Origin of the sequence: Streptomyces sp. NPDC059009, assembly GCF_042740175.1 — a bacterium.
Classification (GTDB): Bacteria; Actinomycetota; Actinomycetes; order Streptomycetales; family Streptomycetaceae; genus Streptomyces.
The window spans coordinates 1-111,717 of sequence record NZ_JBHYJB010000014.1 but is presented as its reverse complement, the minus strand read 5'-3'; the positions used below and the strand labels follow the sequence as shown (position 1 = coordinate 111,717).

General features: G+C 72.1%; 96 protein-coding genes and 1 pseudogene (1 of these 97 only partly in view). 44 read left to right on the top strand and 53 right to left on the bottom strand.

Going from position 1 to position 111,717, the window contains the following annotated elements; genetic code table 11:
* The 5 genes in view from ACFWYM_RS16565 to ACFWYM_RS16545 are tightly spaced (at most 33 nt apart) and all read right to left on the bottom strand, a layout consistent with a single transcriptional unit that may run on beyond the window.
* Positions 1 to 1,263 carry the 5' portion of an MFS transporter gene (locus ACFWYM_RS16565; RefSeq protein WP_384836518.1) on the bottom strand. It extends 69 nt beyond the left edge of the window, so 1,263 of the gene's 1,332 nt are visible here — the first part of the coding sequence; it begins with the start codon at positions 1,261 to 1,263; the stop codon falls past the left edge of the window.
* Positions 1,264 to 1,296: 33 nt separating this feature from the next.
* Positions 1,297 to 1,761, bottom strand: a complete 465-nt coding sequence (locus ACFWYM_RS16560; RefSeq protein ID WP_384836515.1) for a MaoC family dehydratase — start codon at positions 1,759 to 1,761, stop codon at positions 1,297 to 1,299.
* A gap of 11 nt (positions 1,762 to 1,772) precedes the next feature.
* Complete coding sequence (locus tag ACFWYM_RS16555) at positions 1,773 to 3,287, bottom strand: long-chain fatty acid--CoA ligase (protein ID WP_384836512.1); 1,515 nt, start codon at positions 3,285 to 3,287, stop codon at positions 1,773 to 1,775.
* 14 nt (positions 3,288 to 3,301) lie between these two features.
* Positions 3,302 to 4,174, bottom strand: coding sequence for an amidohydrolase family protein (locus ACFWYM_RS16550; protein WP_384836731.1), 873 nt, complete (start codon positions 4,172 to 4,174; stop codon positions 3,302 to 3,304).
* A gap of 11 nt (positions 4,175 to 4,185) precedes the next feature.
* Positions 4,186 to 5,136: an SDR family NAD(P)-dependent oxidoreductase gene (locus ACFWYM_RS16545; protein ID WP_384836509.1), complete on the bottom strand. Its 951-nt coding sequence runs from the start codon at positions 5,134 to 5,136 to the stop codon at positions 4,186 to 4,188.
* A 126-nt stretch (positions 5,137 to 5,262) separates the two neighbouring features.
* On the opposite strand from ACFWYM_RS16545, the gene ACFWYM_RS16540 reads away from it, so the two are divergent.
* The gene (locus tag ACFWYM_RS16540) at positions 5,263 to 5,730 is read left to right on the top strand and encodes a MarR family winged helix-turn-helix transcriptional regulator (RefSeq protein ID WP_384836506.1); all 468 of its coding nucleotides are present in this window, start codon (positions 5,263 to 5,265) and stop codon (positions 5,728 to 5,730) included.
* 6 nt (positions 5,731 to 5,736) lie between these two features.
* On the opposite strand, the gene ACFWYM_RS16535 is transcribed toward ACFWYM_RS16540, so the two are convergent.
* Complete coding sequence (locus tag ACFWYM_RS16535; RefSeq protein WP_384836503.1) at positions 5,737 to 8,064, bottom strand: MMPL family transporter; 2,328 nt, start codon at positions 8,062 to 8,064, stop codon at positions 5,737 to 5,739.
* 396 nt (positions 8,065 to 8,460) lie between these two features.
* On the opposite strand from ACFWYM_RS16535, the gene ACFWYM_RS16530 reads away from it, so the two are divergent.
* From ACFWYM_RS16530 to ACFWYM_RS16510, 5 genes are all read left to right on the top strand, one after another.
* Entirely contained in the window at positions 8,461 to 9,669 is a 1,209-nt protein-coding gene (locus tag ACFWYM_RS16530) for a S8 family serine peptidase (protein WP_384836500.1), read from the top strand.
* A 91-nt stretch (positions 9,670 to 9,760) separates the two neighbouring features.
* A complete protein-coding gene (locus tag ACFWYM_RS16525; protein WP_384836497.1) occupies positions 9,761 to 10,321 on the top strand; it encodes a DUF1697 domain-containing protein in 561 nt (186 codons plus the stop codon).
* Positions 10,314 to 10,703, top strand: a complete 390-nt coding sequence (locus ACFWYM_RS16520) for a DUF4440 domain-containing protein (protein WP_384836494.1) — start codon at positions 10,314 to 10,316, stop codon at positions 10,701 to 10,703. Before ACFWYM_RS16525 ends, ACFWYM_RS16520 begins: the two co-directional genes overlap by 8 nt.
* 35 nt (positions 10,704 to 10,738) lie before the next feature.
* Positions 10,739 to 11,767 carry a ketopantoate reductase family protein gene (locus ACFWYM_RS16515; RefSeq protein ID WP_384836491.1) on the top strand — a complete coding sequence of 343 codons (1,029 nt, stop codon included), beginning with the start codon at positions 10,739 to 10,741 and terminating at the stop codon, positions 11,765 to 11,767.
* Positions 11,768 to 11,835: 68 nt separating this feature from the next.
* Positions 11,836 to 12,480: a DsbA family protein gene (locus ACFWYM_RS16510; RefSeq protein ID WP_384836488.1), complete on the top strand. Its 645-nt coding sequence runs from the start codon at positions 11,836 to 11,838 to the stop codon at positions 12,478 to 12,480.
* A gap of 1 nt (position 12,481) precedes the next feature.
* Here ACFWYM_RS16510 and ACFWYM_RS16505 read toward each other — a convergent pair whose 3' ends face one another.
* The gene (locus ACFWYM_RS16505; RefSeq protein ID WP_384836485.1) at positions 12,482 to 13,012 is read right to left on the bottom strand and encodes a GNAT family N-acetyltransferase; all 531 of its coding nucleotides are present in this window, start codon (positions 13,010 to 13,012) and stop codon (positions 12,482 to 12,484) included.
* 175 nt (positions 13,013 to 13,187) lie between these two features.
* Positions 13,188 to 14,489 carry an MFS transporter gene (locus ACFWYM_RS16500; protein ID WP_384836482.1) on the bottom strand — a complete coding sequence of 434 codons (1,302 nt, stop codon included), beginning with the start codon at positions 14,487 to 14,489 and terminating at the stop codon, positions 13,188 to 13,190.
* Between the two features lie 129 nt (positions 14,490 to 14,618).
* On the opposite strand from ACFWYM_RS16500, the gene ACFWYM_RS16495 reads away from it, so the two are divergent.
* Complete coding sequence (locus ACFWYM_RS16495) at positions 14,619 to 15,602, top strand: helix-turn-helix domain-containing protein (protein WP_384836478.1); 984 nt, start codon at positions 14,619 to 14,621, stop codon at positions 15,600 to 15,602.
* A gap of 7 nt (positions 15,603 to 15,609) precedes the next feature.
* On the opposite strand, the gene ACFWYM_RS16490 is transcribed toward ACFWYM_RS16495, so the two are convergent.
* Entirely contained in the window at positions 15,610 to 16,521 is a 912-nt protein-coding gene (locus ACFWYM_RS16490) for a hypothetical protein (RefSeq protein WP_384836476.1), read from the bottom strand.
* 191 nt (positions 16,522 to 16,712) lie between these two features.
* Here ACFWYM_RS16490 and ACFWYM_RS16485 point away from each other — a divergent pair, with 191 nt between their 5' ends.
* Positions 16,713 to 17,255 (top strand): RICIN domain-containing protein, encoded by a 543-nt coding sequence (locus tag ACFWYM_RS16485; protein ID WP_384836473.1) that lies wholly within the window; start codon positions 16,713 to 16,715, stop codon positions 17,253 to 17,255.
* Positions 17,256 to 17,340: 85 nt separating this feature from the next.
* Here ACFWYM_RS16485 and ACFWYM_RS16480 read toward each other — a convergent pair whose 3' ends face one another.
* The 12 genes from ACFWYM_RS16480 to ACFWYM_RS16425 all read right to left on the bottom strand — a co-directional run bounded on the left by ACFWYM_RS16480 (position 17,341) and on the right by ACFWYM_RS16425 (position 27,658).
* On the bottom strand, positions 17,341 to 18,120 hold the full coding sequence (locus ACFWYM_RS16480) for a sirohydrochlorin chelatase (protein ID WP_384836470.1): 780 nt from the start codon (positions 18,118 to 18,120) through the stop codon (positions 17,341 to 17,343).
* Between the two features lie 5 nt (positions 18,121 to 18,125).
* Entirely contained in the window at positions 18,126 to 19,040 is a 915-nt protein-coding gene (locus ACFWYM_RS16475; RefSeq protein ID WP_384836467.1) for an ABC transporter permease, read from the bottom strand.
* On the bottom strand, positions 19,027 to 19,839 hold the full coding sequence (locus tag ACFWYM_RS16470; protein ID WP_384836464.1) for an ABC transporter ATP-binding protein: 813 nt from the start codon (positions 19,837 to 19,839) through the stop codon (positions 19,027 to 19,029). The genes ACFWYM_RS16475 and ACFWYM_RS16470 overlap by 14 nt, the downstream gene beginning before the upstream one ends.
* A gap of 43 nt (positions 19,840 to 19,882) precedes the next feature.
* Complete coding sequence (locus ACFWYM_RS16465) at positions 19,883 to 20,974, bottom strand: ABC transporter substrate-binding protein (RefSeq protein ID WP_384836461.1); 1,092 nt, start codon at positions 20,972 to 20,974, stop codon at positions 19,883 to 19,885.
* A 271-nt stretch (positions 20,975 to 21,245) separates the two neighbouring features.
* A complete protein-coding gene (locus tag ACFWYM_RS16460) occupies positions 21,246 to 22,619 on the bottom strand; it encodes a sulfate adenylyltransferase subunit 1 (RefSeq protein WP_384836458.1) in 1,374 nt (457 codons plus the stop codon).
* Between the two features lie 2 nt (positions 22,620 to 22,621).
* Complete coding sequence (gene cysD / locus ACFWYM_RS16455) at positions 22,622 to 23,560, bottom strand: sulfate adenylyltransferase subunit CysD (RefSeq protein WP_384836455.1); 939 nt, start codon at positions 23,558 to 23,560, stop codon at positions 22,622 to 22,624.
* Complete coding sequence (gene cysC, locus ACFWYM_RS16450; protein ID WP_384836452.1) at positions 23,557 to 24,156, bottom strand: adenylyl-sulfate kinase; 600 nt, start codon at positions 24,154 to 24,156, stop codon at positions 23,557 to 23,559. Before cysC ends, cysD begins: the two co-directional genes overlap by 4 nt.
* Positions 24,153 to 24,869 carry a phosphoadenylyl-sulfate reductase gene (locus ACFWYM_RS16445; RefSeq protein ID WP_384836449.1) on the bottom strand — a complete coding sequence of 239 codons (717 nt, stop codon included), beginning with the start codon at positions 24,867 to 24,869 and terminating at the stop codon, positions 24,153 to 24,155. Before ACFWYM_RS16445 ends, cysC begins: the two co-directional genes overlap by 4 nt.
* Positions 24,866 to 25,045 (bottom strand): hypothetical protein, encoded by a 180-nt coding sequence (locus ACFWYM_RS16440; RefSeq protein ID WP_384836445.1) that lies wholly within the window; start codon positions 25,043 to 25,045, stop codon positions 24,866 to 24,868. Before ACFWYM_RS16440 ends, ACFWYM_RS16445 begins: the two co-directional genes overlap by 4 nt.
* The gene (locus tag ACFWYM_RS16435; RefSeq protein ID WP_384836442.1) at positions 25,042 to 26,739 is read right to left on the bottom strand and encodes a nitrite/sulfite reductase; all 1,698 of its coding nucleotides are present in this window, start codon (positions 26,737 to 26,739) and stop codon (positions 25,042 to 25,044) included. The genes ACFWYM_RS16440 and ACFWYM_RS16435 overlap by 4 nt, the downstream gene beginning before the upstream one ends.
* Positions 26,740 to 26,874: 135 nt before the next feature.
* On the bottom strand, positions 26,875 to 26,958 hold the full coding sequence (locus ACFWYM_RS16430; protein ID WP_384836728.1) for a putative leader peptide: 84 nt from the start codon (positions 26,956 to 26,958) through the stop codon (positions 26,875 to 26,877).
* 139 nt (positions 26,959 to 27,097) lie between these two features.
* On the bottom strand, positions 27,098 to 27,658 hold the full coding sequence (locus tag ACFWYM_RS16425; protein ID WP_384836439.1) for a GNAT family N-acetyltransferase: 561 nt from the start codon (positions 27,656 to 27,658) through the stop codon (positions 27,098 to 27,100).
* Positions 27,659 to 27,827: 169 nt separating this feature from the next.
* Between ACFWYM_RS16425 and ACFWYM_RS16420 the strand changes: the two genes are divergently transcribed.
* Together ACFWYM_RS16420 and ACFWYM_RS16415 are read left to right on the top strand one after the other, a co-directional pair.
* Positions 27,828 to 28,346 carry a PH domain-containing protein gene (locus ACFWYM_RS16420; protein WP_384836436.1) on the top strand — a complete coding sequence of 173 codons (519 nt, stop codon included), beginning with the start codon at positions 27,828 to 27,830 and terminating at the stop codon, positions 28,344 to 28,346.
* A complete protein-coding gene (locus ACFWYM_RS16415; RefSeq protein ID WP_384836433.1) occupies positions 28,343 to 29,953 on the top strand; it encodes a PH domain-containing protein in 1,611 nt (536 codons plus the stop codon). The genes ACFWYM_RS16420 and ACFWYM_RS16415 overlap by 4 nt, the downstream gene beginning before the upstream one ends.
* Before the next feature lie 80 nt (positions 29,954 to 30,033).
* Here the strand turns inward: ACFWYM_RS16415 and ACFWYM_RS16410 are convergent, their stop codons facing one another.
* Complete coding sequence (locus ACFWYM_RS16410) at positions 30,034 to 31,320, bottom strand: sensor histidine kinase (protein ID WP_384836430.1); 1,287 nt, start codon at positions 31,318 to 31,320, stop codon at positions 30,034 to 30,036.
* A 205-nt stretch (positions 31,321 to 31,525) separates the two neighbouring features.
* Between ACFWYM_RS16410 and ACFWYM_RS16405 the strand changes: the two genes are divergently transcribed.
* A complete protein-coding gene (locus ACFWYM_RS16405) occupies positions 31,526 to 31,969 on the top strand; it encodes a hypothetical protein (RefSeq protein WP_384836427.1) in 444 nt (147 codons plus the stop codon).
* A 45-nt stretch (positions 31,970 to 32,014) separates the two neighbouring features.
* Here ACFWYM_RS16405 and ACFWYM_RS16400 read toward each other — a convergent pair whose 3' ends face one another.
* Complete coding sequence (locus ACFWYM_RS16400) at positions 32,015 to 33,340, bottom strand: GAF domain-containing protein (protein WP_384836424.1); 1,326 nt, start codon at positions 33,338 to 33,340, stop codon at positions 32,015 to 32,017.
* A 258-nt stretch (positions 33,341 to 33,598) separates the two neighbouring features.
* Complete coding sequence (locus tag ACFWYM_RS16395) at positions 33,599 to 35,233, bottom strand: acyl-CoA dehydrogenase family protein (RefSeq protein WP_384836420.1); 1,635 nt, start codon at positions 35,231 to 35,233, stop codon at positions 33,599 to 33,601.
* Between the two features lie 17 nt (positions 35,234 to 35,250).
* Here ACFWYM_RS16395 and ACFWYM_RS16390 point away from each other — a divergent pair, with 17 nt between their 5' ends.
* Complete coding sequence (locus tag ACFWYM_RS16390) at positions 35,251 to 36,402, top strand: YihY/virulence factor BrkB family protein (RefSeq protein ID WP_384836417.1); 1,152 nt, start codon at positions 35,251 to 35,253, stop codon at positions 36,400 to 36,402.
* 250 nt (positions 36,403 to 36,652) lie between these two features.
* Here ACFWYM_RS16390 and ACFWYM_RS16385 read toward each other — a convergent pair whose 3' ends face one another.
* Complete coding sequence (locus ACFWYM_RS16385; protein WP_384836414.1) at positions 36,653 to 37,498, bottom strand: NAD(P)H-binding protein; 846 nt, start codon at positions 37,496 to 37,498, stop codon at positions 36,653 to 36,655.
* Between the two features lie 80 nt (positions 37,499 to 37,578).
* Here ACFWYM_RS16385 and ACFWYM_RS16380 point away from each other — a divergent pair, with 80 nt between their 5' ends.
* Positions 37,579 to 38,523: an AraC family transcriptional regulator gene (locus ACFWYM_RS16380; RefSeq protein ID WP_384836411.1), complete on the top strand. Its 945-nt coding sequence runs from the start codon at positions 37,579 to 37,581 to the stop codon at positions 38,521 to 38,523.
* A 10-nt stretch (positions 38,524 to 38,533) separates the two neighbouring features.
* On the top strand, positions 38,534 to 39,268 hold the full coding sequence (locus tag ACFWYM_RS16375) for a DUF6597 domain-containing transcriptional factor (protein ID WP_384836409.1): 735 nt from the start codon (positions 38,534 to 38,536) through the stop codon (positions 39,266 to 39,268).
* Here ACFWYM_RS16375 and ACFWYM_RS16370 read toward each other — a convergent pair.
* Positions 39,245 to 39,635: pseudogene (locus ACFWYM_RS16370) on the bottom strand (VOC family protein). The gene ACFWYM_RS16375 and the pseudogene ACFWYM_RS16370 overlap by 24 nt on opposite strands.
* Positions 39,636 to 39,881: 246 nt before the next feature.
* On the opposite strand from ACFWYM_RS16370, the gene ACFWYM_RS16365 reads away from it, so the two are divergent.
* Complete coding sequence (locus ACFWYM_RS16365; RefSeq protein WP_384836406.1) at positions 39,882 to 40,541, top strand: DUF4389 domain-containing protein; 660 nt, start codon at positions 39,882 to 39,884, stop codon at positions 40,539 to 40,541.
* Here ACFWYM_RS16365 and ACFWYM_RS16360 read toward each other — a convergent pair.
* Together ACFWYM_RS16360 and ACFWYM_RS16355 are read right to left on the bottom strand one after the other, a co-directional pair.
* The gene (locus ACFWYM_RS16360) at positions 40,483 to 41,280 is read right to left on the bottom strand and encodes a hypothetical protein (RefSeq protein ID WP_384836404.1); all 798 of its coding nucleotides are present in this window, start codon (positions 41,278 to 41,280) and stop codon (positions 40,483 to 40,485) included. The genes ACFWYM_RS16365 and ACFWYM_RS16360 overlap by 59 nt on opposite strands.
* Positions 41,281 to 41,428: 148 nt before the next feature.
* Positions 41,429 to 44,341, bottom strand: coding sequence for a glycoside hydrolase family 2 TIM barrel-domain containing protein (locus ACFWYM_RS16355; RefSeq protein WP_384836401.1), 2,913 nt, complete (start codon positions 44,339 to 44,341; stop codon positions 41,429 to 41,431).
* A 383-nt stretch (positions 44,342 to 44,724) separates the two neighbouring features.
* Here ACFWYM_RS16355 and ACFWYM_RS16350 point away from each other — a divergent pair, with 383 nt between their 5' ends.
* Together ACFWYM_RS16350 and ACFWYM_RS16345 are read left to right on the top strand one after the other, a co-directional pair.
* Positions 44,725 to 45,420: a pyridoxamine 5'-phosphate oxidase family protein gene (locus ACFWYM_RS16350; RefSeq protein ID WP_384836398.1), complete on the top strand. Its 696-nt coding sequence runs from the start codon at positions 44,725 to 44,727 to the stop codon at positions 45,418 to 45,420.
* A 25-nt stretch (positions 45,421 to 45,445) separates the two neighbouring features.
* Positions 45,446 to 45,940 carry a protein-tyrosine phosphatase family protein gene (locus ACFWYM_RS16345; RefSeq protein ID WP_384836395.1) on the top strand — a complete coding sequence of 165 codons (495 nt, stop codon included), beginning with the start codon at positions 45,446 to 45,448 and terminating at the stop codon, positions 45,938 to 45,940.
* A 52-nt stretch (positions 45,941 to 45,992) separates the two neighbouring features.
* Here ACFWYM_RS16345 and ACFWYM_RS16340 read toward each other — a convergent pair whose 3' ends face one another.
* The 4 genes from ACFWYM_RS16340 to ACFWYM_RS16325 form a co-directional block, all read right to left on the bottom strand.
* Positions 45,993 to 46,877 (bottom strand): GAF and ANTAR domain-containing protein, encoded by an 885-nt coding sequence (locus tag ACFWYM_RS16340; protein WP_384836393.1) that lies wholly within the window; start codon positions 46,875 to 46,877, stop codon positions 45,993 to 45,995.
* Between the two features lie 25 nt (positions 46,878 to 46,902).
* On the bottom strand, positions 46,903 to 48,843 hold the full coding sequence (locus tag ACFWYM_RS16335) for a CheR family methyltransferase (protein ID WP_384836390.1): 1,941 nt from the start codon (positions 48,841 to 48,843) through the stop codon (positions 46,903 to 46,905).
* Positions 48,843 to 49,421, bottom strand: a complete 579-nt coding sequence (locus ACFWYM_RS16330; RefSeq protein WP_384836725.1) for a chemotaxis protein CheB — start codon at positions 49,419 to 49,421, stop codon at positions 48,843 to 48,845. Before ACFWYM_RS16330 ends, ACFWYM_RS16335 begins: the two co-directional genes overlap by 1 nt.
* Before the next feature lie 159 nt (positions 49,422 to 49,580).
* On the bottom strand, positions 49,581 to 53,282 hold the full coding sequence (locus ACFWYM_RS16325; RefSeq protein ID WP_384836387.1) for a Z1 domain-containing protein: 3,702 nt from the start codon (positions 53,280 to 53,282) through the stop codon (positions 49,581 to 49,583).
* A gap of 814 nt (positions 53,283 to 54,096) precedes the next feature.
* Here ACFWYM_RS16325 and rsgA point away from each other — a divergent pair.
* Positions 54,097 to 55,224, top strand: a complete 1,128-nt coding sequence (gene rsgA / locus ACFWYM_RS16320) for a ribosome small subunit-dependent GTPase A (protein ID WP_384836384.1) — start codon at positions 54,097 to 54,099, stop codon at positions 55,222 to 55,224.
* A gap of 236 nt (positions 55,225 to 55,460) precedes the next feature.
* Positions 55,461 to 56,858, top strand: a complete 1,398-nt coding sequence (locus tag ACFWYM_RS16315) for an AlkA N-terminal domain-containing protein (RefSeq protein WP_384836381.1) — start codon at positions 55,461 to 55,463, stop codon at positions 56,856 to 56,858.
* Between the two features lie 144 nt (positions 56,859 to 57,002).
* On the opposite strand, the gene ACFWYM_RS16310 is transcribed toward ACFWYM_RS16315, so the two are convergent.
* The 3 genes from ACFWYM_RS16310 to ACFWYM_RS16300 form a co-directional block, all read right to left on the bottom strand.
* On the bottom strand, positions 57,003 to 57,377 hold the full coding sequence (locus ACFWYM_RS16310) for a PPOX class F420-dependent oxidoreductase (protein WP_384836378.1): 375 nt from the start codon (positions 57,375 to 57,377) through the stop codon (positions 57,003 to 57,005).
* Between the two features lie 120 nt (positions 57,378 to 57,497).
* The gene (locus tag ACFWYM_RS16305; protein ID WP_384836375.1) at positions 57,498 to 57,980 is read right to left on the bottom strand and encodes a DUF456 domain-containing protein; all 483 of its coding nucleotides are present in this window, start codon (positions 57,978 to 57,980) and stop codon (positions 57,498 to 57,500) included.
* An 81-nt stretch (positions 57,981 to 58,061) separates the two neighbouring features.
* The gene (locus tag ACFWYM_RS16300) at positions 58,062 to 59,045 is read right to left on the bottom strand and encodes a winged helix-turn-helix transcriptional regulator (protein ID WP_384836372.1); all 984 of its coding nucleotides are present in this window, start codon (positions 59,043 to 59,045) and stop codon (positions 58,062 to 58,064) included.
* 215 nt (positions 59,046 to 59,260) lie between these two features.
* On the opposite strand from ACFWYM_RS16300, the gene ACFWYM_RS16295 reads away from it, so the two are divergent.
* The 4 genes from ACFWYM_RS16295 (at position 59,261) to ACFWYM_RS16280 (ending at position 67,323) form a co-directional block, all read left to right on the top strand.
* Entirely contained in the window at positions 59,261 to 63,034 is a 3,774-nt protein-coding gene (locus ACFWYM_RS16295) for a S8 family serine peptidase (protein WP_384836370.1), read from the top strand.
* Between the two features lie 121 nt (positions 63,035 to 63,155).
* The gene (locus tag ACFWYM_RS16290) at positions 63,156 to 64,478 is read left to right on the top strand and encodes a protein phosphatase 2C domain-containing protein (RefSeq protein ID WP_384836367.1); all 1,323 of its coding nucleotides are present in this window, start codon (positions 63,156 to 63,158) and stop codon (positions 64,476 to 64,478) included.
* A gap of 130 nt (positions 64,479 to 64,608) precedes the next feature.
* Complete coding sequence (locus ACFWYM_RS16285; protein WP_384836364.1) at positions 64,609 to 66,351, top strand: pyruvate dehydrogenase; 1,743 nt, start codon at positions 64,609 to 64,611, stop codon at positions 66,349 to 66,351.
* A gap of 204 nt (positions 66,352 to 66,555) precedes the next feature.
* The gene (locus ACFWYM_RS16280; protein ID WP_384836361.1) at positions 66,556 to 67,323 is read left to right on the top strand and encodes a hypothetical protein; all 768 of its coding nucleotides are present in this window, start codon (positions 66,556 to 66,558) and stop codon (positions 67,321 to 67,323) included.
* Between the two features lie 84 nt (positions 67,324 to 67,407).
* On the opposite strand, the gene ACFWYM_RS16275 is transcribed toward ACFWYM_RS16280, so the two are convergent.
* The gene (locus tag ACFWYM_RS16275; protein ID WP_384836722.1) at positions 67,408 to 70,473 is read right to left on the bottom strand and encodes an alpha-mannosidase; all 3,066 of its coding nucleotides are present in this window, start codon (positions 70,471 to 70,473) and stop codon (positions 67,408 to 67,410) included.
* Positions 70,474 to 70,762: 289 nt separating this feature from the next.
* On the opposite strand from ACFWYM_RS16275, the gene ACFWYM_RS16270 reads away from it, so the two are divergent.
* Positions 70,763 to 71,164, top strand: a complete 402-nt coding sequence (locus ACFWYM_RS16270; RefSeq protein ID WP_384836358.1) for an ATP-binding protein — start codon at positions 70,763 to 70,765, stop codon at positions 71,162 to 71,164.
* A 123-nt stretch (positions 71,165 to 71,287) separates the two neighbouring features.
* Here the strand turns inward: ACFWYM_RS16270 and ACFWYM_RS16265 are convergent, their stop codons facing one another.
* Positions 71,288 to 72,340 (bottom strand): DUF2637 domain-containing protein, encoded by a 1,053-nt coding sequence (locus ACFWYM_RS16265; RefSeq protein ID WP_384836355.1) that lies wholly within the window; start codon positions 72,338 to 72,340, stop codon positions 71,288 to 71,290.
* A gap of 220 nt (positions 72,341 to 72,560) precedes the next feature.
* A complete protein-coding gene (locus tag ACFWYM_RS16260; protein ID WP_384836352.1) occupies positions 72,561 to 73,415 on the bottom strand; it encodes a (2Fe-2S)-binding protein in 855 nt (284 codons plus the stop codon).
* 164 nt (positions 73,416 to 73,579) lie between these two features.
* On the opposite strand from ACFWYM_RS16260, the gene ACFWYM_RS16255 reads away from it, so the two are divergent.
* Positions 73,580 to 74,338: a GntR family transcriptional regulator gene (locus tag ACFWYM_RS16255; RefSeq protein ID WP_384836349.1), complete on the top strand. Its 759-nt coding sequence runs from the start codon at positions 73,580 to 73,582 to the stop codon at positions 74,336 to 74,338.
* Positions 74,339 to 74,523: 185 nt separating this feature from the next.
* Positions 74,524 to 75,180: a DUF4360 domain-containing protein gene (locus ACFWYM_RS16250; RefSeq protein ID WP_384836347.1), complete on the top strand. Its 657-nt coding sequence runs from the start codon at positions 74,524 to 74,526 to the stop codon at positions 75,178 to 75,180.
* An 11-nt stretch (positions 75,181 to 75,191) separates the two neighbouring features.
* Here ACFWYM_RS16250 and ACFWYM_RS16245 read toward each other — a convergent pair whose 3' ends face one another.
* Positions 75,192 to 75,944, bottom strand: coding sequence for a hypothetical protein (locus ACFWYM_RS16245; protein WP_384836344.1), 753 nt, complete (start codon positions 75,942 to 75,944; stop codon positions 75,192 to 75,194).
* Between the two features lie 221 nt (positions 75,945 to 76,165).
* On the bottom strand, positions 76,166 to 77,935 hold the full coding sequence (locus ACFWYM_RS16240) for a PucR family transcriptional regulator (RefSeq protein ID WP_384836341.1): 1,770 nt from the start codon (positions 77,933 to 77,935) through the stop codon (positions 76,166 to 76,168).
* Between the two features lie 639 nt (positions 77,936 to 78,574).
* Here ACFWYM_RS16240 and ACFWYM_RS16235 point away from each other — a divergent pair.
* A complete protein-coding gene (locus ACFWYM_RS16235) occupies positions 78,575 to 80,053 on the top strand; it encodes an NCS2 family permease (protein WP_384836338.1) in 1,479 nt (492 codons plus the stop codon).
* A 187-nt stretch (positions 80,054 to 80,240) separates the two neighbouring features.
* Here ACFWYM_RS16235 and ACFWYM_RS16230 read toward each other — a convergent pair whose 3' ends face one another.
* On the bottom strand, positions 80,241 to 80,714 hold the full coding sequence (locus ACFWYM_RS16230) for an SRPBCC family protein (RefSeq protein WP_384836335.1): 474 nt from the start codon (positions 80,712 to 80,714) through the stop codon (positions 80,241 to 80,243).
* Positions 80,715 to 80,949: 235 nt separating this feature from the next.
* On the opposite strand from ACFWYM_RS16230, the gene ACFWYM_RS16225 reads away from it, so the two are divergent.
* Positions 80,950 to 82,284 carry a cytochrome P450 gene (locus tag ACFWYM_RS16225; protein WP_384836332.1) on the top strand — a complete coding sequence of 445 codons (1,335 nt, stop codon included), beginning with the start codon at positions 80,950 to 80,952 and terminating at the stop codon, positions 82,282 to 82,284.
* Positions 82,285 to 82,365: 81 nt separating this feature from the next.
* Here ACFWYM_RS16225 and ACFWYM_RS16220 read toward each other — a convergent pair whose 3' ends face one another.
* Positions 82,366 to 83,163: a polysaccharide deacetylase family protein gene (locus ACFWYM_RS16220; RefSeq protein ID WP_384836329.1), complete on the bottom strand. Its 798-nt coding sequence runs from the start codon at positions 83,161 to 83,163 to the stop codon at positions 82,366 to 82,368.
* 143 nt (positions 83,164 to 83,306) lie between these two features.
* Positions 83,307 to 84,755 carry a carotenoid oxygenase family protein gene (locus tag ACFWYM_RS16215; protein WP_384836326.1) on the bottom strand — a complete coding sequence of 483 codons (1,449 nt, stop codon included), beginning with the start codon at positions 84,753 to 84,755 and terminating at the stop codon, positions 83,307 to 83,309.
* A gap of 230 nt (positions 84,756 to 84,985) precedes the next feature.
* On the opposite strand from ACFWYM_RS16215, the gene ACFWYM_RS16210 reads away from it, so the two are divergent.
* A complete protein-coding gene (locus ACFWYM_RS16210) occupies positions 84,986 to 85,786 on the top strand; it encodes an SAM-dependent methyltransferase (RefSeq protein ID WP_384836323.1) in 801 nt (266 codons plus the stop codon).
* Positions 85,787 to 85,884: 98 nt separating this feature from the next.
* Here ACFWYM_RS16210 and ACFWYM_RS16205 read toward each other — a convergent pair whose 3' ends face one another.
* On the bottom strand, positions 85,885 to 86,937 hold the full coding sequence (locus tag ACFWYM_RS16205; RefSeq protein ID WP_384836320.1) for an XdhC family protein: 1,053 nt from the start codon (positions 86,935 to 86,937) through the stop codon (positions 85,885 to 85,887).
* Between the two features lie 324 nt (positions 86,938 to 87,261).
* Between ACFWYM_RS16205 and ACFWYM_RS16200 the strand changes: the two genes are divergently transcribed.
* Together ACFWYM_RS16200 and ACFWYM_RS16195 are read left to right on the top strand one after the other, a co-directional pair.
* Positions 87,262 to 88,344, top strand: coding sequence for a DMT family transporter (locus tag ACFWYM_RS16200; protein WP_384836317.1), 1,083 nt, complete (start codon positions 87,262 to 87,264; stop codon positions 88,342 to 88,344).
* Between the two features lie 81 nt (positions 88,345 to 88,425).
* Positions 88,426 to 89,946 carry a carotenoid oxygenase family protein gene (locus ACFWYM_RS16195; RefSeq protein ID WP_384836314.1) on the top strand — a complete coding sequence of 507 codons (1,521 nt, stop codon included), beginning with the start codon at positions 88,426 to 88,428 and terminating at the stop codon, positions 89,944 to 89,946.
* Between the two features lie 30 nt (positions 89,947 to 89,976).
* Here ACFWYM_RS16195 and ACFWYM_RS16190 read toward each other — a convergent pair whose 3' ends face one another.
* The 5 genes from ACFWYM_RS16190 to rpmB form a co-directional block, all read right to left on the bottom strand.
* Complete coding sequence (locus ACFWYM_RS16190; RefSeq protein WP_384836311.1) at positions 89,977 to 91,209, bottom strand: MalY/PatB family protein; 1,233 nt, start codon at positions 91,207 to 91,209, stop codon at positions 89,977 to 89,979.
* Positions 91,113 to 91,643: an AAA family ATPase gene (locus ACFWYM_RS16185; RefSeq protein WP_384836719.1), complete on the bottom strand. Its 531-nt coding sequence runs from the start codon at positions 91,641 to 91,643 to the stop codon at positions 91,113 to 91,115. Before ACFWYM_RS16185 ends, ACFWYM_RS16190 begins: the two co-directional genes overlap by 97 nt.
* Before the next feature lie 183 nt (positions 91,644 to 91,826).
* Positions 91,827 to 91,997, bottom strand: a complete 171-nt coding sequence (gene rpmF, locus ACFWYM_RS16180; RefSeq protein ID WP_384836308.1) for a 50S ribosomal protein L32 — start codon at positions 91,995 to 91,997, stop codon at positions 91,827 to 91,829.
* A 68-nt stretch (positions 91,998 to 92,065) separates the two neighbouring features.
* Positions 92,066 to 92,371 (bottom strand): 30S ribosomal protein S14, encoded by a 306-nt coding sequence (rpsN, locus tag ACFWYM_RS16175; RefSeq protein WP_384836305.1) that lies wholly within the window; start codon positions 92,369 to 92,371, stop codon positions 92,066 to 92,068.
* A complete protein-coding gene (gene rpmB / locus ACFWYM_RS16170) occupies positions 92,371 to 92,607 on the bottom strand; it encodes a 50S ribosomal protein L28 (protein ID WP_384836302.1) in 237 nt (78 codons plus the stop codon). Before rpmB ends, rpsN begins: the two co-directional genes overlap by 1 nt.
* Positions 92,608 to 92,711: 104 nt before the next feature.
* Between rpmB and rpmG the strand changes: the two genes are divergently transcribed.
* From rpmG to rpsR, 4 genes are all read left to right on the top strand, one after another.
* Positions 92,712 to 92,876, top strand: coding sequence for a 50S ribosomal protein L33 (rpmG, locus tag ACFWYM_RS16165; protein ID WP_123456582.1), 165 nt, complete (start codon positions 92,712 to 92,714; stop codon positions 92,874 to 92,876).
* 74 nt (positions 92,877 to 92,950) lie between these two features.
* Positions 92,951 to 93,196 carry a type B 50S ribosomal protein L31 gene (locus ACFWYM_RS16160; RefSeq protein WP_384836298.1) on the top strand — a complete coding sequence of 82 codons (246 nt, stop codon included), beginning with the start codon at positions 92,951 to 92,953 and terminating at the stop codon, positions 93,194 to 93,196.
* On the top strand, positions 93,196 to 94,347 hold the full coding sequence (locus tag ACFWYM_RS16155) for a CobW family GTP-binding protein (protein ID WP_384836295.1): 1,152 nt from the start codon (positions 93,196 to 93,198) through the stop codon (positions 94,345 to 94,347). Before ACFWYM_RS16160 ends, ACFWYM_RS16155 begins: the two co-directional genes overlap by 1 nt.
* Before the next feature lie 114 nt (positions 94,348 to 94,461).
* Positions 94,462 to 94,698: a 30S ribosomal protein S18 gene (rpsR, locus tag ACFWYM_RS16150; protein ID WP_384836292.1), complete on the top strand. Its 237-nt coding sequence runs from the start codon at positions 94,462 to 94,464 to the stop codon at positions 94,696 to 94,698.
* 37 nt (positions 94,699 to 94,735) lie between these two features.
* On the opposite strand, the gene ACFWYM_RS16145 is transcribed toward rpsR, so the two are convergent.
* Positions 94,736 to 96,121 carry an MFS transporter gene (locus ACFWYM_RS16145; RefSeq protein WP_384836290.1) on the bottom strand — a complete coding sequence of 462 codons (1,386 nt, stop codon included), beginning with the start codon at positions 96,119 to 96,121 and terminating at the stop codon, positions 94,736 to 94,738.
* A gap of 161 nt (positions 96,122 to 96,282) precedes the next feature.
* Here ACFWYM_RS16145 and ACFWYM_RS16140 point away from each other — a divergent pair, with 161 nt between their 5' ends.
* The 4 genes from ACFWYM_RS16140 (at position 96,283) to xdhC (ending at position 102,138) form a co-directional block, all read left to right on the top strand.
* On the top strand, positions 96,283 to 96,687 hold the full coding sequence (locus ACFWYM_RS16140) for an ArsR/SmtB family transcription factor (RefSeq protein ID WP_384836287.1): 405 nt from the start codon (positions 96,283 to 96,285) through the stop codon (positions 96,685 to 96,687).
* A 666-nt stretch (positions 96,688 to 97,353) separates the two neighbouring features.
* Positions 97,354 to 98,850 (top strand): xanthine dehydrogenase small subunit, encoded by a 1,497-nt coding sequence (locus ACFWYM_RS16135; protein WP_384836285.1) that lies wholly within the window; start codon positions 97,354 to 97,356, stop codon positions 98,848 to 98,850.
* Positions 98,847 to 101,237, top strand: coding sequence for a xanthine dehydrogenase molybdopterin binding subunit (xdhB, locus tag ACFWYM_RS16130; RefSeq protein ID WP_384836282.1), 2,391 nt, complete (start codon positions 98,847 to 98,849; stop codon positions 101,235 to 101,237). The genes ACFWYM_RS16135 and xdhB overlap by 4 nt, the downstream gene beginning before the upstream one ends.
* A 1-nt stretch (position 101,238) precedes the next feature.
* Positions 101,239 to 102,138 carry a xanthine dehydrogenase accessory protein XdhC gene (gene xdhC / locus ACFWYM_RS16125; protein ID WP_384836716.1) on the top strand — a complete coding sequence of 300 codons (900 nt, stop codon included), beginning with the start codon at positions 101,239 to 101,241 and terminating at the stop codon, positions 102,136 to 102,138.
* Between the two features lie 49 nt (positions 102,139 to 102,187).
* Here the strand turns inward: xdhC and ACFWYM_RS16120 are convergent, their stop codons facing one another.
* Positions 102,188 to 102,628 (bottom strand): ricin-type beta-trefoil lectin domain protein, encoded by a 441-nt coding sequence (locus ACFWYM_RS16120; RefSeq protein WP_384836279.1) that lies wholly within the window; start codon positions 102,626 to 102,628, stop codon positions 102,188 to 102,190.
* A gap of 242 nt (positions 102,629 to 102,870) precedes the next feature.
* Here ACFWYM_RS16120 and ACFWYM_RS16115 point away from each other — a divergent pair, with 242 nt between their 5' ends.
* From ACFWYM_RS16115 to ACFWYM_RS16105, 3 genes are read left to right on the top strand one after another with little or no spacing between them, the layout of a single operon-like run.
* Positions 102,871 to 103,248 (top strand): hypothetical protein, encoded by a 378-nt coding sequence (locus ACFWYM_RS16115; RefSeq protein WP_384836276.1) that lies wholly within the window; start codon positions 102,871 to 102,873, stop codon positions 103,246 to 103,248.
* Positions 103,245 to 105,398: a bifunctional polysaccharide deacetylase/glycosyltransferase family 2 protein gene (locus tag ACFWYM_RS16110; RefSeq protein WP_384836273.1), complete on the top strand. Its 2,154-nt coding sequence runs from the start codon at positions 103,245 to 103,247 to the stop codon at positions 105,396 to 105,398. Before ACFWYM_RS16115 ends, ACFWYM_RS16110 begins: the two co-directional genes overlap by 4 nt.
* A gap of 2 nt (positions 105,399 to 105,400) precedes the next feature.
* A complete protein-coding gene (locus tag ACFWYM_RS16105; RefSeq protein WP_384836271.1) occupies positions 105,401 to 106,507 on the top strand; it encodes an LCP family protein in 1,107 nt (368 codons plus the stop codon).
* Positions 106,508 to 106,569: 62 nt separating this feature from the next.
* On the opposite strand, the gene ACFWYM_RS16100 is transcribed toward ACFWYM_RS16105, so the two are convergent.
* On the bottom strand, positions 106,570 to 107,904 hold the full coding sequence (locus ACFWYM_RS16100) for a phosphatase PAP2 family protein (protein ID WP_384836713.1): 1,335 nt from the start codon (positions 107,902 to 107,904) through the stop codon (positions 106,570 to 106,572).
* 143 nt (positions 107,905 to 108,047) lie between these two features.
* On the opposite strand from ACFWYM_RS16100, the gene ACFWYM_RS16095 reads away from it, so the two are divergent.
* A complete protein-coding gene (locus ACFWYM_RS16095) occupies positions 108,048 to 109,697 on the top strand; it encodes a class I adenylate-forming enzyme family protein (RefSeq protein WP_384836268.1) in 1,650 nt (549 codons plus the stop codon).
* 294 nt (positions 109,698 to 109,991) lie between these two features.
* Here ACFWYM_RS16095 and ACFWYM_RS16090 read toward each other — a convergent pair whose 3' ends face one another.
* Positions 109,992 to 110,597 carry a TetR/AcrR family transcriptional regulator gene (locus ACFWYM_RS16090; protein ID WP_384836265.1) on the bottom strand — a complete coding sequence of 202 codons (606 nt, stop codon included), beginning with the start codon at positions 110,595 to 110,597 and terminating at the stop codon, positions 109,992 to 109,994.
* Positions 110,598 to 110,667: 70 nt separating this feature from the next.
* On the opposite strand from ACFWYM_RS16090, the gene ACFWYM_RS16085 reads away from it, so the two are divergent.
* The gene (locus tag ACFWYM_RS16085; protein ID WP_384836262.1) at positions 110,668 to 111,561 is read left to right on the top strand and encodes an NADP-dependent oxidoreductase; all 894 of its coding nucleotides are present in this window, start codon (positions 110,668 to 110,670) and stop codon (positions 111,559 to 111,561) included.
* The last annotated feature ends 156 nt before the right edge of the window (positions 111,562 to 111,717 follow it).

Here is a 111,717-nt window from a genome sequence, read left to right as displayed (position 1 = left end):
CCGCAGCCGCCAGACGGTGAGCGCCGTGACGGCGGCCCCGGCGGTGAGCAGGAGGGCGACGGGGGTGCTGGAGTCGTACGAGGCGAGCAGGGAGCCGGCGATGAGCGGGGAGAACCCGGCGCCGAGCAGCGTCGCCGTCTGGTAGCCGAGCGAGGCGCCGGTGTAGCGGACCCGGGTGCCGAACATCTCGGTGAGCAGGGCGCCCAGCGGCCCGTACATCGTGGACTGGGCGATGCCGTGCCCGAGCACACAGGCCAGGACGAGGAGGCCCGGGCGGCCGGAGTCGGCGAGGGCGAAGACCGGGAAGGCCGTCACCGCCGAGAGCAGCGCGCCCGTGAGGACCACGGGGCGGCGCCCGACCCGGTCGGAGAGCGCGCTGGCGAGCGGCATCACGAGCAGCGCCGTGCAGGAGGCCACGGTCACGCCGGTCAGGACCTGCGGCCGCGCGTATCCGGAGTCGACGGCGTACGAGATCATGAAGGTGGTCATCAGGGACTGGGCCGTGAACGGGCCGATGCCGACGCAGGCGGCGAGCAGCACGGTGCGGGGCGTGCGCAGCACGTCGAGCAGGGGGAGCCGCGGGGCGTCCCGTCGGCGGTTCTTCTCGGCCGTGAACAGGGGGCTCTCGGCCACCTTCAGGCGGATGTAGAGCCCGGCGGCCAGCAGTACCAGGCTGAGGAGGAAGGGAACGCGCCATCCCCACGCCCGGAACTGGTCGTCGGGCAGCGTCGACACGAGGGTGACGACGGCCGTCGACAGGACCGTCCCGAGCGGCGCGCCCAGCTGCGTGAAGCTGGTCCACAGGCCGCGCGGCCGGTCGCCCGCGTGCTCGGCGACCATCAGGGTCGCGCCGCCCCACTCGCCGCCGATCGCGACGCCCTGCACCACGCGCAGCAGGACGAGCAGGACGGGCGCCCAGACGCCGATGGCGTCGTACGTCGGGAGCAGGCCGATGAGGAAGCTGCCCGTGCCCATCAGGACCATCGTCAGGAGCATCATCGACTTGCGTCCGAGCCGGTCGCCGAAGTGTCCGAAGAGGATGCCGCCGAGGGGCCGGGCGGCATAGCCGGCGGCGAAGGTGCCGAAGGCCGCGACGGTGCCGACGGCGGGGTCGGCCTCGGGGAAGAACAGGTCGCCGAAGACGAGGGCGGCGACCGTTCCGTACACCAGGAAGTCGTAGAACTCCACCGCGGTGCCGAGCAGGCCGGAGAGGGCGACTCTGCGCAACTGCCGGGTGCCGTGCGCGGGTTGGGCGACGGGCATGGCGGGCTCCTGAGGGCGGCTGGTGGGTGGGGGCTACTGGTAGAAGCGGGAGAGGCTGCGCAGCACGCAGGCGGGCTTGGCGGCGCCCTCGATCTCGACGGTGCCGTCCACGGCGATCTGCACGCCGCCCGGCACCTCGTCGACGGTGGCGAGGCGGCCGACCAGCCGGATGCGCGAGCCGGCCGGCACCGGGGCGGGGAAACGCACCTTGTCCAGGCCGTAGTTGACCTTCGTGGTGACGCCCCGGACGTCGAGGAGCTCGGTGAACAGGGGGATGAAGAGGGAGAGCGTGAGATAGCCGTGGGCGATGGGGGCGCCGAAGGGGCCGGACGCCGCGCGCTCGGGGTCCGTGTGGATCCACTGGTGGTCGCCGGTGGCGTCGGCGAAGGTGTCGATCCGTTCCTGGGTGACCTCGGTCCAGGCGCTCGCGCCGAGGTCGGCGCCGGCCAGCTTCTTGAGCTCGTCGAGGCCGTCGACGGTGGTCGTGGTGGTGCTCATCTCGCGTACTCCTAGGGGTGGTTGGGGTGGCCGTAGCGGCGGCGCAGCGCGGGCTTGAGGAGCTTTCCGGAGGCGGTGCGCGGCAGTTCGGCGGCGATCGCCACGGATTTCGGGATCTTGTACTTGGCGAGGCGGCCCGCGAGCGAGGCGAGCAGTTCCTCCGGGTCGGGGGCCGTGCCCGCGCGCGTGACGACCACGGCGCGCGGCACCTCGCCCCACTTCTCGTCGGGCACGCCGATGACGGCGCACTCCACGACGTCGGGGTGGGTGAGCAGGGCGCTCTCGACCTCGGCCGGGTAGATGTTCTCGCCGCCGGAGATGATCATGTCCTTGAGGCGGTCGGCGATGGTGACGTACCCGTCGGCGTCCCGGTGCGCGGCGTCGCCCGTGCGCAGCCAGCCGTTGGCGAACACGGCCGCGCTCTCCTGCGGCAACCCCCAGTAGCCGGGCATGACATGGGGCCCGCGCACCAGGATCTCGCCCACCTCGCCGGTGTCCGTCCCGGTGAGGTCGGGCCGCACCACCCGCACGTCGGTGAAGAAGTGCGGGACCCCGGCCGAGCCCGCCTTGCCGACGGCGTGCGCGGCGTCGAGGTAGAGCACGCCGGGCGCGGCCTCGGTCATGCCGTAGCCCTGCTGGAAGGCGAGGCCGCGCTCCGCGTAGGTGGCGATGAGGGGCTGGGGGACGGGGGCGCCACCGCACATGAGGACGGTCAGGGTGCTCAAGTCGGCGCTGGACCAGCGGGGTTGACGGGCCATCTGCTCGTACATCGTCGGGACGCCGAACATCGCGGTGACGCGGTGGCGTTCGACGAGGGCGAGGGCCGCGGCCGGGTCGAAGGACTCGACGAGGACGCAGGTGCCGCCCTTGAGGAGGACCGGCAGGGTCAGCATGTTCAGGCCCGCCGTGTGGAAGAGGGGGGCCGTCACGAGGGCGGTGGCGGTGGCGGTGAGGTCGGCGTCGACGAGGACGTTGAGGGCGTTCCAGGTGAGGTTGGCGTGGGTGAGCATCGCGCCCTTGGGGCGGCCCGTGGTGCCCGAGGTGTACATGATGAGGCAGATGTCGTCGCCGGTGACGGCTTCGTCGAGCGCCTCGCTGCTTCCGGAGGCGATCAACTCCTCGTAGTCCGGACCGACTTCGACGACATTACGGAGGGTGGGCGCGGCCCCGCGCAGGGTCTCGGCCGTCTCCGCGTGCGCGGGGGCGTGGACGAGGGTGCCCGCGCCGGAGTCGGTGAGCTGGTGGGCGAGTTCGGGGACGGCCAGGCGGGTGTTGAGCGGCACGAAGACCGCGCCGAGGGTGCCCGCCGCGAAGAACGTCTCCAGGAAGGCCGGGTGGTTGGGGCCGAGATAGGCGATCCGGTCGCCGCGCCGCACGCCCGACTCCCGCAGGGCGCGGGCCAGTTGGGCGGTGCGGGTGTGGAGTTCGGCGTACGAGGTGGTGGCGCCCTCGTGGTGGAGGGCGGGGTGGTGGGGGGTTCTGCGGGCCCGGCGGGCGGGCCAGGAGCCGATTCCCTCGTTGCGCATGGGAGTTCCCCCTTTCAGGCGAGCCCGAGGAGCCGGGCGGCGTTCTCCTTGAGGATCTTGGGGCGGACCTCGTCCTTGATCTGCAGCTTCTCGAAGTCGGCCAGCCAGCGGTCGGGCGTGAGGACCGGGTAGTCGGAGCCGAAGAGGACCTTGTCCTTGAGCAGCGTGTTTGCGTACTGGACGAGCTGCGGCGGGAAGTACTTGGGCGACCAGCCGGAGAGGTCGATGTGCACGCCCGGCTTGTGCGTGGCGACGGCGAGGGCCTCGTCCTGCCAGGGGAAGGACGGGTGCGCGAGGATGATCCTCAGGTGCGGGAAGTCGGCGGCGACGTCGTCGACGTGCAGGGGGTTGGAGTACTTCAGGCGGATCCCGCCGCCCCCGGGCACGCCCGCGCCGATGCCGGTCTGGCCGGTGTGGAAGAGGGCGATGGCGCCGGTCTCCTCGATCACCTCGTACAACTGGTAGGCCACGGCACGGTCGTTGGGGAAGAAGCCCTGGATGCTCGGGTGGAACTTGAAGCCCCGCACCCCGTACTCCTCGACCAGCCGGCGCGCCTGCTTCACCCCCGCCCGGCCCCGGAACGGGTCGATGGAGGCGAACGGGATGAGCACGTCCGGGTGGGCGGCGGCGGCCTCGGCGACCTCCTCGTTAGGGACGGGCTCGGTGCCGGTGGCCGACTCGGCGTCGACGGTGAAGACGACGGCGGCCATGCGCCGCTCCCGGTAGTACGTGGCGATCTCGGGCAGCGTGGGCCTCCGGTCGCGGCCCTCGACCTTGAAGTACGAGCTGGAGGCGGCGTCGAGCTCGGCGGAGAGGGAGGCGGCGCCCTGGGACGAGACCTCGGCGTGGGTGTGGACGTCGATCGCGGTCAGACGGCTCACGTCCATGGCGGCGGCGCTCACGCGGCCGGGACCCTCGGCGCGGGGATGCCGACCGACTGGGGCGCGCTGCCCACGCTGGAGTGCCATGCCTCGGCGATCGTCTCGGGGTGCCAACCCCCGTCCGCGTAGGCCGTGTTGACCTCCTGCGGGTGCGACCAGAGCGTGAGCCGGTCGCCGCCGATGCCGACGCACTGGCCGGTGATGTCGCGGGCGGCGGCCGAGGCGAGGAAGGGCACGAGGGCCGCGCAGTCCTCGGGGGTGCCGAAGCCCTCGCCCTTGCGCAGGAAGGACGGGAGCGGCTCGCCGCTGCGCAGGGCCTCGACGTAGGGGGCGAACGCCGGGATCGTCTCGGTCATCGCGGTGGCGGCGACCGGCACGATCGCGTTGACGGTGACACGGGCCCGCGCCAGCTCCATCGACCAGGTGCGGGCCATGGCGGCGATGCCCGCCTTGGCCGCCGCGTAGTTGGTCTGCCCGAAGTTGCCGCGCTGGCCCGCGGGCGAGCCCACCAGGATCAGGCTGCCGCCCTCGCCCTGCTCGCGCATGCGGACGGCGGCGGCGCGGGCGCAGGTGAAGGTGCCCTTGAGGTGGGTGGTGACGACGGCGTCGAAGTCGTCGTCGGTCATCTTCCACAGGACCTTGTCGCGCAGGATGCCCGCGTTGGTGACCAGCGTGTCGAGCCGCCCGAAGGCGTCCACCGCGCGCGCCACCAGGCGGTCGGCGGCCTCGGCCGTGCCGACCGGGACCACCTCGGCGACGGCCGTGCCGCCCGCCTCGGTGATGGACGCGGCGGCGGCTTCGGCGGCGTCCTCGTCGACGTCGTTGACGACGACCGAGGCGCCGTGCGCGGCGAGCGCATGGGCGTAGGCGAGGCCGAGGCCCCGGCCGGAGCCGGTGACGACGGCGGCTTTTCCGGTGAGGTCGAGCACGGGTTTCCCTTCGACAGGCGGCGCAACAGGCCGCGGCATACCCGGAGTTCACGGCGGCGGCGTGGTCACGCCCCGTGCCGGGTCGATCTGCGAAAGGAAGCTAAGACAGATTATTGTTCACGTCAATGATTGTCGTCGTAATGGATTTTGAGGCATCCTTGGACCATGACGTCACGCCACACCCCTGAACCGGTCGACGCCGACGAGCCGTGGATGCGCGCGCTGCACGCCGACACCGGCTACCTCCTCTACCGGCTCGGCCTGCGCTCCGGGCAGCTCTTCAACGCCGCCCTCCAGGAGTCCGGCCTGCGCCTGCGCCACTACGCGCTGCTGCGCTACCTCGCCACCGTCGAGGGCGCCCCGCAGCGGGAGTTGAGCACCGCGCTCGGCTACGACCCGAGCGCGATCGTCGGGCTCGTGGACGACCTGGAGAAGCTCGCCTTCGTGGAGCGCCGCCCGGCCCCCACCGACCGGCGCGCCCGCGTCGTCGTCCTCACCGACAAGGGGCGGGCGTATCTGCGCGACAGCGACGAGGCCAGCCATCGGGTGACCGATGAGCTGACCTCGCCGCTCACCGCTCGGGAACGGGAGACGCTGCATGCCCTCCTGCTTCGGGTGGCACGCCCCCAATAGCCGCCCCTAGACGCTCCGCGGGGACGGGAGTTCGTCCTCCGCGGGCCGGTGGGGGCTGGTCGCGCGGTTCCCCGCGCCCCTTTGGGGAGCGATCTCTGCCGGCCCGGTCTCGTCGTGCGTCAGGTCCGGCAACTTCCGCAGCCAGCGCGGCAGATACCAGTTCCGCTCGCCGAGGAGCGCCATCACGGCGGGCAGCAGCACCCCGCGGATCACCGTCGCGTCGATGAGGACCGCCGCCGCGAGGCCCACGCCCATCTGCTTCATGGACTGCATGGACAGGGTCCCGAAGATGGCGAAGACCGCGACCATGATGACGGCGGCGCTCGTCACCACGCCCGCCGTGGTGACGACGCCGTGCGTGATCGCGTCCTTCGTCGTACGGCCCTGCAGACGCGCCTCCCGGATCCGGGACACCACGAACACGTGGTAGTCCATGGAGAGCCCGAAGAGGATCACGAAGAGGAACAGCGGCAGCCACGCGATGATCGCGCCCACGCCCTCCGCGCCGACCAGCGAGGCGCCCCAGCCGTGCTGGAAGACGATGACCAGGATCCCGTAAGCGGCGCCCACCGAGAGCAGGTTGAGCACGATCGAGGTGAGCGCGATGGTCAGCGAGCGGAACGAGAGCAGCATCAGCAGGAAGGCGAACGCGACGACGAAGGCGAAGACCGGTGGCACCGCCGAGCTCAGTTGGTCGTTGAAGTCCTTCGACCCGGCGACCTGCCCGGTCACGGGCGCCTCGGCCCCGTCGACCTTGCCGAGGGTCGCCGGGCGCACCTCGTCCCGCAGGAGATCGAGGCTCTTCTCCGCCTTGCCCTGGTCGGAGCCGCCGACCAGGGGCACCGAGAGGGTCGCGACGTTCTCCGCCGTGTGCACGGTCACGTCGACGGGACCGCGGGTCGCGCCCGAACTCACCGCCTGGGTACGGAAGTCGGCGATGGCCCGCTTCATCTCGGGGGAGTCGATGTCCTTCGCCCTGACGACGACCTCGGCCGGTTCCGTGCCGCCCGGGAACGCCTCGTTGACCCGGTCGTACGTCGCCACGATCGGCAGCGAATCGCCGAACTCCTGGTCCAGGGTGAGCTGTTGGGTCTTCATGCCGAGCGCGGGCAGCGCGATCGCCGCGAGGACGCCCGCCGCCACGGCCACGGAGACGGCGGGGCGCTTGAGGACGCCGCCGACGACCGCCCGCCACAGCCTGCTCTCGCTCGGGGCGCCCTGCGCGCGCCGCCGCAGGAACGGGAGCCGCCCCTTCTCGACCCGCTCGCCGAGCAGCGAGAGCAGCGCGGGCAGCACGGTCACCGAGCCGACCATGGCCACCGCGACCACCATCAGCGAGGCCAGTCCCATCGCCACGAAGTCGGTGATGCCGGTGAAGAGCATGCCCGCCATGGCCACGCACACCGTGACGCCGGAGACGACCACGGCGCGTCCGCTGGTGGCCGCCGCGATGCGCAGCGCGGCCTGCGGGTCGCGGCCCTTGGCGCGCTCCTCGCGCTCGCGGCGCAAATAGAAGAGGCAGTAGTCGACGCCGACGGCCAGACCCACCAGCAGCATCACGGAGTTGGCGGTCTCGCTCATCGGCTGGAGGTGGCTGACCACGCCCATCAGGCCCATCGTCGCCATGATCGCGGTGACCGCGAGGGCCACCGGGAGCAGCGCCGCGACGAGCGCACCGAACGCGATCAGCAGGATGCCGAACGCGACGGGTACGGCCGAGTACTCGGCCCGCTGGAAGTCGCTGCCGAAGGCGTCGTCGAACGTCTTCTGCATGGAGGCGCCGCCGATCTCCTCGATCCGCAGCCCCTGCTCCGTGTGCTTCTTCTCCACGCCGTCCACGGCCTTGAGGACCGGCTCGACCCGGTCGCCCGCCGTGTCGGCGTCGCCGCGCACGTCGAAGCGGACGAGGGCGCTGCGGCCGTCCTTGGAGACGCTGCCGCTCTGGTACGGCGAGGTCACGGAGGCGACCTTGCCGGTGGCGTCCACCGCTTCCATCACGTCGGCGACGGCCGCCCGGAACTCCGGTGCCGTGGCGGTGAGTTGGCCCTTGGCCTGAATCAATACGGTCTCGCCCGCGGGCTCCTTGAGCCCCGCGTCGTCGACGATCCGCGATGCCTGGCTCGTCTCTCCCTTGAGCCCGCCGTCGTCGTCCGCGTCGACCCGGCCCGCGGCCGAGCCGAGCCCCATCGCCAGGACGACGAACAGCACCCAGATTCCCACGGCCGCCCAGCGGTGCCGGGCGCTCCAGCCCCCGGCCCGCGCGGCGAACCCCCGTACCCGCGTATCCCGGGTGTCCCGCGTATCGCGGTGTGCCTTGCCCATGACATTCCCCATGGCCCCGAAGCTAGGGCGGGGGCGGGGTGCTCCTCGTCGTGCTGTCCGGTGAACCGGGGTGGCGCGATCTCATCCCTGGAGGGGGCCGTGACCCTGAGGCGAGCGGTCCAAGCCCCTTACACCTAAAGCGAGTTGGGGCGATCCTCCAAAGGGCTCCGGAGGAGGGGTGGCGAGGAATGTCCCATGTGGCAAACGGGGCCCGATTTGTTATTGCGAAACCTTGTTGAACAAGTCACAGGTGTGTGTAGGTATTGATCTGCGCGTGTCAATCGGACAGGGTTTCGTCTCAACGCCCGTAGATCTTCCGGAGCTTCGGGCCTGACGCGGTGAAGCTTGCTGCGTCCGCACAACACCCCCCACATCCCCCCACAACACACCACGAGGAGACCCCTCTTCATGGCATCTCACAAGCGCGCACGTTCGATGAAGCTCGCCGCCGGCATAGCCACCGCTGCCACCGCCGTGGGCGTCACCGTCTTCGCGGGTCCGTTCGCGGGCGCCTCGGCCCCGGCCGAGGGCAAGGTCTACGGCCTGGACGCCAAGGGCGCCGTCGCGGGCAACTACATCGTCATGCTCGACGAGAAGACCGACAAGGGCGCCAAGGAAGACCTCGCCAAGGAGTACGGCGGCTCGCTCAGCCGCAACTACTCCTCCGCGGTCAACGGCTTCTCCGCCAAGGGCCTGAGCGAGACCGAGGCCAAGCAGCTCGCCGCCGACCCGGCCGTCGGCAAGGTCGTCCAGTCGAAGAAGTTCAGCATCGACGCCACCCAGGACAACCCGCCGTCGTGGGGCCTGGACCGCATCGACCAGGCGGACACCAAGGGCGACAAGAAGTACACGTACCCGGACGGCGCGGGTGAGGGCGCGACCGCGTACGTCATCGACACCGGTGTCCGCATCAGCCACAAGGACTTCGGCGGCCGCGCGTCCTACGGCTTCAACGCCATCGACAACAGCGACAAGGCCGAGGACGACAACGGCCACGGCACGCACGTCGCCGGCACCATCGCCGGTGACGCGCACGGCGTCGCCAAGAAGGCCAAGGTCGTGGCGGTCAAGGTGCTCGACGGCCAGGGCTCCGGCACCACCGAGCAGGTCGTCGCGGGCATCGACTGGGTCACCAAGAACCACAAGGGCCCCTCGGTCGCCAACATGAGCCTCGGCGGCGGCGCCGACGAGGCCCTGGACGCGGCCGTCAAGAAGTCCATCGAGTCCGGCGTGACCTTCGCGGTCGCCGCGGGCAACGAGTCGGCCGACGCGTCCCAGGGCTCCCCGGCCCGCGTGAAGGAGGCCATCACGGTCGCCTCCTCCACCAAGGACGACGAGCAGTCGGACTTCTCCAACTACGGCTCCGTGGTGGACATCTACGCCCCCGGCTCGGACATCACCTCCGACTGGAACACCGGCGACGACGCCACCAACACCATCTCCGGCACGTCGATGGCCACCCCGCACGTCGTCGGCGCCGCCGCCGTCTACCTGGGCGCCAACCCCGACGCCAAGCCGGACGCGGTCGCCAAGGCGCTCACCGACGGTGCCACCCCGGACAAGATCTCCAACCCGTCCGAGGGCACCCCGAACAAGCTCCTGAAGGTCGGCGAGTAACACGAGCAGGGGCCGCGTGCGCGCGGCCCCCTCACGCCGCGGCCGTCGTGCCCACCCCCACGGGGCACGGCGGCCGCTCTATCGTGTGCGCATGGCGACGAAGGCGATCAAGAGATACGCGGCGCTGCTGCGCGGCATCAACGTGAGCGGCCACCGGAAGGTCCCGATGGCCCGACTGCGCACGCTGCTCACCGACCTGGGGTGCGCCGACGCACGAACGTATCTGCAGAGCGGCAACGCCACCTTCGCGAGCGCGGAGGCGAGCGAGGACGTCCTCGCGGCCCGGGTCAGCGAGGCCATCGAGAAGGAGTTCGGCTTCGCCGTGGACGTCCTGGTACGCGACGCCGCGTATCTGAAGGCCGTCGCCGACGCCTGCCCCTTCCCGGCCGCCGAACTGGAGGGCAAGCAGCTGCACGTCACCTACTTCTCGGCGCCGGTCGAGGAGGCCCGCTTCGCCGCCGTCGACCAACCCGCCTTCCTGCCCGAGGAGTTCCGCCTCGGCGACCGCGCGCTCTACCTCTACGCGCCCGACGGGCTCGGCCGCTCCAAGCTCGGCGAGGCCCTCGCCCGGCCGGCCCTGACCAAGGGCCTCATCGCCACCTCGCGCAACTGGAACACCGTCGTCAAGCTCGTGGAGCTCACCCATGACTGACTCGCCCAGGATCGACCGCACCCAGGCCGTCGAGGCCGCCATCGAACGCGAACTGCACCTCCTCGACCCCGAGGTGCGCGCCTCCCCCGAGCTGCTCGGGGCCTGTCTGCACCCGGAGTTCAGCGAGTTCGGGGTCTCCGGGACGCGCTGGGACCGGGAATCGGTGATCAAGGCCCTGACCTCGCGCGCGGACACCCGGGTCAGCCCCACCACGACCTCCCGCATGCAGGGCGCACAGCTCGCCGACGACCTCGTCCACCTGACCTTCGACACCAACCACAACGGCCGCCTCGCACACCGCAGTTCGCTGTGGCGCCGCGCCGAGGACGGCCGCTGGCTGCTCTGGTTCCACCAGGGGACCCCGTACACCGAGGGCGCCTGACGCGGGTGCTCAGCGCGTGTGCGAGGCTGCACCTCATGCGCTACATCATCATCGGAGCAGGGGCGATCGGCGGCACCGTGGGCGGCCGTCTCGCCGAGTTCGGCCACGAGGTGGTGCTCGTCGCCCGGGGCGCCCACCACGACGCGCTGCGGGACGAGGGGCTGCGGCTCACCACCACCGAGGGCACCAGGACGCACCGGCTGCCCGTCGTCACGGGCCCGGCCGAGCTGGGTGAACTGCGCGCCGACGACGTGCTGTTCCTGGCCGTGAAGACCCAGGACAGCACGGCCGCCCTGGACGCGTGGAGCGGCCGCCCGGTCGCCGGGGGCGGCACGGCCGGGCAGCGCCTGCCGCTGGTCTGCGCGCAGAACGGCGTGGAGAGCGAGCGGATGGCGCTGCGCCGCTTCCGCCGGGTGTACGCGATGTGCGTCTACCTCCCCGCGAGTCACGTGGAGCCCGGCGCGGTCGCGGCCCCCAATGGCCCCTACACCGGGATGCTGCACCTCGGGCGCTACCCGCACGGCACCGACGGGACGGCCGCGCAGATCGCCGCCGACCTGGAGAGCGCCAAGTTCCTCGCGCCTGTCGTGCCGGACGTGCTGCGCTGGAAGTACGGGAAGCTCCTCTCCAACCTCGCCAACGCCATCGAGGCGGCCACCGGCACCATCAAGGACGACGCGGGCCGCGCGCTCTTCGCCCGTGCCCGCGCGGAGGGCGAGGCGGTCCTCGCGGCGGCCGGGATCGAGGTGGCGGGCGACGCGGAGCAGCAGGAGGCCCGCGCCGAGGTCCGCTTCGACCCCTTCGACGGCTCCGAGCGCGGCGGCGGCTCCTCCTGGCAGAGCCTCACCCGCGGCACCGGCACCATCGAGTCCGACTACCTCAACGGAGAGATCGCGCTCCTCGGGCGGCTGCACGGGGTGGCGACGCCGGTCAACGACGCCCTCCAGGAGGTCGCCAACGCTTTCGCGCGGGAGCGCAGGCCGGCCGGGTCCATGACGGTGGCGGAGCTCACGGAGCTGGTGGAGCGCGCGGAGCCGGTGGCGGACACGGATCCCGGGGCCTGAAATGGCCCAGCGGCACGCTGGCGCAGTGGCCCACGCCGCTGCGCCACTTGCTGGATAGGGTCGATGACATGACGACGGACACCACGACCGGCCCCAACGGCGCCACCCGCATCGACTTCTACTTCGACCCCGCCTGCCCCTTCGCCTGGATCACGTCCCGCTGGATCCTGGAGGTCGAGAAGGCCCGCGACCTGGACCTGAACTTCCACGTCATGAGCTTGTACCTGCACAACGAGGGCAATGAACTGCCCGACTGGTACCGGGACCTGGTGGACCGGTCGCTCGGCGTCGTGCGGGTCGTGGCGGCCGCCGCCGAGAAGCACGGGCCCGAGGTGCAGCGCGGCCTCTACACCGCGCTCGGCAACCGCATCCACGGGCAGAAGGAGACCTACGAGCACGACTTCGGGAGGGCCGTCACCGAGGCGCTCGCCGAGACGGGGCTCCCCGCCGAGCTGGCCGCCGCCGCGGACGACTCCGCGTACGACGAGGCGCTGCGCCGCAGCCACGACGCGGGCAAGGACCCGGATGCGGACGGCTATGTGGGCACGCCCACCATCCACGTGGACGGGACCGTGTGGTTCGGCCCCGTCCTGCGGGCGATCCCGCGCGGCGAGAAGGCCGCGGAACTCTTCGACAGCTTCCGGGTCCTGGCGAACCACCCGGACTTCTTCGAGCTGAAGCGGACCCGGACCGGGGGCCTCGACTTCAGCTGACTCAGCCGGCCGCCTCGTCGTCGTGCGGCCGCCGCGAGGTGAGCAGGAGCGTGACCCGGCCGTTCTCCTCCGGCACCTCGCGGCCCTGGGTGTAGCCGAGCCGCTTCAGGAGCGTGATCGAGGTGGCGTTCTCGGAGTCCACGGTCGCGTGCACCTCGTCCAGGCCGAGCGTGTCATGCCCGTACGAGGTGAGCAGGCGCGCCAGTTCGGTGCCGAGGCCACGGCCCCAGCTGGAGCGGTGCAGCCCGTAGACGATCTCGTGGCCGTCGAGCCAGCGCTCCGGCGACGGCTTCACCTCGGCGTGCCCGATGTACCGGCCCTCGTGCCGCACCGCCCACACGGGGAAGCGCTCCTCGGCGTATATGAGCGTGAATATCCGGCCGAACAGGGCGCGGTCCTCGGCCGCGCTCTGCATGCCGTCCCCGAACCAGCGCCCCACGGCCTCGTCCTGGAAGAGCGCGACGAAGTCCTCCTGGTCGGCGGCGACATAGGGGGACAGATGGAGGCGCTCGGAGCGCAGTTCCGGAGTCATTCGCGGCACGTTAGGCCCGCGCCGCGCACGGCGGCAACCGGTTTGGGGCGGCCATTGCCCTCGCAGGTTCCGGGGGCAGTTGCCTGCGGAGATCGCAGGTCGCGGGGGCGGGCGGCGGCCCCGCTCCGCCGAGCCTCGTCGCCAGGCGGCGGTCCCGCTCCGCCGGGCCTCGTCGTCAGGCGGCCGTCTCGCCCCGCCAGGCCCCGTCCCGCTGCGCCCACCGCACCGTCGGGCGCACCGCGAGTCCCGCCGCGGTGAAGAGCACCGCGAGCACGGCCCAGCCGACCGCGCCGTGCCGCACCGCCGTGAGCGTCACCAGGGCGGGGCCCGCCATCATGCCGACCGCCTGGCCGGAGTTGAACACGCCCTGGTAGACGCCGTGGGCGCGGGCGTCCGCGAGTTCATAGCCGAGGGTCCAGCCGCCCGCCGCCATCAGGACCTCCGAGACCACCTGGATCACGGCGCCCACCACCAGGACGGCCACCGCCCCCACCGGATCCAGCCCCTGGGTGAGGGCGAAGGCCGCGCAGGACACCGCGAGCAGCAGCCCGGACCTGCGCATCGCCCGCACCGCCGCCGGCACGGTGGCCGCCGCGCGGCTGGCCCGCACCTGGAGCAGCGCCACCAGGACACAGTTGACGATGAGGAGCAGGGCGGCGGTCCAGCGGGGCGCGTCGGTGCGCTCCAGGATCCACAGGGGCAGGCCCACTTCGAGGAGCGTGTACTGCATGACGAGCACCGCGTACAGGCAGGTCACCCCGAGGTACGGCAGGTCCCGTACGGCCCGCCACCGGTTGGCCGCCTCCGCGGTGGTGCCGGTGACGGCGTCCGCTCCCGCGTCGGCCGCCAGGTCGCGGCGGTGCGCGGCCACCGGCAGGGTGCGGATCATCAGGGCGGGTGCGGCGAAGGACAGCACGTTGATGAGGATGACCGTCACATAGGCGCCCCTCGTGTCGAGTTGGAGCGCGATGGCACCGCAGGCGCCGCCCAGGCCCATGGCCACGTTGGTGATCATGCGCAGAAAGCCGCGCGCCTCGGTGCGGTTGGCGCTCGGCAGCACGTCCGCGTAGATCGCGCCGAGGACGCCCCGGCCTGCCTGCAGCAGGCCGGTCACGCAGATCACGGAGACCAGGAACGTCGTGTACGAGGCCACGAAGATGTACGCCGTCGTGGCCACTCCGCAGCCGGCCCACAGCAGCGAACCCACCCGCCTGCTGCCCCAGCGGTCCGCCGCCCGCCCGGCCGGTACGCCCGCAGCTACCCCGACGACTCCGGCCACGGTCATGCCGAGCCCGACGGACGTGGCGTCGAGCCCGACGATGCGGGTGAAGTACAGGACGCCCAGCGGGAAGAAGAGGCCGTTGCCGAAGGCGTTGAGGAAGGTCATGAGGGCGAGTCGGCGCACCACCGGCACGGAGCCGGGCGACCTGGGCTGAACTGGGCTCTCTTGGGCGGTGTCTCCCGCTGTCGTGGTCATGAACACAGCCAACCCGGGTGAGTGCGCGGGAGGCATTGATTTAGTGTCTGACTAAACCGGGGCTGAGCCGGGAGCCGGGAGCCGGGAGCCGGGAGCCGGGAGCCGGGTGGGGGAGGGGTCGGGGGGGGGATGATCGAGTTCCGCTTCGGCGTGGACGACCTCGCCAGTACGTCCTTCGCGTACTCGCCGCTCCAGGAGGCCGTGTTCTCGCTGCGCGCCTGGCGGGACCCGGCCCGCTACCCGCACCACCGGCCGTGGCTGCGCAGGCTGCGCCCCGCCTATGAGCGCCAGGACACGGAGCTGCTCTCCGCGCTCGTCTCACCGCGGCTGTGGGTACCGGACTTCCTGACACCGCGCCCCGACCGCGCCCGCCTCACCTTCACGGCCGACCTGGCCCGCCTCAGAGACACATCGCTGGACCTCGTGGAACCCGAATTCGCCGCCGCCTACGGTTCACCGGCCGCGGTTCCGGCCGTCGTACGGCGGGACCTCGCGCACCCCGACCGGCTCCTGGAGCGGATCTCCGAGGCCCTCACCACGTACTGGGACAGCTGCCTCGCCCCCGACTGGTGGCCCCGGGCGCAGTCTCTCCTGGAGGCCGATCTCGCCCACCGCGGCCGGGTGTTGGCGGAGCACGGGGCGGGGGAGCTGTTCGCGGGGCTCGACCGCCGCCTTTCGTGGAGCGGGGACGCGCTCTGCCTCAGCCGCGTGGACGTCCTGCACCCCTGGGCCGACGCGGACATCCATCTCGCCGGGCGCGGCATGGTGCTCGCGCCGACGATGTTCGCGCGCGGCGCCCAGACGGCCATCGACCCGGAGCGCCCGCCGCTCCTCATCTACCCCGCACGGGGCCGGGCCGCGATCTCCGAGGACCCCCCGCCCGTCACCGGCCACGCCCTCGACCGCCTCCTCGGCGCACCCCGGGCCCGTCTGCTCCTGCTCCTCGCCGAACCCGCCTCCACGACGGAGCTGGCCCACCGGCTCGGGGTCACTCCCGGGGCGGTGAGCCAGCACCTGGCGGTCCTCTACGACGCGGGGCTGCTGAGCAGGGTGCGGTCGGGGCGGAGTGTGCGGTACGGGCGGACGGGGCTGGGGGACGAGCTCTGCCGCTGACGGCCCGTCAACCGGCGCCGCCGCACTGGCACTTGGGCAGTCCCATCGGATTGGGGAACGGCAGCACTCCGGAGTCCCGTACGGAGCGTGACAGCGGTTCGAGGCCGGAGAGGAGCGCGTGCGTCTCCTTCTCGGTGAGCGGGTCGAGGAGGCGGGCCGCGAGCCGGTCCGTGGCGTCCTCGATCAACTCCCGTTCGGTGAGCCCCTGGTCGGTGACCCGGACGCCCGCGCCGCCGCCGGCCCCGCCCGCGATGAGCCCCCGCGCGCGCAGCCGGTCCACCGCCTCCTCCCACTCGTCCTCGCTCCACCCCCGGTCCTGCCTGATGGAGCCGGCCCCCACCCGCCCGGTCGCCGCCGCCAGGACCAGCGCCTCGCAGCCGTCAAGACCCCGGTCGGCGAGCACGGCGAGATGGGCGTCGCCCCTGAACTCCCGTACGCAGGTGAGCAGTTGCCACAATTCCTGGACCGGATCGGCTCCTTGCAGGGCGGCGCAGAGGTCGCGGTTGGCGGCGAAGAGGGGGCGTCCGAGCGGCGGGGCCTCGGCGACGGCGGTGGTGAGCGCCGGGTTCACCTCGGCGGCGATCCGCTCGGCGTCGGGCGCCAGGGAGCGCAGGGCCCGGGCGGTGCGGGCCGCGCGTTCCTCGACGACCCGCCCCGGCGGGGCGAGCTCCCACGCCGACGGCAGGGCCCGCGCGACCATGCCCGGCGCGAACACGCCGAGCGCCGCCGTGGCCGCGCCGGGGCCCACCGCGCCGAGGGGCGCCGTGCGGGCCGCGAAGTACCCCATCCAGAAACCCTTGAGCCCGAGCGCCCGGCTCAGGGCGCGGCACTCTTCTTCGAAGTAGACGACGGCGTGCGGCGGTTCGGCGCGCAGCCACAGGGCCCGGGAGTCCGCCACGGCGGCGGTCACAGTGGTCATGGGGCCACAAGTTAGAGGCTGGGGGGCGGTGCGGGAACCCCGCCTCACATAACTGTCCGCCTCACATAACTGTGTAGGGAAGGTGCAATTCCGTGAACGTCCTCGAACTTCCTTGAACTTCCCTGTTTTGAAACGATCTTGCTGTGTATTCTCTCCCCGTCAAGAAAACTGAACAGACGGGGGTATTCCTCATGGCAGCAAGAAAGCGTTTCGCCGTGCTCGCTTCCACGGCTTCTCTCTGCCTCGCCGCCGGTGCCGTGAGCGCCGGTGAGGCGCACGCGGCCGGTTCCTGGCGCTCGCTCAAGTTCCAGCACGGCAAGAACATCTGCCTGAGCGTGCAGGCGAAGGCCAGCACCAAGAAGGGCAAGCGCGAGCGGGTCCGCGGCTGCACCGGCGGTGTGTACCAGCTCTGGCGCATCGACTTCGCCAAGTACAAGGGCAGGGCGGTCGCCAAGCTGCACCCGGCCACCAACACCAAGCTGTGCCTCGACGGCGCCAAGACCGAGCGGATGGGCAAGGTCGGCTGGCTGTCGCACGTCACCAAGTGCAACAGCTCCGCGTCCCAGAAGTGGCAGTACGTGAGCACCAACCCGGGTGCGTACTTCAACCCGCAGAACGTCAAGAGCAAGCTCTGCCTCGGCGCTTACAAGGGGCGCAAGTCCAGTGGCACGTGGGTGGGCACGTCCAAGTGCAACAGCAAGGTCAGCGGCGGCCAGATCTTCAAGGCGAAGTAGGTAATTCCCTGCCGCACCGAAAAGGGCAGAGGTAAAGGGATCCCCGCCGCAGGCCAATACGGCCTGCGGCGGGGATTCTCTGCATTCAGGCGCTGACCGCCAAGCGGTGCACGCGGCGCACCTCCGTGTATCTCTGAACGACCAGTCGGGCCACCTCGGGCGCGGGGCCGAGCGCCTGCGCGAGGACATCGGCGCCGGCGGTCTCCGCGCCCCGCGCGATCCGGTCCGGCAGAAAGCCGGGGGCCAGCACATAGGGCGCGACGGCCACTTGGCGCACCCCGAGGGCGCGCAGCTCGGCCACCGCGTCCTCCGTGCGGGGAAGAGATGCGGAGGCGAACGCAGGCCGCACGGCGCACCAACCGGTGTGCCGCCACTCCCGCGCGATTTCAGCGATCACTGCGATCGCCTCCGGGTCACTGGAGCCCGCCGAGGCCAGGACGACCCCGGTCGAGCTCTTGTCGGCGGGCGTGAGGCCCGCCTCGTACAGCCGTCGCTCCAGCGCGTCGAGGAGCAGCGGCGAGGGGCCGAGGACCTCGGCCTGCCGGATGCGCAGCCGGGGCAGACGCGCACCCGCCTCGCGCAGTACGGCCGGGATGTCGGCCTTGGCGTGGAAGGCGCGGGTGAGCAGGAGCGGCAGCGCCACCACCTCCCGTACGCCGTCGGCCTCCAGGGACTCCAACACCCGAGGAACAGAAGGGGCGTTGAAGTCCAGGAACCCCGTCTCCACGCGCAGCTCCGGCCGCCGCGCCCGCACCTCGCGCACGAGGGCGTGCACGGTCGCGGCGTGCCGCGGGTCGCGGCTGCCGTGGGCGACGACGAGGAGGACCGGGTGGACCGGGCGGGCGGGGCGGACCGTGGCGTACATGGGGATCAGCTCTTCACCAGGAGGCCGCGGCTGCGCAGCACGCGGCGCTCCAGCGGGCTGAAGATCAGCAGGTCGATCACGATGCCGACGATCAGGATCAGCAGGATGCCGAGGAAGACCTGGGCCATGCTGCTGTTGGTGCGCCCGTTCTCCAGGAGCTGGCCGAGACCCTGGCCCATGCCGGGGATGTACGCGATGATCTCCGCCGCCATCAGGGAGCGCCACGAGAACGCCCAGCCCTGCTTCAGACCCGCCAGATAGCCGGGCAGGGCGGCGGGCAGAAGGATGTGCCGGGCCCCGCTCAGGCCCTTGGCGCCCATGGTCTGGCCCGCCCGCAGATACAGCGGTGGCACCTGGTCGACGCCCGCCACCAGGCCGTTGGCGATCGAGGGGACGGCGCCGAGCAGGATGACCAGGTACATCATCGAGCCGTTGAGGCCCACCCACATCACGGCGGGCGCCACCCACGCCACCGAGGGCAGTGACTGCAGGCCGGAGAGCGTGGGGCCGATCGCGGTGCGGATGAAGCGCACGCGCGCCACGATCAGGCCCAGGGGCGTGCCGATGGCGAGGGCGAGCAGGAAGCCGACGAGGCCGCGCGAGACGCTGGTCTCGATGTAGCCGAGCAGGGTGCCCTTGTACCAGGCGTCCTCGGCCTCCGCCCACACCGCTGACGGCGAGGGCAGCTTGGCCGGGTCGGTGACGATGTCGAAGGTGAGCAGCCCCTGCCACACCGCGAGCACCACGACGATGGCCGTCAGGGGCGGCAGAGCCTTCTTGACCAGCTTCTCCCGCAGCGGGACGCGCCCGCTCTGGGTGGTCTCCAGCGCGTCGAGGCCCGCTTCGAGACCGGCCAGGTCGTGCTGCGTCCCGGCGGGCTCGGCCGGGGCGTCCGCCGTCGTTGTCTCAGTGCTTGCCATGGCGGCGGATCTCCCCACGGAGTTGTTCGGTGATCTCGACGGACAGCTCCGCCACGGCGGGGTCCTCGATGCGGCGCGGCTGGTCGATGTCCACCTGCCACTCGTGGGCGACCCGGCCGGGCCGGGAGGACAGCAGGACCACGCGCTGCGCCAGACGCACGGCCTCGCGGACGTTGTGCGTCACGAAGAGGACGGAGACGTTCGTCTCCCGCCAGATGCGGGTCAGTTCGTCGTGCAGGACGTCCCGCGTGATGGCGTCGAGCGCGGCGAACGGCTCGTCCATCAGGAGCAGCCTGCTCTCCTGGGCGAGGGCGCGGGCCATCGCCACACGCTGGCGCATGCCGCCGGACAGCTCGTGGATGCGCTTGCCGTGCGCGCCCTTGAGGCGGACGAGTTCGAGGAGTTCCTCGGCCTTCTCGCGGCGCTCGGCCTTGGAGGCCAAGCCCCGCAGCTTCAGGGCGAGTTCGATGTTCTTGCCCGCCGTCAGCCAGGGGAAGAGGGCGTGCTCCTGGAACATCAGGGCCGGGCGGCCGTCGGTGCTGATGCTGCCCGAGGTGGGCTTGTCGAGCCCGGCGGTCAGATTGAGCAGGGTCGACTTGCCGCACCCCGAAGCCCCCAGGAGCGTGACGAACTCGCCGTGCGCGACATCGAGGGTGATGTCGTCGAGGACGAGCTGCGAACCCGCGCGCCCGGCGAAGGACTTCGAGACATGCTCTATGCGCGCGGCGTACTCGGTCGCCGCGACGGTGTCCGTGGCCGTGCCGCCTTCGGCGAGCGTGGTGGTCGTCATGGTCGTCATGGTCGTCACCTCCTGGGAGCGATGAACTGGGCGTGATCCGGGGCTACTTGACGCCGAGACCGGCGTCGTCGACGCCCGGCTGTGCCTCGCTGACGAGGACCTTGTTCAGCGGCTCGAGGTCGTAGATGCCCTTGAGGTCGGGCTTCTTCAGGAGGCCCGCCTTGACCGCGTGGTCCGCCTCCAGGTCGAGCGTCGTGGCGAGCGGGTCGTCGGTGAAGTCGATGGACTTCCACGCCGGGTCGATCACCTTGGCGGGCAGCGCCTTCCCGGACTCCTGCTCCAGCTGGGCGTTGGCGGCCTTCTTGGCCTCGTCCGGGTGGGACTTGATCCACTTGTTGGTCTTCACCGTGCCGCGCAGGAACGCCTCGACGACCTTCGGGTGCTCCTTGAGGAACTTCTGGGACACGATGATGTTCGTGATCACGAACTTCTTGTCCGGCCACAGGTCCTTCTCGTCGAGCAGCACCTTGGCGCCCTCGGAGACCAGCTTCGACGCGGTCGGCTCCGGCACCCAGGCGCCGTCGATGGAGCCGGACTTGTAGGCGTCCGGGGTGACCTTGTTGTCGGTGCGCACGACGGACACGTCGCCCGCGCCGCTCTGCGCGTCGACCTTCCAGCCCTTCTCCGCGATCCAGTTGAGGAAGGCCACGTCCTGGGTGTTGCCCAGCTGCGGGGTGGCGATCTTCTTGCCCTTGACATCGGCGACCGACTTGATCTTGTCGGGGTTGACGACGAACTTCACGCCGCCGGACGCGGCGCCGCCGATGATCCGCAGGCCCTTGCCCTTGGACTGGACGTAGCCGTTGATGGAGGGCGAGGGGCCGATGAAGCCGATGTCGATCGAGTCGGACGTCAGCGCCTCGATCTCGGAGGGGCCCGCGTTGAAGGTGGCCGGCTGGATCTTCGTGCCGTTCAGTTCCTTCTGCAGGATGCCCTGGCGCAGGCCGACCAGAGCGGTGCCGTGCGTCAGGTTCGGGAAGTAGCCGACCCTGATGTCCTTCACGTCGTCGATCGGGTCGCCCTTGGCGACGGCCTCCGTCTTGTCGTCGGCCTCCGAGCCGTACCCGCAAGCGCCGAGCGCAAGGGCGAACAGCGGCAGAGCGGCGAGAGCGGTGAGGCGGGTGCGTGGTCGCACGGAGGTGTTCCTCTCAGAGGCCCGGCGGGTCCGCCGTCAGGGCGGCGCCGGGAGGTCGGCAGGTCTTCGTCGTACGGGACGTGCGGGACGTGCGGGACGTGCGGGACGTGCGGGACGTGCGGGTCGTGCACGACGTCCGTGGGCGCGCAAGCGGTGCGCGTACGTCAGCGCGCACATCGCGCCACCCCGCCCTGCCCGCTGCCGAGGGCACCGCTGCCGATGCGGCCGCCCTCCTTCGCGAAGGTCGAGAAGAAGTCGACGCAGGTCATGGTCAGAAGTCCCAACCCTCGTCGTCCGCAGCCGAGTCGGCCGCGGCCTCGGCCGCGGGCGCGGCGAAGGAGTCGCCCGCCATGCCCGCCGCGAGCGTCGTGCCGTCGGACGGGTCGATCAGCAGGAAGGAACCCGTACGCCGCGAGTCCGCGTAGGCGTCCAGGGCCAGCGGCTCCGCCGTGCGGACCTTCACCCGGCCGATGTCGTTGGCGACCAGCTGCCCCGGGTCCGGGTGCTGCGAGAGGTCGTCGAGGGTGAGGCGCGAGGGGATCTCCTTGACGATCGCCTTGACCGTCCGCGTGGTGTGCTTGAGCAGCACCCGCTGGCCGACCGTGAGGGCGGTGTCCGCGACGTGGCAGACCGTCGCCTCGACGTCCTGCGTGGTGGGCGGGGTGTCGCCGCTCGGCACGATCAGGTCGCCGCGCGAGATGTCGATGTCGTCCTCCAGGAGGAGCGTCACCGACTGCGGGGTCCAGGCCACGTCGACCGGCTCGCCCAGGAGGTCGATGCCGGAGATCTTCGACGTGCGGCCGGACGGGAGCACGGTCACCGACTCGCCCACGCGGAAGGTGCCCGCGGCGATCTGGCCCGCGTAGCCGCGGTAGTCGGGGTGTTCGGCGGTCTGCGGCCGGATCACGTACTGCACGGGCAGGCGCGCGTGGCAGGAGGTGAGGTCGTGGCTGACCGGGACCGTCTCCAGGTGCTCCAGGACGGTGGGGCCGCCGTACCAGTCCATGTTCGAGGACGGCTCCACCACGTTGTCGCCCGCGAGCGCCGAGATCGGGATGGCGGTGATCTCCGGGACGCCCAACTCGCCGGCGTACGCGGTGAATTCCTCGGCGATCTTCGCGAAGACCGCCTCCTCGTACGCGACGAGGTCCATCTTGTTGACGGCCAGGACCACGTGCGGGACGCGCAGCAGGGCGGCTACGGCCGCGTGCCGGCGGGTCTGCTCGATGACGCCGTTGCGGGCGTCGACCAGGACCACGGCCAGGTCGGCGGTCGAGGCGCCGGTGACCATGTTGCGGGTGTACTGCACATGGCCCGGGGTGTCGGCCAGGATGAAGCGGCGGCGCGCGGTGGCGAAGTAGCGGTAGGCCACGTCGATGGTGATGCCCTGCTCGCGCTCGGCCCGCAGGCCGTCGGTGAGCAGCGCCAGGTCGGGGCCCTCGGCGCCGCGGCTGCGCGAGGCGTGCTCGACGGCCTCCAGCTGGTCGGTCAGGACCGACTTGGAGTCGTGCAGCAGGCGGCCCACGAGGGTGGACTTGCCGTCGTCGACGGACCCGGCGGTCGCGAAGCGCAGCAGGGTGGTGGCCGAGAGCTGCTCGACCGACAACGGCTCGGCGCCCGGCTCGGCGGTGCTGTGGTTGCTCATGGTTAGAAGTACCCCTCGCGCTTGCGGTCTTCCATCGCGGCCTCGGACATCTTGTCGTCGGCGCGGGTGGCGCCCCGCTCGGTCAGCCGGGACGCGGCGATCTCGGCGATGACGGCGTCCAGCGTGGTGGCGTCCGAGTCGACGGCGCCCGTGCAGGACATGTCGCCGACGGTGCGGTAGCGCACCAGGCGCTGCTCGACGGGCTCGGTGTCCTTGGGGCCGCCCCACTCGCCGGCGGTCAGCCACATGCCCGAGCGGCTGAACACGTCCCGCTCGTGCGCGAAGTAGATCTCCGGCAGCTCGATGGACTCGCGGGCGATGTACTGCCACACGTCCAGCTCGGTCCAGTTGGACAGCGGGAAGACACGGACGTGCTCGCCGGGGGCGTGCCGGCCGTTGTAGAGCTGCCACAGCTCGGGGCGCTGGCGGCGCGGGTCCCACTGCGAGAACTCGTCCCGCAGCGAGAACACCCGCTCCTTGGCGCGGGCCTTCTCCTCGTCGCGCCGCCCGCCGCCGAAGACCGCGTCGAACTTCTCCGCCTGGATCTTCTCCGTGAGGGGGAGGGTCTGCAGGGGGTTGCGGGTGCCGTCGGGGCGCTCCTTGAGCACACCGCGGTCGATGTAGTCTTGCACGGACGCGACGTGCAGGCGCAGGCCGTGCCGGGCGACCGTGCGGTCCCGGTACTCGAGGACCTCGGGGAAGTTGTGCCCCGTGTCGACGTGGAGGAGCGAGAAGGGGATCGCCGCGGGGGCGAACGCCTTCAGCGCCAGGTGCAGCATGACGATCGAGTCCTTGCCGCCGGAGAAGAGGATCACCGGCCGCTCGAACTCGCCCGCCACCTCACGGAAGATGTGCACCGCCTCGGACTCCAGAGCGTCCAGGTGGCTGAGGGCGTACGGCGAATCGGTGCCCTCGGCAAGGGAGTTGACGGTCGTGGTCATCGGGCCAGACCCCTCTCTATGAGCAGCGCGCGCAGCGCGGCCGCGGACTCCTGCACGGTCTGGTCCTGGGACTCGATGCGCAGATCGGGCGACTCGGGTGCCTCGTAGGGGTCGTCGACCCCGGTGAGCCCGGAGAGCTCGCCCGCGGCCTGCTTGGCGTACAGACCCTTCACATCGCGTACGGAGCACACCTCGACCGGCGTCGCGACGTGCACCTCGACGTACGCGGTGCCGTTCGCCTGGTGGCGCTTGCGTACCGCCTCGCGGCTGTCTGCGAACGGCGCGATCACCGGGACCAGCGCCAACACGCCGTTGCGGGCGAGGAGTTCGGCGACGAAGCCGATGCGCTGCACATTGGTGTGCCGGTCCTCGCGGCTGAAGCCGAGGCCCGCCGAGAGGAACTCGCGGATCTCGTCGCCGTCGAGCACCTCGACGCGGTGGCCCCCGGCGCGCAGGGTGCCCGCCAGCTCGTACGCGATGGTGGTCTTGCCCGCGCTGGGCAGGCCGGTGAGCCAGACGGTGGCTCCGGTCGTCACGTGGTTCTCCTGGGTCTGTGCCTGCTGGGTCTGTGCCTGCTGGGTCCGGGGCGCGGTCATCCGTGGATCCCGCACTCGGTCTTGGCGTTCCCGGCCCAGCGGCCGGCCCGCGCGTCCTCGCCCTCCAGGAGGCGGCGGGTGCAGGGGGCGCAGCCCACGGAGCCGTAGCCGTCCATCAGGAGCGGGTTGGTCAGCACGCCGTGCTCGGTGACGTAGGCGTCCACGTCGTCCTGCGTCCAGCGGGCGATGGGGGAGACCTTCACCTTCCGGCGCTTCTCGTCCCAGCCGACGACGGGGGTGTTCGCCCGGGTCGGGGACTCGTCGCGGCGCAGTCCGGTGGCCCAGGCGGCGTAGCCCTTGAGGCCGTCCTCCAGGGGCTGCACCTTGCGCAGCTTGCAGCACAGGTCGGGGTCGCGGTCGTGCAGCTTCGGGCCGTACTCGGCGTCCTGCTCGGCCACCGTCCGGCGCGGGGTGAGGGTGATGACGTTGACGTCCATCACGGCCTCGACGGCGTCGCGGGTGCCGATGGTCTCCGGGAAGTGGTAGCCGGTGTCGAGGAACACGACGTCCACGCCGGGCAGGGCCCGCGAGGCGAGATGGGCGACGACCGCGTCCTCCATCGAGGAGGTCACGCAGAAGCGCGGACCGAACGTGCCGGCCGCCCACTGGAGGATCTCCAGCGCGGAGGCGTCCTCCAGCTCGCGGCCCGCCTGCTCGGCGAGCGCCTTCAACTCGTCGTCCGTGCGCTGCTCTTGGCTCTGAGTCGTCGTCATATCTCTTCCCCTCCACCGCTGGTGTGCTGAAGGCCCCGGGACAGCAGCCCGAGGAACTTCAGCTGGAAGGCCCGATTGCACGCCGCGCATTCCCAGGCGCCGTGCCCGGTCTCGTTCGGGCGCAGGTCCTCGTCCCCGCAGTAGGGGCAGTGGAAGGGGGCGGCACGCTCGCTCATGAGAGGGCCTCCTCGGAGGCGCGCGCGGCCCAGGCGGCGAACCGCTCGCCGTCCTCGCGCTCCGCCTGGAAGCGCGTCAGGACCCGCTCCACGTAGTCGGGCAGCTCGGCCGCGGTGACCTTCAGGCCGCGGACCTTGCGGCCGAACCCGGCCTCCAGGCCGAGCGCGCCGCCGAGGTGCACCTGGTAGCCCTCGACCTGCTCGCCGTTCTTGTCGAGCATGAGCTGGCCCTTGAGGCCGATGTCCGCGACCTGGATGCGGGCGCAGGCGTTCGGGCAGCCGTTGAGGTTGATGGTGAGCGGCTCGTCGAACTCCGGCAGGCGGCGCTCCAGTTCATCGATGAGCGAGGCGCCGCGCGCCTTCGTCTCGACGATGGCGAGCTTGCAGAACTCGATGCCGGTGCAGGCCATGGTGCCGCGCCGGAACGGCGAGGGGTTCACCTTCAGGTCGAGCGCCTCGAGCCCCGAGACGAGCGACTCGATCTGCTCCTCCTCCACATCGAGCACGATCATCTTCTGCTCGGCGGTGGTCCGCAGCCGGCCCGAGCCGTGCGCGGCGGCGACCTCGGCGATCTTCGTGAGCGTGGCGCCGTCGACCCGGCCGACGCGCGGCGCGAACCCGACGTAGAACCGGCCGTCCTGCTGCCGGTGCACCCCGACGTGGTCGCGCCAGCGCTCCACCGGCTGGTCGGGGGCGGGCCCGTCGACGAGCTTCCGCTTCAGGTACTCGTCCTCCAGGACCTGGCGGAACTTCTCCGCGCCCCAGTCGGCGAGCAGGAACTTCAGGCGGGCCCGGGTGCGCAGGCGCCGGTAGCCGTAGTCACGGAAGATCGAGATGACGCCTTCGTAGACGTCCGGGACCTCGTCCAGCGGGACCCAGGCGCCGAGCCGCTGCCCGATCTTGGGATTGGTGGAGAGCCCGCCGCCGACCCAGACGTCGAAGCCGGGCCCGTGCTCGGGGTGCTGGACCCCCACGAAGGCGATGTCGTTGATCTCGTGCGCCACGTCGAGCAGCGGCGAACCGGAGATGGCGGACTTGAACTTCCGCGGCAGGTTGGAGAATTCGGGGTTGCCGACGATGCGCCGCTGGATCTCCTCCAGGGCGGGCGTGCCGTCGATGATCTCGTCCTCGGCGATCCCGGCGACGGGCGAACCGAGGATGACGCGGGGCGTGTCACCGCATGCCTCGGTGGTGGAGAGCCCCACGGCTTCAAGGCGTCGCCAGATCTCCGGCACGTCCTCGACGCGGATCCAGTGGTACTGGATGTTCTGCCGGTCGGTGATGTCGGCGGTGCCGCGCGCGAACTCCTGCGAGATCTCGCCGATGACGCGGAGCTGCTCGGTGGTGAGCCGGCCGCCGTCGACCCGCACGCGCAGCATGAAGTACTCGTCGTCCAGCTCCTCCGGCTCCAGGATCGCGGTCTTGCCGCCGTCGATCCCGGGCTTGCGCTGGGTGTAGAGCCCCCACCACCGCATCCGCCCACGGAGGTCGTTCGGGTCGATGGAGTCGAAGCCGCGCTTCGAGTAGATCGTCTCAATGCGTGTCCGCACATTGAGACCGTCGTCGTCCTTCTTGAACTGCTCGTTGCCGTTGAGCGGAGTGAAGTGCCCGACGGCCCACTGCCCCTCGCCGCGGTGACGGCTCACCTTGCGGCGGGGCGCGGCGCTCGTGGGCTTTTCTGGGGTGGGGGCCATGGCGGTACGTCCTTCACGGGCGGGCGGAGACATCTCTGACCTGCACACTTCGCGCAGGAGGCGCGGCGGTGCGCAGTGGCAGTGTTGCAGTGGGGTGTAAAGAATCGAGCGAGAAGTGCGGCGGGGCTGAGTCGATCAGCAGGCCGGACAGATGGCGCTGGACATGCGGCCGAGGTCGACGTGGCGTCGACTCACCAAGGCAATTCCAGCTGCAGACATGACGGAAGCGTGTCACGGGACTTTCGGCCCAGTCCACCATTATCCAAAATGTGGACACCCTTGTCCCAGATCGTGGACAAGGGTGTCGTCGGTCACACCAGGGCCGCGCACCGTGCGCGCGGTCCGTACACCGTGCTGGTCAGGCGCCCGGCCACGGCCCCGGAGCGGCCACGTCCGGCTCCTGCTCGACCTTGGTGTCGAAGAGCTTGAAGCCACGGCGCAGATAGTTGTCCATCGCGTGCTCACCGTCCTCGCTGCAGGTGTGCAGCCACACGCGCTTGGTCGGCGTCCGCTCCGGCCACCGCTCGGCGAGGTCCCAGGCCCGCCGGGCGCCGTACGCGAGCAGGTACCCGCCGATGCGGCGCCCCCGGAACGCCGGGACGAGCCCGAAGTAGACGATCTCGACGACGCCGTCCTCCTGCGCGTCCAGCTCCACGTATCCGGCCGGGGTCCCGCGGTCGTACGCGACCCAGGTCTCGGCACCCGGCCGCCCGATCACCTCGGTCCACTGCGCGTACGTCCACCCGAGCCGGTCCGTCCACCGGATGTCACCGCCCACGGAGGCGTACAGAAAGCGGCTGAATTCCGGCGAGGGCACCTCGGCCCGCACGATCCGCACATCGCCCTCGGGCGCGGCGGCGGGGAGCAGATCCGTGGGGGACGTCTGCTCCAGGGACCAGGTGGTGACTGTGATGCTCATGGAGGTCAGGGAATCACACCGACGAAAGTAGTGGTCGGCCGCGCTTTCGTCGGGTGCGATCGCGACCTTGGAGGGCAGCGCCGGGGGCCGTCGCCGGAACAGGATGGCCGCAGCTCCGTACGGGGCGTGACCACGCGGGAATTCGGGAATGGCGAGGGGCCGGGCGCAGATGCAGGGGAAGACGATCGAGTACGGGCTACGTCCGCCGGCGCATGCCGTGGACCGGCGGGCCGTGACCTGGTGGACCCTGCAGGCCGCCCTCGTCTCCCTCGGTGGACTCGCCTGTGCGGCGGGGGCGTCGGCCGGGCTGTGGTGGTGGTTGTCGCTGTCGGCCGGCGTCATCGGTGGTGTCGGTGCGGGGCTGGTGCTGCTGGCGGCCGCCTTCGTGGTGGTCGTGCCGCGGTGGCGCTATCGCGTGCACCGCTGGGAGGCCACGGGGGAGGCGGTGTACACCGTCTCCGGTTCGCTCTGGCGGCTCGTGCGCATCGCGCCGATGGCCCGGATCCAGACCGTCGACACCGCGCGCGGCCCGCTCCAGCAGCTGCTCGGCCTGTCCACCCTCGTCGTCACCACGGCCTCCGCCGCCGGGCCCGTGCGCGTGCACGGCCTCGGGCGCGCGCGGGCCGAGGAGCTCGCGGCCCGACTCGCCGCCGCGGCTCAGGCCGCCGAGGGGGACGGTGCGGCATGAGGGGCGCTGTCGAGGGCGGTACGGGGAACGTGATGGCCCACGACTCGGGATGGGGGGCGTGGCGGCGGCTCGACAAGCGGCTGTTGCTCGTTCAGCTCAAGTGGCTTGTCCCGCCGGTGTTCTCCGTCGGCTTCTACGGGGTGGTCGGTCAGGGGCGGCTCGACCGTGAGGCGTTCGTCCGGCTCGGTCTGATCGGCGGGGTCTTCCTGGCGATCATGCTGTGGCGGCTCGTCGAGCTCCTCACCACCAGCTACCGCGTCACCGACGAACTCCTCGAAGTACGCACGGGGTTGCTCGGGCGCAGGCACCGGGCCGTCCCGTGCGACCGCATCCGTGGGGTCGACCTCGTCGCCGATCCGTTCCTGCGGGTCTTCGGGCTCGTCGCGGTGAAGGTCACCACGGCCGAGGGCGGCGGTGGCGGCGGTGACGGGCAGGGGGATGTGCGTCTTGAGGCGTTGCGCAAGGGGGACGCGGGCGCTCTGCGGCAGCAGTTGTTGCGTCGGTCCGTGGCGGCCGCCACCGCCCGCCGCTCCGTGTCCACCGGGCACGACCGCGTCATCGCCCGCCTCGACTGGGCCTGGCTGCGCTATATGCCGCTCAACTCCTGGGGCGTGCTCGCCGTCGTCGTCGCGGGTGGCGCGGGTGTGCGCGTCCTCGACGGGCTCGGCGTCGAGCCGGAGCGGGTGCTGCGGGCGACCGTCGGGGTCCTGGGCGTCACCGGGCTGTGGGAGGGCGTCGCCCTCGGCGCGCTCGCGCTGCTCGTGCTCGGGTCGGTCACCGCCGTGGCGCTCGCCGCCGAGGAGTGGTGGGGCTACCGCCTCGAGCGGGACGAGAACGGTGACTTCGCCGTGCGCCGTGGCCTATTGACCACCCGCTCGCTCTCCGTCGACGCGCGCCGCATGCGGGGCGTCGAGGTCACCGAGCCCCTGGTGCTGCGGCTCGGCGGCGGGGCGCAGGTCGCGGCCGTGGCGACCGGCCTGGACACGGCGGAGGAGTCCGAGGCCACCAAGTTGCGGGTGCTCAGCCCCGCCGTGCCGCGCCGCCGGGCCCACCAGATCGCCGCCGCCGTCGCCGGCAGCCGCCTCTCCCCGACCGCCGTCAGGCTGCGCCGCCACCCGCGCGCCGCGCTGCGCCGCCGCCACGTCAGGGCCGCCGTCATGGTGCTCGCCGGGTGTGCGGTGCCGGCCGTGATCGGCCTGTGCCTGGCGCTCGTAAGTACCGGAACGTCCACAAGTGCCGCCGCTTCTGCGGCCGTTGTGCTCCTGCACAGCGCCTGGATCTCCGCCGTGGTGCTGCTGCCCCTGGGCGCGCTGTGCGCCCGCGGTGCCTACCGCTCGCTCGGCCACGCCCTGGAGGGTCCCTACCTGGTGACGCGGTACGGCTTCTTCGTCCGGCGCACCGTCGCCCTGCGGCGCGACAGCGTGATCGGCTGGAAGATCGCCCAGTCGCCCCTGCAGCGCCGCGCGGGTCTCGCGACCCTCTACGTCACCACGGCCGCCTGCAAGAGCGGGGCCTTTCCGGTACGGGACGTGGAGCTCGCGGAGGGGCTGCGCTTCGCCGCCGAGGCCGTGCCGGGGCTGCTCGCGCCCTTCGTCGAGCGGCGGTGAGCACGGTGCGGCGGTGAGCACGGTGCGGCGGTGAGCACGGTGCGGCGGTGAGCACCGTGCGGCGACCAGGGCGGTCCCGCTCAACGCCCGCCGTGCACCGCCTCCTTGGCCGGTACGAAGACCGGAAGCCGGGCCTCGACCTCGAAGCCGCCCTCGGCCGACGGCTCCGCGCGCAGCTCGCCGCCCACGAGGCCGACGCGTCGGCGCAGGCCCAGCAGGCCCACGCCGGAGCCGCTGCGGCGCAAGTCGTCACGGCCTGCGCCAGCGAGCTGTCCGTGCTCCGCAGCGACGGGTCCGTGCTCCGCCTCCGGCTCCGTGTTCCGGATCGTCAACCGCACGTGTTCCTGGCCGTACTGGGCCCGCACTTCGACGGCGGCGCCCGGCGCGTGCTTGATCGCGTTGGACAGGGACTCCTGGACCACCCGGTACGCGGTCCGGCCGATCACCGGTGACACCACGCCGGAGTCGCCGGTGCGCGTGAACGCGACCCGTACGCCCGCCGCCGCCGACTCGGCGACCAGTTCCGCCAGATCGGGGGCGGCGGGTTCCTCGGCCGCCCGGCCCGGTGCCGCGCCGTCCGCCACGGCCCGCTCGCCGGCCGGTGACCGCAGCACCCCCAGGAACTCCCGCAGCTCCTCCAGCGCCTGGTGCCCCGCCGCCCGCAGCTCCTCGGCGGCGCGCCGGGTCGCGTCCTCGCGGGTGGTCATCCGCAGCGCCCCCGCGTGCAGGACCATCAGGCTCACCCGGTGCGTGACGATGTCGTGCATCTCCACCGCCAGCCGCGCCCGCTCCTCCGAACGGGCCCGCTCGGCGAGCAAGTGCTGTTCCCGCTCGGCGCGGTCGGCACGGTCCCTGAGCACGTCGGCGAGGCGGTGCTGCGAGCGCACGTACATCCCGGCGAGCGCGGGCACGGCGGTGAGCAGCAGGCCGGGCGCGACGATGGCGGCGTCCGGCGCCCACGGGCGGGTGGCGACGAGCGTGAGGGCGCCCGTCAAGGCCCAGGCGAGCCGCAGGTTCGCGCCGAACACCGTCGCGCTGTAGCAGGCGAAGGGCGCCGCGAGGGGCACCCACACCCCGGACTCGTCGACCTCGGGCAGCGTGCCGGGGGAGACGCCCTCGGTGACCATCGGCACCGCGGCGACCAGCATCAGGGCCATGACCCACATCGGCGCGGTGCGCCGGAACAGCAGCGCGAGCGCGGCGGCGGCCTGGAGCGCGGGGGCGATCCGGTCCTGAGGGGAACCACCTGCCCTGAGGACCGCGGTGAGCGTCGTCAGCACGAGGAGACACAGGACGAGATCCACGGCCCGGGCGCCCCAGGGAGGCAGGGCCCGGGTGCGCCGCGGCAGCCAGTCGGAGGATTCCACGTCGATCATGGTAGGACTACGGGCTTACTGGCCGAAGAAGCTCTGGCCAAAGATGGCGGGTGGGCATACGTTCACCGAGCTGCCCCAGCCCCTGGCCGCTTCCCGACTGCCAGATGTCACGGACCGGGGGGTTCAGGTGGGTACGCCGGCGCCGAGCATGGAGCGGGACGAGCGTGAGGGGGGCGCGGGGCCCGAGGGCAGAACCGTGCACGAAGATGCCCAGGAGCCCGCCCTGATCAGCCAGTTCGGGCTCCTCGACTCGGCTCTCTCCATGGAGTTCACGACCCACTTCGACGGGGACGGCGGCGCCTGCGCCGTGGTCGCGGCGGCCGAGGCCCTGGCCCGGGTGATCGAGGCGCCCGAAGGGTTCCTGGAACCGGTCCTCGCGGCCGGGGACGCCGTCGGCCGCACCCTGCTCTCCCGCAGCGAGGCCACGCAGTGCCGCCTCGTGCTCAGCGCGGACCCCTCCGGGATCACCCTCGCCGCCACCGACGACGCGGAGGTCTCCCTGGACTCGGCGGAGCGGCCCACGGCCCTCAAGGAGGCGGCACGGGCACGCACCGACGACGAACTCCGGGTCCACCGGGGGCCCGACGGGCACCTGTGGGTGGTGTGGAGACGCGGCTGGGAGGCCGTGCCCGGGACATGAACACCCGCAGAGCCACATGAACGCCCGCAGAGCCGCATGAACGCCCTAAGAGCCAGCGGAATCAGGCGGCGCCGCACCGCCGCGCGCCCGCCGCACCGCCGGCGCCGTCGAGTGCGGCAGCAGGTCCAGCGGCAGCTCCGGGGTGCGCACCTCGACCTCGACGTCCTCGTGGAAGCGGTAGGGGCGGTGTGCGATGAGCCCGCCCAAGTACCGCCGTACGCGGGAGAGTTCGGCCCGCACCGTCACCGTGCGGCCGGGGTCGCCGAACATGTCCTCGGACAGGTCGGACGCGGTGCGGCCGGTCCTGCGGTGCGTGGCCAGCAGATAGAGCAGCTCGGCGTGGCGCGGGGAGAGCTCGTGCGTCCAGCACCCGGCACCGCTCGCGACGGTCACCGACCAGCTGCGCGCGCCGCTGACGTCCAGGACGACGCGGGTCGCGGCCGGGGAACCCGTACCGCCGTCGCGGGCGCCGTCGTCGAGGCGCAGCAGCCAGCCGCCGGGCAGCGGCTCCACCCGGCAGCGGCCGAGCGAGGGCAGCCAAGGGGTGCCCGCTGCAAGGGACTTGGGCAGGGGCACCCGGTCGGTGGGGAGCATCCCGGTGACCGCGGCCGTCCACCCGTGGGTGTCCACGGCGACGGCGCGGCCGCCGATCCGGGCGAGGACCGGAGAGGCCACCGCGCGCAGCCGCTCCAGGGCCGTCAGATGCAGATCGCGCAGGCGGGCCTCGCCGAGCTTGGCCACCGAGTTGACCAGGGCGAGCGTCGCCGGGTGCATCGTGGTGATGGGGCCGCTGACGTCCACCACGCCGATCAGGCGGCCGTCGCGCGGATCCGTGACGGGCGCGCCCGCACACGTCCACGCGTGGTGGGTCTGCACGAAGTGCTCGGCGGAGAACACGTGGAGGGGGCGGCGCACCACGAGGGGCGTGCCTATGCCGTTGGTGCCGACGACCGACTCGTTCCAGTCCGCGCCCAGTTCGAAGCCGAGCGAGTCCGCGCTGCGCAGCACCGCCGCGTTGCCCTCGCGCCACAGCACGCGGCCGTCGACGTCGCAGACCACCATGATGTGGTGCGCGGCGTCGGCGACGCTGACCAGGCCCTCGCGCAGCACCGGCAGGATGTCCAGGAGCGGTGAGGCGCGCCGCCGCTCCTCCAGCTCCTCCAGGCTGAGCAGCCGGGAGCGGATGTCGTGGTCCGGGTCGACGCCGCCCTGCAGCATGCGGCCCCAGGACTCACCGATCAGCTGCCGGGGCCGCACCGGGGGCCGGTGCCCGGAGAGCGTCGCATCCCGGACCCCCTTCAGCAGGCGGGCGGCGTTGCCCGCGTCCAGCGCGGAGATCGCCGCGAGATCGAGCGTCGACGTCGCGTCCATCACGGATCCTTCCCGAACAGACCGTTGTGCAGGGGCATGTACCCATCGTGCCCCGTACCCGGCCGCGGGGAAGATGCTTCGTGGATGAACCACCAAGGGGTGCAACCTCTTGCAACTCTCGCGAACAACCGTGCGGTGATCGAAGCTTGAACGAACGCCGCTCGCACGGCGTTCACGCTCCTTACGGGGCCTGTGTGCGGGGGTGGTGCCGTGTCGGCGCAGCACCACCCCCGTGAATTCGCCTGTGACCAGGCCGACTTACCTGTTCGGAGCCGCGCGCTCCACCACCGAGGCCAGGTCCAGGGTGTGCGGCAGCGTGCCGAACGCCGCGCCCCAGTCCCCGCCGAGCCGTGAGGCGCAGAAGGCGTCGGCGACCTCCGCGGGCGCGTACCGCACGAGCAGCGAGCCCTGGAGCACCAGCGCCATCCGCTCCACGAGCCGCCGCGCCCGCGCCTCGATGCCCTCCAGGTCCGCGAGCTCGGTCAGCAGGTCCTTGATCGCGCCGTCCAGGCGGTGGTCCGCGCCCCGGGCCGAACCCACCTCCTCCAGGAAGGCGTTGAGGGCCTGCGGCTCCCGCTGCAGGGCCCGCAGCACGTCGAGGGCCTGCACATTCCCCGACCCCTCCCAGATGGAGTTGAGCGGCGACTCGCGCAGCAGCCGCGGCATCCCGGACTCCTCCACGTACCCGTTGCCGCCCAGGCACTCCAGGGCCTCGCCCGCGAGCGGCGTGCAGCGCTTGGTCACCCAGTACTTGGCGGCGGGCACCGCGAGCCGCAGGAACGCCTGTTCCCGCTCGCCGCCCGTGTCGTAGGCGGCGGCGAGCCGCAGAGCGAGCGTCGTGGCGGCCTCCGACTCCAGGGCCAGGTCCGCGAGGACGTTGCGCATCAGCGGCTTGTCGATGAGCTTGCCGCCGAAGGCTTCCCGGTACGTGGCGTGGTGCACGGCCTGGGCGACGGCCTGCCGCATCAGCGCGGCGGACCCGATGACGCAGTCAAGGCGGGTCGCCGCGACCATCTCGATGATGGTGCGCACCCCGCGCCCCTCGTCCCCGACCCGGCGCGCCCACGTCCCGTCGAACTCGACCTCGCTCGACGCGTTCGACTTGTTGCCCAGCTTGTCCTTGAGCCGCTGGATGGCGAAGACGTTGCGGGTCCCGTCCGCCAGCACCCGGGGCACGAGAAAACACGTGAGCCCGGCTTCCGCCTGCGCCAGCACCAGGAACCCGTCGGACATCGGGGCGGAGCAGAACCACTTGTGCCCGGTCAGTTCGTACGTGCCGTCCTCGGCGAGGCCGCGCGCGCGTGTGGTGTTGGCCCGCACATCGCTGCCGCCCTGCTTCTCCGTCATCCCCATGCCGAAGATGGCGCCCGCCTTCTGCGCGGCGGGCCGCAGCCCCTCGTCGTACACGGTGGAGGTGAGCCGGGGCTCCCACTCGGCGGCGACCGCCGGATCGGCGCGCAGCGCGGGCACGGCGGCGTGCGTCATCGAAATGGGACATCCGTGCCCGCCCTCGGCCTGCGTCCACACCAGGAAGCCGGCGGCCCGCCGCACATGCCCACCGGGCCGCACCCAGGCGGCGGTCAGCCCCGCCGAGACGGCCCTTCCCATGAGCCGATGCCACGCGGGGTGGAAGTCGACCTCGTCGATCCGATTCCCATAACGGTCATGTGTGTGCAGAACGGGCGGATTCTCATTGGCCTGCACCCCCCACTCCTGCGCCTGCGCGGACCCGGCGGTCCGCCCGAGCTCCGAGAGCTCCGCGCGAGCCGTCTCCAAGAGGGACGGTTCGAGATGCCGTTCGACCGCCTCCGTGAGGGCCCGGTCGGCGGCAAAGACGTCATATCCCACCAGGGGCGGAGCCTGGTTGGTCACTGTGTGGGTGCTGGCTGCCATGCCGCTACGGTAAGGAGGTGCACCAGGCAAAAGAAACACCCGGGCGGCCATCGGGCCGCTGGACCCGGGCCCGCGCTCTCTATCGAAACGTCTCCAAGCGGAAGACTGCCTGGCTGCTTCTCAAGGACACCGTCAACTCCTGCGTGGAGTACCGCATCCTGGGACTCGCGGCCGAGGCGGCCTTCTTCACGCTGCTCTCCGTGCCGCCGCTGCTCCTGTCCCTGATCGGCCTGCTCGCCTACGTCGACCGCTGGACCGGCGCCAACACCATCCAGAGCGTCGAGAACAACATCCTGGAAGCGTCCCGCACCGTCCTGTCCGACAAGGGCGTCAGCCAGATCGCGCAGCCGATACTGGAGGACGTCATGCGGGTGGGCCGCCCCGACGTCATCTCCATCGGCTTCCTGTTCGCCCTCTGGTCCGGCTCGCGTGCGGTGAACGTCTTCATCGACACCATCACCGTGATGTACGGCCTCGACGGCGCCCGCGGCATCGTCAAGACCCGCCTGCTCGCCTTCGGGCTCTTCATCGTGGCGCTGCTGATCGGCTCGGTGGCGCTGCCGCTGATGGTGGCGGGGCCGGACGCGGTGGTGAAGCTCTTGCCGGGCTCGACGACGGTGGTGCAGATCCTGTACTGGCCGGTCGTCATCCTCTTGTCCGTGGTCTTCCTGACCACGCTCTACCACGTGTCCGTGCCGGTGCGTTCGCCGTGGGTGGAGGACGTGCCCGGTGCGCTGATCGCCCTCGGCATATGGGTCCTCGGCAGCTTCCTCCTCCGTATCTATCTGACCAGCACGGTCGAGGGCCCCACGATCTACGGGTCCCTGGCGGCGCCGGTCGCCGTGCTCCTGTGGATCGGGGTGTCTGCGTTCGCGGTGCTTGTGGGCGCGGCGGTGAACGCGGCGATCGACCACGTCTGGCCGTCCGTCCAGACCGCCGCCGCGCGGGCCGCGAACGAGAGGCTGCGGGAGGCGCGGGCCGCGGAGGTCGTCGCCCGGGCGGAGGCCGCGCGGGCGGCTGCCGCCGAGGAGGCGGGGGACGGGCCCGACCCCGACATGCCGTCGGAGTTCCCCGAGCGCTGGTCGCGTTTCCTGCCGCCGGAGGATGTCTCGTCCCGCCTCCGCACACATGCGAAGCGGAACGGCACGCCTGGGGGAGAGGCGCCGTAACGTTGCCTCCGGCGGTTGTTTCCCCAATCCCACCCCTTCCCGAATCCGCCGCTCCGCGGCCCTGGGGCACCCTGTATCGCCTTAAGGGCTCGTCCTCAAACGCCGGACGGGCTGACTCAGCCCGTCCGGCGTTTGAGGACGAGGCGCGTTCAGCGCCGATAGGGGGGTCTAGGGGCGCAGCCCCAGGCAGGGCGCCCCAGGGCGACGGAGTCGCGGATTCGGGTAGGGGCGGGATCGGGGAAAGGAAAGGTCAGACCTTCCAGGTGCCGGCCGCCGCCTCCTCCTCCGCCAAGCGGGAGAAGTCCCTCGGGGCCCGGCCCAGAACCTCCCGCACCCCCTCGGAGAGGCTCGCGTTGCGCCCGTCCAGGTTCGCCTCGAACAGCTCGACCAGGAACTCCACGGCCTCCTCCGGCTCCCCGAACTCCCGCAGCGCACCCCCGTAATCCCGCGCCGAGACCGGCACATACGCCAGCTCCCGCCCCGCCGCCGCCGCGATCTCCCCCACCGCGTCCCGGAACGACAGCAGCCGCGGCCCCGTCAGCTCCAGCACCCGCCCCGCATACGCCCCGGACGGGTCCGTGAGCACCGCCACCGCCACCTCCGCGATGTCCCGCGTATCGATGAACGGCTCAAGGACCTCCCCGGCGGGGAACACCAGCTCCCCGCCCCTGAGCCCGTCGAGCAGATGCCCCTCGCTCAGGTTCTGCGCGAACCAGCTGCACCGCAGCACCGTCGCGGGCACCCCCGAGTCCCGTACCGCCGCCTCGGTCGGCAGCGCCTGCTCCTCGCCCCGGGCGGAGAGCAGGACCAGCCGCCGCACCCCCAGTTCCCCCGCGAGCCGAGCGAACGCGCCCACCGTCTCGGCGGCCCCGGGCGCCCCCACGTCCGGCATGTACGCGAGGTACGCCGCATCGGCGCCGCGCAGCGCGTCCGCCCACGTCTCGCGGTCCTCCCAGTCGAAGCGGACCGCCCCGGAGCGGGAGGCCGCCCGCACCGTGAGGCCCGCCGCCCGTGCGGATTCGGCCACCCGGCGCCCCGTCTTTCCGGTGGCGCCGGTGACCAGCACGGTGAACTCGCTTGCGTGTGTGTTCGTCATGGCTTCAGTCAACTGCCGTGCCCCGCAAGGGAACATCCTCGAAGGGCTCACCCGCATAAGCGTGCGTCTACGCTGCACCCATGGACGCACTCGCGGGGTTGCTGGAGGGGCCGCGGGCCCGAGGGGCCTTCATGATCCGGGCGCTGTTCGACCCGCCCTGGGCCGTGCGCATCGCGGACAACGCGCCCATCTCCGTGATGGTCATGGTGCGCGGTGACGCCTGGCTGATACCCGGGGGCGGCGCGGGCGGGGAGCCGCAGCTCCTGCGCGCCGGAGACCTCGCCATCGCCCGCGGGCCCGACCCCTACACCTGCGCCGACGACCGGGCGACCGCGCCCCGCTCCGAGATCCTGGAGGGGCAGCGCTGCGCGCCCCTCGGCGGGTTCCCCGAGGGGCACTACGGGGATCTGGGGATGCGGTCGTGGGGGGAGTCCCTCGACGCCTCCGTGGAGATGCTGATCGGCACGTACCCGATGCGCGGCGAGATCAGCGCCCGCCTCCTGGACGCGCTGCCGCCGCTGCTCGTGCTCCCCACCGACGTGTGGGACTGCCCGGTGACGCCGCTGCTCGCGGAGGAGATCACCCGCGACGAACCGGGGCAGGACGTCGTCCTGGACCGGCTCCTGGACCTGCTGCTCATCGCCGCCCTGCGCGCCTGGTTCTCCCGGCCCGAGGCGGCCGCCCCCGCCTGGTACCGGGCGCTCGGCGACCCCGTCGTGGGCCCGGTCCTGCGGCTGCTCCAGGACGATCCCGCGCACCCGTGGTCCATCGCCGGTCTCGCCGCGAAGGCCGGGGTGTCCCGGGCCTCGCTCGCCCGCCGGTTCACCGAGCTCGTGGGGGAGCCCCCGATGACGTATCTGACCGGCTGGCGGCTCGCGCTCGCCGCCGACCTGCTGCGCGACACGGAGCTGACGATCGGCTCCATCGCGCGCCGCGTCGGATACGGCAGCGCGTTCGCGCTGTCCAGCGCCTTCAAGCGGGTGTACGGGGTCAGCCCGCAGGACCACCGGACGCGCCCGGCGTAGCGTGGACGGCGTGGAGACCGTGGAGTACGCCGAGCGGGCCTCCCGGCTGTCCGGTGCCGTCGTGTGGACCCGCACCCCGGGCGCGGCCGGGGACGGGGCCGGCGAGGCGCCCGTCCTGCCCGACGGATGCATGGACCTGCTCTGGACCGAGGGCCGCCTCTTCGTCGCGGGCCCCGACACGCACGCCTACCTCTCGGGTGCGCAGGCGACGGGCGGGGAGCGGCCGCGGCGCTACGTGGGGGTGCGCTTCCGCCCCGGGACCGCCCCCGCCCTCCTCGGCGCCCCCGCCCACGAACTGCGGGACCAGCGCGTCGAGTTGGCCGACCTGTGGCCCGCCACCGAGGTGCGCCGCCTGACTTCGGCGGTGGATGCCGCCGCCGACCCGATGGCCGCCCTGGAGGAGATCGCCCTGCGCCGGGCGGCCGACACGGCGGCCCCCGACCCCGTGCTCCGCCGTGTCGTGGCGTCCCTCCAGGCGGGCCGCAGCGTCGCCGCGACCGCCGCCGAAGTCGGCCTGGGCGCACGGCAGTTGCACCGCAAGGCGCTGCCCGCGTTCGGCTACGGACCCAAGACCCTCGCCCGCGTCCTGCGCCTCCAGCGCGCCCTCGCCCTGGCCCGCGACGGCGTGCCGTACGCGGCGACGGCCGCCCTCGCGGGCTATGCGGACCAGGCCCATCTGGCCCGGGACGTAAAGGAGTTGGCGGGCCGGACGCTCGGGGAGCTACTGGGCGGCGGCGTCCGGTAGCGGCGCGAACAGGTCGACGCCGTTGCCGTCCGGGTCGTGCACGGTCGCGTACCGCTGGCCCCAGAAGGCGTCGAACGGCTTGAGCTCGCCGTGGTACCCGGCGGCCGTCAGCTCCGCGTAGCGGGCGTCGACCCCGGCGGGGGAGCCGCAGTGGAAGGCGAGCCCCGATCCGCCCGGCGCTCGCCGGGGGCTGCCAGCCGGGGACGAAGGAGCGGACCGTCGCCTCCGTGTCGAAGGCGAAGCGCAGCCCGCCCGGCAGCGTGACCTCCACGTGCGGCTCCGACTCGGCGCCCGCCGGGAATTCGAGTCCCAGGCGCCGGTAGAAGGCGAGCGAGGCGGCGAGGTCGGCGGCGACGATGCCGATCATGTCGAGGTGCGGGGCGGGGTGGGTGCCGGTGGCCGGTCCGTCGGTGCTGTTCGTGTTCATGTGACCCAACGTAGGCGGCGGACCCGGCCCGGTCTTGAAGGAAACGGACACCCCGCACCTGACACGAACGGGCGCCTTGCACATGGCGCAAACGGACACCGCGCCTCTCCTTGCGGGGGCGCGCGGCCAGCCGTACACGGGAAGGGAGAGCGGGCCGACCCGCGCCCGCGGGGGAGGTGATCGCCCATGTCGTCCACGCCGATGACGAAGGCACCGGTGACCCACCCGATCAGCCCCGTCCGCCTGGAGGCGGACTACGAACCCGCCCTGTCCCGCTGGCTGTGGCTCGTCAAGTGGCTGCTCGCGATCCCGCACTACTTCCTGCTCGCCTTCCTGTGGATCGCGTACTTCCTGATCAGCGTCGTCGCGCTGTTCGCCATCCTCTTCACGGGGCGCTACCCGCTGCACCTCTTCGAGTTCAACGTCGGCGTGCTGCGCTGGACCTGGCGGGTGGAGTACTACGCGTACGGCTCGCTCGGCACCGACCGCTACCCGCCGTTCTCCCTGGACGACGACCCCGGCTACCCCGCGCGCCTCGACGTCGTCTACCCGGAGCAGCTGTCCCGGGGGCTCGTCCTCGTCAAGTGGTGGCTGCTCGTGCTGCCGCAGCTCCTCGTCGCGGCCTTCTTCTCCGGCGGCTACCGCATCAACGGCGGGCTCGCCGGCCTGCTCACCTTCTACGCCGGGGTGTGCCTGCTCTTCCGCGGCTACTACCCGCGCGGCATGTTCGACCTCAACCTGGGCCTGCACCGCTGGGTCATGCGCGTCATCGCGTACGGGACGCTGCTCACGGACGTCTACCCGCCGTACCGGCTCGACCCGGGCGAACGCGAGCCGACTTCCTGACCCTCCGGTCGCTCAACAGGTCGGCCAGCGTGCCCAGTTCCGCCAGATACTCCGCCGCGGCCAGCGGCCGCTTCGGCACCGCCGTGCCACCACGCCGCACCCCGGACGCCGCGAACACGTCCGTGTACCGCCGCCGCACCGAGCCGGTCTCCAGGAACAGCGTCACCGTCGGCCCCGCCGAGGCGCACCACGCGCGGTGCAGGGCGTACGGCGGCAGCGCGTACCCGCTGCCCGCCCCGTACCGCGCGACCTGCGTGAGCCGCAGGCGCGCCGGGCCCGCCGGTTCCAGCAGCCAGTCGCCCTCCCGCGCAGAGAGCGACTCGCGGTACCAGGAGGCCGGGATGGAGCCCTCCGGCGCCGTCTCGTACAGCTCCATGCCGAGGGCGCCCCGCACCACGTGCGAGGCGAGCGGCGAGCGGTGGTTGTGGATGTCCTCGCGGCTCTCCGTGCGCACGCCCGGATGCCAGATGTGCGCCCGCAGCATCCGGCACGGGCCGCCGTCGACGAGCAGCAGCTTGTCGAAGCCGAGCACATGGCGGTACGAGAGCCGGGCACAGCCCGCCGGGTCGCCCGCACCGGCCGCGAGGTCCCGCAAGAGCGGCACGAGCCGCTCCCGGGAGCCGAGTTCGGCGACGGCCGAGCACGCGGCGCCCATCAGGTGCCCCTCGGACAGCGCGGCCGCGTCGCTCAGGGACCCCTCGAGGAGCCGTAGGGCCCGCTGGACGTGCCGACCACCCATGCAGTGTGCCCCCTCGCTCGCGCGCCCGCGCCGCCCGGCGGGGGCCGGTCAGCCGCCCCGCCGCTTCATCCGTACGGCATGGGGTCCATCCATACGGCATGGGGCCACGCGCCGAAAGGCACTGACAGGTCATCCACAGGACACCCCGCTACTCGACTCGCTGTGCGTCGACGGAGCTGAGGACGAAGGCGAACTCGGCCTGCTCGGGCCGCAGTTGATGCTGCGGCAGCACACCGGGCCCGCACGACCCCGACCCCATGCCGTGCTGCCCGTGGTCGAGGTGGACCCAGACCGCCGGGCCGGGGGAGAGGTCCGTGCGGTGCCGGGCGGCGTCCAGCTGCTCGGTCGTCCAGGGCCGCGCGGTGAACCAGAAGGGCGGCTCCCCCTCCACCCGCACCCCGCCCCCGGAGAACCGGGTCCGCAGCTCGGCCCACCGCACCCCGGGCCGCGCACCGTTCTCCTGCGGCCGCACGTACGGCGTCTGCATCCGCCCGACATCCATGCACCAACGCCCCATGTGCGAGGCGGAGTCGGTGTCCGGATAACCCTCCTCGACGGCGCCGAACCAGTGCGCGTACGTCAGGGAGGCGGGCAGCCCTAGCCGCACACCGAGCCGGGGCAGCGGCTCGGTCCACTCGCCCTCGGGCGCCACGGACACGGCTAGGCGCAGCCGCTCCCCGTCGGACGTCCACCGGTACACGGTCCGCAGGGCCAGGTCGCGCGCGGCGGGAGCGACACGCGTGCGCACGACGAGAGCGTCCTCGGCCACCTCGACGGCGTCGACGCGATGGTGCATCCGATGCAGTCCCAAGGCCCGCCACCGCACGGCGAGTTGAGGGTCACGGAGCCAGGGCATTCCGTAGTCGTTGTCGGTAGGGGCACGCCACACCTCGAGCCGCGGCCCCGCGGCCAGCCGCATCCCGTCCAGGGTCCTGAGCTCACCGGTGCGCGCGTCGAAGCGCCCCGGGCCGAGCGCGAGCAGCCCGTCCGGGTCACGCCGCGGCGCCCGCCCCAGGGCGGCACGGAGCGGCGCCCGCTCCGACACGGCGAACTCACCACGCGCCACCACATGGTCCACCGGCGCCCACGGCTTCCCCTCCTCACCCACCATCGCGGTGAGGTGCAGCCAGGTCTCGGCGGAGCGGCTCAGGGCGGGCGGATCGGGCAGCTTCAGCTCGACGGAGGCACCAGGGGCAAGATCGGCGGGAACCGCCAACTCTCCTGCCTCCGAACTCTTTTCCTCACTGTCGAGGATGTAGTTCCACGCGAAGGACAGGCCGGAGAGGTCGGCGAAGTCGTGGAGGTTGGTGACGCGGACGGTGCCCGCGCCCGGGTCGTAGGCGAACCGCACGGGCTGGATGACGTGCTTGTACGCGCGCAGCCCCGGCGACGGCATCCGGTCCGGGAAGCACAGCCCGTCACAGACGAAGTTCCCGTCGTGCAGCTCCTCCCCGAAGTCCCCGCCGTACGCGTAGCCGTACTCCGGGTGGCTCAGGCCGTGGTCGATCCACTCCCAGACGAAGCCGCCCTGGCAGCGCTCGTACGTCTCGAAGAGCCGCTGGTACTCGTCGAGCCCGCCGGGTCCGTTGCCCATGGCGTGCGCGTACTCACAGAGAATGAAGGGCAGTTGAGCCCGCGCGGCGGATCCCCCCTCATCCTCCCGCCTCCCGATCCGTTCGACTTCCGGGTGGTCGGCGTACATGCGGGAGTACATGTCGGTGTCCTTGCAGGACGGGTCACCTTCGTAGTGGAGGAGCCGGTCCCGGTCACGGCCGCGGATCCACTGCGCCATGGCGGAGAGCCCGCGCCCCGTCCCGCACTCGTTGCCCAGCGACCAGACGACGACCGAGGGGTGGTTCTTGTCGCGCTCGACCATGCGGGCGGCCCGATCGAGGAGGGCGGGCGTCCAGCGCTCGTCGTCGACGGGATTGCCGCGCCAGCCGTTCTGCGCCCCGAACCCGTGCGTCTCCAGGTCGCATTCGTCGATGACCCAGAGACCCAGCTCGTCGCAGAGGCCGAGGAAGGCGGGGTGGGGCGGGTAGTGGCTGGTGCGGACGGCGTTGATGTTGTGCTGCTTCATGAGCAGGACGTCGGTGCGCATCGTGGCGAGGTCGAGGGCGCGCCCGGTGTCGGGGTGGAACTCGTGCCGGTTGACGCCGCGGAAGAGGATCCGGCGCCCGTTGACCTTGATGACCCCGTCCTCGACGGCGACGGTGCGGAAGCCGATGCGCAGGGGGATCCGCTCGCCGGGGAGGGCGAGTTCACCGTCGTAGAGGCGGGGCGTCTCGGCGGTCCACGGCTCGACGGGCGCGGTCACGGACTCGCCGGTGGCGACGTCCACGCCGAGCTCGGGGACGGTGACGCGGCCGTGCACGTCGGAGTCGACGCGGAGGGTGCCGGTGCGGGCCCGGTGGTCGTACGAGGCGTGGGTGAAGAAGTCGAGGGCGCAGCCTTCGGGGCGGTGCAGGAGGGTGACGTCGCGGAAGATGCCGGGCAGCCACCACTGGTCCTGATCTTCCAGATAGGACCCGGAGGACCACTGGTGGACGCGGACGGCGAGGACGTTGCCCTCGGGGCGCAGGAGGTGCCCGACCGCGAACTCGTGGGGCAGCCGGGAGCCCTTGAACTCACCGAGCTCGGTGCCGTTGAGCCAGACGCGGGCGCAGGACTCGACGCCGTCGAAGCGGAGGACGGAGCCGCCGGTGGCGGGCCACTGGGCGGGCAGGTCGAAGTGGCGGAGGTGGTCGCCGGTGGGGTTCTCGGTGGGGACGCGGGGCGGGTCCACGGGGAAGGGGTAGGGGGTGTTGGTGTAGATGGGGGTGCCGTGCCCCTGGAGGACCCAGTGGCCGGGGACTTGGAGGTCCCGCCAGGAGTGGGGGTCGGTGTCGGTTCCGGTGTCTGCGAGGAGTCGGGGGATGTCGGGGAGGTCGGCCGTGGGGGAGAGGCGGAATCGCCAGAGGCCGTTGAGGGAGAGGGAGGCGGCGTCGGAGGAGGCGTACCAGGCGCGGGGCGGAAGACAGCCGGTGCCGGGCGACGTGTCCTCGTGGTAGGGGAGCTCCATGGTCTCCATGAGACCGTGCGGGGTCGTCCCTGCGGGGCCTTTTCCCCAACCCCGCCCCTTCCCGCTGCATCTATTGGCGCGCTCCGCGCGCGCAGGGGGCTCCGCCCCCAGACCCCCGGACGGGCCGGCCTCTCAGCCCGTCCGGCGATTGAGGACGAGGCGCGTTCAGCGCCGATAGTGGGGTCTAGGGGCGCAGCCCCAGGAGGTCCGCTCGGGGCGACGGAGTCGCCGTATCGGGAAGGGGCGGGGTTGGGGAAAGAAGCCCCGCAGGGCAACACCCCACCCATCCCCAGGGTACGGATTTCGTAGCACGGCACCCAGCCCCCAGACCAAAACAGCACCCTCATGGCCAAAGCCCAGCGAAATCGGTACCTTCCCCAGGTGTGACCACCGAACAGCCAGAACAGCCCGACCAGCTCTCGCCCCGTCTCCCCGAGACACCCCGCACCCGCCACACCCGCCTGAAAGCCCAAGGCAGCCTCCATCGCCCCCACCTCGACGCCATCCTCGACGCCGGCTTCATCTGCCACCTCGGCGTCCTGATCGACGACCACCCCGTGGTCATCCCCACGGTCTACGGCCGCGACGAGACGAACCTCTACCTCCACGGCTCCGTGGCCAGCCGCAGCCTCGCCGCGAACCCCGACGCCTCCGTCTGCGTCACCGTCACCCACGTCGACGGCCTCGTCCTCGCCCGCTCCGTCTTCGAGCACGGCGTGAACTACCGGAGCGCGATGATCCACGGAGTGCCCCGCAAGATCACCGACCCGGACGAGAAGCTCGAGGGCCTGCGCGTGCTCACCGAGCACGTGACACCGGGACAGTGGGACTACGCCCGCCGCCCCGACCGCAGGGAACTCGCCGCCACCACCCTGCTCGCCCTCTCCCTCGAAGAGGCGTCCGTGAAGACCAGCTCGGGTCCGCCCGAGGACGGCGAAGGACCCGATGCCGAGCTCCCCGTATGGGCCGGAAACCTTCCGCTGACGTGGAGTTGGGGCACACCGGCGGCCGACCCGCAGCTCGCCCCGGGCATACCGCTGCCCCCGCACATCGCGGGTTTCAACCGCCCGTACGCATGACGGGGCCGCCCCGTACAGTGCCCGGATGACCTCGCAACCCGGCGACGCCACCCCACCGCAGCCCCGCGACCCTCACCACCCCCACGACCCCTACGCCCCCTGGGACCCCACCGCCCCTGGCATCCTCTCGCTCCCCTCCGGCCGTCTCGTCCGCGGCCGCGGTCTGCGTCACCCCCTGCCCGCGGGGCCCGTCCCCGAGTACGGCGTCTACCTCCTGGGCAGGCAACCGGCCGCCCAGCCCTGGGAGTTCCGCTGGCTGCGCTGGCCCGACTTCCGGTTGCCCGCCGACCGGGAGGAGGCCCGCGCCGTCCTCGTGGACGTGTGGGAGCGCGCGGCGCACAGCAGGGTGGAGGTCGCCTGCGGGGGCGGCCGGGGCCGCACCGGCACCGCGCTCGCCTGCCTCGCCGTGCTCGACGGCGTCCCGGCGGCGGAAGCCGTGGACCATGTGCGCCGCCACTACGACCGGCACGCCGTGGAGACCCCGTGGCAGCGCCGCTACGTACGCCGCTTCACGCGCTGAAAGCGCACCCGTCCCGCATGCGCTCACCTTGCGGCCGGGGCGGCGCGGCACCTCAGTTGAGCTTCAACTCCCCCGACAACACCCTCCGCGCAACCTCCGCCGACGGCTTCCCCTCCGAGAACGCCCGCGCCTTGATCAGGTCGAGCGCGTCCGTGACCGTGCAGCCCGCCTGTATGGAGAGCGAACCCGCCGCCTGGTGGACCGTGGCGCGGTGGTCCGTGTTGCCGTACAGGTCGGGGTCGGCCTCCGGGCCGAGCAGGATGGACTTCGCGAGGGCCTCGGCGACCTCGCGGAATGAGCCGGAGTCGCGCTCCGCGGCCCTCAAGGGCGGGTCGAAGAGGGTCAGTGCGCCGATGCACGAGGAGGAGACCGTCAGGGGCAGCGCGATCACCGAGTCGATGCCGAGCTCGGACAGACCGCACCCATAACTCGGCCAGCGCCGCTCGATGGCCGTGCCCGACGCGCTCACCCGCCTGCCACTGCGCGCGGCGTCGAGCGCCGGGCCCTCGCTCAGGATGTACTCCAGGTCCTGGGCCTCGCCCGAGCGGACGTCGGACGCGGCGACCGCGAGCTGGGTCAGATCGGCACCGAGGAGTGTCAGGGCGGCGCTGCGGGTGCCGCAGGCGTCCGCGACGCCCGACATGAAAAGGGGGCGGCGGCTCTCGCGGTTGCTGAACCAGCTCACTACGCCGTCGGCGAAGGAGTACTGCAGCCGGGACGCGGTGATGTGGCAGTGAGCGGTGCTGCGGTGCCGGTCCGCGAGTTCCGTGTGCCACGCGGTGTTGCGCTTGCTGCCCTCGGCGGCGAGGCGGTCGTGCCGCTCCGCGAGTGCGAGCTCGCGGGCGGCGCGTCCGGCAGCGAGGACCGCCCGGTAGAGGGCGGCGATCATCTGCCCACCCTCGGCCACGGCGTCCGAACCGCCAGGTGTGACCGTCATGTTGGACAGCGTACGGGCTTACGGTTCACCCGGCACCCTGGGCGGTGAGGTCTTCCATGAGCAACACCACCCCGCCGTTGTGCCCGTCGAACGGGGAGCAGATCACCGCGCACTGGATGGAGCGGCCGATGCGGTTCACGGACGGCACCTGGACCGGTCCGGACCGCTTGCCCGACCGGATGCACGTGTCGATGACCTCGCGCAACTCGTGGGTGGGCAGCCCGAAGTCGAGCCCGAAGAACGACTCGTCGAGCACCTCCTCGGGCTGCAGCCCCCACAGGTCGACCGCGCCGCGGTTCCAGCTGCGCACCGTCAGGTCCGCGGACAGCACCACCACGCCCGCCGCGATGCTGCCGACGACGCCCTCCAGGAAGGCCCGGGTCTCGTCCAGGTCCGAGGTGCGCACGCGCAGCTCGTCGTTCATCGTCTCCAGTTCCTCGTTGCCCGACTGGAGTTCTTCGTTGGTGGTCTCCAACTCCTCGTTCGTGGACTGGAGTTCCTCGTTCGTTGTCTCCAGTTCCTCGATGCTCGACTGGAGTTCTTCGTTGGTGGTCTCCAACTCCTCATTGGTGGACTGGAGTTCCTCGTAGGCCGTCTCCAGGTCCTCGCGGACCTTCTTCACCTCTTCCTTGAGGCGGGTCTGCATGGTGACGTCGGTGAAGGTGACGTTCGTCGCCACGGGCATGCCGGAGCCGGCGAGGACCGGCTGGATGACGATGTCGAGGTACTGCACGTCGTTGCTGAGCTGCCGCACCGCCCCGTTGATGCGCAGCGTCCGCCGCTCATGGGTGGCCTGGTCGACCAGGGAGCGCAGCTCGGTGGGCCGGTAGGAGATCTCCAGGTCCTGGAAGGGGCGGCCCACGTCGTTGGGGGTGAGCCCGAACTGGGCCCGCGCCTCGTTGTTGACCATCACCACGACGCCCGCCGTGTCCAGGGCGATGCTCGCGCCCGCGGACGTGTCCAGGATCAGGTCGCGCAGCTCGCGGGCGCGCGTGACGGCCTGCATCTCCCCGCCGAGCCCGGCCCGGAACCTCGGCGGCGCGGTCTGCTGCGGCGGGGCACTGACGCCGGGGCTGCGCTGGAAGACGCGCTGGCGCATGCTGATGGTCTCGAACCGCTCCCCGCCGTTCAGGAGCATCTCGGCCTTGCCGAGGAAGAGGAAGCCGCTCTCGCGCAGGGCGAAGTGGAAGCGGTCCAGGATCTGCTGCTGCGCCTCCACGTTGAAGTACATCAGCGTGTTCCGGCACACCAGCAGGTCCAGCCGGGAGATGGGGGCGTCCCGGGTGATGTCGTGGCGGCCGAAGATGACCCGGCGGCGCAGGTCCGTGCGGAAGGAGTACGAGGTGCCGTACTGCTCGAAGTACCGGTCGCGCAGCTCCGGCGAGAGCGCCTCCAGGCCCCGGCTCGGATACTGGGCCGCGCGGCCCTCGCGCAGCGCCTCCTCGTCGACGTCCGTCGCGTAGATCTTCACGCGCTTCAGGCACTCCTCGATGCCGAGCGCCTCCGCGAACATGATGGCCAGCGAGTACGCCTCCTCGCCGCTGGAGCAGCCCGCGCTCCACACCCGGATCTCGCTGTCCGGCTCCCCGGAGTCCACGATCCGCGGCACGATCTCGCGCTGCATCAGGTCCCAGGCGTCCACGTCGCGGAAGAACGAGGTCACATTGATGAGGATCGTGTTGAACAGCTCGTGGAACTCGTCCTGGTCGGTCTCCAGGCGGTCCCGGTAGTCCGCGTACTCCCCCAGCTCCACGTGGGCCATCCGCTTGCGGATGCGGCGGGTCAGCGTGGACCGCTTGTAGCCGGTGAAGTCGAAGCCCCGCGCGTCACGGATGAACTCGAGCAGGTCCTCCAGATCCTGAGCCGACCCGGTCGTCTCGGTCGGTTCGGGTGCTCCGGTCGGTTCGGGTGCTCCGGTCGGTTCGGGTGCTCCGGTCGGTTCGGGCGGCCCGGACTGATCGTTCATCACTGCCTCTTGGTCTCGACGAGCTCGCGGATGGCCGCGGCGATTTCTTCAAGAGGTAGCACGAAGTCGACGGCTCCGGTGTCCACCGCCGCCCCCGGCATTCCCCCGAACTGGGCTGTCCGTGGATCCTCCACGATGACCGTGCCGCCCCGCGACTTCACCGCGTCCACCCCCATGGCACCGTCCACGCCGGTCCCGGTCAGCACGCAGGCGATGGCCCGCGACCCGTACGCCCCGGCCACCGACTCGAAGAGCAGATCCGCCGACGGCCGGACGAAGTGGACGAGTTCACTGTCCGAGAGGGAGATGTTCCCCTCCGGCCCGATCAGGAGGTGCCGGTTCGGCGGCGCCAGATAGACCGTGCCGCCCTTGACCCGCTCCCGGTCCTCCGCGAGCTTCACGGAGAGCCGGGTGCGCCGGGACAGCACGTCGGCGATGAGCGTGCGATGCCGTGGATCGAGGTGCTGCACGACGACCACGGGCAGCGGGAAGTCCGCGCCGAAGGCACCGAGCACCGTGCTGAGTCCCTGTACCCCCCCGGCCGACGATGCCACGGCCACCACCGCGTACGGCTCCATCTCGTACGGTTCCGAGGTCACATGGCGAGCCTAGCGGAGCTTGGCAGGGCGGTTCCCTCCCAGATCACCCCCTTTCCGGTGCCGGCCCGGTCCTGGGCCTCCCCTGGCCCGCGCACAGGTCGCGGCCGGGCTCCGCCGTGGGGCCGCCGACGGCTCTGGTCACCGATCGACGATGGGGCGGTCTGTCAGTGCGGAGTCCTTGGCGCGGAAGCGGACCAGCCCGGAGTCGGCGGCTGCGGGGTTCTCGGGGGAGAGCAGGGCGAAGGCGAGGGAGATCCGGGACGGGTCGACGGTCCCGTCCGGGAGGAGCACGGCGCCATCGGCGTCCTGCGCGTCCAGGACCGGGTAGAGCAGGGCGATGCCCCTGCGGCCCGCCGTCCCCGCCGTCCCCGCCGTCCCCGCCGTGCCCGCCGTGTCCGCCGTGCTCGCCATGTCCGCCCGCAGCGCCCGGGCCGTGTTGCGATGGCCCGGATCGCTGATGCTGCCGAAGTAGGGCCCCCTGCGCCGGTTGCGGACAAAGAGGGAGAGCTCCGGGGAGCCGAGTACGGATCCGGCCCTGCGGTGCGGCGAGGCGAGTTGGGGAGCGAGCACCAGCCAGTCCTCGATGGGCGTCTCGGCCGCGCCGACCGCCTGGAGATACGTGAGGTGCGGCATGAAGTGGTCGGGGCGCGACCACTCCAGCCCACCGAGTACGTCCAGGAGCTGCGCGTGCCCGACGACGGCGGTGCGGGCGAGGAAGGGGCCGGTCCGGAGGGTGGCGTCGGCGGGGGGCGCGATGGTGCTCAGGGGCCCCTGGAAGGCATCGAGGACGGGCTGCCAGCGCTCCGTGTTCCTGCGCTTCGCGGCGGCCTGCGCGGGATAGGCCGACGGTTCGATCCAGCGTCCCGGCGACCTGACCTCCACGAGCTCCGCGTTGTACATCTTGCTCGGGCTGGTCGGCCTGAGCCAGGACAGGTGCTGGGCGATCAGCGGCGGGAGCTGTGCCGGGGTGACCATGGGGCTGCCGTCCACCAGGTGTGCGTAGTCGGCGAGTTGGGACCGGAAGTCCTCCTCGTCCCGGCACATCGCCGCGAACGCCTCGTAGAGGTCGACGTCGGAGTTCCCTGCCGCCTCGCTCCGGCTGATGTAGAGGCGGACCAGGTCGGCGTACCCGGGGCGGAAGCCGAACCAGCGGCCCATCTGCATCAGTGTGTCGGCCTGGGTGGCGGCCCGGCGGTAGTAGCTGACCGTGAGCCCCTCGACGGTGAAGCCCCGGGAGAGCTTGGCCCCGCCGACGAGGATCTTCCATACGGGGCGCCGGTCGAAGTCCACGGTGCCCCGCTCGATGTCCTTGTCGCCGTTGAGGACGACCACGGGCTTCTCCTCGCCCTGGGCGATGCGGGCGCGGGCGGCGTCGACGTACGGGACGAGCTCGTCGAACGACGCGGGGAACACGAGGTCACCGGCGCGGTGGGCGGAGACCGGCGCGAAGTCCCGGTCGTGCAGCTGCCGCAGCCGGTCGAGGGCCGGGCCGGTCGATGCGTCGGGCGCGTACCAGAGCCGGAGCAGACGGTGGGTGAGCTCACGGTGGTCGGCGATGCGCACGGACTCATGGACCAGCATGGTGTGGTGGCGGTAGCTGACACCGCTCGGGTCGTGGGCCTCGCGGTACATCTTGACCGCGCCGGAGAGGACGAAGGAGTCCAGGGCCTCCTGCAGGGAGGAGTCGTTGCCCGGGGCGTCGTCGAGGATGGGGCGGACATGCGCCCGCTCCTGGGAGTTGGCGACCGTCCGCTGCCCGGGCGGGACGGCGGAGTCGAGGTCGTGGAAGTCGCGTGCGCCCATGTATCCCGCCGGACGGGGCAGCGAGAGCACGAAGTCCTTGGGGAAGACGTCCTCGGCGTCGTGCGGGTCGATGAGGACGTTGGCGAACGGCGTGGCCGTGTACGCGACGTACTGGGCCCGGGGGAGCATCCTCAGCAACCGCGAGACGAGTGCGTTGATGGCGCTCCGCTCGACACCTTCACGCTGCCTGCCGGGGTGCACCGTGTTGACCGATCCGTGATCGGACTCGTCGTCCACGATCAGCGCCGGGATCTCCTGGAGCTGGCCACCGAGCCTGCGCAGATCCCTGACGAGGGTGTCGAGCACGGCCTTGTTCTTCTTGACCACCAGGAGCCGGGCGGCCGTGCGGTGCAGGTTGGCCGGGTGGTGGAGCGGCAGCGTGGGGTCGGCCTTCTCGAATTCGAGCGCGGCGATCCCCTGCCGCAGGGGCTGGTAGTCGCTGTTCAGGGTCGTGAGCCGGAGAACGTCGAACGCGCCGAGGCGGGACGGGAGTCCACCGTGTGTCAGGAACTCCCCTGCCTGCCACTCCGGGTCCGCGGCGTACTCGCAGTCCTCTTCGGGGGCATCGCGCAGGATGTTCTCGCGGCCCACCAGTTCCTGGTCCATGCGCCGCTGTGTCTGGGCGCGGAGGATGTTGAGCGAGCCGCTCAGGACGATGATCAACCGGTAGCCGACGTCGACGGCCTTGGCGACCACCCCCGTGATGTTGGCGGTCTTTCCGGACTGGACGTACCCGACGACCAGACCCTTGGCCTGGTAGGCGGAGGGATCGGTCGGGTCGGCGAGGCGCGCGACCACCTGGTCGGCGCTCGCACCCACACCGGCCGCCGCGTCCGGGGCCCACCCCTTGATCCGCGTCAAGTGGCGCTCGTACGCGGGCCAGTACCAGGGGGCACCGGGCCGGTGCGTGGGCGAGTACCACGGGGTGAACGCGCCGCCGATGACGATCGGTCCGTCGGTGAAGCAGACCGGGGCCAGCTGCGCGAGCAGTCTGCGGGTCTCCGGCTCCAGCGCGAGGAGGTCGTACACCGCGGTGCGGCGCTCACCGGTACGGGGCGCGGTGCCCGTCCAGGCGGGCCGCTCGGCGTGGTCCCAGGCGGCGAGGGCCTGCCGCCACATGTCGCGGAGGGGGCCCGTGCCGCCGCTCGACTCCAGGTGACCGCGGAAGGCGAACTCGCTCGAGTCGAACGCGTCCGATGTGCCGGAGGTATCGGAGGTGTCGGAGGTGTCGGATGTGTCGGGGGCCGTCGCGGACGGCCGGTCCTCGGACCAGTACGAGAGGGCCCGGGTGAGCGGCCGGGGTCCGTTGGCGCGCATGGCGCCCAGCGCCAGGGCATGGACCTCGACCACGCCCTCGTCAGGAGGCGTCTCGCCGGCGCCCGGCAACGGCACGAGCTCGTCGAGGGCGTCGCGGTGCAACGGACCGAGCTCCAGGCGCCGGTAGCTGGCGAGCCGTCGCTCCGGGGTGCCCGGCCCGGTGTCCGTCCAGGTCAGGACCGGGGCACGGTCGTGCTGGCGCAGGACGGTGCGCCAGCGGCGATGGGTGTCGGGCGACACACAGGTCACGGCGTCGCGGGCACCGGCGGTGCGCAGCGTGGCGTACCGCTCCAGCTCGGCGAGGCCGGGATCGGCCGGTTCGGCCAACGGCCCGCACGACAGGCGGAGTTGGGTCCGCAGTCCACGGTTCTCCGACTGGGCCCGGTACAGGGCGGCCATGGTCTCCCGGTGCTGCCGGGTGGCGGCCTTCTCGGCCTTGCGGCCGTGGAGCTGCCGCAGGGTCGCGGCCGCCTGCGGGCTGAGCCGGCCCCCGGCCAGCTCGATGACTTTCTCGACGAAGTCCCTGGGTGGGGTCCGCCGCCCGCTCAGATATCGGCTGACCGCCCCCACGTCCATGTGCAGTCGGTCGGCGTAGCTCCTGAGGGAGATGCCCATGACCTTGAACGCGGCGCGCAGCGCTTCGGCCAGGGCCCGGTCGAGTTCGGGCAGGTCCTCCCTCAGCTCTTGCAGAGTCCCCGCTGACCACTGTTCTGACGGCACCAGACAGTCCTACCGCGCGGCGAGCCGGCCGGTGTCTGTTGCCGGGGTATTGGCAACAGGCCCGGTCTGTTGCACCGGCGTCGGCAACGCGTTGCCTCGGGCGCAACAGGAGCCGATCGCGGAACGGTTCGGGGTACGGCCATGACCGTGGCCGCACCCCGAGGTGCGCGGCGCGCACGTGAGGAAGTCGAGCGATGGGCAAGCGTGCGAGGAAGTCGGCGGGCGACCGCGTGCGAAGGCAGGCGGGGACCGCCCGTCAGCCGGCACGTCGGTCGGCACGTCAGCCGGCACGTCAGCCGGCCCGCCGGTTCGGCCGGTTGGGCCGGTTGGGCCGGTTGCGCTGGTTGGGCCGGCCGGCCCGTGCGGTCTGGCAGACGTTCGGCCGGTTCGTACTGCGGGGCGTGGCCACCGCGTTGGGCGGCGCGCTCGCGGCATGGCTCGTCTGGTGGGTGCAGGGGTTGTGACCGGGCGGATGTCCCGGGCGGATGCCTCGGGGGATGCCCTGGGAGGGAAAGTGTCGGCACCCCCGCGGCGCCGCTCGGCCCCCAGGGCGCGTTAAGTAGTCGATCGGTGCCGGAAAAAGAGTTGGCGCGCCGCAGGGAGCTGCGTCTAAGGTTCCGGTTGTTCGGACGGCGGCCCGGTGCCGCTGTTGTCCGCTGAGTGTGATCCAGGAGGTGTGACCGATGGCTGTTGCCGCGATGGGCGTTGCCCGCAACCAGAAGTCCTCCCACCTCTCCGTGATCCCCGGCTGACCTTCCTCTTCCTTCCTCGCGAGCTCGCGCGCGCCGGGGTCACCTCCTTGAAGGGTCACCCCTTGTCTTCCTCTTCTTTCGCTTCTTCGTCCTCGTCCTCGTCTTCGTCGTCCTCGTCGAACTCCCTTGCCGCGTACGGCTGGGACGCCGACTGGGAGGCCGAGTTCGCCCCGTACGCGGCGCAGGGCCTGGTGCCCGGCCGGGTCGTGCGGGTCGACCGGGGACAGTGCGACGTGATCACGGCCGCCGGGACCATCCGGGCGGACACCGAGTACGTCACGCCGCGCGACCCGCTGAAGGTCCTGTGCACCGGGGACTGGGCCGCCGTCGACCCCGACGGCGACCCCCGTTTCGTACGGGACTACCTCACGCGCCGCACCTCCTTCGTCCGCTCCACCTCCTCGAAGCGGTCCGAGGGCCAGATCCTCGCGGCCAACGTGGACCACGCGATCATCGCGGTCTCGCTCGCCGCCGAGCTCGACCTCGGCCGGGTCGAACGCTTCCTGGCGCTCGGCTGGGAGTCCGGCGCCCAGCCCGTCGTCGTGCTCACCAAGTCCGACCTGGTGCCGGACCCCGTGACGCTCGGGCACCTCGTCCAGGACGTGGAGACCACCGCGCCGGGCGTGCCGGTCCTGGCACTGAGCGCCGAGACCGGGGACGGCGTGGAGGTCCTCGCGGCGGTCGTGGGCGGCGGCACCTCGGTCCTGCTCGGCCAGTCCGGCGCGGGCAAGTCCACGCTGGCGAACGCGCTGATCGGCGACGACGTGATGGGCGTCCAGGCGATCCGCGACGTCGACGGCAAGGGCCGGCACACGACGACGACCCGCAACCTCCTCGTCCTGCCGGGCGGCGGCGTCCTCATCGACACGCCCGGCCTGCGCGGGGTCGGCCTGTGGGACGCGGAGACGGGCGTGGGCCAGGTCTTCGCGGAGATCGAGGAACTCGCGGCCGACTGCCGCTTCCACGACTGCGCCCACGAGTCCGAGCCCGGCTGCGCCGTCCGGGCCGCCCTGGAGGACGGCACCCTGCCCGAGCGCCGCCTGGAGAGCTACCGCAAGCTGCTCCGGGAGAACCAGCGCATCGTCGCCAAGACGGACGCCCGGCTGCGCGCGGAGCTCCGCCGGGAGTGGCGGCTGAAGGGGGCGGAGGGCAAGGCGGCGATGGAGGCGAAGCGGGGGCGCTGGCGCTAGCGAACGGGATCGTGGGGCGTCCTTGAATGCGGAGGGCGCCCCACGGTCGACTGTCCGTGAGAGAGAACGGGGGGCGGGTGGGAGCACGCCGCGGAGCGGCGAAGAGTCGGCGCGGAGCGCCGTGGTGACGGGCGCGGAGCGCCGAGCATCCGGCGCGGAGCGCCGGAGGAAGACCCGCCGCCCACCAGAACGTCGCGTCCGAAATCCGCCAGCCCCACCCCCCGCGCCCCCGCACAATGGACCACGTGAACACAGTCGCCGCACAAGAAGACACCCGCTACGAGGCCGTCCGCAGCCGGGACGCCCGCTTCGACGGCGAGTTCTTTTTCGCCGTCGAGACGACCGGGATCTACTGCCGCCCCAGCTGCCCGGCCGTCACCCCGAAGCGGCAGAACGTCCGCTTCTACCCGACCGCGGCCGCCGCCCAGAGCTCCGGCTTCCGGGCCTGCCGCCGCTGCCGCCCGGACGCCGTCCCCGGCTCCGCGGAGTGGAACGTGCGGGCCGACGTCGTGGGCCGCGCCATGCGCATGATCGGCGACGGGGTCGTGGACCGCGAGGGCGTTTCCGGGCTCGCCGTCCGCCTCGGGTACAGCGCCCGGCAGGTCCAGCGCCAGCTCACCGCCGAGCTCGGCGCGGGCCCGGTCGCGCTCGCCCGCGCCCAACGCGCGCACACCGCACGGGTGTTGCTGCAGACCACCGATCTGCCGATCACGGAGATCGCCTTCGCCGCGGGCTTCGCGAGCGTCCGCCAGTTCAACGACACGATCCGCGCCGTGTACGCGCTCACGCCCACCGCCCTGCGCGCCGCCGCCCCCAAGAGCGGTGCCGCGCGGGCCACGCCCACCGCGGGCATCCCCCTGCGCCTCGCCTACCGCGGCCCCTACCAGGCGGGCGCCGTCTTCGACCTGCTGGCCCGCGAGGCGGTGGCGGGCGTCGAGCAGATCACGGGCGAGCCGGGCCGGCCGGGCGAGCCGGGCGGACGCACGTACCGCCGTACGCTCCGTCTCCCGCACAGCACCGGCATCGTCGCCGTCGAGGAACGCGCCCACTCCGGGTGGCTCGACGCCCGGCTGCACCTCGCCGACCTGCGCGATCTCACCACCGCCGTGCAGCGCCTGCGGCAGCTCTTCGACCTGGACGCCGACCCGTACGCGGTGGACGAGCGCCTCGCCGCCGACCCGGAGCTCGCCCCGCTGGTCGCCGCCCGCCCCGGCCTGCGCTCGCCCGGCGCCGCCGCCCCCGAGGAGCTGGCGATCCGGGCCCTGGTGGGCGCGGAGGCCGCCGAGGAGCTGACCCTCCGGTTCGGCAAGGCCCTCGACGCGCCCTGCGGCGGCCTCACCCACGTCTTCCCCGAGCCCGCGGCCCTCGCGGGCGAGCCGGGCCCGCTCGGTGCCCTCGCCACGGCCCTCGCCGACGGGACCCTGCGCCTGGACGCCGGGGCGGACCGGGACGACGCGGCGGCGGCCCTGCGGGACCTGCCCGGCATGGACGCGCGGACCGCCGCCGTGATCCGCATGCGCGCCCTGGGCGACCCGGACGTCGCGGTCCCCGGCGACGGTGAGCCGGACACGGAGGGCTGGCGGCCCTGGCGCTCGTACGGGCTGCGGCACATCTGGGTGGCCCGCGGCCACTGAGACACTGCGGCAACCGGACCGAACCAGAATGAACCAGACCGGACCGGACCGAACCAGACCCGACCGAACCAGACCCGACCGAACCAGACCCGACCGAACCAGACCCGACCGAACCAGACCCGACCGCCGCCCCCGGCCGACCGGTCACGCCTCCAGGTCGAGCCCCCAGCTGTGGATCCACTTCGGGTGGATCCGGATCAGCTCCTTGCTGAAGTGCGGGCCCAACTCATGCGGTCCGGTGAGGAGTTCGGCCTCGCCGCGGATCTCCACGCCCCGCACCTTCCACGGCTTGAGGCTCACGATGTCGTCGACGACGAGCGAAGTCCTCGGGTTCGACCGGAGGTTGCGCCACTTCTTCGTCGTGCCCATCGCGAAGCCGCCGATGAGGATCGTCCCGTCGTCCTGCGGATAGAACCCGACCGGGTTGGCCTGCGGCTGGCCCGAGGGGTCGACCGTGGCGAGCCGCCCGAGCCGCTGGGACTTCAGGTACGCGCGCTCCGCCTCACTGAATTCGCTCATGCCGCGAGCCTGTCACGCACACCCCCGCCACCACATCGGCGCGCGGACCTAGGCCGCGGGACCGAAGACCCGTGGACGTGCCGAAGCCCGTGGACGTGCCGAAGTCCCGTGGGCGCGCCACTACCCCCACCACACCGCCCCCAGCCAGGCCCCCAGGATCAACAGGCACGAGAACAGCTCCACCAGCACGCTCGTGCCGCCCGCCCGCATCGCCGTGCGCGTCGCCGTGGCCGCCTCCCCGTGGCCGCCGAGCCGCAGCCGCTCGCCGAGGTAGATGCCGCCGATGAAGCCCGGTATCGCGCCGAGCACGGGCACCACGAAGAAGCCGAGGAGCGCGCCCGCGCCCGCGAAGTACGCCATGCGAGGCGTGGCGCCGGCCTGCTTCAGGCGCCGGGGCGGGAGCTGCCAGCGGATGCCCTGCGCCGCGAGGAGCACCAGCGTGGCGCCGACCAGGACCCCCCACGCGAGCGGGTTCGGGCTCTGCAGCGCCCACCACAGGACCGCGGCCCACACCAGCCACGGCCCCGGCACCCCGGGCACCAGCACTCCGCACAGGCCGAGCAGCATGACGACGCCGACCAGCAGGAGTTCCCACGCTCCCATCTGCCCAGCGTGCAGGAGCCGGGGCAAAACCGCAGGTCACGTTAGGCCGAGCCCACCGGAGCCGCCGTGGTGCCGGTGGGCTCAGACGCGCGCCACCCAGCCCCGCTCGTACGCGTGCCAGCCCAGCTGAAGCCGCGTCGTCACGCCCGTCAGCTCCATCAGGCGCTTGACCCGGCGCTGCACCGTGCGCAGCCCGAGGTCGAGCTGTTTGGCGACGCTCGCGTCGGTGAGCCCGGCCAGGAGCAGGGAGAGGATCTCCAGGTCCGTGCCGTCGGGCCCGGCCGCGGCCGCCTCCCGCACCGTCCCGGACTCGCCGAGCCGCAGCGGCAGCGCGCCCCGCCACACCGCCTCGAAGAGCCCGGCGAGGGATTCGAGGAGGCCGCTGGCGTGCACCACCAGGGCGGCCGGTTCGGCGGCCTTCGAGGTCAGCGGGACCATCGCGAGGGCGCCGTCGGCGATCACCAGCTTCGTGGGCACCCGGTCGACCAGGCGGACCTGCTCGTCCCTGCCGATCGCGGTGGACAGTTCGGTCAGGCCGTGCGGGAGCGCGAGGACGTCCCGCTCCACGACCACGCGGTAGCTGACGCCCCTGCTGGTGGCCTGCTCCTCGGCCTTGTTGTCCATGCCGGACACGACGACGGGGTTGCCGGTCACCAGGGCGCACACCTCGGCGTTCGCGCCGAGCTGGAGCTGGAGGAAGCGCTGGGCGACGGCGTCGGCGCCGGTCACCACCTCCACCAGGTCGTGCACGGCGGGCTCGGCGGCCTGGGCGCGGTACTCCTCGGCGAGCAGGGTCGCCGCCAGCTCCGCCTTCTCCAGCTCGTGCCGCTGCTGGGTGAGCAGCGCCCCGAGGGCGACCCCGGGCGGCGCCGCCACCCAGCGGCCCGCGCGCCCCGACGCCTGCGCGGCGAGGCCGTGCCGCTCCAGGAGGCGCAGGGCCCGCTCCGTCTCCGGCTCCCCGAGGGTGAGCCTGCGCGCGAGCGCGGACACGTCGGCGGCCCCCACCGCCACCAGTGCCCGGTACGCCGATTCGTGTGTCTCGTCCAGTCCTATCGCGGCCAGCATGCGGCGACGTCCTCCCCAGGATCCGTTCCGGCGGTTCCGCGGCCGCGATGGCGGATAGCGGCCACGGCGTAAACCCGCCGCTCGACATCATCCCCGCACCTGCCGCCTCTCTGCGAGGGTGACGCCACCGCAGCACCAACCACCGCCGCGAATCAGGCCATTGGTCCGCATTCGCCGTGGTCAGGCGTGTGTGCCCGTCAACCCTGGGGAGAGCGATGCGTCGAAGAGCCCGTACGGCTTGGGGAGTGGCCAGTGCCGTTGTCCTCGCCGTCACCGCGGCCGTGCCGTCGATGGCCGAGCCGCACACGGACACCGCCCGAGAGGACGCCGCCCACCAGGGCCGCGAGCACCCGCTGACCGGGAGCGTGCCGCGCGGCGAGGGCAGTTCGGTGGTCACGCTCGTCACCGGCGACCGGGTCCTGGTGTCGTACGACGCGCGGGGCCGCGCCGCCGCGACGGCCCTGCCCGGCGAGGACGGCACCGCCCCCCTCCTGCAGACCCGCCAGTCCGGCAAGGACCTCTACGTCTACCCCGAGGGCGCCGACCACGCGCTCTCCTCCGGCCGCGTCGACGAGGAGCTCTTCAACGTCACCGGGCTCATCCGGCAGGGTTACGACGACGCGCACAGCACGTCCCTGCCGCTGATCGCCGTGTACGGCAAGGGTGTTGATGTCGCCCGCTCCGCGCCCGCCGCCCCGCGCGGAGCCAAGCGCGGCCTCGTCCTCGACCCCGTCGACGGCGTCGCCCTCAAGGCCGACAAGAAGAAGGCCGCAGACTTCTGGGCGGACGTCACCGGGGGCAGGTCCCGGGCCGCGTCCGGCCTGAAGAAGCTCTGGCTCGACCAGAAGGTCAAGGCCAGTCTCGACAAGTCGACGAAGCAGGTGCACGCCCCCGAGGCATGGGCGGCCGGCTACGACGGCAAGGGCACCGAGGTCGCCGTCCTCGACACCGGCGCCGACGCCGGACACCCGGACCTCAAGGGCCGGATATCCGCCGTCGAGAACTTCACGGACTCCCCGGACAACGAGGACCGCCAGGGCCACGGGACCCACACCACCTCCACCGTCGGCGGCACCGGCGCCGCCAGCGACGGCAAGAAGAAGGGCGTTGCCCCCGCCGCCGGCCTCCTCCACGGCAAGGTCCTCAACGACCAGGGCGAGGGCGCTACTTCGTGGATCATCGCGGGCATGCAGTGGGCCGTCGACCAGAAAGCCGACGTCGTCTCCATGAGCCTCGGCAACCCGGCGAAGACCGACTGCACCGACCCGATGTCCACCGCGACCGAGGAGCTCGCCCGGTCGGCGAAGAACACCCTCTTCGTCATCGCCGCCGGGAACACCGGGCCGACCCTCGACTCGGTCTCCTCGCCCGGCTGCGCGCCCAGCGTCCTCACCGTCGGCGCCGTCGACCGCGACGACTCCACCGCGAACTTCTCCAGCCGCGGCCCGGTCAACGGCTCGCACACCCTCAAGCCGGAGATCGCCGCGCCCGGCGTCGGCATCTCCGCGGCCAACGCGGGCGGCCGCGGCGTCTACGCCTACCAGTCGATGAGCGGCACCTCGATGGCGACCCCGCACGTCGCGGGTGCCGCCGCCGTCGTCAAGCAGGCCCACCCCGGCTGGGACGCCCAGCAGATCAAGGCGGCCCTGGTGTCCTCGGCGGACAGCCGCGCCACCGGCGACGTCCGGGAGACCGGCGGCGGCCGCCTCGACGTGAAGGCCGCCGTCGACCAGCGCGTCCTCGGCGCGCCCGCCGTCCAGGGCGGCAGCTTCGGCTGGCCGCAGGACTCCTCGGACCGCACCAGCGTCGACGTCCCGTACACCAACACCACCGACAAGCCGGTGAAGTTGAGCCTCAAGGTCCTGGGTGTCACCGGCAACGACGGGTCCGCGGTCCGCTCCTCCGTCGCCCGCCTCGCCAAGAGCAGCGTGACCGTCGCCCCCGGCGCCACCGCGAAGATCCCGCTGAAGGTCACCCCCGACGCGGACCTCGAGCGCTCCCAGTACGGCGACGTCACGGGCCGGATCCTCGCCACCGCCAAGGGAGTTCAGGTCACCACGCCGTTCGCCCTGTACGTGCAGCCGGAGACCGTGAGCCTGCGCGTGAAGCTCATCGACCGCAACGGCAAGCCCGCCGACGCCGGTTCGTCCGTCGACGTCATCGGCATGGACGACGCCAGCGGTGAGCGCCGCACGAACGAGGGCGCGGGCGACCAGACGTACCAAGTGCGTCCGGGCTCCTACTTCCTGTCGAGCTTCATCGCGACGCCGGAGCAGCAGGGCACCCTCGTCAACTCCCTCACCTACCTGGCCCGTCCGCAGGCCGAGGTGAAGAAGGACACCACGATCACCCTCGACGCCCGCACGGCGCACCGCCTGTCCGTCAAGACCGACAAGACGTCCGAGTCGAGCGGCGCCACCCTCGGCTTCGCCCGCTCCTGGGACGACACCTGGCTGCACACGGGCACCGCCCAGGGCGGCCGCGCCATCACCGGGTACTACGCCTCGGTCGAGGGCAAGGCCACCGACGGCACCTACGAGTCGGCGAGCTACTGGCGGGCGACCGCCCCGCTCATCTCCGAACTGGCCGTCCAGGGCGACGCGTTGAAGCTGCACCCGGTGACCGCCGCCACGGGCTCGGTCAACCTCGACGGCACCGGCAGCGCCCGCCTCGTCGACGCCGGGAGCGGCACCCCCGAGGAGCTCGCCGCCGCCGGGGCCAAGGGCAACATCGCCCTGGTCGAGGTCCCCGACAGCGGCAGCGCCCGCGAGGTGGCCACCGACGCGAAGGCGGCCGGAGCGGTCGCCGTCCTCACCCACCGCGAGGCGCCCGGGCGCTGGTACCCGAGCGTCGGCTTCGGCAGCGGCCCGCTGCCCGTGCTCGGCGTCCCCGCTGACGAGGCGGCGGCGCTCCTGAAGAAGCTGTCGTCCGGCCCGGTCACCCTGCGCTGGAAGGCCACCGCGAAGAGCCCGTACGTCTACCACCTGGCGTTCCCCGAGTCCGGGCAGATCCGCGACGACCGCACCTACCGGGTCCGTGACGCCTCTCTCGCCGCGAACAAGGCGAGCTACCAGGCGATGGGCACGGCCACCGACTACCTCGACACCCCCTACGCCGTCCGGCCCTCAGGGCTGAAGGCGTTCTTCGGGGACTTCCTGTCGGTGCCCGCCCCCGGCACCCGCACCGAGTACTACTCGGCGGGCGGCACGGGCTGGGGCCACGAGGTGTCCAGCAGCTTCCCGTTCGGGGAGTTCATGCAGGACCCGGTGCGCACCTACAAGGCGGGCGAACGGCGCACCGAGCGCTGGTACGACGGCGTGCTCACCCCCGCCGCCCCGCGCGAGGCAGACGGCGCCCTCGCCCTCGCCGCCGAGCGCCAGGGCAACCTCATCGGCGTCGCGCCCGGCTTCTGGGGCGACGGCGAACACGGGGGAGTCCAGGGCAGCTTCGGCGACATCGGCGGCATGCAACTGAAGCGCGACGGCGAGGTCATCGGCGACACCGGCTTCCCGTTCGGCGTCTTCGAGGTCCCGGCCGACGAGAGCACCTACGAACTCACCCTGCACACCGAGAAGATCGGCTCCAAGGTCTGGAACCGCTCCACGGGCACACGGACGACGTGGACGTTCCGCTCGAAGCTCGACGAGAACGCGTACTCGCAGGGGCTCGCGCTGCTCTTCCCGCGCTACGCCCTCGACGACGACGGCCTCAAGACCCTTGCCGCGAAGGACGGTCAGAAGATTGAACTGAGCGCGACGGGGCACGCGGGATATGAGCCCGGGAAGATCACCGAGGCGAAACTCGCGTACTCCTACGACGAGGGCACGACCTGGACGGACGCGGCCACCGCCGCGCACGACGGCCGCTGGAGCGCCACCGTGAACCACGCGGGCGCAGCGGGCAAGCAGGTCTGGCTGCGGACGACGCTCACCGATGCGCACGGCGCCGCCGTCACCCAGACGGTCGCCCGCGCCTACGACGTGCGCTGATTCCCGGCCGCGCGAACCGGGGCCGCCGGACGGTTCCCCCGTGGGGGGTGGGACCGTCCGGCGGCCTCTTTTTTCCGGATGCACCGTTTTCGTACGGCCCGTGCCGTGGACAATAAAAGGCATGAGCCAGCAGGGGGAGAGGCCCACCGGCCAGGAAGACGACTGGTGGGGTCAGCTGTACGACGACGTCACGCCCGACACGGGCCCCGCCGCCACCGGCGACACACTCGACGACCGATTCGCCTCCGCCGCGGGCACCGTGGACCGGGAGGCCCCCCAACCATCCCCGTACGCAGAGGAGTTCGGCCTCCGCGACCAGCAGCTCCCCGACGCGGTGACCCGCACCGACGACCCGCGCGCCGCCGCGGAGGAGTCGGCCGCCCCACCCCTCGTACCGGAACAGCGGCCGGAAGCGGAGTCCGCGGCCCCGGACACCGACACCGCCCCCGCCCCAGAAGAGGCGCCGCCCACCGCGCCGCTCGACTACGTGGGGGACGGCCCGCCCACCTATGACGCCGAGCCCACCATGCTGCCCGCCGCCGACCCCGACCACCTCGGCGAGCTCGTCGCGGACACCGTCCTGGACGGTGCGCGCTACGGCTCCAGCACGCTGCGCGCGGCCTCCGTGCGCGGCGACTCGGCCCGCTTCCGGGGCGAGCCGCGCCGCGACTCGCTGCTCACCGCCCGCTTCGGCGTCGGCGCGAACGCGCTGGTGCTCGTCGCCCTCGCGACCGGCGCCCGCGCCACCCCCGGCGCCCACCTCGCCGCCGCCGAGGTCTGCGACTGGATCGGCCGTGCGGTCGGCCGCAGCCACGCGCGGCTCGCCGAGGACATCCGGGCCGGGCGGCGCGGCGACCTCAAGTCGGGGCTGCACCGGCTCACCGACCGCAGCCTCGGCAAGCTCCGCGCGCACGCCGCCGAGATCGGCGTGGAGCCCGAGGAGTACGCGGCGTCGCTGCGCTGTCTGCTGCTGCCCGCCGACCCGGGCTGCCGCATCCGGGTCTTCTTCGGCGTCGGCGCGGGCGGCCTGTTCCGGCTGCGCGACGGCGCGTGGCAGGACATCGAGCCGCAGGTCGCGGAGGCCACCGGGGACGCGGTGGTCGGCTTCGGCTCGCAGCTGCCCGCCGAGACGGCCGAGGGCGACCGGCTCACCATGGACATGGGCATCATCACCCCGCCCAGCCCCTATGAGCCGGCCCCCGACCCGGCGCCCCGCGACCCGTTCCGCTTCCGCGCCTCGGTCGCCCGGCCGGGTGACGCGCTGCTGCTGTGCAGCGGCGGCCTGGCCGAGCCGCTGCGCGGCGAGCCCGAGCTCGCCGAACACCTCACCAGGCGGTGGGAGAAGACCGGCCCGCCCGGCCTCGCCGCGTTCCTCGCAGACATCCAGGTGCGGGTGAAGGGCTACGCGGACGATCGGACAGCCGCGGCCGTTTGGGAGGCGTGAGCCGACCCCCTGTGACTTCATGGACCTAAAGCGACACGCGATGAGTTATCAGCGATCAGCGATCAGCGATCAGCGATCAGAGATCAGCGATCAGAGATAAGGGTCCGGGCACCGAAGGGTTCGTGAAGTCATGGCCAAGCAGAACGTCGCCGAGCAGTTCGTCGACATCCTCGTCCGCGCGGGGGTCAAGCGCCTGTACGGGGTGGTGGGCGACAGCCTGAACCCCGTGGTGGACGCGATCCGCCGCAACTCCGCCATCGACTGGATCCATGTCCGCCACGAGGAGACGGCCGCGTTCGCGGCGGGCGCCGAGGCCCAGATCACCGGGCAGCTGACGGCCTGCGCGGGCTCCTGCGGCCCCGGCAACCTGCACCTCATCAACGGCCTGTACGACGCCCACCGCTCCATGGCGCCGGTCCTCGCCCTCGCCTCGCACATCCCGTCCAGCGAGATCGGCCTCGGCTACTTCCAGGAGACGCACCCGGACCGGCTGTTCCGCGAGTGCAGCCACTACAGCGAGATGATCTCCAACCCGAAGCAGATGCCGCGGCTGCTGCAGACCGCCATCCAGCACGCGGTGGGCCAGTCGGGCGTCAGCGTCGTCTCGCTCCCCGGCGACGTGGCCGACGAGCCCGCCCCTGACAAGGCCGCCGAGACCGCCCTGGTCACCTCGCGGCCCACCGTCCGCCCCGGCGACGCGGAGATCGAGAAGCTCGCCGCGATGATCGACGAGGCGGACCGGGTCACGCTCTTCTGCGGCAGCGGCACGGCGGGCGCGCACGCCGAGGTCATGGAGTTCGCCGAGAAGATCAAGTCCCCGGTCGGGCACGCCCTGCGCGGCAAGGAGTGGATCCAGTACGACAACCCCTACGACGTCGGCATGAGCGGACTGCTCGGCTACGGCGCCGCCTACGAGGCCACGCACGAGTGCGACCTGCTGATCCTGCTCGGCACGGACTTCCCGTACAACGCGTTCCTGCCCGACGACGTGAAGATCGCGCAGATCGACGTCCGGCCCGAGCACCTCGGCCGCCGCTCCCGCCTCGACCTCGCGGTCTGGGGCGACGTCCGCGAGACACTGCGCTGCCTCACGCCGCGGGTCTCGCCGAAGACCAACCGCAAGTTCCTCGACAAGATGCTGAAGAAGCACGCCGGCGCCCTCGAAGGCGTGGTCAAGGCGTACACCCGCAAGGTCGAGAAGCACGTTCCGATCCACCCCGAGTACGTGGCCTCGGTCCTGGACGATCTCGCCGCGGACGACGCGGTGTTCACCGTCGACACGGGCATGTGCAACGTCTGGGCGGCCCGCTATCTCTCCCCGAACGGCAAGCGCCGCATCATCGGCTCCTTCACGCACGGCTCGATGGCCAACGCGCTGCCGCAGGCGATCGGCGCGCAGTTCATCGACCGGAAGCGCCAGGTCGTCTCGATGTCCGGCGACGGCGGCTTCTCCATGCTGATGGGCGACTTCCTCACCCTCGTCCAGTACGACCTGCCGGTGAAGGTCGTCCTCTTCAACAACTCCTCGCTGGGCATGGTCGAGCTGGAGATGCTGGTCGCGGGCCTCCCGTCGTTCGGCACCACCAACCACAACCCGGACTTCGCCGCGGTCGCCCGCGCCGCCGGGGCCTACGGCGTCCGGGTCGAGAAGCCCAAGCAGCTCACGAGCGCCCTGAAGGACGCCTTCGCCCACAAGGGCCCGGCCCTCGTCGACATCGTCACCGACCCGAACGCGCTCTCCATCCCGCCCAAGATCAGCTCCGAGATGGTGACGGGCTTCGCGCTCTCCGCGAGCAAGATCGTGCTGGACGGCGGGGTGGGCCGCATGCTCCAGATGGCCCGCTCGAACCTGAGGAATGTGCCGCGACCCTGATCAGCCCGTCCGGCGATTGAGGACGAGCCGCGAAGCGGCGATACGGGGGCCCGGGGGCGGAGCCCCTGGACGGCGCCCCACCCACGAGTGTCCGGTGGCCCGTATGGGTGGAAGACACCGTCACACGGAGGCTTCAGCCGACCTACGCGGAAAGTGTCACGAGGTGACCATCACACTTTCTCCACAGGAAGGTCTGTGACCCGCATGTCCTCGTACCGTCGCGTCTCCGCGGTCGCCGTCGCCGCGCTCCTCATCTCGGGCGTCACCGCCCCCGCCGCGCTCGCGGCGACCCCCGAAAAGGCCCCGGCCGCCACCACCGTCGCCCCCACCCCCGACACCCCGCTGATCGGCGCGGGTCTCTCGCTCGACCTCAACGCCGCCGTCGACCTGGAGGCCCACGGCATCGTCGCCGTCGGCATCGGCGGGGCGTCGGACGACAACGGCACCGTCAGCCTGACCGTCGGCAAGGGCAGCCGGATCACGCACAAGAACCACAAGATCGTCAGCGGCAAGGTGCTGCTCCAGGGCGGCATCCAGCTGTCCAAGGGCGCCAAGAAGGTCGTCGTCTCGAACGTGGCCGTCGACGTCAAGACCGGCCTGATCACCGCGAAGATCGGCGCCAAGGCCAACGTCCGGATCGGTACCGTCAACAACCCGGCGGAGGCCAAGGTCGAGCTCCTCGAGGGCTCCACCAACGCCACCCTCAAGCTCGGCGAGCAGGGCATCCACCTCAACGCCGGGCTCTTCGCCGACCTCGACGCCCAGCTCGGCACCTGCCTGACCTCGGACATCGACGCGTCGGCCGGTGTCGACGTGGACGCGGTCCTGGACGTGGACGCCAACCTCGCGGTCGGCGCCAAGCTCAACACCGACCTGATCGTCGCGCTCGGCCTGGACGCCGACATCGACCTCAACCTCGGTGTGCAGGGCCTGCTCGACGCCGTCGTGGCCGTCGACATCTCGCTGTTCTAGAGCTCGGGGTTCGCACACGCCGGCGCCCGGTCCCTACTTGCTGGGGGGACCGGGCGCCGGCGCGTGCGTGCCTCCTGGCGCGGGCTACGCGGGGCGCAGCCGCAGCGTCAGGATCTGGAAGGGGCGGAGCGACAGCGCCAGACCCTTCGCGGACGTCTCCGCGGGGCGCAGCGGGCGCTCCAGGAGGTCCGTCACCTCGGCCGCCGCCACCGGGAACGACGTCGTCAGCGTCGCCGCCGCCCGCCCGCCCCGGGACTCGTAGAGCCGCACCACCACATCGCCGCTGCCGTCGTCGGCGAGCTTCACCGACTCGACCGTGACCGCCGGATCGTCGAGGCGCACCAGCGGCGCCAGGTCCGGGGCGGACGCCTCCCGCAGCGGCAGATTGAGCGCGAGCCCCTCCGCGACGGCCGCCCCGACGTCCGCGCCCACGAGCAGCGCGTACGTGAAGCGGTGCGCGCCGAGGTCGGTGTCCGGGTCCGGGCTGTGCGGGGCGCGCAGCAGGGTGAGGCGGACCGTCGTGCCGAGCCCGTCCGCGTGTTCGGCGCGGGTCACGTCGTGGCCGTACGTCGAGTCGTTGAGGACCGCGACGCCGTAGCCCTCCTCGGCGACCCGCAGCCAGCGGTGCGCGCAGATCTCGAAGCGGGCGGCGTCCCAGCCGGTGTTGACGTGGGTCGGCCGGTGCACATGCCCGAACTGGATCTCGGCCGCGGATCGTTCGGCGTGCACGTCCAGCGGGAACGCCGCCTTGAGGACCTTCTCCGACTCGTGCCAGTCCACGTCCGTGACGACGTCGACGCGACGGCTGCCCGCCGCGAGCCGCAGCTCCTGGGTGATCCGGGAGCCGTCGCCGAAGGCCCGCACCACGCGGACGGCGACCCGCAGCGGCCCGTCCTCGACGAGCTCCACCGACTCGGCGCCGGTCAGATCGGTGTGCCGGTGGCGGTAGTGGCGGTCGAGGTCCCAGGCGTCATAGTGGCTGGGGTGGTCGGGGTGGAGCTGGAGGAGGTTGCCGCGGCTGCCGGGGGCGAGCACCTCACGGCCCGCGTCCAGGTCCCGCACGGAGCTCAGCAGGCCGTCCGCGTCGATGGTGACGCGCACGTGCTCATTGGCCAACTGGATGGTGTCTCCCGCCTGGTGGGCGGTGGCGCCGGTGCCGGGGGAGCGGGTGTGCCCGGCCGCCTCGGCGAGGCTCCTGGTGGCGAAGCCGTCCACGGCGACATGCACGAGCGAGCCGTCCTCGCGCTGCACCACCTCGCTGCGCGCGTAGGGGGACGCGTTGAGCACCGACGCCTCCCCGGCGCCGAGGTGGCGTACGGCCTGCGTGGTGAGCTCGTCCAGCTCGGCGAGCACACGCGCGTACGTATCGCGTGCCTCCCGGTGCACCCATGCGATCGACGAGCCCGGCAGGATGTCGTGGAACTGGTGCAGCAGCACCGTCTTCCACAGCCGGTCCAGTTCGTCGTACGGATACGCGTACGCGGGGTCCCGCAGCGCCGCCGCCGTGCACCACAACTCGGCCTCGCGCAGCGCGTTTTCGCTTCTGCGATTGCCGCGCTTCGTCGCCGCCTGCGTCGTGTACGTGGCCCGGTGCAGCTCCAGATAGAGCTCGCCCGACCACACCGGGGCCCGCTCCCCGTACTCCTCCTCGGCGGCGGCGAAGAACGTCGAGGGCCGCTCGATCTCCAGGCGGGGCGAGCCCTCCAGGGAGCGCAGACGGCGGGCCTTCTCCATCATCTCGCGGGTGGGGCCGCCCCCGCCGTCGCCCCAGCCGAACGGGATCAGGGAGCGGGTGGCGCGGCCCTTCTCGGTGAAGTTCCGCTCGGCGTGGGCGAGTTCGGCGCCGTGGAACTGCGCGTTGTACTTGTCGGCGGGCGGGAAGTGCGTGAAGACACGGCTGCCGTCGATGCCCTCCCACCAGAACGTGTGGTGCGGCATCTTGTTGGACTGGTTCCAGCTCAGCTTCTGGGTGAGGAACCAGCGGATCCCGGCGAGCCGCGCCAGCTGCGGGAAGGCCGCCGTGTAGCCGAAGGAGTCCGGCAGCCACACCTCCTCCGTCTCCACGCCCAGCTCCTCGCGGAAGAACCGCATGCCGTGCGTGAGCTGGCGCGCGAGGGCCTCACCGCCCGGCATGTTGGCGTCCGACTCGACCCACATCGAGCCGACCGGAGCCCAATTCCCCTCCGCCACCGCCTTCTTGATGCGCTCCCAGATGTGCGGCTGGTGCTCCTTCACCCACGCGTACTGCTGCGCCTGCGAACAGGCGAAGACCAGCTCGGGGTAGTCGCGGGCGAGCGCCGTCACGTTGGCGAAGGTCCGTGACGCCTTGCGCACCGTCTCGCGCAGCGGCCACAGCCACGCCGAGTCGATGTGCGCGTGCCCGGTCGCCGAGAGGCGGTGCGCGCTGGCGTGGGCGGGCCGGGACAGGACCTCGGTCAGGCGGGTGCGGGCGTCGGCGGCGGTGCCCGGCACGTCGTGCAGGTCGAGGGTGTCGAGCATGTCCTCCAGGGCGCGCAGGATCTCGTGGCGGCGCGGCCGGTCCGCGTCCAGCTCCGGCATCAGCTCCGCCAACACCTCGATGTCCAGGACCAGTTGCCAGACGTCCTCGTCCAGGACGGCGAGGTCGGCGGCCCCGAAGCGGTAGAGGGGGCGGTCGCCCGCGGTCAGGACGTCGCCCAGCCGCGTCGGCACGAAGTCGTGCAGGACCGTCGGGTTGGCGGCCGCCTCCAGGAGGAGGTGCACCGGCTCGCCGCCCTGCGCGCGGGCCGCGACGGGCACGTACTGGTTGCGCGGGTGAATGCCCTTGAGGGGCACACCGGAGGCGTCGTACGCGAGTCCCTCCGCTTGGAATCCGGGCCCCTCACCCGTGAAGCCGAGGTCCACGACGACCTCGACGCGGCGCCCCTCCCACTCCTTCGGCACCGTCCCCTCCAGCCGGAACCAACTCGTCGACCAGGGCTTTCCCCACACCTCGCCCGGCTCGAAGGGCGCGTAGTCCGCCGCCATCGCCTCGGCCACCGGCACGGGTTCGCCCGGCGTGTGCCACACGGAGAGGGTGAGCGGGGTGCGGTGCGCGTACTGCGCGGGGCGGATGAACTGGCGCAGCGCGCGCTCCAGGCGGTCCTCCACCTGGCGTCGGTCGTCGTGCACGGCGGCTCCTCGTACGGCGTGGGCGGGCGGCTCGGGGGTGTCCACCGCTTCACTTCCCTGCCGACGCTCGGCGCATCCACTTTCATGGTTCATGAATGGACCTGTGTGCCGCCGGGCGGGGCGGGAATGCATCCCGTGAGCGTGTTCGAGCAGGGAGGAAGCCATCGGTTTGTGGGCGGGGGTCATGACGAGGCAGGTACGGCGAGGAGGCCCGGGGACGAGAGGGGCCGCTTCAGCGAATGCGGACGTATGGAAGCAACAGACCGAAGAGGCATGGGCGTTGGATGCCGTGACGGATGAGTCCGGCCGCGTCCAGCTCCAGCGCAGGCTCGGCCGCTCCGACCTGAGGGCGGTCCCGGAGGTAAGAAGAGCGCTGCGCGAGTTCCTCGGGCGGTGGGGAAGGCCCGGCCGCTCCGAGGTGGCCGAGCTGCTCACCAGCGAACTGGTCACGAACGCACTGGTGCACACCGACCGCGACGCGGTCGTCACCGCCACCGTGGGCCCGCGCGGACTCCGCGTCGAGGTACGGGACTTCGTGGGGCGCCGCCCCAGGATGCGCGTACCGGACGCCGAGGAGGGCACGCACGGCCGGGGCCTGGTGCTCGTGCAGTCCCTCGCCGACGCGTGGGGGGTACGGGCGCACGGCGTGGGGAAAGTCGTGTGGTTCGAGCTGGACGGAGGCCACGCCTGAAGAGCCGGGCGGATGCCTGACCGGCGGACGCCTGAGGCGTGACCACCGTCCAACAAGGGCCTGGGGCAGCCGAGTCGAGCTGTCCGCTGCCGACCCGTCTCATGCGCGGACGGATCGGGCGGATCAGCCGAACTGCTGCTCCAGGTCCTTCAGTTTCTGCTCCAGCGTGTCGAGCCGGGGCAGGGTCTGCGTGTCGTCCTCCGCAGTGAGGTCGACCGTCAGTGGCTCAGTGCCGCCGTCCTTGACGGCCTGCAGGGAGGGACGCGCGCGCACCGGCAGCTGTTCCTGTGACGGCGCTATGGCGGGGTCCGCGACTTGCGCGGACCCGGCGGCCGGAGCGACGGCCTGTACCTCGACCTGACGGCCCCCGGTGCGCCCGGGGAAGGGGCGGTGGCCCCTGCTGAGCGCCTTGAGCTGGGCGCGCTCCAGCTTCTCCTGGTCGCGTCTGCGCAGCCGGGTGCGCTCCTTCTCGCGCCGGTCCTCGCGCACCTCCTCGACGGCCTCGTCCAGGGTGCGTACGCCTTCCAGGAGCATCAGCGACCAGGCGTCGTACGTCTCCCGGGGCGCGCGCAGCCACCGCACGATGCGGATCTGCGGCAACGGCCGTGGCACCAGGCCCTGTTCACGCAGGGCCGCGCGGCGGGTCTGCTTCAGGGCACGGTCGAAGAGCACGGCCGCGGACAGCGACATCCCCGCGAAGAACTGCGGGGCGCCCGCGTGGTCGACGCCGCGCGGGGCGTGCACCCAGTTGAACCAGGCGGCCGCGCCCGCGAACGTCCACACAAGGAGTCGCGAGCCGAGGGCCGCGTCGCCGTGGCTGGCCTCGCGCACCGCGAGCACGGAGCAGAACATCGCCGCCCCGTCGAGCCCGAAGGGGACGAGGTACTCCCAGCCGCCGGAGAGGTTGAGGTTCTGCTGGCCGAAGCCGACCAGGCCGTGGAAGGAGAGCGCGGCGGCGACCGCCGCACAGCAGAACAGGAGCACATAGGAGGCGGTGCCGTAGATGGCTTCCTTGCGGCGGCGGCGTTCCTCGCTGCGCTCCCACGAGTCGTCGCCCGTGGCCGCCTTCTCCCCGGCACGCTTGCCGCGCGCGAGCACCGCGACCGCCACCAGCATGCCCAGGAGCAGGATGCCGCCGGGAAGGAGCCAGTCCAGCGATATGTCGGTCAGTCTCATCAGGGATCCCTTGCATTGCTTCGCGTGCGTCGCCTCGCGGCGGGGCGTTGGCGTTTTCGGGCGCCATAGTGCCCCCATCCCGTCGCCCCTCAGAGGGGTTTCGGGGCAAGAGACCGCCTAAGGGGTTGCACGGGGCGCCGCGTGCGCCCTTTCACTCGAACTCGCGCCCTGACCACGGCAGTTGAGTTCGATTACCGCCCCACGAAAGGGGGGTTCGGGATCAGGCGGCCTCGGCGGGGGCGCTCAAACGCTGGACGCGCTCCGCGTCACAGGTGCGCGGGCAGGTGACGCAGGTGTCCTCGGGGCGCAGCGTGTAGAACATGCAGCAGCTGGCCCGGTCGCGGGTCGGCAGCGCCTCGCCGTTCGGCCCCGTCAGCTCGCGGAACCCGGCGTGGCCCACATACGGCTTCGTCGCCCCGGGCAGCAGCCGCTCCAGGTCGCCCATGGCCCGCTGCTCCTCGCCGAGCAGATGCGCGACGTACCAGAGGCCCTCGACGATCTCGTCGGTGGCGACGCTCCACAGGGCGCGCGAGCGGCGCCGCATGCGGGGCCCGAAGCCGTCCAGGACGGGACCCATGTGGTCGGCCACGGCCGCGCGCAGCTCGGCCATGAGGGCTTCCTCGTCCGGCACGACCCGTGCGCCCGGACGGGTGGCGGCCGGGTCGCCGGGCAGGCAGGCGAAGCCGTCGGCGCGCACCGAGAGCCGGCCGAGCTCGCGCTGGAAGGAGACGTGCGCGACGTCGAAGCGGGGCACGCGGCGGTGCAGGAACCAGGGCACGGTGAACAGCAAGGTGGCGGGCCAGGCGTACCGGTGGAGGCCGAAGCTCGCGATGACGTCGGGGCGCCCCTGCTGCCCGTAGTCCTTCAGCACCTGTGCCGCGTCCCATGCGAGAAATGTCTCGAGGTCGGCCCCGCCCGCCGCGAGCTGGTCGGCGGTGATCCAGCCGTCGCCCCGCGGGGCCCGCTCCTCGTGGCCGAACTCCTCGATGCGCAGTCCGGGGAACACCTCGGCGAGGCGGGCGTAGGAGTCCGCGAGGGCACTTCGGGTGCGTGCGGCCAAGGTGGGAACGGACATGCGGGGGACCACCGAATCGCGATCGATTGCAGGTAAGCCTTACCTTACCCAACCTGATCGAGGTTTCAACTGCGGTCCTGTCCGCCTATGGTGCCTCTCGTGCCTCTCGTACCCATCTGGTCGAGCGGCTGTTACTCAGAGGACCGGCGGACCGGAGGGACCCAGTGGAGCAGGCCAGGGCGCGGGCGGCGGACGCCGCCGGTGTGCCGCGTCCCCGGGTGCCCGAGCAGCCCGTACGGGGCGAGCACACGCACAGCGAGCCGCCCGCACCCCCGGCGGTGCCGCGGCCGCGCAAGGCGGTGCAGCGCAATTCCGTACGCGGTCAAGTGCTCGCCGCGCTGCGGGCCGCGCTCGTCGGCGGCGAGCTCACCCCCGGCGAGGTCTACTCGGCGCCGGTCCTCGGCGAGCGCTTCGGCGTCTCCGCGACCCCCGTGCGCGAGGCGATGCAGCAGCTCGCCCTCGAAGGCGCGGTGGAGGTCGTCCCGAACCGGGGCTTCCGTGTGACCGAGCGCAGCGCCCGCGAGCTCGGGGAGCTGGCGGAGGTGCGGGCCCTGATCGAGGTCCCGGTCATGCTGCGGCTCGCGCGGACGGTGCCCGGGGACCGGTGGGCGGAGCTGCTGCCGCTCGCGGAGGCGACGGCCGTGGCGGCGGCGAGCGGGGACCTCGCGCGGTACGCGGAGGCGGACCGCGCCTTCCACGGGGCGGTGCTCGCGCTCTCGGGCAACGAACAGCTGGTCCAGGTGGCGGCGGATCTGCACCGCCGCGCGCAGTGGCCGCTGGTGAGCGGCCCCGTCTCCGGCCGCCGCGCGGACCTCGTCGCGGACGCGGCGGAGCACATGGCGCTCCTGGAGGCGCTGGGGGAGCGGGACCTGGGCGTGGTCGCGTCGCTGGTGCGGGAGCACTTCGCGGGGGCGGCGGGCTGAGGTCGCGGGGCGGCGGGCCGAGCGCCGGCCGCGGCGCGGTTAGGCCGTGGCGGTGGAACGGTCGGCGTGGATCACGTGGATCACGTGACACAGAGTGACATCGTGGTCGACTTCGGTCGCACGCTGAGCGACGACTCCTTCGACGGGTTCGAGGGTGCGCGCTGAGCGACCGAAAGGAACTGCCCATGTTCAGAACGGTGTTCATCGGTGGCGCGACGGCGGCTGTCCTCGCTGCCTTCACCCCGACCGCGGGGAGCGCGGAGGCCCCGGCAGCCCCCGTCCCGCCCGGCAAGGTCACCATCGACCTCGTCTCCGTCAACGGCTCGGGGTGCCGGCCCGGCACCGCCAAGGTGGCCGTCTCGCCGGACAACACGGCCTTCACCGTCACCTACAGCGAGTACCTCGCCCAGGTCGGCAAGGGTTCCAAGCCCACCGACTTCCGCAAGAACTGCCAGCTCGGCCTGAACGTGCACGCCCCGCAGGGCTTCACCTACGGCGTCGCCAAGGCCGACTACCGCGGCTTCGCGCATCTGGAGGAGGGCACGGTCGGCTCCCAGCAGGCCAGCTACTACTTCCAGGGGATGTCCGCCACCACCACCCAGCGGAGCAAGAACTTCATCGGCCCCATGGAGGGCAACTGGCAGGTCACGCACACCGTGCCGTACCAGTCCATCGTCCACAAGAAGTGCGGTGAGCAGCGGAACATCAACATCAACACTCAACTGCTCGTGAACGGCGGCTGGTCCGACACGGACGCGACCAACAGCTTCATGGCGATGGACTCGACCGACGGCAGCCTGAACACCAAGTACCACTTCTCCTGGAAGAAGTGCGAGCGCTGACGGCGGGCTGACTACGCCGCCGGTTTGAGGTGCTGGGCCAGCCAGGACGGGACGCCGCCCAGGAGGCGGAAGAGACGGGCCGCCTCCGCGCGCAGGTGCGACGCCTCCGGCTCGGGCTCCGCGTCCGCGAGCGCCGCGAGCGCGGGCGCGGTGCCCACCAGGTAGCCCAGCTCCTCGCGCAGCCGCAGCGACTCCGCGAATCCGTGCCGGGCCTCCGCCAACTCGCCCTCGCGCAGGGCGAGTCCGGCGAGGTGGCGCCAGGTGAAGGAGAGCAGGAGGGAGTCCGCGTGCACCGTCGCGCCCGCGTGGGCGCGACGGTAGGCGGCCTTCGCGGCCTGCGGCGAGTCCGCGATGTGCTCGGCGATCAGCCCGCGGCGGAAGTCGAGGAGGGGGCGCCCCGCCGCGTTCGGGGCGAGCAGCGCCGCCGCCCGGCCGAGCGCCGTACGCGCCTCGTCGGCCCGGTCCCGTACCCCCAAGACCGTTGAGGCGTACGCGAGTTGGCCGCGCTCGCAGGCCGCCACGCCGCGGTCGTCGTCGCCCGTGGCGAGCGCCTCCGCGCCCCGCAGGCTCTCCTCGGCCTCGGCCCAGCCCTCGCCGGTGAACAGGCAGCGCTCGACGAGCAGTGCCGTCCGCTGCAGTGCGGGAGCCACGCCCTCGCGGGTGGCCAGCAGCGCCGCCGCGTCGGCCCAGCAGGCGCGCGAGCGCAACCGCCATACCGCGGTCTGGAGTGGATCGTTCTCTTCGTTCGTTCCCGTACCAGACATGGCGGTATGCGCCACGTTGCCCTCCCCGAGCACACCATTGAGCTGTTGAGTCGTGGGCGAATCTCAGCATGGATCGGCCGGTGCGGCCAAGGGGGTGGGTGAAAGATTTCACAAAGGGGGGACCAGGAAATGGCCACCTTCGCCCCGCTTTTCGGCGGGGCGGAGGACCGGTCCCGGCGGGGCGGAGGACCGGCTCGTGCCCGGTGATCGGCCCGCGCGCCTCAGCTCATGCGCAGGGCCAGGAAGAAGTCGAGCTTGTCCTCCAGGCGGGAGAGGTCGCGGCCCGTCAACTGCTCGATGCGGCCCACCCGGTAGCGCAGCGTGTTGACGTGGAGGTGGAGCCGGGTCGCGCAGCGGGTCCAGGAGCCGTCGCAGTCCAGGAACGCCTCCAGGGTGGGGATGAGCTCGGCGCGGTGGCGGCGGTCGTAGTCGCGCAGCGGGTCCAGGAGGCGGGCCGTGAACGCGCGGCGCACGTCGTCGGGGACGAAGGGCAGCAGCAGGACGTGGGACGCCAGCTCCTGGTGGCCCGCGGCGCAGACCTGCCCGGGGCGGGCGGCCGCGACCCGGCGGGCGTGCCGGGCCTCCTCCAGGGCGCCGCGCAGCCCCTCCGCCGAGTGCACGGAGGCGCTGACGCCGAGGGTGAGGCGGCCGTCGTCGGCGAGGCCCGCGGAGAGCGGTTCGCGGACGGAGGCGAGCAGGGAGTCGGCGAGCAGACCCGGCTCGGTGTTCTCGCTGTCGGTGGCGACGGCGGGGAGCGGGACCAGGGCGATGGCCTCGTCGCCGGTGTGGGCGACGGCGATCCGGTCGGAGGTGTCGGGGCCCGCCGGGACGGGGCCGCCCTTGGCCGCGTCGGCGCGGGAGCCCGGGGAGGGGTCGACGAGGATCTCCTCCAGGAGGGACTGGGCGACCGGGCCGCCCTCGATCTCGCCCGCCCGTCTCCCGCCACCACCCTCAACCGAGGGCCCTTCGGGCCCGCCCCCCGGAACGCCCCACTCGACCCGGGCCACCACGACCTGCCAGTGCGGGGCCGCGCCGAGACCCGGCAGCAGGACCGGGGCGGCCACGCGCAGGCGGGCGGCGATCTCGGCGGGGGCGGCGCCCGTCTGGACGAGTTCGAGGACCTCCTGGGCGAGGCGGCGGCGCACCGTGCGGGCGGCGTCGCGGCGGTCCCGCTCGACGGAGATCAGCTGGGTGACGCCCTGGAGCAGGTCCAGGCGCTCCTCGGGCCAGTCGCCCGCGTCGGCCTCGACGGCGAGCAGCCAGTCGGACAGGACGGTCTCGCGCACGTCGCGCGTGGCGGAACCCGCGCCGCGGCCGCTGCTGCGAATGGGGAAGAGGGAGTACGTGGTGCCCTCGATCGTCACGCGGTGCGGGCCGCGGCGGCCGGTGCGGACGGCGGCCAGGTGCTCGGCGGCGAGCTTGGTGCAGACGTCGGCGGGCAGCGCGGGGCCCGAGGCGCTGGACCCGGCGATGGCGCGGCCCGCGGGGGAGAGCACCCAGGCGCGCAGGTCCAGGTCGGAGCCGAGCAGGTCGAGCACCACGTCGGGGCCGCCGCCCGCCGGACCCGAGGTCATCAGGCGGCGGTGACGGTCCACCACGGCGGCCAGGTCGCCCGCGCGCTCGCCGGAGACCTGGCGCACGACGTGCTCGGTGATCGTGGCGAAGGCCACCGACTCGTGGACGGCGAACAGCGGCAGGCGGTGGCGGGCGCAGGCTTCGACGATGTCCTCCGGGATGGGGCCGAGCTCGGCCTCACCCGCGGCGAGGGCCGCGACACCGGCGTTCGCGAGGATCCGTACGAAGGGCTCGGTGTCCGCCGCGTCGCGCCGCCAGGCAAGCCCGGTGAGGACCAGCTCGCCGCCGGTGAGGTAGCGGCTGGGGTCCCGCAGGTCCGTGGTCATCACACCGCGCACGGTGCGATCCAGCTCGTCCTCGCCGCCGAGCAGCCTGAGGCCCAGCGCGTCGGTGTCCAGGAGTGCGCGCAGCCGCATGGGTGGTCGCCGCCGATCTTGTCTCGAATTGATCTGTGGTCAGGCGTGTACCGGGAGTTACGACTGTCTCCGGGTCTGCCGTTTCTTGGGGCGCTTTTGGTTTCCAAAGGGAAACCGCGAGGTCTCTGAGGCCCGTTCTTCATACGAATCTACAAGACGCGCCCCATGGCCAGCCAACTCCTTCATGTTTTCCGTGACTGACCGCACCGGTCGGCAGGGCGGTGTACTGAGCCCACTCCGCGTTAACAGCACGTGAACGAGTCGGCCAGGGCACAACGGCCTACCTGGCTCGAAACGAACGACCCCCCCGGCTACAGCGAACGACCCCGATTCGAATGAAGAGAGCCACTCATGGATTCCGTCCCCGGCAGCTGATCCCGCCCGGCGGGACCCCTCAGTCCCTCCGGGCGGTGCGTGCCCTTCCAGGAACGTCACACTTCCCTCGGCCCGCACCGCCCGGAGCACTCAACCACCGCTCCGCTCGCGGACGTTGAACGCAAGCACTCTCAGCTGAACGCAAGTCCTCTTAAGCGCAGCACCTTCACGTTCGTCTCGGGCCGTCCCCCGGGTCGTGCAGCCAGCACCATCCCAAATCCCGCAACGCAGCGGGTGCCCCTGTGAACCTTGGGAGTAGGCACCATGACCCAGTCCCCACCCGAGCTGAAGACCACCGCCGAGGACGCGGGCCACGGCTCGCGCGTCCCCGCCGGCAGATCTTGGCTCGACCGGTACTTCCACATAACCCAGCGCGGATCCACGGTCGGCCGGGAGGTGCGCGGCGGCATCACCACCTTCATGGCGATGGCGTACATCATCCTCCTGAACCCGGTGATCCTCTCCGTGCCCGACTCCACGGGGCACCGGCTCGACGGTGACCAGCTCACCACCGCCACGGCCTTCGCCGCGGCCGCCACCACCATCGTCATGGGCTTCATCGGCAACGTGCCGCTGGCCCTCGCGGCGGGCCTCAGCGTCTCCGCCGTCATGGCCTTCCAGGTCGCCCCCGAGATGACGTGGGGCAACGCGATGGCGATGTGCATCATCTACGGCCTCATCATCGTCCTGCTGGTCGTCACCGGCCTGCGGTCGCTGATCATGGACGCCATTCCGCTCGCCCTGAAGCACGCCATCACCATGGGCATCGGCATGTTCGTCTGTCTGATCGGCCTGGTGCAGGCGGGCTTCGTCACCGGCATGCCGAGCAAGCACGGCGACATGGGCTCCAAGCCCATCCAGCTGGGCATCGACGACAAGCTCATCGGCTGGCCGGTCCTCTGCTTCGCGGTCACCGTGCTGCTGATCTTCGCGCTCCAGGTCCGCAAGGTCCCCGGCGCCATCCTCATCGGCATCGTCGGCGGCACCGTCTTCGCCGCGATCGTCAACAAGGCCGCCGGCATGAGCGCCGCCGACTGGGGCCTGAACGCCCCCGAGATCAAGGGCTCCATCGTCTCCTCGCCGGACTTCGGCCTCTTCGGAGAGGTGTCCTTCAAGGGCATCGGCGACATCGGCGGCCTCACCGTCGGCGTCATCGTCTTCACCCTGGTCCTCGCCGGCTTCTTCGACGCCATGGGCACCATCATCGGCATCGGCCAGCAGGCCAACCTCGCCGACAAGGACGGCAAGATGCCGGGCCTCAACAAGGCCCTCGCCATCGACGGTGCGGGCGGTGTGGTCGGCGGTCTCGCCGGCGCCTCCGGCCAGACCGTGTTCGTCGAGTCCACCGCGGGCGTCGGCGACGGTGCGCGCACCGGCTTCGCCAGCGTGATCACCGGTCTCGCCTTCTCGCTCTGCCTCTTCTTCAGCCCCCTCGCGCAGGTCATCCCGACGCAGGTGGCGTCCGCGGCGCTCGTCGTCATCGGCGCGATGATGCTGACCAACGCCCGGCACATCGACTGGAACGACCAGGCCACCTCCATCCCGGTGTTCCTGACCATGGTCCTGATGCCGTTCACGTACTCCATCACCGTCGGTATCGCCGCCGGTGTCATCGCCCACGTCGTCATCAAGGCCGTCCAGGGCAAGGTCCGTGAGATCGGCTGGCTGATGTGGGTGCTCGCCCTCGTCTTCCTGGCGTTCTTCGCCCTCCACCCGATCGAGGGGTGGCTCGGGGTCAAGTAACGCCCCCTACCAGTCCGTGCGCATGCCGCCGCCTCCTCCGGTGCGGCGGCTTTCGCACGGACCGGCTCCGGGCCCGCCGAGTCCGCCGGCCGCTCAGCAGTCGTACGGCCTGACGGTTCGTACGGGGGCGGGCTCGGCGGGCATCCGGAGCCTGGGCGGACGGGCTGCGCTGCGGGCAGCCCGTCCCCTACGGGAGTTGCTTCTCGTACGGGGAGGTGAGCAGGTTGTCGACCGCGCGCCCGAAGAGGGTGCGGGCGACGGCCGCCAGGGGGCGGTCACAGCGGCGGGGCAGGCCCCGGATGCGCAGCTCCTCCCGCCAGACGACGGTCGCGCCCGCCGACCCGGCCGGGTGCACCTCGATCTCCGCCCAGCCGGTGATGAAGGAGCCCCTCTTCTCCAGCCGGCACCACTGCGGCGGGCGCCAGCCCACGACCTCCATCGTGTCGTCGAAGCCGAGCGGGCCCAGGGCGCTGCGGGCGACGAAGACGGTGCCTTTGTGAGTGCCGGTGCCTGTGCCGGTGCCTGTGTCTGGCGGCGGGGGTGTGCGGAGGGTGACCCGGGTCAGCGGGACGGCGTCTGCGTGCCGCTCCCATGTCGTGAGCCTGAGCCAGGTCTCTTCGGGGGAGTGGGGGGATGCGCGGACGATGCGGAAGAGTGCCACGTGTGGATGGTGACAGGTCTTACCGGCCGCTCCGCGGTCTTGCCTTTCCCGTCTTCTCCCGAGTCGCTCCGCGACGCTTTGCTTTTCCCGGTCGCTCCGCGACCCTCTTTTCCCCGGTCGCTCCGCGACCTGATCTCCGCCGCTCCGCGGCGGGTCCCCCACCCGCCCGCCCTTTTGCCGCTCCGCGACCCCCGGCGCTCTGCCGCTCCGCGGCAATCAGCGGCACCATGCCTCTGTGGATTCTCAGCAGCAGGGTCAGCAGAATCAGTCCGCGTATCAGCAGGACCAGCTCGACGCGCTCTGCCGCGACCCCTATCCCCTCTACACCCGCGCCCGCGCCACCGACGGCCTCACCTACGTCCCCGAGCTCTGCGCCTGGCTGGTCGCCCGCGACGCCGACGTGCGTGAAGTCCTGCGCCGCCCCGAGGACTTCTCCTCGGCGAACGCGCTGAGCCCGCCGATCCTGCCCGCCCCCGCCGCACTCGCCGAGCTGGGCCCCGCGTTCGGCGGCCAGCGCTTCGTGGTCAGCGCCGACGGCGCCGAGCATGAACGCCTCCGCGCGCCCCTGACCAGGGCGCTGTCCGCGACCCGGGTCGCCGCCCTCGTCCCGTACGCGGCCGAGCGCGCCAACGCCCTGATCGACGACTTCGTATCCGAGTCCGGGGCCGAGTCCGAGTCCGCAGGGCGGGCCGAGCTGATGGCGGCGTACGCGATGCGGCTGCCCGGCGAGGTCATCGGGCGGGTCGTCGGCCTCGACCCGGTGGACGTGGAGCCCGTGCTGCAGGGCGGACACCGCGTCGTGGAGCTGCTGTTCCGGCCGCTGAGCGAGGCGGAACAGGTCGCCGCCGCCAAGGACGTCGCCGCGATGCACGCCGTCCTCGACACCTACGTACGCGCCCGGCACGCCGAGCCGCGCGACGACCTCTGCTCCGTGCTCGTCGCCGACATGCTGCCGGGCGAGGGCGAGGGCGAGGGCGAGGGCGAGGGTGAGGGCGGGATCGAGGGCGGCAGCGGTGGTGAGCTGACCGTGTCGCAGTCCGGCGACGTGGTCGCGCACCTGCAGAACTTCCTCCTGGCCGGGCATCTGACGACGACGGCCCTGATCGGCACGATGCTGCTGCATCTGCTGCGCCACCCCGCGCAGTGGGAGCTGCTGTGCGCGGAGCCCGAGCGGATCCCGGCCGCCGTCGAGGAGGCCGCGCGCTATGACACCGCGCTGCAGGCGTTCCACCGCGTCACCACGCGCCCGGTCACTCTCGCGGGCAGTGAACTGCCCGCGGGCGCCGACGTGTTGGTGGCGTTCGGCGCTGCGGGCCGCGACGGGGCGCGCCACGAGCGGCCCGACGCCTTCGACATCGAGCGGCCGCCGGAGGGCCGGCGGCACCTCGCCTTCGGGCTCGGCGTGCACGGCTGCGTGGGGGCGCGGCTCGCCCGCGAGCAGCTCCGGCTGACGCTGGAGCTGTTCACGCGCCGCTTCCCGGGGCTGCGGCTCGACGAGGAGCGGCTGCCGGTGACGATGCGGCCGAGCCTGATCCACCGCTCACCGGAGGCGCTGCACGTGAGGTGGTAGGCACACCGCGGTCCATGGCCGTCGCCCCGCAGTCCAGGGCCGCTGCCCCGCGGTCCAGGGCCGGCGGCCGGAGGCCGGCCGTCAGCGGTAGACCTTGCCCGCCTCCGCCTTGCCCGGGGCGAGGAGCTGGGGCACGGTCACGAAGACGTAGCCGCGTGCCTTGAGCTCGTCGATGACGCCCGGCACCGCGGGCACGGTGCCCTTGTAGATGTCGTGCAGCAGGATGATGCCGTCCCGCTTGGTCTGGTCGACGACGCGCTTCTGGATCAGCTTGCTGTCGTTGGTCGTGTAGTCCTTGGCCGTGACGGTCCACAGGACCTCGGCGAGGCCGAGCTCCTTGGAGAGCTTGTTCACGTCGTCGTTGGTCCGGCCCTGCGGCGGGCGCATCAGGGTCGGCTTCTTGCCTATGAGCTTCTCGATCGCCTCGTTGGGGCGCTCCAGCTCCTTGCGCGCCTCCTCCGGCTTGATCTTCGTGAGGATCTTGTGGGACCAGGTGTGGCTGGCGACCTCGTGGCCCTCGCGGTCCATCTGCTTCACGAGCTCGGGGTACTTCGCGACGTGGTTCTTGCCCAGCGTGAAGAAGGTCGCGGGCACCTTCTTCTCCTTGAGGATCTTCAGCAGCCGCGGCGTGTTCTCGCTCGGCCCCGCGTCGAACGTGAGGGCTACGCACTTCGCCTTGCGGCAGTCGACGGTCCCGAACTTGCCCTGGTCCTTCGGCTTGGCGTCGGCGGCGTCCTTGCGGACCGTGCTCGGCGAGGTGGTGTCGAGCTGGGTGCAGCCGGTCAGGGCGAGGGAGGCGGCGGCGGCCGTCGCGAGGGCGAGCGCGGCGGTCCGCACCCGGGCCGTGCGGGACTTCGTCTTGTTGATCGTGGGAGGCATGAGAGCACTGTACACACCGTGTATACGTCTGGTGCATAGAGGTCTGGTCTCGATAAAGAGAAGCTGTGAGCGTGGTGTGGAGGGAGCGGTGGAGCGGCGGAGCGGCCGAGCCCCGTACCCGGCCGCTCCCACGGTCCGTGATCTCACTCGTCCGCGACCCAGCTCCCGTGCAGTCCCATCGGCACCCGCGTCGGCAGGTGCACGCGGGCGAGGGGCTCCCCGGTGAAGTCCTGCGCGGAGAGGATCACCAGGTCGGTGGCCCCGCGTTCGGGATTGGCGACGTACGCCATCGCGTACCCGTCGTCCTCGGCGTCCGCTCCGGCGCCCGCTCCGGCGGCCGGGACGAAGACGGCCTCCCCGGCCGTGGCGTGCCGAGGCAGCCGGTGCACCTCCGAGCGTCCGCTCTCCAGGTCGTGCTTGATGAGCGCGTTCTCGTACGTGCGGGTGCCGGGCAGCCCGTCGACCGAGTCGTAGCCCTCGTACAGCGGGGCCGTGGACGCCATGTACCCGAACCGGTGCCGCCGCGACACCAGCGACTCGTTGATACGCGGGAACTCCTGCGGCCGGTCGTCGATGCGGCGGGTGTGCACCCGGCCCGCCGCCAGGTCCACCGTCCAGCGGTCGAGGGACGGGGTGCCACTGGCGGAAGGGCCGCCGGAACCGCGTCCGTTGACGAGGAAGGGAGCGGGGAAGGTGGTGAGATCGACGACGACGGACTCGCCACCGTTGCCGTCGCTGTGGTCGTAGGCGTTGAGGGTGTGCGAGTAATAGACGTTCTCCGTCTCGAACCACCGCATCGGTCCGCCCGACCGCGCCATGACCCCGACCCGCGCCGGGTGCTTCTCGTTCCACGCGTACGGCACGGGCTCGCCCGCGCGGGCCGCCGCCGGGTCGAAGGTGACGGGGATGTCGAGGATCACGACGTACTTCTCGGTCAGCGCGAAGTCGTGCAGCATCGGGCTGTCGGAGACCGGGATACGGGTGGTCCGGGTGACCTTTCCCGCCTCGGTGAGGACGAGGTGGCGGACGTGGTCCCAGGCCGGGTGGTAGGTCACCGCGTGCAACTCGTCGGCGGCGGCGTCGTATTTGGTGTGCGACATGAAGGACCCGTCGAGGGTGCCGCCGAAGTCGCAGGGGCCGATGGTGTTCAGCTCGCCGTCGATCTCATAGGGCTTGGGTCCCGCCTCCTGGAGGGTGAGGATCCGCCCCTTGTACCCGATGACATGGGTGTTGGGCGCGAAGTCGTTCTCCGGCCGCACCCACGGATAGGGCTCTCCCAGCTTCGCGGCCACGGACGCCGACCGCACCCACCGGTTCCGGTACCACTCGGCCTTCCCGTCCCGCAGCCGCACCCCGTGCACCATGCCCTCACCGAGCATCCAGTGGTGCGCCTTCGGATCCTCGACGCCCAGCGCGTTGGGGCCGACACGGAGGTAACGCCCGTTGAGCTCGGCCGGGATGCGCCCGGTCACGGGGAGGTCGAACTCGGTGAGCTCTTCCCGCAGGGGGGTGTAGGCGCCTTCGAGGAAGGGGTGTCCGGGCTCTTGGGCGGGAGTCGTGGGGCGGTTCGGGTGGGCCGTCTGCTTCGTCATGCCCTCAACTCTGCTGGCGCGCGGCGATCTTGTCGTTGGGCCTGGGGCCCCTCTCGGGGGTGGTGCCAGGCCCCCAGGAACAGCAGGTACGCGGTGCCCGGCTCGGGAACTCCGGCATCACGTGCAGGAGTTGAGGATCACGTACGAGAGGTGATGTGGAAGGCTGTCGCCAGCCGAACGCGGGTGGCCGGGAGTGTCCGGGCCGTGGCGGCCGCCGAGAGGAGCGCAGTATGAGACAGGACGGCTTCCGCGCCGAGCAGATAGACACCAGCAGGCCCCACCCCGCACGGATCTACGACTACCTGCTGGGCGGCAAGGACAACTACGAGGTGGACCGCGCCGCCGGTGACGAACTGGCCGCCGCGGCCCCCGAGGTGCGCATCGGCGTGCAGGCCAACCGCGACTTCCTGCGCCGCGCCGTCCGCCACGTCGTCGGCGCGGGCGTCCGCCAGCTCCTGGACGTCGGCACCGGCCTGCCCACGTCGCCGAACGTGCACGAGACGGCTCAAGAGGTGGCGCCGGGCGTGCGCGTCGCGTACGTGGACAACGACCCGATCGTGAACACGCACGCCAACGCCCTGCTCGGCGGCGTCGGCGCGAGCACCACCACCGTCCTCGCCGACCTCCGCGACCCCCGGGCCATCCTGGAGCACCCCGATGTCCGCAGTCTCATCGACTTCGACGAGCCGGTGGCGCTACTCCTCGTCGCGATCGTGCACTTCCTCACCGAAGCCGAGCGGCCCGAGGAGATCGTCGCCACCCTGCGCGACGCCCTCCCGCCCGGCAGCTACCTGGTCCTCTCGCACGCCACGGGCGACTTCGCCGACCGCCGCGACGCCCAGGCGGTCTACAAGGGCGCCACGGCGTCCCTGAACCTGCGCTCCCGTACGGAGGTCATGCGGTTCTTCGACGGCTTCGAACTGGTCGAACCGGGCCTGACCCAGGTCCCGTTCTGGCGCCCGGACGAGACGCCGCCGGGGCGGTCGGCGGAGATCGGCATTTACGGGGGAGTGGCCCGCAAGACCGGCTGACGGGGGACTTTCCCGGGGCTCGGGGCTCGGGGCTCGGGGCTCGGGGCTCGGGGTTCGGGGTTCGGGCTCGGGGTTCGGCTTCGGATCTGGGCTCGGGGCTACGTCCGGGCGGCGAGGGCCGCGAGGACCTCGGCGCAGATGGTGAGGGCGGTCTCCGCCGGGGTGCGGGCGCCGATGTCGAGGCCGATCGGCCCGTGAATGGGGCTCAACTGCTCTTCGGTGAGGCCCGACTTGAGGAGGTCGGCGCCGCGCCGTGCCTGGGTGCGGCGGGAGCCGAGCGCGCCGACGTAGGGGACGCCCCGGGTGAGGGCGGTGCGCAGGGCCGGGATGTCGAGGTCCTGCTCATGGCTGAGCACGATCAGGCAGGCGCTGCGGGGCCGTTCGGTGAGCAGCCGCTGGGTGTCCTCGTCGCGGCGGACGACGTCGGACTGCCAGCCGAGGATCCCGGCCTGGACGCGCAGCAGCTCGGCGAGTTCGCCACCGCCGACGATGACGAGGTGAGGGACGGCGGGGCAGCTCTCCACCAGGACGAGCCCCTCGCCCGGGGCCGGGCCGGTCTCGCGCCCGGCCCGGTGCCGGGCGAGCAACTGCCGCGCCTGCTCGGCGGCTTGGACGGACGGGCCGCCATTCCCCGGGCCGCCATCCCCCGGGCCGCCCTCCGCGCCATCCTCCGAGCCGCCCTCCGCGCCATTCCCCGCGCCGCCCTCCGCCTCGTCCTCCCGCCCGTCCGGGGCCAGGGTGACGACGGAGCTGGCCGCCTCGCTCCGCCCCGCGTCGAGGCGGGTGAGGAGAGCGGCCGAGGAGCCCTCGGCCAGCAGGTCCCACCAGCGGGCGGGCACGGTGTCGAGCGACTGGAGCAGCACCTGCGCCTGCCCGCCGCAGGTCATCCCGGCGCCCTCGGCCGCCTCGCCGTGCAGGGACACGTCGCACACGCGAGCCGTGTGCCCGGGGGCGAGGGCGGCGGCCGCACCGACCAGCTGCGCGTCGAAGGCGCCCAGATACAGGGTGCCGACACAGGTCCCGTCGGCACCGATGAGGAGGGCGTCCGCCGGGTGCCGGGGCCCGAACCCCTGCTCACTGACCGGCCGGGCCAGCACGGCCGACCGGCCCTCGCTGATCCACTTCCGTGCGGTCTCCGCCAGCTCACGCATGTCCGAGATCCTCCCCGATCCGGTCGGCGGGGCACTCCGGCGCCCCGTTCCGGTGCCGACCCTAGGCCCTGGCCGACGGATCCTGCCGAGGCCGTGGTCTCCGGCACTCCGGCACTCCGGCACTTCCCCAGGCTCTCAACTCCGTGCGAGCAGGGGAGGCCCCAGGCGCGAGAGGGCGCCGCAGGAATCATGCGGCCTGAACCGCCGGACAGGCCGCCCCAGCGGCGTCTCGCGATCCGACCGCCCCTACTCGGCGAGGACGTGATCGGTTACAAAGGGCAGGCAAGCCCCCTTTCACCGCCCACTCACAGAGGTTGTCCGCCCATGCGCGCCGCCGCAGCTCCCTGGCTGCTCCTCGCCGTCTTCTCCGGCACCCTGATCTCCCTGCAGGCCCGCATCACCGGCGAGCTCGCGGCCGGACTCGGCGGCGACGGCTTCACTGCCGCGGTGATCTCGTTCGGCTCCGGCCTCGTGGTCCTGACCCTCGGCCTCGCGGTGCTGCGGAAGCCGCGCCAGGGGGTCGGCACGGTGCTCACGGACGTACGCGGCGGTCGGCTCAAGTGGTGGCAGGTGCTCGGCGGCTTCGGCGGTGCGGCGTTCCTGCTGGCGCAGGGCCTGACGGTGGGGGCGCTCGGGGTCGCGCTGTTCACGGTGGCGATCGTCGCGGGCCAGGTCACCGGGGGACTGCTCTTCGACCGGATGGGGCTCGGCCCGGCGGGGCCACAGCGCCCGACGCGGCGCAGGGTCGTCGGCGCGGTGCTCGTGCTGGCGGCGGTGGGCCTGTCGATGGCGGACAAGCTGGGCGGCGGCTTCCCGTACGCGATGCTGCTGCTTCCGCTGGTGGCGGGCGTGTGCGTGAGCTGGCAGCAGGCGGTCAACGGACATGTGCGCAACGCGTCCGGCTCCGCGTACACGGGCACGTTCTTCAACTTCGTCGCGGGTACGGCGGCGTTGACGGTGATCTTCCTGATCCACGCGGCGGCCACGGGCTTCCCCACCCACCTCCCGACCGAGCCCCACCTCTACCTCGGCGGCCTGGTCGGCATCTCCTTCATCACGATCGCGGTGGCGACGGTCCAGAAGCTCGGCGTCCTGATCCTCGGCCTCTGCACGATCACCGGCCAACTGGTCGGCTCCCTGGCCCTCGACCTCCTCCTGCCCCGCGGCGACACCCACGTCACGACGGCCACGGTCGCGGGCGTCGCCCTTGCTCTGGTGGCGATCGTGGTGGCGGCGCTCGCGGGCGGGCGGACGGGGCGGGTGGTCGCGTCGTCCGGCGAGGCGACGCACGCAGAGACGGAGCCGGAAACGGAAACGGAGACCGAGGCGGAGACGGAAACGGAGACCGGGGCGGGGGCGGAGACGGTGGCGTCAGCACCACCCCCGTCCGGGCCTCAGCCCTCCTGACCTCCGCTCTCCGACGGAGCAGCCTTCTTCCTGTGACCAGTTGTCACCGGGCACGAGTCCGACGGCGAACGGGGAGAGGCGATGAGCAGTCATACGCGACGGAGGGTTCTTCAGGGGGCGGCGCTCGCGGCGGCAGGGAGTGTCGTCGGGGCGTATGGGCCGGGGCGGTACGGGGCGGTGGCTCAGGCCGCGGAGGGTGCGGCCGACGGGGCAGGGGGTGGGCGGGCGTCGTCGCTGCCCTTCCTGGAAGGCGCCTTCGCCCCGGTCACCGAGGAGTTGACCGCCTTCGACCTGAAGGTCACCGGCCGTGTCCCGCGCGACCTCGACGGCCGCTATCTGCGAACCGGCCCGAACGCGCTGGGACTTGAGGACCCGCGCGCCCACCACTGGATGCTCGGCGACGGCATGGTGCACGGCGTGCGGCTGCGCGGCGGTCGCGCCGAGTGGTACCGGAACCGGTGGGTGCGGTCGTCGCAGGTGGCGAAGAAGCTGGGGGAGACGTATCCGGGACCGGTGCCGCCGGACGACTTCGCGTGCAACACGCATGTGATCCCGTACCGGGGGCGGATCCTCGCGCTCCAGGAGGGCGGCCCGCTCCCGTACGAGCTGGACGGTGAGCTGGGCACCCTGCGCCCGTACGACTTCCGCGCCACGCTGAAGGGGGCCTTCACCGCGCACACCAAGTACGACGCCGCGGCCGACGAGCTGCACGCGGTGGCGTACTACCCGACCTGGGACCACGTGCGGCACATCATGATCGACCGGACCGGCCGCATGGCCCGGACCCACAAGATCCCCGTGGCGGACGCGCCGATGATGCACGACTTCGCGCTCACCGAGAAGTACGTGGTGATCGTGGACGTCCCGATCACGTTCGACGCGGCGGCGGCCGAGGCGGGCGCCGTGGTGCCGTACATCTGGAACGAGCGGCACCCGATGCGCGTGGGGATTCTGCCCCGGAGCGGTGGTGGCAGGACGCGCTGGTTCGAGGTCGATCCCGTCTACTACTCGCACACCCTCAACGCCTACGACCTGGGCGACACGGTGGTGGTGGAGTACACCTCCATGCCCGCCCCCTTCTACGCGGCGGGCCGGGGCCACGGCGGCCCCTCGGCGACCGGGGCCCCCACCCTCGACCGCTGGACCATCGACCTGCGCTCCGGACGGGTCGCCGGTGCCAGGCTCGACGATCTGCCGCAGGAGTTCCCGCGCGTGAACGAGTCCCTGGTCTCGCGCCGCCATCGCTACGCGTACACGGCGAGCGCCGCCGAGATGTGGCGCGCGTACGAGATCGCCGACGGTGTGCCGCCGGACGACAAGTTCACCAACTGCCTCGTCAAACATGACATGTTGCGTGATCGGCGGCAGGTGCATCGCTTCCCTGCGGGGGCGGCTGCCAGTGAACCGGTGTTCGTGCCGCGCCGGGGCGCCCGGGACGAGGACGACGGCTACGTCCTCGCCTATGTGAACGACCCCGACCGTGGCGCGTCCGACCTCGTCATCCTCTCGGCGCAGGACTTCACGGGCCGCCCGCTGGCCCGCGTCCAGCTGCCCGGCCGGGTGCCGCTCGGGTTCCATGGGAGTTGGGTGGCGGACGCGTAGCCGGGCGCCCGGCCGCTTGCGGCTCCCGGCTCACGGTCCCTGAACCGCCGCCGCCATCCTGCGCACCCCCTCGGTCAGGATCTCCGGCGAGGTGGCCAGGTTCAGCCGGACGAAGCCCGCTCCGCCCGTGCCGAAGCTGGTCCCCGCGTTCACGGCGACGCGGCCCCGCTCCAGGAAGGCGGCCGCGGGGTCGTCGCCCAGGCCGAGCGCGCGGCAGTCCAGCCAGGCCAGGTAGGTGGCCTGGCCGGGGCGGTGGCGCACGGCCGGAAGGTGCTCGTGCAGCAACTCGCCCAGCAGACGGCGGTTCTCGTCGAGCCCGGTCAGCAGCGCGTCGAGCCAGTCGCCGCCCTCTCGCAGGGCCGCGGTGTGGGCGATGATGCCGAGGTGGCTGGGGCCGTGGCTGACCTCCTCGGGGATGCGGGCCAGGTCGTCGCTCGCCTCGGGCCCGGCGACGGCGACGGCGGCCTTGAGCCCGGCCAGGTTCCACGCCTTGGAGGCGGACATGAGGGAGAGGCCGTCCTCGCCGCCCGGCACGCTCAGATACGGGACGAAGCGCGTGCCTGCGGCGACGATCGGGGCGTGGATCTCGTCCACCACGACACGGACGCCGTACCGGTGCGACAGCCGTGCCACGTCGGCCAGTTCGGCGGCGGTGTGCACGGTGCCGGTGGGGTTGTGCGGGCTGCACAGCAGATACACGGGCCGCCGACCCGCTCCGCCTTTGCCTTCGCCTCCGCCTTCCCCTCGGCCTTTGCCGACGGCCTCCTGGAAGGCGGCTTCAAGGCTGTCGAAGTCGATCCGCCCGTCCCCGTCCAGGGGCGCCTCGATGACCGGCCGTCCTGCGCTGCGTACGAACTGGTAAAAGGGCGGGTACACCGGGCAGTTGACCACGACGGGGTCGTCGGGGCCGGAGACCAGCTTGAGCATCTCGACGATGCCGAGCATCACGTCGGGGACGATGGCGGTCCGTTTGACGGCGAGGCCGTCCCAGTCCCAGCGCCGCGCGGCGAAGTCGGCGAGCGCCTCGGCGTACGCGGTCCCCGCCGGATAGCCCGTGTCCCCGCGCTCCACCGCGCCACGGACGGCCCGCGCCACCGGCTCGGCGAGCGGCACGTCCATCTCCGCGACCCACAGGGGCAGTACGTCGGCCGGGTAGGTCCGCCATTTCATGCTCGTCCGCTCGCGCAGCTGGTCAAGGGAGAGCTCACGCAGCGGATTGGCGACCCGGGTGGTGGTGGCGAGGCGGTTCGGGGAGGGGTCCATGGAGGGAGCGTAGGCAGAGTGCCCGTCAGTTCGGCAGGTGGCTTCGGGAGAGGCGCGTGAAGGCCGTCGGGGTCGGCCGGCGGGCAGTGGACGCCGACGAACACCACGTCCTCGGGCGGCAGCACCGCCAGACAGTCGAGCAGCCGCCACGGCTCGCTCAGCACATGGTCGACCACGATGTCGTTGCCCACCTCGGCCATGGCGGCGACCGACCGGTGAAAGCCCTCCCTGGTCCGCCGCAGCGCCGCGTCGAGCTGCTCCTGGCCGAGCTCCCTCTTGCTGCGCATCGCGTTGAAGCCGTCGACCGACAGATGGAAGAAGACACCGTCGTCCAGGACCTCCAGAAGCTCCCGGGCGATGCTCGACTTCCCGGAACTGGAGGTGCCGTTGAGGAAGATGATCCGCCCGCGCCCGGATTCCGTGCCGGGTCCCATGCCGGATGCCGTGCTGGACCCCATGCCGGATGTCGTGGCGGATGTCATGGCGGCATCCTCACACGCGCCCCGCCATGACTCCGCGCCGGGCGGCAGGGAGCGCGCCGGGGCGGCGGGGAACGCGGCGGGGCGTCAGGCGGCGTGAGTGTCCGTCAACTCCGGCTCCCACGCCGCCGCCGGGGTTCAGCTCTCCGGGCGGACGAGGCCCCTTTCGTACGCCTTCACCAGGCGCTGCGGAACCAGGTGCACGGATCCGTCGACCGTGACCGGGACGAGCTGGGAGGGGCTCGCCTTCCACTGGGCGCGGCGGTGGCGGGTGTTGCTGCGGGACATCTTGCGCTTGGGGACGGCCATGGTGGCTCCTCGGTCTGGGGTGGTGGGCTGTTCGAGAGGGGGGAGGCGTGCGGCGGCGCCTGCGGGTCCTACCAGGACGACTTCGTCACTCCCGGCAGGAACCCCGCGTGCGCCTGCTCCCGCATCCGCACCCGGGAGAGGCCGAACCTCCGCAGATGGCCGCGCGGGCGGCCGTCCACGCTGTCGCGGTTGCGTACGCGCGTGGCGCTGGCGTCGCGCGGCTGGCGGCGCAGCTCGGCGAGGGCGGCCTCGCGCTCGGCGGGCGTGGTGGCCGGGTGGCGGACGACCTCCTTGAGCTCGGCCCGCCGGGCGGCGTACCGCTCGACGATCTCCTTGCGCTTCTCGTTCTTCGCGATCTTGCTCTTCTTCGCCATCAGACCTTTCCTCCCCGTGCGCGGATCCGGGCCACGGCGGCCTCGACGCCGATCGCGTCCACCGTCTTGATCGCCTTGGCGCTCAGCGTCAGACGGACGTGCCGCCCCTCGCTCGGCAGCCAGTAGCGCTTGTGCTGGATGTTGGGGTCGAAGCGGCGCGAGGTGCGCCGGTGCGAGTGGGAGATGGCGTTGCCGAATCCCGGCTTGGCGCCGGTCAGCTGGCAGTGGGCGGACATGGGTGGTGCTGCCTCTCTCGATGGGGCGGGGTGACGGGCCGGTCGTGCTGTGAGCCGGGAGGACCGGCTATCGGAAATGAAAACCGTTGTCATATACTAGCCCCATGGCACGCAACGAGATCCGCCCGGTCATCAAGCTCCGCTCCACGGCGGGCACCGGGTTCACCTATGTCACGCGCAAGAACCGCCGCAACGACCCCGACCGCCTCGTGCTGCGCAAGTACGACCCCGTGGCCGGCCGGCACGTCGACTTCCGCGAAGAGCGCTGAACCCCGCCGGCCGGCCCCTGACCCCCGGCCCCTGACCCCCGACTCCTGACCTCCGACCCTCGAAAGGTCCTGCCATGAAGCCCGGCATCCACCCCGCCTACGGGCCCGTCGTCTTCCGCGACACGGCCTCCGGCGTCGCCTTCCTCACCCGCTCCACGATGACCAGCGACAAGACCGTCGAGTGGGAGGACGGCGCCACGTATCCGCTCGTCGAGGTGGAGACCTCCTCCGCGAGCCACCCCTTCTACACGGGCACCGCTCGCGTCCTCGACACCGCCGGCCGCGTCGAGCGCTTCGAGCGCCGTTACGGAGCCCGTTGATGGCGGGCCACCAGCGGCTTCCCGTCGTCATCGTCGCCGGGCTGCACGCCGACGCCCGCAAGGAGGTCGTCGAGCGCCTCCTGCAGGGCGTGCCGGGCAGCGTCGCCCTGCACCACGACCTGACCGAGGCCCGCGACGGTACGGTGCTCCGGCTGATCCGCGACGCCTCCGGCACCCTCTCCCGGGGCGAGACGCCCCTCGTCAACGACTGTGCGTGCTGCGCGCTGCGCGAGGACCTGGTCCCGGAGCTGGCGAGGATGGCGGACGGGGGCCTGACCCGGCTCGCCGTCGTCGAACTGTGGGACTCGGTCGAGCCGAAGGCCATGGCCGAGGTCGTCGCCGCGCACGGCGGCGACCGGCTGCACCTGGCCGGTGTGCTCACCGCCGTGGACCCCGCGCTCGTCCTGCCGTACCTCGCCAACGGCGACGACCTGGCCGAGACCGGTCTCGCGGCGGCCCCCACCGACCGGCGCACCGTCGGCGACACCTGGGCCCGTCAGCTGGAGTACGCCCCCGTCCTCGCCGTCGTCGACAGCGACGAGGCCGACGACGAGGACCACGCCCTGCTCGCCCAGCTGCACCCCACCGCGCGCCGGGTGCCGGCCGCGTCCGCCGAACTCGCCCGGGTCGCGCTCGGCGGCTTCGACGTCGAGGCGGCCGCGGCCGCGCAGCACCCCGCGTGCGCGCTCCTGCCGCAGGACGCCGACGAGTCGGGCGTCGCCACCTTCGTCTGGCGGCGGCGCCGTCCGTTCCACCCCGAGCGCCTGTACGCGGCACTGGAGGATCTGTGCTGCGCCGCCGCCCGCAGCCGCGGCCGCTTCTGGCTGGCCGAGCGCCCCGACACGCTGCTGGCCTGGGACGCGGCCGGGGGAGCCCTGTGCGTGGAGAACGCCGGGCCGTGGCTGGCGTCCCTGCCCGACGCGGCCTGGGAGCTCGTCCCGCCCATGCGCCGGGCGGCGGCCGCGCTCGACTGGCACCCCGACCACGGCGACTGCTGCCAGCACCTCGTCTTCACGTCGCCCGGACTGGACCGGGACGGGCTCGAACGCCTCCTGGACTCCTGCCTGTTGACGGACGCGGAGTACGCGTCGGGGCGCGACGCCTGGAAGAGCCTGCCGCCCGCCTTCGACTCCCTGCTGGACGCGGCCTGACCCACCCCGAGGCCACCGTCAGCCCCACCACGACGGCCTCGGCACCTGCACCCAAGCACCCAAGCACCCTCAAGCACTCCCAAGCACTCAAGTCCCCAAGGAGAAGCACCCTTCATGGCCCGTCGCCACGACCCCCGCAAGCCCACCACGTCCCGCCCCGGCCTGCTCGACGCCGCCGGGATCACGTACATCGACTACAAGGACACCGACCTGCTGCGGAAGTTCCTCTCCGACCGGGGCAAGATCCGCAGCCGCCGCGTCACCCGTGTGACGGTCCAGCAGCAGCGGGACCTGGCCGTCGCCATCAAGAACGCCCGGGAGATGGCGCTGCTGCCGTACGCCGGCCGGTGAGGGGTGCCGCCGGGGCGGCGGCGCCGAGTGCCCCTGCTCAGTAGTGGGCGTGCAGCCCGTCCAGCACCGGACGGTTGCCGTGCTGCCAACACGTGGGCAGCGATGCGGTGTTGACCACGTGCAGGTGGTCGGGCGCGACGGGGGCGGTCCCGTGGGCGCGCCCGGGCTCGACCGCCGCCGCTGCCGTCCCCTCCCGGACGGGCCACAGCCGCACCGCCGTCACCGCCGCGACGAGTGCGATGCCCCCGAGCGCGACCACGGCCCACACCAGTCCGGCCCGGCCGCCCAGCCAGCCCGCCAGGGGGTAGGTGAGGAGCCAGCACGCGTGCGACAGCGAGAACTGCGCCGCGAACGCCGCCGTCCGCTCCCGGGGCGGCGCCGAACGCCGGATCACCCGGCCCGTCGGCGTGAGCACCATCGAGCACGCGGCGCCGAACACCGCCCACGCCGCGAGGAGCGCGGGCCAGCGCCAACTCCCGCCCGCCGAGGCGGTGATGACGCCCACCCCGGCGAAGACCAGCACGAGCAGCAGCGCGCCCCGCAGCATCACGGCCCGGTCCGACACCCGGTCCAGGATGCGCGGCAGCGCCAGCGCGACGGCCATCGACCCGGCGCCGTACGCGCCGAGCGCCAGCGACAGTGAGCCCGCCGAGAGGCCGAACACCGACCGCACGTACACCACGGAGTTCACGGTCACCAGGGCGCTCGCGGCGGCGACCGCCATGTTCAGCGCCAGCAGGGCGCGCAGCTGCGGCAGGCGGAAGAAGAGGCGGCTGCCCGCCGTGGCCTTGGCGTAGACGGAGGCAGGGCCGGACCTGGACTTGGCGCTGGAGCTGGAGCCGAGCCCCGTGGCCGGCTTCGGGAGCGCCACCGAGACCACCAGCACCGCCGAGCCGATGAAGCCCACCACGGTGCCGGTGAACAGCCAGTTGTACGTCATCACCGTCAGCAGCAGCCCCGCGAGGGCCGGGCTGAAGAGGCTCTCCAGGTCGTAGGCGAGGCGGGACAGGGACAGGGCCTGTGTGTAGTCGCGCTCCTTGGGCAGCACGTCGGGGATGGCCGCCTGGAAGGTGGGCGTGAACGCGGCCGACGCGGACTGGAGCAGGAAGATCAGGACGTACACCTGCCAGACCTGCCCGACGAACGGCAGGCACAGGGCGACCGCCGCCCGGATCAGGTCGGCGCCCACCAGCAGGGTGCGGCGCGGCAGCCGGTCGGCGACGGCTCCGATGGCCGGGGCGATGAGCACGTACGCGCCCATCTTGATCGCGAGCGCCGTGCCGAGCACCTCACCCGCGCCCGCGCCCGCGATGTCGTACGCGAGCAGGCTCAGCGCGACCGTCGCGAGGCCGGTGCCGGTCAGGGCGACGACCTGGGCGGTGAACAGGTTGCGGTAGGTGCGGTTGCGCAGGACGGACAGCATGGGGCGATCACTCCTGACCGGGTGGCACTCCTCGGCCGGTGGGGGCGGCCGATGCCACTACCGTACTCCATATGTGCGCACCTGCGCACATAAATGGTGCGACTGATGGCCGGGTGAGATGCGACCGGTGGCCCGGCGCGGCCGCGCTCTAGGCTGGGTCCATGGCCGACCGCGACGCCCTGCCCGCTGCTCCTTCAGCCGCCCCTTCAGTTGTGCCTTCGGCTCTGTCCGACGCGCATGCGCATCTGCGCGCTCCCGACGGCGCGCGTCTCGCCGAGGCGACGGAGGTCTTCGCGCTGCTCTCGGACGCGACGCGGCTGCATGTGCTGTGGCTCCTCGCGCAGGAGGAGTCGGACGTCGGCTCGCTGGCCGAGCGGATCGGGACCTCGTCCCGGACCGCCGTCAGCCAGCACCTGGCGAAGCTGCGGCTCGCGGGTCTGGTGGAGGCGCGGCGCGAGGGCCGCCACATGTACTACAGCCTGCGCGACGGACATCTGCGCCGACTGGTCATGGAGGCGCTCAGCCATGCCGACCACCGGGTGAGCGGGCAGGCGTCGCACGACTGATCTCGCGCGATCTCGCAGAGAATCACTCGGCCACCTGGGACGGGCACATACGAACTCGCCGCCCCTTTGCAGGTGGCTTCTTTTGCTTCGTCATCGGCCTTTGCCTTGCATCTGCGGCTTCCCGTGGGTGATGCCTCCTCTCTTCGCCTGGAGATCCTTGGAAAGCAGGGCGGGGGAGCGTGAGGGCCTGCATTTCATTGCCGAATAGCGGCATTGGATCTATGAATGAGTGCAGGGGGTGGTGGTGGCGGGTGCATCTAGAGGGCGAACTGTCCGTTTTGGGGTATCTAGTAGGTATGCCATGGGTTCCGCTGGATTCCATGCGGCCGCTTGACCCGTGGCCCCACGGCGTCGTAATTTCGACGAACCGGCCAGTGAGTTATTGAAAGGAGGCGAAGTCGGATGTCGATCATCTCCGACCTGCATCGCCTCGCTCAGCGGGCCGCCTGGGTTCCGGGTCGCGTGGCGCACGGCTGCTGACCAGCCCCCCTTTGTTCCGGCATGCCCATTTTCGGGCTCCGGATTCTCTTGATCTCCTTCACTGTCTCAGGCACGTCGCTGCGTGCTGATTTGCGCTCTGGGTTCTCGGGCTGCGCGACCGAAAGAGAAAGATCCTTTAATGGCGACTAGGATAGTTAGATTGACCGCGCGAAATGAGGATGTGCCATGGTAGAGGCGCGGATCACGGTCAACGGGAAAGAGCAGCCGATTTCACCGGCGGCCCCCCACACCACGGCGCTGGATTTCCTGCGCGAGCGTGGTCTGACCGGAACCAAGGAAGGCTGTGCCGAGGGTGAATGCGGCGCCTGTTCGGTCCTCGTGGCCCGGCCCGGCGTGAACAAGCCCACGGACTGGGTGGCGGTCAATGCCTGTCTGGTCCCGGCGGCGGCGCTCGACGGCCAGGAGGTCATCACCTCCGAAGGTCTCGCCACCCCCGGTGCCCCCGGAACGCCCGACACGCTGCACCCCGTACAGGAGGAGATGGCGGTCCGCGGCGGTTCGCAGTGCGGCTACTGCACCCCCGGGTTCATCTGCAGCATGGCCTCCGAGTACTACCGGCCCGACCGCTGTGCGCACGGCGACGCCGACGAGGCCGCCAAGACCGTGACGGACGACAAGGCCCACGAGGTCGACGGCGAGCACGGTCCGAACGGCTTCGACCTGCACTCGCTGAGCGGAAACCTGTGCCGCTGCACCGGCTACCGCCCGATCCGGGACGCCGCCTTCGCCGTCGGCGAGCCCACCGACGAGGACCCGCTGGCGCAGCGCCGCGAGCAGGCCCCGCCGGAGCCGGTCGCCACCGAATACACCCGGGACGACAAGGTATTCGTCCGGAAGAACACCCTCGCCGAAACGCTGCAGTTCCTGCGCGAGCGGCCCGACGCGGTCGTCGTCGCCGGTTCCACCGACTTCGGCGTCGAGGTGAACATCCGCTCCCGGCGCGCGGATTGCGTCGTCGCCATCGACCGGCTCGCCGAAATGCGTGAGCTGCGCGTCGAGGACGATTACCTGGAGATCGGTGCCGCGCTGACGCTCACCGAGATCGAGCGCCGGCTCGACGGTGAAGTTCCGCTCCTCGCCGAGCTCTTCCCGCAGTTCGCGTCCCGGCTGATCCGCAACAGCGCGACCTTCGGCGGAAACCTGGGTACCGGTTCCCCGATCGGTGACAGCCCGCCGGTCCTGCTGGCGCTGGAGGCGTCGGTGGTGCTCGCCGACGCCGACGGTGAGCGCGTGGTCCCGCTCGCGGACTACTTCACCGGCTACCGGCAGAGCGTCCGCCGTCCCGACGAGCTGATCCGCGCGGTGCGCATCCCGCGGCCGCTGGCGCCCGTCACCGGATTCCACAAGATCGCCAAGCGGCGCTTCGACGACATCTCCAGCGTCGCGGTCGCCTTCGCGCTCGACATCGAGGGCGGGATCGTCCGCACGGCACGCATCGGTCTGGGCGGCGTGGCCGCCACCCCGATCCGTGCGCTCGCCACCGAGGCCGCCCTGGAGGGCAAGCCCTGGTCGGCGGAGACCGTCGAGGCCGCGGCCAAGGTGCTGCGAGGCGAGGGCACGCCGATGAGTGATCATCGCGCCAGCTCCCTCTACCGCTCCGCGATGCTCGGCCAGAGCCTGCTGAAGCTGCACGCACAGACCACTGAGGCGGTGTCGTCATGAGCCATCTGTCCGAGCGTCCCGAAAAGCCTGTCGTCGGTGTCTCGATGGCGCACGAGAGCGCCCATCTGCACGTCACCGGCCACGCGCTCTACACCGACGACCTGGTGCAGCGCACCAAGGACGTGCTGCACGCCCACCCGGTCCAGGTCATGAAGGCCCGCGGCCGCATCACCGCGCTGCGCACCGAGGCCGCGCTCGCCGTGCCCGGTGTGGTCCGGGTGCTGACCGGCGCCGACGTGCCCGGCGAGAACGACGCGGGCATGAAGCACGACGAGCCGCTCTTCCCCGACGAGGTCATGTTCTACGGCCACGCCGTCGCCTGGGTGCTCGGCGAGACCCTGGAGGCGGCCCGGCTCGGTGCCGAGGCCGTCGAGGTGGAGCTCGAAGAGCTGCCCTCCCTGGTCACGGTGACGGAGGCGATCGAGGCCGAGAGCTTCCACGGCGCCCGGCCCGTGATGGAGACCGGCGACATCGACGCCGGCTTCGCCGAGTCCGCGCACGTGTTCTCCGGCGAGTTCACCTTCGCCGGCCAGGAGCACTTCTACCTGGAGACGCACGCGGCCCTCGCCCAGGTCGACGAGAACGGCCAGGTGTTCATCCAGAGCAGCACCCAGCACCCCTCGGAGACCCAGGAGATCGTCTCCCACGTGCTCGGTGTGCCGAGCCACGAGATCACGGTGCAGTGTCTGCGCATGGGCGGCGGCTTCGGCGGCAAGGAGATGCAGCCGCACGGCTTCGCGGCCGTCGCCGCGCTCGGCGCCAAGCTCACCGGCCGCCCGGTCCGCTTCCGGCTCAACCGGACCCAGGACCTGACGATGTCCGGCAAGCGCCACGGCTTCAACGCCACGTGGAAGATCGGCTTCGACGCCGAGGGCCGCATCCAGGCGCTCGACGCCACGCTGACCGCCGACGGCGGCTGGAGCCTGGACCTGTCGGAGCCGGTGCTCGCCCGTGCGCTGTGCCACATCGACAACACGTACTGGATCCCCAACGCGCGGGTCGCCGGCCGCATCGCCAAGACCAACACCGTGTCCAACACGGCGTTCCGGGGCTTCGGCGGACCGCAGGGCATGCTCGTGATCGAGGACATCCTCGGCCGTGTCGCCCCGAAGCTCGGCCTGGACGCCATGGAGCTGCGCGAGCGCAACTTCTACCAGCCGGGCCAGGGCCAGACCACGCCGTACGGGCAGCCCGTCACCCAGGCCGACCGGATCTCCACGACCTGGCAGCAGGTCCAGGACGACGCCCACGTCGCCGACCGCAAGCGCGAGATCGCGGCCTTCAACGCCGCGCACCCGAACACCAAGCGGGCGCTCGCGATCACCGGCATCAAGTTCGGCATCTCGTTCAACCTCACCGCCTTCAACCAGGGCGGCGCCCTGGTGCTGATCTACAAGGACGGCTCCGTCCTGATCAACCACGGCGGCACCGAGATGGGCCAGGGCCTGCACACCAAGATGATGCAGGTGGCCGCGACCACGCTCGGCATCCCGCTGCACAAGGTGCGGCTCGCCCCGACGCGGACCGACAAGGTGCCCAACACCTCGGCCACCGCGGCCAGTTCCGGCGCGGACCTCAACGGCGGTGCCATCAAGAACGCCTGTGAGCAGCTGCGCGAGCGCCTGCTGCAGGTGGCCGGCACCCAGCTGGGCGCCAACTCCTCGGACGTGCGCATCGTCGAGGGCGTCGCGCGTGCCCTCGGCAGCGACAAGGAGCTGGCCTGGGACGACCTGGTGCGCACCGCGTACTTCCAGCGCGTCCAGCTCTCGGCGGCCGGTTACTACCGGACCGAGGGGCTGCACTGGGACGCGAAGACGTTCCGGGGCTCGCCGTTCAAGTACTTCGCGAACGGCGCCGCCGCGACCGAGGTCGAGGTGGACGGCTTCACCGGCGCGTACCGCATCCGGCGCGTCGACATCGTCCACGACGTCGGCGACAGCCTCTCGCCGATGATCGACATCGGTCAGGTCGAGGGCGGGTTCGTGCAGGGCGCGGGCTGGCTGACGCTCGAGGACCTGCGCTGGGACACCGGCGAGGGCCCGCACCGCGGCCGGCTGCAGACCCAGGCGGCGAGCACGTACAAGCTGCCGAGCTTCTCGGAGATGCCCGAGGAGTTCAACGTCCACCTCCTGGAGAACGCCACCGAAGAGGGCGCCGTGTACGGCTCCAAGGCGGTCGGTGAGCCGCCGCTGATGCTGGCGTTCTCGGTGCGCGAGGCGCTGCGGCAGGCCGCCGCCGCGTTCGGGCCCGCGGGGGTCAGCGTGGATCTCGCCTCGCCCGCGACGCCGGAAGCGGTGTTCTGGGCGATCGAAGCGGCCCGCGGCGGCGACGCCTCGGGCAGCGACACCGAGGTCCCCAGCACGGCAAGTGCCCTGAGCAATGCCTGACATGACGTGGGTGGCCGCGGTCGCGCGGTTGCGGGCTCGCCGGGAGACCGGCGTGCTCGTGACCGTCGCGACCGTGCGCGGCCACGCACCCCGCAAGCCCGGTGCCAAGCTCGTCGTGGGCGAGACCGAGACGTGGGGTTCCATCGGCGGCGGCAACATCGAGGCCGTCGCCGTCGACCGGGCGCGCGAGCTGATCGCCGCGCCCGGCGCGGAGCCCGAGCTGATGGACTTCGCCCTCAACGACAAGGTCACCAGCCGGCACGGCGTGCAGTGCTGCGGCGGCGCCGTCAGTGTGCTGCTCGAACCGCTGCCGGTGGTCCCGGCGGTGGCGGTCTTCGGTGTCGGGCACGTCGGTTACGAGCTGGCGCGCATCCTGGCCCGCCACGACCTGGACCTGCATCTGATCGACACCCGCCCGGAGATGCTCACCGAGGAACGGCTCGATGTGCTCGACGACGCGGTGGCGCAGGTCCATGTGCACCACACTCCGCTGCTGCCGGAGGAGGTCCTTGAGGAGCTGGCGCCCGGCACCCACGTGCTGATCATGACCCATGACCACGCCGAGGACGCCGCGCTGTGCGACGCCGCCCTGCGCACCCCCGAGCTCGGCTCGATCGGCCTGATCGGCTCGGCCGCGAAGTGGGCGCGCTTCCGCAAGCGGCTGTCCACCGAGGGCGGTCACGACGACGCCACGATCGACCGGATCAAGACCCCGATCGGTCTGCCCGAGATCTCCGGCAAGGAACCGGCCACGATCGCGGTGAGCGTGGCGGCGGACCTGCTGCAGACCTTCCAGTCCGCCCGGTCCGGCCGGTCCGCCGAGTCCGCCGCCACATCCCGGCCCGACCGGCCGGTGGCACAGGCCGAGCCCTCGGTGCGAAGCCTGCCCGTGGCCGGGTAGGGCCGGGAGTCCGGGAGTCGGGTCGGGAGTCCGGGAGTCCGGCCGGGAGTTACGACCAGCGCTGGTACTTACCGCCGGCGTCGATGCCCGTGTAGACCGTGTGCTGGCCGTTCGACCCGAGGGTGAGGCCCGTGGCCTTGTTCACCAGGCGCCAGCCGCCCGCAGTCTTGGTCTCGTGCCACTTCTGGTTGTTCCCGCCGTTGCACTGGATCGCGTAGACCTTGCCGGCCTTGTTGCTGTCGAGGCAGTAGCCGTGGATCTTCAGCGTGAACGTGCCGTCGGACTGCTTGGTCTCGTACCAGTTGCCCGCCGACTTGCCGCAGCCGCTGCCCGTGAGCACCATGCCCGGCGCGTACATCAGGCACAGGCCGTTGCCCTTGTTCTTCCACTGGACGTTCCCGTTGGCGGCTGCCGTGCCCGAGGCCGCGAGGAGCAGGGCCGGAGCGACGACCGCCGCCGCTGCCCAGGTGCCGATCAGGCGCTTGTTCATGAGTGTCCCCCTGTTGTGTGGAGTGGTCGGAGTGGCCCCTTATCGCGCATTGGCGCGCATTTAGGCGCCGTTGACACTAACCGCGCAAGATCAACATTCGCAAACGAGGGTCATCTGCCGCTCCTGGGTGCCCTGTTGCCCCGCCACCCAGGTGCGCGAGTAGGGTCGATGGCTCGTGGCCCCCGGGCCCGTACCCCCCACACAAAGAGCCGCGCGTGCGCGGCTGCAGATCAGGAGCAGCAGTGCAGGGCATCCCCCACATAGCCAGCACACCGCACGACGGGCGATCGTCGCCGATACCCCCTGCGCGCAGGGCGCAGTACCGGGACGAGCCCCAACTCCCCATGGACGAGCCCCAACTCCCCATATTCGTCGACCCGTCGGGCTGGCGCAGGCGGACCCTGCGCGGCATGGCGCTGGTCGTGGGCCTCGTCTGCCTGGGGTTCCTGCTCTTCGTCGGCATGGTGGTCAGCGGGCTCCGGCAGCCCGTCGGCTCGCAGCCGCCGGGGACGAACGGCTCGGCGCCGTCCGGAACTTCCGGAACTTCAGGGTCTTCCGGGACTTCGGGGGCAGATGCCGACAGAGCGGGACCGGCGCCGGCCGGAGGCATTCGGCAGTGAGGCGGGGCGCCGCCGTCCGCCGACCGCCGCGCGGCCACTGGGTCGTCCTCTTCCTCGTGCTCCTGGTGGTCGCCGTCGCCCTCCTCTTCGAGGGCTGGACGACCCATCAGGTCGACGCAGCGCGCACCAAACCGCCGTGCACCCGCCCGATCCCGCGCGAGGCCGACGACGGGAAGCCGCTGCTGCGGTTCGGCCCGAACGGCGTGACCACCGCGGCCATGCCGCGCGGGACCGTCGCGCTCACCTTCGACGGCGGGTTCGACCCGAAGTGGACGCCGCGCCTGCTGGACCTGTTGCGCAGGCACCACGCGCGGGCGACCTTCTTCGTCTACGGGAAGGACGCGGCCGAGCAGCCGGAGCTGCTGCGGCGGATCCTGGACGAGGGCCACGAGGTCGGCTCGTACACGTACAGCGGCGGCGATCTGGGCGTGGCCTCGCCGCTGCGCGCGCGCCTCGAACTGTCGCTCACCCAGAGCGCGTTCGCGGGCGCGGCCGGGATCAGCACCACCCTGCTGCGGCTGCCGCACACCACGGCCGCGGACACGCTCTGCGGCCCGCAGTGGCCGGCCGCGCAGCGCGCCGCGGAGCAGGGGTACCTCGTGGTCGCCTCGGACCACAAGGACCGCAAGCCGTGGCGGGGCCTGGTGACGCAGCACAGCCAGACGGACCTGGGCTACCACGAGGCCGAGGACCTGCTGCGGGACCGGAGCGTGAAGCGGTTCACCACGGTCAGCAAGGGGCTCGGCCGCCCCTCCTTCGTCGACGCGGTGCCGGTCGCCCAGGAGGTCAAGGGGGAGGGACTGATCTGGTCGCAGCGGCTCGGGCACGCCTTCCTCACCGTGATGGTGTGGACGCTGACCCTCACGGGGGTGCTCGGCGTCCTGCGGATGCTGCTGTTCGCGCTGTTCGCCCGGCTCCATGTGCGCAGGCTGCGCCGCTACCGGCCGGGCGCGCCCCGGCTGCGCGAGGTGCGGGACCCGGTGACGGTCCTGGTGCCCGCGTACAACGAGGAGGCCGGGATCGCGGGGACCGTGTACTCGCTGCTGGCCTCCACCCACGCGCACCTGCAGATCATCGTGATCGACGACGGCTCGACCGACGCCACCGCCGACATCGCCGAGAGCATCGACGACCCACGGGTGACGGTCATCCGGCAGCCCAACAGCGGCAAGCCCAGCGCCCTCAACACCGGCCTGGCGCACGCCCGGTACGACATCGTGGTCATGGTCGACGCGGACACCATCTTCGAACCCGAGTCGCTGGCCCGGCTGATCCAGCCGCTCGCCCACCCCGCGGTGGGGGCGGTCAGCGGCAACACCAAGGTCGGCAACCGGCGCCGTCTCCTGGGCAAATGGCAGCACCTGGAGTACGTCCTCGGCTTCAACCTCGACCGGCGGATGTTCGAGGTCCTCGAGTGCATGCCGACGGTGCCGGGGGCGATCGGGGCCTTCCGCAGGGACGCGCTGATGGGCATCGGCGGGGTCAGCGACGAGACCCTGGCCGAGGACACCGACCTCACCATGGCGCTGTGGCGGGCCGGCTGGCGCGTCGTCTACGAGGAGTCGGCGGTCGCCTGGACCGAAGTGCCGACCAGCGTGCGGCAGTTGTGGCGGCAGCGCTACCGCTGGTGCTACGGCACCCTCCAGGCGATGTGGAAGCACCGGCACGCGGCGGTGGAGGTCGGGCCCGCCGGGCGCTTCGGCCGCCGCGTCATGCTCTACGTCACGCTGTTCCAGATCGTGCTGCCGCTGTGCGCCCCGGTCGTGGACATGTTCGCGCTGTTCGGGGCCCTGTTCCGCGACCCCGTGGAGGCGGCCCTCGTCTGGTTCGGCTTCCTCTCCGTCCAGCTGGTCACCGCCGCGTACGCGCTGCGGCTCGACCGGGAACGGCTGCGCGTGCTGTGGGTGCTGCCGCTCCAGCAGTTCGTCTACCGGCAGTTGATGTATCTCGTGGTCATCCACTCCGTGACCACTGCGCTGCTCGGCACCCGCCTGAAGTGGCACAGCATGAAGCGCACGGGGACCGCGGACCCGTATCTGCTCGAAGCCCCGGAAGCGCCTGGAGTGTCTGAAGTGCCGCAGGAAGGGCCGCGGCAAGGACCGCCGGAAGGGCCGCCCGAAGAGACGCGGCCGAGTCTGCAGGGGAGTTGATCATGACAGAACCGGTTCTGGACGACTCCGCCGCGCGTGAGCGGTTCGCCGAGCGGCCCAGCTCCCACTACGGGCCCCGGCGCGCCCACGCCCGGCAGTCGAAGGTGAAGCGCAGGAGGCTGCGGCGGGTGGTGCTCACGCTGCTGGCCGTCGTGGCGGTCGCGGTGGGCGGCACGTACGGCTGGGCCGAGACCCGGCTCCAGCGGGACGTCGACCTCGGCGCGTACGGGGACCGCCCGGCGCCCGGCGAGGGCACCAACTACCTGATCGTGGGCTCGGACAGCCGCGACGGGCTCTCCGACGGCGATGTGAAGGACCTGCACGCGGGCGGGGGCGGCGGGCGGCGCACCGACTCGATGATGCTGCTGCACACCGGGGCCCACGGCACCAGCATGGTCAGCCTGCCGCGCGACTCGTGGGTGACGGTGCCGGGCCGCCTGGACACGCTGACGGGCAAGACGAAGCGGCCCGAGGGGGACAAGCTCAACGCCGCCTTCTCCTACGGGGGCCCCGAACTCCTCGTGCACACCATCGAGAAGAACACCGGCCTGCGCATCGACCACTACGCGGAGATCGGCTTCGCCGGGTTCGTGAACATCGTGGACGCCATCGGCGGCGTCGAGATGTGCCTGGACCGCGACATCAAGGACAAGAAGTCGGGCGCCGACCTGCGCAAGGGCTGTCACACCCTGAACGGCAAGCAGGCGCTGGCCTTCGTCCGCCAGCGGCACCAGGAGAAGGAGGGCGACCTGGGCCGCTCCAGGAACCAGCAGAAGTTCCTGGCGGCCCTCGCCCAGCAGGCCGCCCGGCCCGGCACGCTCTTCGACCCGACGGAGATCGGCCCGGCCGTGCAGGCGGGGCTCGACACGCTCATCGTCGACAAGGACATGAGCCTGCGCGAGCTCAGCACGATGTTCCGGGCCGTGCAGAGCGTGGCGGGCGGCAAGGGCAAGCAGATCAACGTGCCCGTGTCCGGCATCGGCGTCCCCACGTCCAAGGGCAACGTCCTGAAGTGGGACGCCAAGAGGTCGGCCCGGCTCTTCGACGATCTGCGGCACGACCGGCCGCTGACGGAGAAGGGGGGCCGGACGCGACCTCTCCGGCCCTGACGGGAACCGCGGCCCGGGCGGGCCGGATCGGGCCCGGGCCGGCCGGATCGGGCCCGGGCGGGCTAGATCAGCTCGGGCTGCGGTTCCAGCGGCCGCGCAGGAGCGGCCTTCGGCTCCCAGGCCCTGGTGGTCCGTACGTATCCGTAGATCACGGAGGCCATCGCCAGCAGGACCAGGGGGCCGAACAGCCAGGGCTGCGCGGCCATGTGCTGCGGCAGATAGCGGTACGAGAGCAGGAGCGCGGCGAAGACCACGGTGCCGTGCGCGACCAGCCGGACCCCCGCCCGGTCCCAGCCGTGGTCGTACGCGCGCAGGGCCGCCTCGACGGTGAGCACGAACACCACGCCCGCGACGAGGTCCACGCCGTAGTGGTAGCCGAAGCCCAGCGTCGCGCAGAGGGTGGCGACCAGCCAGAACGTGCCCGCGTACCGCAGCAGACGGGGGCCCTTGCGGGAGTGGATGAAGATCGTGCATGCCCACGCCGTGTGCAGGCTGGGCATGCAGTTGCGCGGGGTGATCCCGTCGTACGGCACCGGGTGCGGGACGCCGATCGACGGCGCGGTGTGCGGCCACACGTTGGCCACCGCCCACTCGACGCCGCCGGTGCCCGAGGTGCCGGGACCGTACGCGAAGATCGGCCCGACCACCGGGAAGAGCATGTAGACGCCCGGCCCGATGACCCCGATCACCAGGAAGGTGCGCACCAGGTGGTGGCGCGGGAAGCGCCCCTCGGCCGCCACGTTGCGCAGCTGGTACACGGCGACGACGACCGCGGCCACCGCGAGCTGCGCGTAGACCAGGTCGAGGATGTGGGTGGTGACCGGGCCGCTGGCCTCGAGCAGCCGCCCGGCCAGCCACGACGGGTTGCCCAGCGCGTGATCGGCGGCCGCCACGTACGGGTCGAGGACGGTCGGGCGGGTCTTCGACGTGATGAGCAGCCAGGTGTCACCGGCCTTGCGCCCGGTCACCAGGAGCAGGCCGAGGCCCACGCCCTTCAGCAGCAGAAGCCTCTCCTGGCCGGTGCGGCGCGTCAGCGCGAAGACCGCACAGCCGAGCATCGCCCACAGCGCGCCATTGCCGAAGAACTGGTCCTCGGGCACCTCGACGCCGGCCGCCCACCGCACCAGGATGAAGACGAGGTCGATGCCGACCGCGGCGCCGGCCGCGATGAACCGCTGCCGCCAGGTGAGCACCACCATCATCAGCCCCAGACCGCCGTACAGCGGCCCCGGCTTGGGCGGGAAGATCACCTCTCGCGCCTGGTTGGTGATCGGCCCCGGCACGCCCCCGTAGTGGCGCGCGGCGATCTCCAGGGCGACGAGGAACCCGAGGGCCACCGCGCTCGCGGCGATCCACAGGACTCTGCGGTCAATTCGCGAAGAATTCCGCGAAGCTATAGGTATCAATGGTTTGGCCGTTTTGTTCGATGCGGTGTGAAGAGGTGCAGAGCCCCGATCATGCCACCTGCCCTCCATCGGCCCGTGGCCGAAGGTGGCCCCTGCGCATCAGCGGTCCCCGTGAGGCGTGTTTGCATGGGTTCATGATCGTTAACGCACAGGGAAGAGCAGAGCCGCGGACGTACCTGGACCGCATCCTGGAGCACTGGCACAAGGACGAGAACGCCGAGGCGCTCGTCCAGGGTGCACAGCGGCTGACCCGGGGGGAAGCCCGGAGGCGGCTGTTCCGCCTGGGGCACGCGCTGCGCCGCCAGGGCCTCGTGCCCGGCGACGGAGTGGGATTGTTCCTGGCCAACCGCGTGGACTCCGTCCTCGTCCAGCTCGCGGTGCACCTCATAGGCTGCCGCGTCGTGTTCCTGCCGCCCGAGCCCGGGCCCGGCGAACTCGCCGCCCTGGTCGAGCAGTCCGGGGCACGCGCGGTGATCACCGACCCCCTCTTCGCGGACCGGGCGGCCGACGCCGCGGGCCGCAGCCTCCACTCACCGGCGCTGCTCAGCCTCGGGCCGTGTGCGCGGCAGTGCACGGACGTGCTGGCCGTGGCGGACGCGGCCGACTGCCCCGAGACACGCCCCGACGGCGTGCCCGCCCCGGGAGCGGACGAGGCCGTCACCGTCCTCTACACCGGCGGCACTCTGGGCCGCCCCAAGCTCGCCGCGCACAGCCACCGGCTCTACGACGTGCTGGTGGACCTGGCGGAGGAGACCCCGCAGGACGGCTCCTCCCCAAGCACACGCTCCACGGGCTTCTTCCCGCCCATGACCCCGGGCACGGACCGGGTGCTCGCCGCCACGCTGCTCACGCACGGCAGCGGCCACCTCACCTCGATCCAGGCGCTGGTGACGGGTTCCGCCCTCGTCGTACTGCCCGAGTTCGAGGCGGGCGCGGCCCTCGCGGTGCTGCGCGAGGAGCGGATCACCACCACCATGTTCGTGCCGCCCATGCTGTACGCGGTGCTCGACCACCCGGAGTGCGAGCCGGGCGTCCTGCCCGAGCTGCGGCGGATCGTCGTCGGCGGCGCGGCCACGTCGCCCAGCCGTCTGCAGCAGGCGGTCGAGGTCTTCGGCCCGGTGCTCGGCCAGGGTTACGGGCAGTCGGAGGCGCTCGGCATCGCCGCGTTCGGCGCGGACGACCTCGCCTCGGAGGCGGCCCGGCGGCCCGAACTCTGGCGCAGCTGCGGCCGCGCGATAGCCGACGTCGACATCGAGATCCGCGACGAGGACAGCGCGGTGGCGCTGCCCGTCCTGCAGGTCGGTGAGGTGTGCGTCCGGGGCGACACGGTGATGCTCGGCTACTACGAGGACCCGAAGCGCACCGCGGAGGCGCTGCACGAGGGCTGGCTGCGCACCGGGGACATGGGCTACCTCGACGCCGAGGGGTACCTCTACCTCGTCGACCGGGCCAAGGACATCATCGTCACCGGCAGCACCAGCGACAACGTCTACTCCCGCGTCCTGGAGGACTTCCTGCTCACGCTGCCCGGTGTGCGCAACGCGGCGGCGGTGGGCGTACCGGACGAGGAGTACGGCGAGGCCGTGCAGATCTTCCTCGCCACGGCGCCGGACGCCGACGTCGACCCGGTCGCGGTCGCCGCGGCGGTGACCCGCGAGTTGGGCGACCTGTACACGCCCCGCAAGACGGTCCTCCTCGACCGGCTGCCGACGACGAAGGTCGGCAAGGTGGACAAGAAGGCGCTGCGCGCGGAGTGGACGGGTGGGGGCACGGTCACGCCGTAGCACGCGCGAGGGGGTGCCCGGGCGCCTGGCAACCTGCCGGCCGGGCACCCCTGTTGAGTTCGTCCGCGCCGTTACGGGTTACGGTGCGGAGCCCCGCTGTCCGCGCCGCCTGCCGGACAGCAGCCGACTGCCCCTGCAGCCCTGTAGCCCCGCAGCCCTGCAGAGCCGGCACCGCCACGGCGCCCCCGAGCAGCGGCCAATCTGATCCAACAGGTTCCTTTTCCAGACAAGTCGGGGCCGACGTCCCTTGTCGTGATGTGAGCGCCCCAGGTGAGCGCACTGTGCGACCTCAGGTCACGCGACCTTCCAGGCCGCCTCGATCATCTGGAAGATCTCGTCCACGGCGGCCTGCGGGTCGGCCGCCTCGCGGGCCAGCGCGTAGGCGTCGATCACGAACCGCGCGATCGTCCGGCAGGCCGTCGCGCTCTGCGCCAGTCCGGGGTCGTCGACGAGGGCCGTGGCCAGCGACTCCGCGTGGCGCAGCCGCATCGACTCCTCGTACTCCCGCAGGGCACGCGACTCGTCGATCATGCGGTAGATCGGGGCGGAGCCGTCCGCCGTGCAGTGCCGGACCATCGCGTGGATCTCGCGGCGCAGCGCGGGGATGAGCGGCTCGTCCGGAGCCCGGTCGGTGACCGCCTGCGTGAGGCGCTGCTCGAAGCTGTCGTCCTGCTCGAAGACCAGGGCCTCTTTCGCGGCGAAGTGGGAGAAGAGCGTGGTGACGGCCACGTCGGCCTCGGCCGCCACGTCGCGGATGCCCACCGCCTCGTATCCCCGTTCCAGGAAGAGCCGCAGGGCGGTGTCGGCGATCTTCTGGCGGGTCGCGGCCTTCTTGCGCTCGCGGCGCCCGGTCGGGGTCGGGGTCGGGGTCGTGGCGGACATGGGCTGCGGCGCGGTCATGCCCTGACGCTATCAGGTGCATAGCTGTAACAGTTCCAAAACGCTAACCGTTAGTGTTACGGTCGGCGACATGAAGAGAGTGAGCTTCGCCGAGTTCGGCGGCCCGGATGTCCTGCACCTCACCGACGCCGAGGAGCCCCATGCGGGCCCCGGCCGGATACGCGTCGCCGTGCGGGCGGCGGGCGTGAACCCCGTCGACTGGCGGATCCGTGAAGGCCAGTTCCAGAAGGTCCGCCCGGTCGAGCTGCCCGCCGGAGTCGGGCAGGACGCCGCCGGGGTGGTGGACGAGGTCGGCGCGGGCGTCGATGGGGTGGAAGTCGGCGACCTCGTGTTCGGGCGCGGAGAGAGTACGTACGCCGAGTCGGCCGTGCTGTCGGCCTGGGCCCGCATCCCGGAGGGGCTGACTTTCGAAGAGGCGGCCGGGTACCCCTCGGTGGTGGAGACCGCGCTGCGCATCATCGGCGAAGCCGGTGTGGAGCCCGGGCAGACGCTGCTGGTCAGCGGCGCGTCCGGGGGAGTGGGATCGGCGGTGCTGCAGATCGCCCGCGACCGAGGCATCTCGGTGATCGGCACCGCCGGGGCCGCGAACCAGGACTACGTACGGAGCCTGGGTGCCCTCGCCACGACGTACGGGGAGGGCTGGGGCGAGCGGGTACGGCGGCTCGGCCGGGTCGACGCGGCGCTCGATCTGGCCGGCTCGGGTGTGATCCGCGAACTCGTCGAACTGACCGGGGATCCGCGGAAGGTGGTCTCCATCGCGGATCTCGGTGCGCCGGAGTTCGGTGCGCGGTTCTCCGGCGTGACGGGGGACGTCTCGGGGGCGCTCGCCGAGGCGGTCGATCTCATCGCGCGGGGGAAGCTGCACATCCCGGTCGAGAAGTCGTATGCGCTGGCCGAGGCCGCGGCGGCGCACGTCGACAGCCGTGCCGGGCATGCGCGTGGGCGGCGGGTCGTAGTCGTCTGAGCGGCTGATTGCTGGCGGGGGGTGCGGGTGGTGCGGGCGGGTGCGGGTGCGGGCCGGTGGGTGGGGCGGGGTGGGGACGCGGCGGTATGTCCGTCCTCGAAAAGCCGGGGGCGCCGGACGAGTTCATGAGTACTGGGGTGGGTGGGGTGCTGTACC

What these genes read in the sequence shown, in the direction of transcription:
- ACFWYM_RS16215 (WP_384836326.1), bottom strand. Translation starts at nt 84,755, where the DNA reads ATGACGAAGCAGACGGCCCACCCGAACCGCCCCACGACTCCCGCCCAA.
- ACFWYM_RS16195 (WP_384836314.1), top strand. Translation starts at nt 88,426, where the DNA reads ATGAGCAGTCATACGCGACGGAGGGTTCTTCAGGGGGCGGCGCTCGCG.
- ACFWYM_RS16505 (WP_384836485.1), bottom strand. Translation starts at nt 13,012, where the DNA reads ATGACTCCGGAACTGCGCTCCGAGCGCCTCCATCTGTCCCCCTATGTC.
- ACFWYM_RS16280 (WP_384836361.1), top strand. Translation starts at nt 66,556, where the DNA reads ATGTCCTCGTACCGTCGCGTCTCCGCGGTCGCCGTCGCCGCGCTCCTC.
- ACFWYM_RS16160 (WP_384836298.1), top strand. Translation starts at nt 92,951, where the DNA reads ATGAAGCCCGGCATCCACCCCGCCTACGGGCCCGTCGTCTTCCGCGAC.
- ACFWYM_RS16550 (WP_384836731.1), bottom strand. Translation starts at nt 4,174, where the DNA reads ATGGACGTGAGCCGTCTGACCGCGATCGACGTCCACACCCACGCCGAG.
- ACFWYM_RS16300 (WP_384836372.1), bottom strand. Translation starts at nt 59,045, where the DNA reads ATGCTGGCCGCGATAGGACTGGACGAGACACACGAATCGGCGTACCGG.
- ACFWYM_RS16285 (WP_384836364.1), top strand. Translation starts at nt 64,609, where the DNA reads ATGGCCAAGCAGAACGTCGCCGAGCAGTTCGTCGACATCCTCGTCCGC.
- ACFWYM_RS16490 (WP_384836476.1), bottom strand. Translation starts at nt 16,521, where the DNA reads ATGACCACTGTGACCGCCGCCGTGGCGGACTCCCGGGCCCTGTGGCTG.
- rpsR (WP_384836292.1), top strand. Translation starts at nt 94,462, where the DNA reads ATGGCCCGTCGCCACGACCCCCGCAAGCCCACCACGTCCCGCCCCGGC.
- ACFWYM_RS16205 (WP_384836320.1), bottom strand. Translation starts at nt 86,937, where the DNA reads ATGCGTGAGCTGGCGGAGACCGCACGGAAGTGGATCAGCGAGGGCCGG.
- ACFWYM_RS16210 (WP_384836323.1), top strand. Translation starts at nt 84,986, where the DNA reads ATGAGACAGGACGGCTTCCGCGCCGAGCAGATAGACACCAGCAGGCCC.
- ACFWYM_RS16155 (WP_384836295.1), top strand. Translation starts at nt 93,196, where the DNA reads ATGGCGGGCCACCAGCGGCTTCCCGTCGTCATCGTCGCCGGGCTGCAC.
- ACFWYM_RS16520 (WP_384836494.1), top strand. Translation starts at nt 10,314, where the DNA reads ATGACTGACTCGCCCAGGATCGACCGCACCCAGGCCGTCGAGGCCGCC.
- ACFWYM_RS16120 (WP_384836279.1), bottom strand. Translation starts at nt 102,628, where the DNA reads ATGAACAAGCGCCTGATCGGCACCTGGGCAGCGGCGGCGGTCGTCGCT.
- ACFWYM_RS16395 (WP_384836420.1), bottom strand. Translation starts at nt 35,233, where the DNA reads ATGGCAGCCAGCACCCACACAGTGACCAACCAGGCTCCGCCCCTGGTG.
- ACFWYM_RS16305 (WP_384836375.1), bottom strand. Translation starts at nt 57,980, where the DNA reads ATGGGAGCGTGGGAACTCCTGCTGGTCGGCGTCGTCATGCTGCTCGGC.
- ACFWYM_RS16460 (WP_384836458.1), bottom strand. Translation starts at nt 22,619, where the DNA reads ATGAGCAACCACAGCACCGCCGAGCCGGGCGCCGAGCCGTTGTCGGTC.
- ACFWYM_RS16500 (WP_384836482.1), bottom strand. Translation starts at nt 14,489, where the DNA reads ATGACCACGACAGCGGGAGACACCGCCCAAGAGAGCCCAGTTCAGCCC.
- ACFWYM_RS16315 (WP_384836381.1), top strand. Translation starts at nt 55,461, where the DNA reads ATGGACCACGTGAACACAGTCGCCGCACAAGAAGACACCCGCTACGAG.
- ACFWYM_RS16400 (WP_384836424.1), bottom strand. Translation starts at nt 33,340, where the DNA reads ATGGACGCGACGTCGACGCTCGATCTCGCGGCGATCTCCGCGCTGGAC.
- ACFWYM_RS16090 (WP_384836265.1), bottom strand. Translation starts at nt 110,597, where the DNA reads ATGACCGCGCCGCAGCCCATGTCCGCCACGACCCCGACCCCGACCCCG.
- ACFWYM_RS16295 (WP_384836370.1), top strand. Translation starts at nt 59,261, where the DNA reads ATGCGTCGAAGAGCCCGTACGGCTTGGGGAGTGGCCAGTGCCGTTGTC.
- ACFWYM_RS16185 (WP_384836719.1), bottom strand. Translation starts at nt 91,643, where the DNA reads ATGGGACCCGGCACGGAATCCGGGCGCGGGCGGATCATCTTCCTCAAC.
- ACFWYM_RS16145 (WP_384836290.1), bottom strand. Translation starts at nt 96,121, where the DNA reads ATGCTGTCCGTCCTGCGCAACCGCACCTACCGCAACCTGTTCACCGCC.
- ACFWYM_RS16105 (WP_384836271.1), top strand. Translation starts at nt 105,401, where the DNA reads ATGACAGAACCGGTTCTGGACGACTCCGCCGCGCGTGAGCGGTTCGCC.
- ACFWYM_RS16425 (WP_384836439.1), bottom strand. Translation starts at nt 27,658, where the DNA reads ATGAGCATCACAGTCACCACCTGGTCCCTGGAGCAGACGTCCCCCACG.
- ACFWYM_RS16260 (WP_384836352.1), bottom strand. Translation starts at nt 73,415, where the DNA reads ATGTCCGTTCCCACCTTGGCCGCACGCACCCGAAGTGCCCTCGCGGAC.
- ACFWYM_RS16525 (WP_384836497.1), top strand. Translation starts at nt 9,761, where the DNA reads ATGGCGACGAAGGCGATCAAGAGATACGCGGCGCTGCTGCGCGGCATC.
- ACFWYM_RS16250 (WP_384836347.1), top strand. Translation starts at nt 74,524, where the DNA reads ATGTTCAGAACGGTGTTCATCGGTGGCGCGACGGCGGCTGTCCTCGCT.
- ACFWYM_RS16085 (WP_384836262.1), top strand. Translation starts at nt 110,668, where the DNA reads ATGAAGAGAGTGAGCTTCGCCGAGTTCGGCGGCCCGGATGTCCTGCAC.
- ACFWYM_RS16330 (WP_384836725.1), bottom strand. Translation starts at nt 49,421, where the DNA reads ATGGAGCCGTACGCGGTGGTGGCCGTGGCATCGTCGGCCGGGGGGGTA.
- xdhC (WP_384836716.1), top strand. Translation starts at nt 101,239, where the DNA reads ATGACGTGGGTGGCCGCGGTCGCGCGGTTGCGGGCTCGCCGGGAGACC.
- ACFWYM_RS16485 (WP_384836473.1), top strand. Translation starts at nt 16,713, where the DNA reads ATGGCAGCAAGAAAGCGTTTCGCCGTGCTCGCTTCCACGGCTTCTCTC.
- ACFWYM_RS16475 (WP_384836467.1), bottom strand. Translation starts at nt 19,040, where the DNA reads ATGGCAAGCACTGAGACAACGACGGCGGACGCCCCGGCCGAGCCCGCC.
- ACFWYM_RS16530 (WP_384836500.1), top strand. Translation starts at nt 8,461, where the DNA reads ATGGCATCTCACAAGCGCGCACGTTCGATGAAGCTCGCCGCCGGCATA.
- rpmG (WP_123456582.1), top strand. Translation starts at nt 92,712, where the DNA reads ATGGCACGCAACGAGATCCGCCCGGTCATCAAGCTCCGCTCCACGGCG.
- cysC (WP_384836452.1), bottom strand. Translation starts at nt 24,156, where the DNA reads ATGACCGCGCCCCGGACCCAGCAGGCACAGACCCAGCAGGCACAGACC.
- ACFWYM_RS16535 (WP_384836503.1), bottom strand. Translation starts at nt 8,064, where the DNA reads ATGGGGAATGTCATGGGCAAGGCACACCGCGATACGCGGGACACCCGG.
- ACFWYM_RS16415 (WP_384836433.1), top strand. Translation starts at nt 28,343, where the DNA reads ATGAGGGGCGCTGTCGAGGGCGGTACGGGGAACGTGATGGCCCACGAC.
- ACFWYM_RS16220 (WP_384836329.1), bottom strand. Translation starts at nt 83,163, where the DNA reads ATGCCTCCCACGATCAACAAGACGAAGTCCCGCACGGCCCGGGTGCGG.
- ACFWYM_RS16440 (WP_384836445.1), bottom strand. Translation starts at nt 25,045, where the DNA reads ATGAGCGAGCGTGCCGCCCCCTTCCACTGCCCCTACTGCGGGGACGAG.
- ACFWYM_RS16235 (WP_384836338.1), top strand. Translation starts at nt 78,575, where the DNA reads ATGACCCAGTCCCCACCCGAGCTGAAGACCACCGCCGAGGACGCGGGC.
- ACFWYM_RS16240 (WP_384836341.1), bottom strand. Translation starts at nt 77,935, where the DNA reads ATGCGGCTGCGCGCACTCCTGGACACCGACGCGCTGGGCCTCAGGCTG.
- ACFWYM_RS16200 (WP_384836317.1), top strand. Translation starts at nt 87,262, where the DNA reads ATGCGCGCCGCCGCAGCTCCCTGGCTGCTCCTCGCCGTCTTCTCCGGC.
- ACFWYM_RS16435 (WP_384836442.1), bottom strand. Translation starts at nt 26,739, where the DNA reads ATGGCCCCCACCCCAGAAAAGCCCACGAGCGCCGCGCCCCGCCGCAAG.
- ACFWYM_RS16445 (WP_384836449.1), bottom strand. Translation starts at nt 24,869, where the DNA reads ATGACGACGACTCAGAGCCAAGAGCAGCGCACGGACGACGAGTTGAAG.
- cysD (WP_384836455.1), bottom strand. Translation starts at nt 23,560, where the DNA reads ATGACCACGACCGTCAACTCCCTTGCCGAGGGCACCGATTCGCCGTAC.
- ACFWYM_RS16545 (WP_384836509.1), bottom strand. Translation starts at nt 5,136, where the DNA reads ATGCCGCGGCCTGTTGCGCCGCCTGTCGAAGGGAAACCCGTGCTCGAC.
- ACFWYM_RS16555 (WP_384836512.1), bottom strand. Translation starts at nt 3,287, where the DNA reads ATGCGCAACGAGGGAATCGGCTCCTGGCCCGCCCGCCGGGCCCGCAGA.
- ACFWYM_RS16540 (WP_384836506.1), top strand. Translation starts at nt 5,263, where the DNA reads ATGACGTCACGCCACACCCCTGAACCGGTCGACGCCGACGAGCCGTGG.
- ACFWYM_RS16265 (WP_384836355.1), bottom strand. Translation starts at nt 72,340, where the DNA reads ATGAGACTGACCGACATATCGCTGGACTGGCTCCTTCCCGGCGGCATC.
- ACFWYM_RS16510 (WP_384836488.1), top strand. Translation starts at nt 11,836, where the DNA reads ATGACGACGGACACCACGACCGGCCCCAACGGCGCCACCCGCATCGAC.
- ACFWYM_RS16430 (WP_384836728.1), bottom strand. Translation starts at nt 26,958, where the DNA reads ATGTCTGCAGCTGGAATTGCCTTGGTGAGTCGACGCCACGTCGACCTC.
- ACFWYM_RS16365 (WP_384836406.1), top strand. Translation starts at nt 39,882, where the DNA reads ATGTCGTCCACGCCGATGACGAAGGCACCGGTGACCCACCCGATCAGC.
- rpsN (WP_384836305.1), bottom strand. Translation starts at nt 92,371, where the DNA reads ATGGCGAAGAAGAGCAAGATCGCGAAGAACGAGAAGCGCAAGGAGATC.
- ACFWYM_RS16310 (WP_384836378.1), bottom strand. Translation starts at nt 57,377, where the DNA reads ATGAGCGAATTCAGTGAGGCGGAGCGCGCGTACCTGAAGTCCCAGCGG.
- ACFWYM_RS16560 (WP_384836515.1), bottom strand. Translation starts at nt 1,761, where the DNA reads ATGAGCACCACCACGACCACCGTCGACGGCCTCGACGAGCTCAAGAAG.
- ACFWYM_RS16480 (WP_384836470.1), bottom strand. Translation starts at nt 18,120, where the DNA reads ATGTACGCCACGGTCCGCCCCGCCCGCCCGGTCCACCCGGTCCTCCTC.
- xdhB (WP_384836282.1), top strand. Translation starts at nt 98,847, where the DNA reads ATGAGCCATCTGTCCGAGCGTCCCGAAAAGCCTGTCGTCGGTGTCTCG.
- ACFWYM_RS16360 (WP_384836404.1), bottom strand. Translation starts at nt 41,280, where the DNA reads ATGGGTGGTCGGCACGTCCAGCGGGCCCTACGGCTCCTCGAGGGGTCC.
- ACFWYM_RS16470 (WP_384836464.1), bottom strand. Translation starts at nt 19,839, where the DNA reads ATGACGACCATGACGACCACCACGCTCGCCGAAGGCGGCACGGCCACG.
- rpmB (WP_384836302.1), bottom strand. Translation starts at nt 92,607, where the DNA reads ATGTCCGCCCACTGCCAGCTGACCGGCGCCAAGCCGGGATTCGGCAAC.
- ACFWYM_RS16140 (WP_384836287.1), top strand. Translation starts at nt 96,283, where the DNA reads ATGGCCGACCGCGACGCCCTGCCCGCTGCTCCTTCAGCCGCCCCTTCA.
- ACFWYM_RS16340 (WP_384836393.1), bottom strand. Translation starts at nt 46,877, where the DNA reads ATGACGGTCACACCTGGCGGTTCGGACGCCGTGGCCGAGGGTGGGCAG.
- ACFWYM_RS16355 (WP_384836401.1), bottom strand. Translation starts at nt 44,341, where the DNA reads ATGGAGCTCCCCTACCACGAGGACACGTCGCCCGGCACCGGCTGTCTT.
- ACFWYM_RS16495 (WP_384836478.1), top strand. Translation starts at nt 14,619, where the DNA reads ATGATCGAGTTCCGCTTCGGCGTGGACGACCTCGCCAGTACGTCCTTC.
- ACFWYM_RS16335 (WP_384836390.1), bottom strand. Translation starts at nt 48,843, where the DNA reads ATGAACGATCAGTCCGGGCCGCCCGAACCGACCGGAGCACCCGAACCG.
- ACFWYM_RS16290 (WP_384836367.1), top strand. Translation starts at nt 63,156, where the DNA reads ATGAGCCAGCAGGGGGAGAGGCCCACCGGCCAGGAAGACGACTGGTGG.
- ACFWYM_RS16245 (WP_384836344.1), bottom strand. Translation starts at nt 75,944, where the DNA reads ATGTCTGGTACGGGAACGAACGAAGAGAACGATCCACTCCAGACCGCG.
- ACFWYM_RS16345 (WP_384836395.1), top strand. Translation starts at nt 45,446, where the DNA reads ATGACCTCGCAACCCGGCGACGCCACCCCACCGCAGCCCCGCGACCCT.
- ACFWYM_RS16135 (WP_384836285.1), top strand. Translation starts at nt 97,354, where the DNA reads ATGGTAGAGGCGCGGATCACGGTCAACGGGAAAGAGCAGCCGATTTCA.
- ACFWYM_RS16385 (WP_384836414.1), bottom strand. Translation starts at nt 37,498, where the DNA reads ATGACGAACACACACGCAAGCGAGTTCACCGTGCTGGTCACCGGCGCC.
- rpmF (WP_384836308.1), bottom strand. Translation starts at nt 91,997, where the DNA reads ATGGCCGTCCCCAAGCGCAAGATGTCCCGCAGCAACACCCGCCACCGC.
- ACFWYM_RS16190 (WP_384836311.1), bottom strand. Translation starts at nt 91,209, where the DNA reads ATGGACCCCTCCCCGAACCGCCTCGCCACCACCACCCGGGTCGCCAAT.
- ACFWYM_RS16095 (WP_384836268.1), top strand. Translation starts at nt 108,048, where the DNA reads ATGATCGTTAACGCACAGGGAAGAGCAGAGCCGCGGACGTACCTGGAC.
- ACFWYM_RS16420 (WP_384836436.1), top strand. Translation starts at nt 27,828, where the DNA reads ATGCAGGGGAAGACGATCGAGTACGGGCTACGTCCGCCGGCGCATGCC.
- ACFWYM_RS16515 (WP_384836491.1), top strand. Translation starts at nt 10,739, where the DNA reads ATGCGCTACATCATCATCGGAGCAGGGGCGATCGGCGGCACCGTGGGC.
- ACFWYM_RS16380 (WP_384836411.1), top strand. Translation starts at nt 37,579, where the DNA reads ATGGACGCACTCGCGGGGTTGCTGGAGGGGCCGCGGGCCCGAGGGGCC.